The sequence below is a fragment of the Cellulomonas dongxiuzhuiae genome (assembly GCF_018623035.1).
In the GTDB taxonomy this organism is placed as follows: Bacteria; Actinomycetota; Actinomycetes; order Actinomycetales; family Cellulomonadaceae; genus Cellulomonas; species Cellulomonas dongxiuzhuiae.
Genome location: NZ_CP076023.1, coordinates 3031449 through 3146791 on the forward strand (window position 1 = coordinate 3031449; position 115343 = coordinate 3146791).

Genomic DNA, 115343 nt, shown 5'->3' on the forward strand with positions numbered 1-115343 from the left:
GGTCTCGCCCGACGAGCAGTACCGGCGGCTGCGCGAGCGGCTCGAGCGCCCGGACAAGCTGTGGAAGTACGACCCGACGGACGTCGACGTCCGCCTCAGGCGGCCGGCGTACGAGGCGGCCTACCAGGAGGTCCTCGACCGGACGAGCACCGAGGTCGCGCCCTGGTACGTCGTGCCGGCGGACAGCAAGTGGTACGCCCGGCTGGCCGTCAGTGCGCTGCTGCACCAGGCGCTGGCCGGCCTCCAGCTCGACTGGCCGCCCGCCGACTACGACGTCGATGCGGAGCTGGCCCGGCTGGACGCGACCCGCTGAGGCACGGCGGCGGGCGGGACGCCGTGCCCCGCCCGCCGCCGCTCAGGACCCGTCGGACGCGTGCCGCTGGTGCGGCAGCTCGCCGCGCGGCATCACGCAGTGGCGCACGCCGCCGCGCACGGGACCGCCCGCACGCGCGGCGCTGGCGCTCCACCGCCCGACCGTCCCGAGCGCCGGGGCGGTGAGGGGCGCGCCGGCAGCGGGGGTCGCCCGCGGGGCCGGCCCCACGCAGTGCGGGGCGCTGCGCTGCACGGGGACGGACGGCGCGACGCGCACGACGGGGCGCACGGTGCGGACGACGGGCGCGGCGGGGCGCGGACGGTCGAGGCGCGGGTAGATCAGGCCCGCGACGCCGGCGAGGACGACCACGAGGACACCGGGCACCACGTGGTCGTCGACGCCGGTGACGACGCCGGTGGAGATGAGGACGAGACCGGCGGCGACGAGCACCGTCGTGACCGCTCGGCGCAGGAAAGTGAACATCATCGAGCTCCTTGCCTGTGGACCGGGGTGCCCCGGAGGGCGAGGGACGACGCGCGCGGCGTGCGTCCGTCCGGTCAGGCAGGGCTCGGAAGGTCGCACGAGGGCGCTGCGGGCCCGGCGACGTGGGCGGCGGCCGTCGTCGCCGCGGACGCGACGACGACGGGTGACCGACCGGACGCCGGACCGGCACCCGGCCCCGCCCGCGGTGTGACCGACCCGGTGCCGGGTGCGGCGCGGTCCGCGAGCGACACGACCGACGCGGCTGCGACAGCGCGCTGCGGGGGCGCGGTCGCCGTGACGGCGGCAGCGGCGACGGCGACGTGGCCGCCCGCGACGTACGTGGTGACCGTGACGACGGCGGGCGCCTCGGGCTGCGGACCGGTCGGTCCGGGGGCGGGGTGCCAGGGCGTCTGACGGGTCGCCGGCTCGGCGGCCGGCACGGAGACCACCGCCGAGAGGGCAGCGGCGGCGTCCGGCTCCCCGCCGGGCTCGAACCGGTCCGCCTCGGCACCGGGGGCGACGCTCTGCGGCGGCGGGCCGAGCTCGCGCCGGTGCTCGCCCGCGTCGCGCGACTGACGCACGATCCAGGCCGCCGCGTCGATGGGCGTCATGCCCGTCGTCGCGGCGCGGTCGAGGACGGTCGGGGGTGCGGGGGCTGCGGTGCCGTCGACGGTCGTCGTCGCCCGGGTCTCGGCGCCGGTCCCGGTGGTCTTGTCCGCACCGGCCGGCGCGGTCCTCTCGGTCCCCGTCCGCGTGACGTCCTTGGTGACGGTCTCGACCGGCTCCACCGGTGGCGCCACGGCATCGACCGGTTCCGCCGGTTCCACCGGTTCCACCGGCTCCACCGGGTCCACAGGTTCCACCGGCTCCACCGGGTCCACCGGGTCGACCGGCTCGACCAGGTCCACCGGCTCGACCGGTTCCACCGGGTCGACCGGCTCCACCGGCTCGACCGGCTCGACCGGGTCCACCGGCTCGGTCGCGTCCGCGCTGTCGGCCGCTGGTGCGGGCGCCGCCGCGGCGTTCGGCGACGCCACGGTATCGAGGACGGCGGAGGCGACGTCCGCCGGTGCGAGCTGCGCGCCCGAGCCCTGGGGGGCCACGTCCTCGGCCGAGGCGGACGACGCCGTCACGAGCTGCAGGATGACCAGCAGGAGGCCGCCCAGAGCGGCCATGAGCACACGGAGCACCCAGGTCTCCGCTCGCCCCCGCCGCTGCGCGTGCATCCCGGACCCTCCCCCGGTGCGCGTCTGCCGTAGACGCGCGTGGGGCAAGTATGCGACCTGAATGCCCCAAAGGCACGGGATTGGGCCATTCGGTGGATTTTCGCCCGACCGGGTGAGTTGTCGACGTCCGCGCCGATCCGGTCGACCACGTCGTCCCCGGGTAGAAGCTGCCCGCACCGGGGTCGCTGCACGTCGAGCCGGCGCCCGGACATGACGCGACCGCCTGCGACCGCTCCGTCAGGGGCTGCTCAGCACCGCGTCGACGACCACGATGAGCAGGGCTCCCGCCGAGGCGAGGAAGGCCCGCACCGCCCAGACCAGCGTCCGTGTGTGAGTCCGCACGACGACGCTCCCTTCTGCACGTCACCGTTGACGCGCTGAGACGACGCTACGTCCACCCAGGTTCCGTCCGCATCACCACGCGGGGTGAAGTCGCACGTCAGCGGCCGTTCTGCCGGTTTAGCCGGTACTGCGGTGAGCGGCCCGCGCCGACGCCGAGGGGGCGACGGGCCCCCCTCGGCGTCGGCGCGTCAGGCGTCAGAAGCCCTGCGCGACCCGGTAGTACACCTGGTTCCAGCGCACCTGGTCGGCGAACCCGCGCCGCGTCGTCGCCTCGTCGATGACGAGCAGCTCGGTGCGCGCCAGCTCGGCGAAGATCTCCCACGCCTCGATGCCCACGGCCGTCGTCAGCACTGTGTGGTGCGCACCGCCCGCGGTGAGCCAGCACTCGGACGACGTCGTGAAGTCCGGGCGGGGCTCCCACACGGCGCGGGCGACGGGCAGGTGCGGCAGGTCGGCCGTCGGCGGGACCACGTCGACGACGTTGGCCGTCAGGCGGAACCGCTCCCGCATGTCCGCCAGCGAGACGACGACACCGGGGCCCGGGTCGGTGTCGAACACCATGCGGACCGGGTCCTCCTTGCCGCCGATGCCCAGCGGGTGGATCTCCACGCGGGGCTTCGACGTCGTGAGGGTGGGGCAGATCTCGAGCATGTGCGCGCCGAGGATCTTCTCCGCACCGGGCGTCAGGTCGTACGTGTAGTCCTCCATGAGCGACGCGCCGCCGGGCAGCCCGGCACCCATCACCTTGGCGACGCGCACCAGCACGGCCGTCTTCCAGTCGCCCTCGGCGCCGAACCCGTAGCCCTTGGCCATGAGCCGCTGCACGGCCAGGCCGGGCAGCTGGCGCAGGTCGCCGAGGTCCTCGAAGTTCGTCGTGAACGCCTTGGCGTCCCGCTCGGTGAGGAAGCCCTCGATCGCGATCTCCTGCCGGGCCGCGTAGCGCAGCGACTCGTGCCGCTCGCCGCCCGCGCGCAGCTCGGGGACGACGTCGTACAGCTCCTCGTACTGCGCGACGAGCGCGTCGATCGCCGCGTCGTCGACGGCCGCGACCGCGGCGACCAGGTCGTTGACGGCCCACGTGTTGACGGACACGCCCAGGCGGATCTCCGCCTCGGTCTTGTCGCCCTCCGTGACGGCGACGTTGCGCATGTTGTCGCCGAAGCGCACGAGGTTGAGGTCCTGCGCGGCCTGCCAGCCGGCCGACGCGCGCACCCACGTGCCGACGCGGGCGGTGACGGCCGGGTTCGACACGTGGCCGGACACCGTGGTGCGGGCCAGGCCCAGGCGCGTCGCGATGTACGCGTACTCGCGGTCACCGTGCGCGGCCTGGTTGAGGTTCATGAAGTCGAAGTCGATCGTGTCCCACGGCAGCTCGACGTTGGCCTGCGTGTGCAGGTGCAGCAGCGGCTTGCGCAGCAGGTCCAGGCCGGTGATCCACATCTTGGCCGGGCTGAACGTGTGCATCCACGTGATGACGCCCAGCACGCGGTCGTCGGCGTTGGCGTCCAGCACCGCGCGGCGGATGGAGTCCGAGTCCTTGAGGACCGGCTTCCAGACGACCCTCGCCGGGACGTCACCCGACGCGTCGAGCGCCGCGGCGACCTCCTGCGACTGCGCCGCGACCTGCTGCAGCGTCTCCTCGCCGTACAGGTCCTGCGAACCGGTGAGGAACCAGATCTCCTGGTCGGGGTAGGCCTTGCTCATCGTGGTTCTCCTTCGTGGCCCAGCATCAGTGCTGGCCGTAGACGTTCTGGTAGCGGGCGTACAGCGAGTTGACGTCGCTCTGCGCGATCGGCAGCGGCTCGCCGAGCTGCCGGCTGATGTGGACGGTCCGCGCGACCTCCTCGACCATGACCGCGGCCTTGACCGCGGCCTTGGCGTCCTTGCCGATCGTGAACGGGCCGTGGTTGCGCATGAGGACCGCGGGGCTGCGCGAGTCGCGCAGCGTCTCGACGATCCCCCGGCCGATCGAGTCGTCACCGATGAGCGCGAACGGGCCCACGGGGATGTCGCCGCCGAACTCGTCGGCCATCATCGTCAGCACGCAGGGCACGGGCTCGGCGCGGGCCGCCCACGCGGTCGCGTAGGTCGAGTGCGTGTGCACGACGCCACCCACGTGGGGCATGTGGGTGTAGACGTACGCGTGCGCGGCGGTGTCGGACGACGGGGCACGCGTGCCCTCGACGAGGTTCCCCTCCAGGTCGCACACGACCATCGACTCGGGCGTCAGCTCGTCGTACGTCACGCCCGACGGCTTGATGACGAGCAGGTCGCGCTCGCTCGGGCCCGCGGGGTCGACGACGACGCGCTGCGACACGTTGCCCGCCGTCCACACCACCAGACCCCACCGCGGCAGCTCGGCGTGCAGCCGGCTGACCTGCTCGCGCGCGCGGGCGACCGCGTCGCGCACCTCGGGGGCGTACTCGTCCAGGGCGGTCATCCGCACCTCCAGGTTCGGGGCCCGCGTCGTGCGGGCGGTCGGGACCGGCGTCGGGGCGCCGGTGGGGCGGGCGCAGGTGCGCGCGGCCCGGTACTGCTCGACGCTCAGAGCGCCTCGGTCGCGGCGCGCTCCACGGCGAGGCCGTCCGCGTAGCGCTCGAGCCAGGTGGCGTAGCCGGCGACGTCGGCCGCGTCGGGCTCGACGACGTCGATCTCGGCGTCGGCGAACACGCGCGTCGACAGGTAGGTGCCCAGGTCGTCCGCGGCGCCGCTCGCGACGTACGCGGCGAGCACCGCGATGCCCCACGCGCCGCCCTCACCGGCGGTGCGACCCACCGCGACGGGCGTGTCGACGGCCGCCGCGAGCAGCCGCTGCGCGACGCCCGCGGTCCGGAACAGGCCGCCGTGCGCGAACATCGTGTCGACCTCGACGCCCTCGGCGACGAGGATCCGCAGACCCAGGCTGAGGGTGCCGAACGCCGCGTACACCTGGGTGCGCACGAAGTTGCCGAGCGTGAGGCGGCTGTCCGGCGTCCGCACGATCAGGGGGCGTCCCTCGTCGAGGCCCGTGATCGGCTCGCCCGAGAGGTAGTTGTACGCGAGCAGCCCGCCGCCGTCGGCGTCGCCCTCGAGCGCCTCACGCAGCAGGACGCCGAACACCTCGTCGGCGCCCGCGTCGGACCCGAGCGCGGTGGCGAAGCGGCCGAAGACGCCCGCCCACTCCCCGAGCTCGCTCGCCCCGTTGTTGCAGTGGACCATCGCCACCAGGTCGCCCGCGGGCGTCGTGACGAGGTCGATCTCGTGGTGCACCTGGGCGAGCGGCTTCTCGAGCACGACCATCGCGAAGATGCTGGTGCCGACGCTGATGTTGGCGGTGCGCGGCGCGACGGACGCGGTCGCCACCATGCCGGTGCCGGCGTCGCCCTCGGGCGGGCACAGGGGCGCACCGGCACGCAGCGTGCCGGTCGGGTCGAGCAGCGCGGCACCCTCGTCGGTGAGGCGGCCGGCCTCCTGGCCCGCGACGAGCACCTCGGGCAGGAGGTCGACGAGCCGCGCGACCGGCAGCCGGCCCGCGGTGTGCGCGTCGAAGCGCGCGAGCAGGTCGGCGTCGTAGTCACGCGTCACGGGGTCGACCGGGAACATGCCGGACGCGTCGCCGACGCCGATGACCTTGCGACCCGTCAGGCGCCAGTGCACGTACCCGGCGAGGGTCGTCACGAACCGCACGTCGGGCACGTGCGGCTCAGCGTCCAGGACGGCCTGGTGCAGGTGCGCGACGGACCAGCGCAGCGGGATGTTGTACCCGAGCAGCTCGGTGAGCTCGGCCGCGGCCGCACCGGTGGACGTGTTGCGCCACGTCCGGAAAGGCACGAGCAGCTCGTCGTCGGCGTCGAAGGCGAGGTAGCCGTGCATCATCGCGGACACGCCCAGGGCGGCGACGGACGTGGGGCGCACGCCGTGGCGCCGCTCGGTGTCGGCCAGCAGGTCCGCCACCGCGGCGCGCAGCCCGTGCCACACGGCGTCGAGCGGGTACGTCCACGTCCGGTCGACGTACTGGTTCTCCCACGCGTGGCCGCCGGAGGCGAGCGGCACGTGGTCCTCGCCGACGAGGACCGCCTTGATGCGCGTGGAGCCGAGCTCGATGCCGAGGACCGCTCGGCCCTGCGCGAGCGTCTCGCGTGCTGCCGCGCGGCGGGCGTCCGCGTCGTCGTGGTGCTGCGCCATCGCGTGCTGCTCCCTCTCCGGGCCTCGTCGCCCGGGGTCGTGCTCACGGCCGGGTCGGAGCGATCCGGCATCGGTCGATGTTAACGATCACATGGCGCGGAAGCCAACCTCCGGATCACGCGCCACCGCCCTGCGCGCCGGGGCCCTCCACGGACGCCGACGACCGGCGCACGACGAGCTCCGGCGCGATCGACTGCTGCGTCGGCTCTCCCCCCGTGAGCGCGTCGACGACGGCCTGCACCGCACGCCGGCCCAGCTCGTCGAACCCCTGCCGCACCGTGGTCAGCGGCGGCGCGTAGAACGCCGTGCCGGGCTCGTCGTCGAACCCGACGACCGCGACGTCCTGCGGCACGCGGACACCGGCCTGACCGAGTGCCGCGAGCAGCCCGAGCGCCAGCTGGTCGTTGGCGGCGAACACCGCCTCCGGCAGCCCCGTGCGCACCAGCTCGAGGCCCGCCGCGTACCCGTCGGCGGCGGACCACCCGTCCGCACGGTGCGCCTCCCCCGTGGCCCCGGCCGCCTCGAGCGCGTCGCGCCATCCCCGCAGCCGGTCACGCGCGTCGTACCACTCCTGCGGCCCGGCGACGTGGAGCACCGAGGCACGCCCCGACGCCAGCAGGTGCTCGGTCGCCAGGCGCCCGCCCGCCACCTGGTCGACCGACACGGTCGGCACGTCCACGCCCGCGCGACCCGACGAGACGAGCACGGCCGGGACGGGCACGTGCACGCCGCTCACGGCGTCGACCGTCCCGCTGCGCGGTGCGACCACGACGACGCCGTCGACGCCCTGCGCGAGGAAGTGCTCGACGGCGGCGACGACCTCCTCGCCGCTGAACGCGCGCAGCGTCGCGACCGACACGTAGAAGCCCGCGTCGCGCGCCGCCTGCTCGAACGCCACGAGCGTGCTCGTGGGCCCGAACAGCGCGGTGGCGGGCGTGATGACGCCGAGCGTGCCGGTGCGGCGCGTGACCAGGGCCCGGGCGGCGAGGTTGGGCCGGTACCCGAGCGTCGCGATCGCCTCGAGCACGCGCTCGCGCGTCGTGGGCCGCACGCTCGGGTGCGCGTTGAGCACCCGGGAGACCGTCTGGTGGCTGACGCCCGCGAGCGCGGCCACGTCGTTCATCGCCGGGGGGCGGCCGTCGCGCGAGCGGCGCGTCGCGGCCGGGCGTCCGGCCCCCGTGGGGCGAGGGTCCACGGTCACGGGGTCAGCCGGCGCCGAGCTCGCGCGAGCGCTCGGCGGCGGCCCGCACCCCCGCGACCAGACCCGCGCGCACCGCGTGCGCGTCGAGGGCGGCGACGCCCGCGACCGTGGTGCCGCCGGGCGAGGAGACCCGCTCCCGCAGGACCGCGGGGTGGTCGCCCGTCTGCGCGACCATCGCGGCCGAGCCCTCGACGGTCGCGACGGCGAGCCGTGAAGCCAGGTCCCGCGGCAGGCCGAGCAGCACGCCCGCCTCGGCCAGCGCGTCGATGACGTAGAACACGTACGCGGGACCGGACCCCGACAGGGCCGTCACCGCGTCCAGGTGCTTCTCGGCGACCCGCTCGACCAGGCCCGTCGCCGCGAGCATGCGCTCGACCAGCGCGAGGTGCTCCTCACCGGCGGCGCGGCCCGGGGCGATCGCGCTCGCACCCTTGCCGACGAGGGCCGGCGTGTTCGGCATGACCCGCACGACGGGCGTGCCCGCGGGCAGCGCGTCCTCGTACGTGCGCAGCGGGACGCCGGCCGCGACGCTGACCACGAGCGTCCCGGCGCGCAGCGCGGGCGCGATGTCCGCGAGGGCGGCCGGTACGACGTCCGGCTTGACGGCGAGCAGGACGACGTCCGCGGCCGCGACGGCGTCCCGGTTGCCGGCTGTCCGCACGTCGTGCTGCTGCGCGAGCGCCTCGGCCCGTCCGGCGTCCTGGTCCGCGACGGTCACGCGGTCCCCCGGCCAGCCGCCCGTGCGCAGGGCTGCCACGAGCGTGCCGCCCATGACCCCGCCGCCGAGCACCGCCACCGCGGGCCGTGCCCCCGTGTCCTGCGTGCCCATCGTGCCTCCGTCGCTGCGGTCCGGTGCCGCGCGCGCGGCCGTGACGAGCGTACTGGCGCCCGCGGTGTCGCGGCCCGCACCGCTCCCCCGCAGGTCGCGGCGCTCCGGGGCGCCGGCGGGGGCGGTCAGGCGATCGTCAGGAGGCCGTCGGTGAGCAGACCGCGCACCGTGGGCAGCACGTCGGCGGCGACGTCGGACGCCGGGACGTCGAGCAGCGCACCCAGCGCGCCGACGATCTGCCCGGCCGTGAGCTCGCCGTCGCACGCGCCGACGAACGCCGCGAGCGCCGTGCCCGCCTGGACCGTGCGCCCGAAGCCCCTGCCCTGCCGCAGCAGCACGACCCGCGGGTCGACCGCACCGGGCTGCAGGTAGCGCTCCTCGGTGACGTCGGGGGCGACGGTCAGGCGAAGCCCCGCGAGCCCCTCGGCGGACAGGTGCGCGGTGGCGTCGTGCGCGGCGAGCGCGGCGGAGATCACGGGTCCGAGCGGCTGCCGCACCGGACCCGTCTGCGACTCCAGGCGGCGCAGGGTCGCCGCGCCCGCGACCGGACGACGCAGCGTGACGACGCCGAAGCCGACCGACGCGACGTCCCGGGACGCCAGGTCGTCGAGCCACGCGCCGTAGCGCGCCGTCCACGTGGCGCGGTCGGCCGGTGTCGTGCCGCCGTCACGGATCCAGGTCTCGGCGTACTGCGCGGGGTCCTGCTGGTCGCGCAGCACGACCCACGCGTCGAGGCCCGACGCGTCGACCCACGCGCCGATGCGCTCGTGCCACTCCTCGCCGTCACGCACCTCCCAGTTGGCGAGCAGCTGCGCCACGCCGCCGGGCGCCAGCACGCTGCCGACGTCCGTGACCAGGTCGCGCACGAGGTCGTCACCGGCCCGGCCGCCGTCGCGGTAGTCGTAGGCGGGCACGTCGCCGCGGCGCGGCGTGATGACGAACGGCGGGTTGGAGACGACGAGGTCGAAGGTGTCACCGGCGACCGGCTCGAGCATCGACCCGGCGCGCAGCTCGACACGGTCGTCCCCCAGCCCGGCCAGCGCGGTCGTGAAGCGCGCGAAGGCCAGGGCGCGCGTCGACAGGTCCGTCGCGACGACGTGCGCCGCGTGCCGGCTCGCGTGCAGCGCCTGCACGCCGCACCCCGTGCCGAGGTCGAGCACGCGACGGCGCGGGTCCCGGACCGTCGCCTGCGCGAGCGTCAGCGACGCACCGCCGACGCCGAGCACGTGGTCGGTGCGCAGCGGCCCGCCGGTCGCGAGCTCGCCCAGGTCCGACGCGACCCACCACGCGGCGTCGCCCGCACCGTCGCTCGCGGCGTAGGGACGCAGGTCGACGAGGGCCGCGACGTCGTCGTCGTCGCCGTGGCCCGCGACGTCCACCAGCCCGAGGCGTCGCGCACCCGCGACACCGACGGACGGCAGCGCGGTCTGCAGCGCGGCGGCGCGCACCGGCACACCGAGCAGGAACGCGCGCGTGAGCACGGCGGCCGGCGCCGACCCGGACGCGGTGCCGGGGGCAGTCGCGCGCAGCGCCGGAAGCACCTCGCCGCGGGTCAGGGCGCCTGCCGCGACGGGGCCGAGGAGCTCGTCGACGTGCTCGACCGTGAAGTCGGCGGCGGCGAGGTCCGCGCGCAGCGCGTCGACGAGCGCGGGGACGACGACGGGCGTGTCAGGGGTGGCGGTCACGCCGCCATCGTCCCAGGCGGGCGGACGCGCGCCGCGCGCCCTCAGGCCGGCAGGTGCAGGTCGACGACCAGCGGCCGGTGGTCGCTGGCGACGCCCACCGCGGCGTCGTCGAGCACCCACGCGTCCAGCACGGGCAGGCGGTGGTCCACCAGGACCACGTCGATGCGCACGCGGGGGACATCCGCCGGGTAGGTCGGCTGGTCCGCCCCCGCGACGCTCGCCGCGTCCTGCAGCCCTCCCGCAGCCTCGGCCAGGACGGCCCACGACGGCCCACCGGGGCGCTCGTTGAGGTCGCCCGCCACGACGACCGGCCCGTCCGGGCCCCGCAGCAGACGCCGGACCACCAGGTCGACGTGCCGGCCCCGCTCGGCGGCACGCAGCCCCAGGTGCACGACCACGACCCGGACGCCGTCGACCCGGGCGGTCGCGACACCGCGGCGTGTGCGTCCGACCCGCCAGGGCAGCCGCAGGCCGGCCGCGTCGTGCACGCTGCGGTAGGGCGCGACGAGCAGGGCGGTCGTCCGCGCACCGCCGCCGCCGACGGCGACGCGCAGCCCGGTCCGGGCGGCGAACCCCCGCAGCCGGGCCCGTCCCGTCGCCCCGCGGGGCGGCTCCTGGACCGCCAGCACGTCGGGGCGCACGCTGCGCACGACGTCGACGAGCGCGTCGAGCTCGTCGCGCAGGCCGCGCAGGTTGTAGGTCATCACCCGTAGCGTCCCGACGTCGCGCGCGTCCACGGTGGCCTCCGTCCGTCATTGGGCTGCGCGAGCGTACCGACGCCACGGCCGACGGCACCACGCACACGCCGCGGGGCGTCCGCACACATCGCGCGCGGCACCGCGCGTCACGGCTGCAGCACCCCCGCGCCGGTGCGGGGGCGTGGCGTACGTTGGTCGGGATCGACCGACGGCTGCGCCTGCGCGCGACGAGGGGGACCACCCGTGCGACGACGTCCGACCGCGCTGGCGGCGAGTGCCGTGACGGTGCTCCTGCTCAGTGCCTGCACCGGCGACACCGACGCCGACCCCGGCGCGGCCACCGGCGGCACCACGCCGCCCTCGTCGGCTGCCGCGACCAGCGACCCCGGCGACGAGGAGCCGGTCGCGGGCGGCACCACCGAGGTGTGCCTGCGGGGCACGTGGCGCCTGGACCTGGCCGCGATGCAGGACGACCTGCGCGAGACGTTCGAGGCCGCCGACGACGACCAGGGCGCCGTGGACGTCACCGTCGACGGCACCGCCACGTACGAGTTCGCCGACGGCGGCACGTTCACCGCCGACCTCGACTCGAGCTCGGCCATGACCATGTCGGCCGACGGCTCCGAGCTCACGTCGACGTCGCGGTCCACGGGCGGCCTCACCGGCCGGTGGGCGCTGGCGGGTGACCAGCTGTCGATCTCCGACATCGACTCCTCGGGCCTCGACGTCACGACCAGCGGCACGCTCGACGGCGAGGAGCTGGAGGTCCCGAAGGGGTCCGCGGACGACGCGATCGAGGCGCTGCCGCCCACGGCGTCGACCGCGACCTGCAGCACGAGCACGCTGACCCTGGTGACGTCGCTGCAGGCCGACGCGAGCAGCGATCCCGTGACGATGGCCTACACGCTCCGCCGCTGAGCAGCGCTCCGCCCTCCCGTCCGACGGGGACGGGAGGGCGGGGCGGACCTGCGCCGGGCGTCAGCCGACGAGCTGCGCCTCGTGCTCGAGACGTCCCTCGCGGTCGACCTTCGCGGCGCGCAGCCGCGAGGCGATGACCGCACCGAACGCGATGGCCGTGGCGACGAGCGCGATGGTCAGGCGCAGCGTGTGGTTCGCGTCCTCGCCGACGGACACCGCGACGATCGCCGGGGCGATCAGCACGGACACCAGGTTCATCACCTTGATGAGCGGGTTGATCGCCGGGCCGGCGGTGTCCTTGAACGGGTCGCCGACGGTGTCGCCGATGACGGCGGCCGCGTGGGCGGGCGAGCCCTTGCCGCCGTAGCTGCCGTCCTCGATGATCTTCTTCGCGTTGTCCCAGGTGCCGCCGGAGTTCGACAGGAACACGGCCATGAGCACGCCGGTGGCGATCGTCCCGGCCAGGAAGCCTGCGAGGGGCCCGACGCCCAGGCCGAAGCCGACGGCGATCGGCGCGAACGCGGCCAGCAGCCCGGGGGTCGCCAGCTCGCGCAGCGAGTCGCGCGTGCACATGTCGACGACCCTGGCGTACTCGGGGCGCACCTCGCCCGTCATGATCCCGGGGTTGTCCCGGAACTGGCGACGCACCTCGAAGACGATCGCGCCCGCGGCCCGCGTCACCGCGTCGATGGCCAGGCCGGAGAACAGGAAGACCGTGGCGCCACCCAGGATCACGCCCACGAGCGTGATCGGGTTGATGATGTCGTACGACATCATCGCCTCCACGAGGTCCCCGCCGAGCCCGCCGGAGATCTCGTCGAGCGCCGTGCGGACCGCGTCCGCGTAGGAGCCGAACAGCGCGGTGGCGGCGAGCACGGCCGTCGCGATCGCGATGCCCTTGGTGACGGCCTTGGTGGTGTTGCCGACGGCGTCGAGGTCCGTGAGGATCTGCGCGCCCTCGGGCGTCACGTCGCCCGACATCTCGGCGATGCCCTGCGCGTTGTCGCTGACCGGGCCGAACGTGTCCATGGCGACGATGACGCCCACCGTCGTCAGCAGGCCGCAGCCCGCCAGCGCGATGAGGAACAGCGCGAGCGGCACCGAGCCACCGGCCAGCAGGAACACGCCGCAGATGGCGGCCGCGATGATGCCGGTGGTGTAGACCGCGGACTCGAAGCCCACGCCGATGCCGGACAGCACGACCGTGGCGGGGCCCGTGAGCGTCGTGCGTGCCACGTGCAGCGTCGGCTTGCTGGTGGTGCCGGTGAAGTAGCCGGTGACCCACAGGATGACGCCGGCGAGGACCACGCCGATGAGCACGGCGAGCGAGGCGACGAGGCGGGGGTCGCCCGCGTGGCCCTCGAGGCCCGTCGTGCCGCCGGGAAGCTCGGCGAACGTCGCCGGCAGGTACACGTACGCCGCGGCCGACGCGAGCAGCACGCCCACGAGCGCCGAGACGTAGAAGCCGCGGTTGATCGCCGCCAGCCCGCTCTCGGCACCCCGCACCCGCGTGATCGCGACACCGAGGGCCGCGACGAGCGCACCCACCGCGGTGACGATCAGCGGGAACACCATGCCCTCCTCGCCGAACGCCGCCCGGCCGAGGATGAGGGCCGCGACCAGCATGACCGCGTAGGACTCGAACAGGTCCGCGGCCATCCCGGCGCAGTCCCCCACGTTGTCACCGACGTTGTCGGCGATCGTCGCGGGGTTGCGCGGGTCGTCCTCGGGGATGCCCTGCTCGACCTTGCCGACCAGGTCCGCGCCCACGTCGGCGGCCTTGGTGAAGATGCCTCCGCCCACGCGCATGAACATCGCGAGCAGCGCGGCGCCGAAGCCGAAGCCCTCGAGCACCGCGGGCGCCTCGCCCCGGTAGAGGAGCACGACGAGCGACGCGCCGACGAGGCCGAGGCCCACCACGGCCATGCCGACCACGCCGCCGGTGCGGAACGCGATCCGTGCACCCTCCGCGCGGCCGTCCGGCCCCGAGGCGGCCGCCGCGACGCGCAGGTTCGCGCGCGTGGCGAGCCACATCCCGAGGAACCCGATGGCGGCCGAGAAGCCGGCGCCGACGAGGAAGAAGACGGACCGCCCGATCTTGATGCCGCTGTCCCCGGGCAGCAGGAAGAGCAAGGCGCACACCACGGCGGCGAACACCGCGAGCGTGCGGAACTGCCGACTCAGGAAGGCGGACGCGCCCTCCTGCACCGCGCGGGCGATCTCCTGCATCGAGGCCGTGCCCTCACCGGCCGCCAGGACCTGGCGACGGAGCACGGCGGCGACCACGAGGGCCGCCAGTCCAATCACGGCGATCGCCGTGACGATCGTGATGCTCGTGGCACCGAGCTGCATGCATCCTCCTCGACACACCGGCGCGCTCCCCCTGAACGCAACCCCACCGCCCGGCCCCGTTGCCGTCGGACCGGGTGAGTCTAGCGGGGGGTGTGACGCAGGTCGCACACCCTCAGCACGCGGTCGTCGACGACCGTCCGGTCAGGATGCGAGCGCGGCGTCCAGCGTGCCGTGGATGGTGAAGACCTGCGTGAGGCCCGTGATGCGGAAGACCTTGAGGAGACGCTCCGAGTCGACCACCAGATCGAGGCGACCACCCGCGATCCGCACGCGCTTGAGCGTGCCGACGAGCAGCCCCAGGCCCGTGGAGTCCATGAACGTCACGGCCGTGAGGTCGACGACCAGGTCGGTGCGGCCGCCGGAGAGGAGCAGCGCGATGCGCTCACGCAACCGGTCGGCGGAGGCCACGTCGACCTCGCCCGCGACGCGCACGACCGTGCGCACGCCGACGTCCTCGGTCGTCACCTGCACCTCCATGGACGTGCCTCCCTGCATGCCGTGGCGTCGCCTGCATTCAAGCACCCCGGCACGCGTGCCGTTGCTCCCACACGCGAACCGGTGCGTGCGACCCAACCTTTTGCGGCCGTCGTCCGTCACCATGCTGTGAGGGCAGCCCTGTGCGCGGTGCCCGACCGCCCACGACAGGAGCACCGTGACCACCTGGCAGGACGCGCTGGACGAGCTCGTCCGCACGCGCGGTCGTGCGCTCGTCGGCTACGCCTACCTGCTCACGGGCGACTCCCGCGAGGCGGAGGACCTCGTGCAGGACGCCCTGGTGCGCACGTTCACCCGCGGACGCGGCACGCGCGAGGTCGCGTCTGCCGAGGCGTACGTGCGGCGGGCCATCCTCACGACCTACGTCGACGGGTTCCGCCGACGGAGGCACTGGGCCACGATCCGGCACCTGACCGCCGTGCCCGAGCCGAACCCGCCCGACGGCCCCCACGCGGGCCCCGAAGCGGTGGTGACGACGCGCCTCGCGGTGCAGCAGGCGCTCGCCCTGCTGCCGCCCCGCGAGCGCGCGTGCATCGTCCTGCGCCACTTCGAGGACATGACGGTCGCGCAGGTCGCCGACGCCCTGTCCCTGTCCGTCGGCACCGTCAAGCGGTACCTCTCGGACGCCACCCGCACGCTCGAGTCCCACCTCGGCGACCTCTCCGGAGCCGACGACACGCCCGCGCACCACACCGACGAGGTCCTCGTCACGGTCCGGAGGTCACGATGAGCACACGCCTGGATCTCGCGCTGCGCGAGCTCGCCGACGCGGCGGCCGACACGAGCACGTTCGGCGACCCCGACACCTCCGCGACCGTCCTGACGGTCCACCGGCTCGCCGGACGCGTCCGCCGCCGGCGCGCAGCGCGCGGGGCGGGGACGGCCGCCGTGGCGGCGAGCGTCGCGGGCGCCGCCGCGCTCGTCGTGCCCCAGCTCACGCAGGACGTCACGCCCGCCGGCGACCCGGACGCCGACCCGGGGGCGTGCCGTTCCGCCGTGACGCGGATCCCGTCGGGGCCGAAGGATGAGCTCGGCGTCGAGCTGGGGTACCAGAGCGTCAGCCCCCCGCGGATCGACACCGCGGCCGCCGGGCAGGACCTGGGCACGTGGCAGGGCAGCTCCGCGGACCTCGTCGTGAGCATCTCGCAGATCCCCGAGGCCGGGGTGGGTGCGACGCGGCTGCGGCTCATGCTCACCGAGGAGGGCGTCGTGGTGGGCGCGGCGCAGGAGCTCATGTCCGTGACGCCGACCACCACGGGCGAGGTGCTGCGCACGCAGCTGGGCGACACCGTCGCGTCGGCGGCCGACCCGCCGGAGGTGTACCCGCTGGAGGAGACGCCGGGCCGCTGGTGGCAGACCGCGGAGACGTCGACCGGAGCGCTGCGCGTCGCGCAGAACACCACGCTGGGGTTCACGGCGTGCGACGGCTCCGGGCAGCTGCCCCCGGGGACCTACCAGCTCTACGCGACCACCGTCGACGCGGTCGGCATCGCGCGTGGCGCCGCCGGCCCGTGGGACCTCGAGATCGTGCAGGACGACCCGACGAGGCACCAGCTGCCCGACGGCTTCCCCGACGAGGTGCCGCTGGTCGACGGGCGCCTGGTCGCCGCGCACCGTCACGGCGCCGGGTGGGCGGCCGAGATCGTCAGCCCCGGGCAGGACCGCGCCGCCGTGGCGACAGGGCTGCTCGCCGAGGCCGCGAGGGACGCCGACGACACCGGGACCTCCGCGCGGTCCGCCCTGTCGCCGCCGTACGACGCCCTGTCCTCGGGCGCCCCGGTCGCGCTGCCGGGGTGGTCGGTGCGTGCCATCGCGTCACAGACGCCCGGCGGGGAGCTGTCGGTGGTGTACGTCCTGATGCCGCAGGGGTGACGGGGCGGAGGCACCCGCCCCCGTACCCGGGCGCACGGGAGGGTGCCCGCTGACCCTGCGGTGAGGCTCACCCCCGGTGCAGCCGCTCCCGGGGGACGCGCGCGAGCGCCTGCGCGTACTCGTCGGTCGCCCCGTCGGGACGGACCTGCTGCAGGACGTGGTCCCGGACTCCCAGGTCGGCCAGCGCCACCGTCAGGTCCGCGACGTCGCCGTCCGTCAGGACCGTCGGGTCGACGGTCGTGCGGACCTGCACGTCGACGCCGCTGTCGAGGACGAGGCGCAGGGACGCGAACGCCTTGTCCGCGGTCGTCGTCTCGCCGCCCGCGCGGGTGATCGCGCGGTACAGGTGCGCCGGGGCCTTGATGTCCAGACCCACCCAGTCGACGTACGGCAGCAGGTCGGGCAGCCGCGCGGGGTAGGCGCCCGCGGTGTGCAGGCCGACCAGGAAGCCGGCCTCCTTGACCTCGCGGGCCGCCGCGACGACGCCCGCCTGCCGCGTCGGCTCCCCGCCGGACAGCACGAGGCCGTCGAGCAGCCCCCGGCGCCGGCGCAGCAGGTCCGTGACCGTGGACCACGCCACGACGCCCGGCAGCCGGACGTCGAGGATCGCGCTGTTGTGGCAGTACGTGCACCGCCACGGGCACCCCTGCAGGAACGCCGTGGCGACGAGCCTGCCGGGCCAGTCGACCGTCGACAGCGGCGTCAGGCCCGCGATCTGCAGGGACGAGGCCCGCTGCTCCCAGCCGTCCGGGCCGCACGACCCCTGCACGGGGCCGCCCGATCCGGCGTCGTGGTGAGCGGTCACGCCCGCGCCCCGGCGGTCTCGAGGAACGGCACGCGCTCGGCGTGCTCGCCCTGCTTGCCGATGTTGAACGAGCTGACGGGCCGGTGGTAGCCCATGACGCGGGTCCACACCTCGCACGTCGTGACCTCGCCGTCCTCCTCGCACGTGGGGCACGTGGGGTGCTCGCCGGCCAGGTAGCCGTGCGCCGGGCAGATGGAGAAGGTCGGTGTGACCGTCAGGTACGGCAGCCGGAACGTGCTCAGGGCGCGCCTGACGAGCTCGCGGCACGCCTCGGGCGTCGAGATGCGCTCCGACATGTACAGGTGCAGCACCGTGCCGCCCGTGTACCGGGTCTGCAGCTCGTCCTGCCGCTCGAGCGCCTCGAACGGGTCGTCCGTGAAGCCCACCGGCAGCTGCGAGGAGTTGGTGTAGTAGGGGTGCGCGGAGGTCCCGGCCTGCAGGATCGTCGGGTACCTCTTGCGGTCCTCCTTGGCGAACCGGTACGTGGTGCCCTCCGCGGGGGTGGCCTCGAGGTTGTAGAGGTTGCCCGTCTCCTCCTGGAACTCGACCATCCGCGCGCGCACGTGGTCCAGGACCCGCAGCGCCATCGCGTGGCCGCGCTCGTCGGTGATGTCGTACAGGTCGCCCGTGAAGTTGCGGACCATCTCGTTGAGCCCGTTGACGCCGATCGTCGAGAAGTGGCTGTCGAGCGAGCCCAGGTACCGCCGGGAGTACGGGAAGAGACCCTCGTCCATGAGGCGCTGGATGGTGACGCGCTTGAGCTCGAGCGACGTGCGCGCGAGGTCGAGCAGCCGGTCGAGGTCGGCGACGAGGGCCGCCTCGTCGCCCGGGTGCAGGAACCCCAGCCGCGCGCAGTTGACCGTGACGACGCCGATGGACCCCGTCTGCTCACCGGAGCCGAACAGCCCGTTGCCGCGCTTGAGCAGCTCGCGCAGGTCCAGCTGGAGGCGGCAGCACATGGACCGCACGTCGCCCGGCTCCATGTCGGAGTTGATGAAGTTCTGGAAGTACGGCAGCCCGTACTTGGCCGTCATGGCCCACAGGCGGTCGGCGTTCTCCGACTCCCACGGGAAGTCCTTGGTGATGTTGTACGTCGGGATCGGGAAGGTGAAGACGCGGCCGGACGCGTCCCCCTCGGTCATGACCTCCATGTAGGCGCGGTTGATCATGTCCATCTCGGCCTGCAGGTCGCCGTACGTGAAGTCGCACGGCTCGTCGGCGACGAACGGCGTCTGGTCCGCGAGGTCCGCGGGGCACGTCCAGTCGAACGTGAGGTTGGTGAACGGGGTCTGCGTGCCCCAGCGCGACGGCACGTTGAGGTTGTAGACGAGCTCCTGGATCCCCTGGCGGACCTCGGTGTACGTCAGGCCGTCGAGCCGGACGTACGGCGCCAGGAACGTGTCGAAGCTGCTGAACGCCTGCGCCCCCGCCCACTCGTTCTGCATCGTGCCGAGGAAGTTGACGATCTGACCGATCGCGGCGCTGAAGTGCTTCGGCGGGCGGGCCTCGACCTTGCCGGGGACGCCGTTGAGCCCCTCCTGCAGGAGGGTGCGCAGCGACCAGCCCGCGCAGTAGCCGGAGAGCATGTCGAGGTCGTGGACGTGCATCGACCCGTCGCGGTGCGCCTCGCCGACGGCCGCCGGGTACACCTCGCTCAGCCAGTAGTTGGCGATGACCTTGCCGGCCGTGTTGAGGATCAGCCCGCCCAGCGAGTACCCCTGGTTGGCGTTGGCGTTGACCCGCCAGTCGCTGCGGTCGAGGTACTCGTCGACGGTCGACGCGACCTCGACGACGACCGGGGTGCCGGTGCGGTCCTGCTGCGACATGCGTGCGCTCCTTCGGTGCTGTGGTCCTCCGAGTGGACCACCAGCGAACGCCGAGAGCACTACATGTTGTGCCTCGACACGCCCGGCGCGCCCACATGTGGCGTCCCGACCTGATGCGGCGGAGCCTCAGCGGGGACGTAGGTCCCGGTGGGAGGGTGAATCGGCCCGGCTCCCGGGCCGCCGACCTCGACGCGGCGCAGCCGGGCCCGGTCCCCCGGTCGCAGCTGCGCGGCCCGGGCCCGCGCGGCGCGCGTCAGCACGGCCACCACCGGGTAGCCGCCCGTCACGGGGTGGTCCGCGCCGAACAGGACCGGCTGCCCGTCGTGCGGCACCTGCACCGCGCCGGCCACCAGGCCCTCGGACGGCAGCTCGGTGCGCACGGCGCCCGTGAGGGCCTCACCGGTCAGACGGACGGCGACCCGGTTGCTCGCCGCCGCGACCTGCCACACGGCCGACCACAGCCGGGCGCGGCCGGCGGCGTCGAGGTGGGCGAGGCGCGGGCCGTCGGACGCGTCGAGCAGCACCACGTCGCCGGCCGGGTCCGCGCCCGGCTGTGGTCGGCCGTGTGGCGGCGCGTCGGGCAGCGGCAGCTCCGGCGACCCGTCGAGCGCCCACCCCAGCGGCAGCACGTCACCCGGACGCAGGGCCGCCGGGCCCAGCCCCGACAGGACGTCGCCCGACCGCGACCCGAGCACGGACGGCACGTCGATCCCGCCGCGCACCGCGAGCCACGTCCGCACCCCGTCGCGCGGCGCGGCGAGCCGCAGCGTGGACCCCGCGGTGGCGCGGACCGCCGTGGCGTGCGGCACCGGGACGCCGTCGAGCTCGGCCGCCACCGCGGCACCCGTGAGCGCGAAGGCGGTGGTCGCGCCGCACCTCACCTCCAGGCCGCCCAGCAGGACCTCCAGACCCGCGGCGTCGACCCGGTTGCCGACCAGGCGGTTCGCGCGGCGCAGGGCGTCCGGGTCGGCGGCGCCCGACCGCGGCACGCCGACGGCTGCCAGACCCGGGCGACCCTGGTCCTCGACGAGCGTCAGCGGGCCGGTCGCCACGACCGTCAGGGACCGGCCGCCCGGGGCGGTGCCGGGCGCCGGGGTGGCGGGGGTCGCGGGGACCGGCGGCACGTCGGACCCGGTGCGTCCTGCATCGGGAAGGGCCGTGACCCGGGGGGCCGCGCGTCGCACGAACCGCACGACGTCACCGGGCGCGAGCAGAGCCGCGCGCGCGGCCCCGCGCGCGGCGTCGAACATCTCGACGTCGGTCGTGCCGAGCAGCCGCCACCCGCCCGGCGAAGCCGCCGGGTAGACCGCGGTGAACTCGCCCGCGACCGCCACCGCGCCGGACGGCACGCGCGTACGCGGCGTCGCGAGCCTCGCGACCCGCAGCCGCGGGTCGAGGCCGACGACGTACGCGAAGCCGGGCGCGAAGCCGCCGAACGCCACCCGGTAGCCGTCGGGCCCGCCGGCGAGGTGCCGGGTCACGACCTCCTCGACGGACAGGCCGGTCTCGTCGGCGACGTCGTGCAGGTCGAGCCCGTCGTACACGACGGGGACCTCGACGACGCGCTCGCCCGCCGTGGCGTGCGCACCGCGCGGGCGCTCGGACGGGTCTCCCAGCGTCCCCGCCGCACGCCCGACGGCCGCCGCCCACGCGGGGCGTCGGCGCGCATCGCCCCGCACGAGCACCGTGCGGGCAGCGGGCACGACGTCCACGACGCCGGGGACGGGACGCGCCCGCAGCGCGGCGTCGAGGACACGCACCTCGTCGAGGTTCTCGACCTCGACGAGGACCCCGTCCTCGCCGCACGCCAGCAGCCGGGCGACCACGTCAGGGCCTCGCGCGCCGGTCCGCGTCGTCCCGCACGACCGGACCCGCGGGGCCACCGCCCGGCTCGCGGCCGGGGTGGGTGGCGTCGGTGAACGGCCGGACGTCGACCGCCGCGGCCGCGAGGGCGGCGCGCACCGCCCTGGCGATCCCCACGGCCCCGGGCGTGTCCGAGTGCACGCACAGCGAGCCGGGCGTCAGCTCCACGACCGACCCGTCGACAGCGACGACGACGCCCTCGACGGCCATCCGCACGGCGCGGGACGCGGCCTCGTCGGGGTCGACGACGAGCGCGCCCGGCCGCCCGCGCGGGACGAGCGTGCCGTCCGGCGCGTACCCGCGGTCGACGAACGCCTCGGTCATGACCCGCAGTCCCGCCGCACGCGCGAGGGCGAGCACGCGCGAGCCCGGCAGCCCGAGCAGCGTGAGCGTCGGGTCGGTCGCGGCCACCGCCTCGACGACGGCCTGCGCCTGGTCCTCGTCGTGCACGACCGCGTTGTACAGGGCGCCGTGCGGCTTGACGTGCGTCACGCGCGCGCCGACGGACGTCGCGACCGCCAGCAGCGCGCCCACCTGGTAGGCCACCTGCGCGCGGAGCACGGCCGGCGGGACGTCGAACCGCCGACGGCCGAAGCCCTCGCGGTCGTCGTACGACGGGTGCGCGCCGACCGCGACGCCGCGCGCCACGGCCCCCGCGCAGGTCAGCGCCATCGTCGCGGCGTCGCCCCCGTGGTAGCCCGTCGCGACGTTGGCGCTCGACACCAGGTCGAGCAGCGCGGCGTCGGCGGGCGGCTCGAGGCGCCACGGCCCCTCGCCCTCGCCGAGGTCCGCGTTCAGGTCGATGACGCCCACGCGCCGATCCTGCCCCACGTCGGGGCCGACCACACCCGCCTCGCGCACCGCGCCGGGCGTGCGCGTGCCGAGCGGCGCCCCACGGGCCGTGGGCGACGGACGGGCGGGTCACGGGCGCGGCGGGACGCGGGCGGGCCGGGTGACGGGCGGGCCGGGTGACGGGCGGGGCGGTGGGAGGATCGGGTGGTGGATCCCGGCGTGCTGCTCGACGTGCTGCTCGCCGGTGGGCGGCGCGCCGACCGGGCGACCCACGTGCGCGAGCTGCCCGCGCGTGCCGGCGTGCGCGCGGACTGGCCGACGTGGGCGGACGGCGACCTCGTGCGCGGGTACCGCACGATGGGCGTCGACCGCCCCTGGGCGCACCAGGTGGACGCGGCCGACGCGGCCTGGTCGGGCCGGCACACGGTGCTGGCGACGTCGACCGGCTCGGGCAAGTCGCTCGCGTTCTGGCTGCCCGCGCTGTCGGCGGTCCGACGCGGTGCCGCGGGCACGCTCCTGGACCCCGGACGCATCGAGTCGGTGGCCCGTCGCCCCACCGTGCTGTACCTGAGCCCGACCAAGGCGCTCGCGGCCGACCAGCTGGCCGGCCTGGAACGGCTGCTGGTCGCGGCCGGCACGCGGGACGTGCGGGTCGCCACGTGCGACGGCGACACGTCGCGCGACGAGCGGCGGTGGGTCCGCGAGCACGCCGACGTCGTCCTGACCAACCCCGACTTCCTGCACTTCGCGCTGCTGCCCGCGCACGGCTCGTGGTCCCGGCTGCTGTCGTCGCTGGCGTACGTGGTCGTCGACGAGTGCCACGCGTTCCGGGGCCTGTTCGGTGCGCACGTCGCGCTGGTCCTGCGGCGGCTGCGACGCCTCGCCGCGGCCTACGGCGCCGCGCCCGTGGTCGTCCTGGCGTCGGCGACGACGTCCGATCCGGCCGCGAGCGCCGCCCGCCTCCTGGGTGTGACGCCGGCCGACGTGCACGCGGTGACCGAGGACACCTCGCCGGCCGGCCGCAAGACCGTCGTGCTGTGGCAGCCACCCGAGCTGCCCGGCAGCGACAGCCCGTGGGCCGCGCTGCTGCCGGCCGAGGACCCGTGGTCGACGGTCATCACCGTGCCGGCGGGCGACGGCTCCGCGCAGGACGCCGTGGGTCCCGAGGGGCCGGATGACCGCGGTGGGGCCGCCGGGAACGGTGGGACTGGCGGCGGGGGGACTGGCGGGAGCGGTGGGGCCGGTGTGAGCGGTGAGCCGGGCGGGGCGGGGGCGCCCGGACCCGCCGCCGGGTCGGCGCCCGCACCGGAGGGCTCGGGCCCGGTGGGCACGGGTGAGCGCCTCGTCGCCGTCCCGCCCGACCGGCCCCGTCGCACCGCCACCGCCGAGGTCGCGGACCTGCTCGCCGACCTCGTCGCGGCCGGTGCGCGCGTGCTGGCGTTCACCCGCTCCCGGCGCGGGGCGGAGTCCGTCGCCGCCGCGACCCGGGACCACCTCGCGGCCGTCGACCCGACGCTGTCCTCGCTGGTGTCGTCGTACCGCGGCGGCTACCTCCCCGAGGAGCGCCGTGCGCTCGAGCGCGCCATCCGCGACGGACACCTGCGCGCACTGGCCACGACGAACGCGCTCGAGCTGGGCGTGGACATCTCCGGCCTGGACGCGGTGCTCATCGCGGGGTGGCCCGGGACGCGCGTGTCGCTGTGGCAGCAGGCCGGGCGCGCGGGCCGGGCGGGCGCGGACGGTCTCGTCGTGCTCGTGGCGCGCGAGGACCCCCTGGACACCTACCTCGTCCACCATCCCGAGGCGGCGCTCGACGCCCCCGTCGAGGCGACCGTGTTCGATCCCGGCAACCCGTACGTCCTGGCACCGCACCTGTGCGCGGCCGCCGCCGAGCGTCCGCTGCGCGCCGAGGAGCTGGACCTGTTCGGCCCGCGGGCGCTCGAGCTGCTCACCGAGCTCACCGAGCGCGGCATCCTGCGCCGGCGCGCGTCCGGCTGGTACTGGACGCACGCGGAGCCGGCGAGCCGCATGACGGACCTGCGGGGTGCCGGGGGCGAGCCGGTCCGCGTCGTCGAGACCGCCACCGGGCGGCTGCTGGGCACGGTCGACGCCGCGTCGGCCGACGCGACCGTCCACCCGGGGGCCGTCTACGTGCACCTGGGCGTGACGTACGTCGTGGACGAGCTGCACCTGGAGGACGGCGCCGCGCTGGCCACGCGCCGCGACGTCGACCACGGCACGTGGGCGCGGTGGGTCACCTCGACGACGGTCGTCGACGTCGAGCGGCAGGTCGACTGGGGCCCGCTGACGTGGAGCTACGGGCAGGTGGACGTCACGACGCAGGTGGTCGGCTACCAGCGCCGCCGCATCCCGGACCTGCAGGTGCTCTCGACGCACGAGCTCGACCTGCCGGCCCGGACGCTGCGGACGAGCGCGGTCTGGTGGACGGCGCCGCCCGAGGTGCTGGCGGAGGCCGGCGTGACGCTCGAGGTCGCGCCGGGCGCCCTGCACGCCGCGGAGCACGCGTCGATCGGTCTGCTGCCGCTGCTCGCGACGTGCGACCGCTGGGACCTGGGCGGGCTCTCCACGCTCGTCCACCCGGACACCGGTCACGCGACGGTCTTCGTGCACGACGGGCACCCGGGTGGTGCGGGCTTCGCCGAGCGCGGCTTCGAGCTCGGCCCGGTGTGGCTCACCGCGACGCGCGACGCGATCGCCGCGTGCCCGTGCGCCACGGGGTGCCCCGCGTGCGTGCAGTCCCCCAAGTGCGGCAACGCCAACGAGCCGCTCGACAAGGCGGGCGCCCTCCGCCTCCTCACCACGGTCCTCACCCACGCCACCCCCTGACCCCACCCTCCCCGCCGAGAGAGCAATCCCGTCACCGCCCGAACCGGATCGACATCTCACCGGGAGGAGCGGGCGGGCGGGGGCCGGCGCGGGCGACGGGTCGGCGCGGGCGGGGGCCGGCGCGGGCGGGGGCCGGCGCGGGCGACGTCGCGAGCATTGCCGATGGCGGAGGTCACGCGTACCCGGACCGTGACGTCGCCCGCCGGCCCCGGTGTGCACGAGGTCATGGGCGCGCCGTTGCGGCGGGCGGCCACGGCAGCCTGCGCGCAGGGGTCAGCGCCACCGTCCGCGACGTGCTGGGCGGCCGCGAGCGCGGCGAGGTCCGCGGCCGTGGCCGCCGTCGCGGCCATGACGTGGGCCGACCCGACCAGCCCCGCGGCGAGCACCAGCGACAGCGCGACCGCCACCACCGCGAGCACGAGCACCGCGCCGGATCCCGCGTCCCGCACCGGGCCCGGTGCGCGCGAGCCGGGACGGTGATCGACGTCGGCGCGCCGTCCGTGCGGTGGCTCCGCGCGCCGGCACGTCGGCGGCCTCACGGCTCGGCCCAGCTCGTGGCCGTGGCCCGCGCACGGGCACCGGCCGCGGGCCACGCCGTGAACGGCGCGCTCACCGTGACGGTGACCCAGCGGTCCTCGCGGGCGACGCGCACGTCGCCGCCCCGGCCACCGAGGACGTGCCGTGCAGCGGCGACCACCTCGCCGTCCGACTCCCCCAGCGCCGCCACCCGGGCGCCCGTGCGAGCCGCGTCGATGCAGGTGAGGCGGGTCAGCGTCGCGGCGCCGGTCGCGAGCACAGCGGCCAGCACCGCTGCCACCGCGACCATGCCGACGGCGAGCTCAGCGGTGACGGCGCCGCGATCGGGGCGGTCGTGCGGGCCGACCCTGGTGACCGGGGCGTCCCCGGCGCACCGGGCGTCCTGGCCGTCCGGGCCGGTCCGGGCGGTCCGGCCGGCCCTGTCGGTCCGGGCGGTCCGGGCGACCGTCCGTGGGTCGCGGCGCCGTCCGGTCATCCGCCGAGCGCCTGCCGCACGATCCCCGAGAGCAGGCCCTTCACCTCGTTCCCCTTCAGCACGACGACCAGCACGCCGGCGAACCCGACCGCCGCCAGGGTCGCGATCGCGTACTCCGCCGTCGCCATCCCCGCGTCGTCCGGACGTCCCCGCGTGCCGCGCAGCCGCCCAGCCACGGACGCCGCTCGCTGTGCCGTCCGCCGCCACGCCGCGCGCGCGACCCGGCTCCTCGTCTCGTGTCCCATCGCCTCTGCTCCTTCGTCCGTCGACCTGGTCCGCTCGTGCGGGCCGGCACCCTCGTGGCGCCTGGGACGAGCCTCGGGCGGCCGGAGCCCGACGTGGTCGAGTGCCCCCGGGATCCGTGGACCGGGTGCACCGCGCCGGTGCCTGTGGGCGGCTCACCGTCGGGCGGCCTACGCCCGTGGAGCCCGGCAGCGGTCACGGCCCCGCTCCCCGGAGATCCCCGGCGAGCCCCAGGACCACGGGAACGAGCCCGAGCAGCACGAAGGCCGGGAGGAAGCACAGACCGAGCGGCAGCGTCAGCCGTACCCCGAGCGCGCCCGCGGCGGCGCGGACGCGCGCACGGTGCTCGCGTCGCAGCCCCGCGGCCGCAGCCCGCAGCTGCGGTGCGGGTGACGCCCCCGCGTCCCACCCGACCCGCAGCGCCCGCGCGAGCGCCGCGATCGACGGCGGCGCACCGGCCCAGGCGGCCTCCCAGGGCGCGCCGAGCCCCAGCGCGGTCCCGGCGCGCACGAGGGCGTCCCCCTCCTCCTCGCCGAGGTGCCGGCCGGTCACCACGAGCGCCGTCGGTACGGGCGCCCCGCCGCGCACGGCCGCGGCGCACACGTCGAGGACGAACGCGGGGTCGAGCGGGCCCGACGGCGCACCCGAGCGGTCGGGACGGAGGCCCATCGCGGCACGGACCCACCCGGCATGCCTCCGGGCAGCGGCCGGCACGCCCGCGCTGCGCCACACCGCGGCCCACGGGAGCAGCGCGACGAGGGCGCACACCGCCACGAGGACCCCCGCCTCGACAGGGCTCACGGCGTCGCCGCCCGCCGCAGCAGCGCCCCGACCCACGCGCGTCCGGCGAGGACCAGCGCGACGCCCGTCATGCCCAGGACGCTCCCGAGGCCGCCGTCCGTGAGCACCTGCCACGGCCGCGCCCCCATGGCGCTGCCGACCAGCAGCCCGAGGACCGGGAGCGAGGTGAGCACGCGCGCGGTCGCCCGCGGGCCTGCCAGCGCGGCCGCGAGCTCACCCGCCTGCTCGGCGTCGGCCGCGGCGGCGTCGGCCAGGTGCTCGAGCACGTCGGCCAGGGGCGCACCCGTCTCGGCGGCGACGTGCGCCCCGGCGACGACCGCCCGGGCGCGCGCCCGCTGGTCGGACGCACCACCGACGGCCGCGACCACCACCTCGAGCTCGGGGACCTGCCGGTCGACGGGTGAACCGAGCACCCCGGCCCACGCCGTGCCTGGCGGGACACCGGCGCGCACCTGCGCGGCCACGGCGTGCAGCATGCCCGGGAGGTCGGCCTGCTCGGTACGCGTCACGCGCGTCCGACGCCACCGTCCCGGTCCGCGCCGTCGGCTCGGCGCCGCACGGTCCACGAGTCGCCCTGGGGGCGACAGGACGCCCCGGCCCGGGGCCCCCGACCTCCCCCGCCGGGCGCCCGGTCCCGCCAGCGCGAGGACGGCCAGTGCCACCAGGACCCCGACGACCACGCTCACGGTGCACCCCGGAACCGAGCGCGCCGACCGTGCCCCCTCACACCTCCACCTCGGTGCGCGCCGCGAGCCGGGCCCACCCCGGGCCCGACCGCACCCGCCCGTCCTCGCCGACCTCCACGGCGGTCGTCACCCGCAGGCTCCCGTCGTCGCCGCGTCCGACGACGCCGATCTCCGCGAGGTACCGACGGCCGGCGTCGGGACCACGCCGGACCCGCCGGACGTGCAGCACGGCGTCGACGGCGCTGGCCGCCTGCGCGGCCACGGCTGCACGGTCGAGGCCGGCGAGCGCGGCGAGCGCCTCGAGGCGGGCCGGCACGTCGGCCGCGGTGTTGGCGTGCAGCGTGGCGCACCCGCCCTCGTGGCCGGTGTTCAGCGCGGCGAGGACCTCGCGGACCTCGGCGCCGCGGCACTCCCCCAGGACGATCCGGTCGGGGCGCATCCGCAGGGCCTGGCGCACCAAGTCGGCCAGGTCGATCCCGCCGGCACCGTCGACGTTCGGCGGGCGGCTCGTCAGACGCACCACGTGCGGGTGGTCGGCGACGAGCTCACCTGCCTCCTCGACCAGGACGACGCGCTCGTCGTGCGGCACCTGCGACAGCAGCGCCGCCAGCAGCGTGGTCTTGCCGGCGCCGGTCGCACCGGAGACGAGGAGGTTGGCCCGGCACGCGACCAGACCCTGCAGCACCGGCACGAGCACGGGGGCCACGGCGCCCGCGCCCACCAGCTCCGCGAGGGTGAACGCCCGGGGTCGCACGACCCGCAGGCTCAGCACGGTGCACGTCTCGGCCAGCGGCGGCAGCACCGCGTGCAGGCGCGTGCCGTCGGGCAGACGCGCGTCGACGGTCGGCGCGGCGTCGTCCAGCCGGCGTCCTGCGGCGGCGGCCAGCCGCACCGCGAGCGCCCGGACGTCGGCGGGCGCGCCGAGGTCCACGATGACACGCACGAGGGCTCCGGCCCGCTCGACCCACACGTCCCGCGGCCCGTTGACGAGGACGTCGGTGACGGCGGGGTCGTCGAGCCACGGCTGCAGCGCGCCGGCGCCGAGCAGCTCGTCGGCGACGGACCGCACCGTCTCGGCGAGGGGCACAGGTCCCAGCAGGGTCCCGTGGGCCCGCAGCGCCGCGTCCACGAGCGCGGGGAGCCCTGCGCTGCCGGTGGGTTGCGTGCGCATCGCGTCGCGCACGTGCGCGACCACGGCGGCCGGCGCCGCACGACGCGCGGGTGCGGCGCTGCCCCGCGCGCCGTGCGGCGCCGGCGCCTGGTCGACGGCCGCCCTCACGGCGCGATCCCGAGGCGCCGCACGACGGCGTCCGCGGACCGCGCGGCCGGACCGCGCCCGCCCGGTCCGACGCGTTCGGCGCGGGTCGCCAGCGCGCGGTCGTGACGTGCCACGTGCCAGACCTCCAGGCCGCTCGCGGCCTCGACGTCGCGCGCACCGAGGGCAGCCGACGCTCCGGCGCGCACCACCAGGCCCCGCCGGGTCGCCGCCTGGTCGAGGCGCGGCCGCAGCGCGAGCGTGCCCGCGACGCAGCGCAGGTCCGTCCGTGCCGCGACGACGACCGCGTCGCACGCCGCGAGGGGCGCGTCGCCATCGACGACCGTCCCGCGGTCGAGATCCAGCACGAGCGCCCCGACCTCGCAGGCCAGCGCGTGCAGGACGTCGAGACGCACACCGGGCTCGACCGCGGTCGGGCGTGTGCGGTCCGCCGACAGCACCGCGCACGCGCCCCAACGTGGCAGCACCGCGACGACGTCGGAGCCGCGCACGTCACCGCCCGCGCCGTGCAGGTCGGGCCACCGCGCCCCGTCGACCTCCTCGATGCCGACGACGACGTCCAGGCCACCGGCGCCGCGGTCGAGGTCGACGAGGGCGGTCGACGTCGTGCGCGACAGCCGGCGCGCGACGAGCGCCGCGAGCGTCGACGCGCCCACCCCGCCGGCGGCCCCCACGACCCCGACCACCACCGCTCTGCGTCCCCGCTGCACCCGGGTCTCCGTCCGCCGTCGTCGGTGCGCGGGTTCGCGCACCGAGCGAGCCTCCACCGCAGGCCCGCCGCGGTGCGGGGCGGGGGCGGATCTGTGGACGCACCCTGGGCCGGCAGGACCTGGGGTCGGCTGGACGCCGTCGAAGGACCGCCGCACGCGCCCACGCCGCCCCTCCTGTGCGCGACGCGACACGGCCGTCACCCGGGCCCCTACAGTTCCGCCATGCTGCTCGACGCCCGTACCGGCCCCCTGCGCGCCGCCGCCCTCCCGCACCCGACGCCGGGGCAGACCTGCGACGTCGTCCCCCGCGCATGAGGACCGACCCGCCCTCCGGGCTGCTCGTGGCCCTGCGCGCGTACGAGACGGCGCTGGCCACGGACGACCTCGACGCTCTCGACCGCCTCTTCGCCCCCGGGCCGGACACCCTGCGCGGCGACGCGACGGGTCTCCTGGTCGGGCACGACGAGATCGCCGCGTTCCGGGGGACGCGCGGCGGGGCGCCCGCGCGCCGGCTCGTCGAGGTGCACGTGCGCACGCTCGACGACGACCACGCACTGGTGCTCGCCGTCACCGAGCCGCTCGGCGGCGGGCGGGGGCAGCAGACGCAGCTCTGGGAGCGCGGGCCCGCCGGCTGGGTCGTCGCCGCCGCGCACGTGCACGCCCCCGCGCCGGCGTTCGACGCACGCGTCTGGCGCGTCCTCGCCGATCCGCTGATCGTCGGAGCAGCCGACGGCCCCCTCGCGCGGCGGACCGTCGCGGTCAAGGACATGTTCGCCGTGGCCGGTCAGCGTGTCGGCGCCGGCAACCCGACGTGGCTCGCGGGTGCGTCCGTCGAGCCCCGGCACGCCGCCGCGGTCGACCGGCTGCTCGCGGCGGGTGCCGACGTGCGCGGCGTGGCCCGGACCGACGAGCTCGCCTACTCCCTCGCCGGCACCAACGCCCACAGCGGTGCGGCGCCGAACCCGCGGGCGCCCGGGCGGGTGCCGGGCGGGTCCTCGTCGGGGTCGGCAGCGGCGGTCGCGCTGGGGCAGGCCGACGTCGGCCTGGGCACCGACACGGGCGGCTCGATCCGCGTGCCCGCGTCCTACCAGGGCCTCCACGGCATCCGCACGACCCACGGCGCGGTCCCCACGACGGGGCTGGTCCCGCTCGCGCCCACGTTCGACACCGTGGGCTGGCTGACGCGGGACGCCGACCTGCTCGCGGCCGTGGGCGACGTCCTGCTGCCGCCCGACACAGCGCCGCCCGGCGGGTCCCCGCGCCTCGTCGTGAGCCGGGCGCTGCTCGCCCACGCGGACGCGGACGTCGCCGCGCGCGTCGCCGCCTTCGCGGAGCACGCCGGCGCCACGCGCACGGACCGGTGGGACGACGTCGACCTCGCGGGCTGGGCCGAGGTGTTCCGCGTCCGGCAGGGGTGGGAGGCATGGCACGCGCACGGCGCGTGGGTCCGCGCGCACCCGGGCGCGCTGGGGGCCGACGTGGCCGGCCGGTTCGCCGCCGCGTCGGCGATCGACGACGAGGCGGGTGCTGCCGCGGCCGTGCGCCGCGAGACGATCCGCGACCGGCTGCTCGACCTCGTCGGTGACGACGTGCTCGTGCTCCCCGCCGCGTCGTCCGTGGCCCCCCGCCCCGAGCCCGGCGCCCTCGACGCGGTGCGTACCGCGACCCTGCGACTGACCTGCATCGCCGGGCTCGGGGGCCTCCCGGCCGTCACCCTGCCCACACCGCTCGGCCCCCGCCCGTCCGCCGAAGCCCCGCACGACGTGGCCGGGTTCCCCGGGGTGGGCGTACGTGCGGCACCGCCCGTCGGGGTGTGCCTGGTGGCCGCCCCCGGGCGTGACCGCGCGCTCCTCGCGCTGGCGCGCGTCCTCACGGTCGGGGCGTGAGCTCCCGGCGCGACACCCCCCACGGCAGGTATTCACGCGGCTGAAACAGCCGTTTCCCTCGGTGACACATCGCCCGCCTACGGTCGGCCGCGGGTGAGAGGACACGCCGATGCTGCTGGAGGAGTTCGACGCACTGCCCGAGGCGGAGGCGCTCGCGCTGGTGCGGACCTGCGCCGACGTGCCGTGGTGGGCAGCAGCGGTCGTGGCCGCGCGCCCGTACGCATCCGTGGCGGACCTGCACGCGCACGCCGGGGTGCAGGCACTGGCCTGGGGGCCGCGGGACGTCGCGCAGGCGCTCGCCGACCACCCCCGCATCGGCGACCGCCACCGGCGGCCCGGTGCCACGGCGGCGATGTCGGCGCGCGAGCAGGCCGGTGTCGACGCGACGGACACCGACGTCGCCGCGCGGCTCGCCGCGGGCAACGCGCGCTACGAGCGCCGCTTCGGGCGCGTGTTCCTGGTCCGCGCCGCGGGCCGCAGCAGCGCCGAGATCCTCGCCCTCCTCGAGCAGCGGCTGACGCACGACCACGCGACCGAGGCCGAGGTCACCGCGCAGCAGCTGCGCGAGATCGCCGCCCTGCGGCTCGCCGGGCTGGTCACCGCGCCGACCGACGCGGCGGGGCCCGCCGCGACCCCGGCCTCCCGCCCGGCACCGGGGCACGTCGCATGACCACCTGCTCGACGCACGTCCTCGACGCCGTCGTCGGCCGACCCGCCGCGGGGCTCGACGTCACGCTGCTGGCCGCGGACGGCGCCGTCCTGGAGGCGGGTCGCACCGACGCCGACGGCCGCCTGTCCTGGACGACCACGCTGGTCACGGGCACCTACGGCCTGCGCTTCGCGACGGGCGACTGGTTCGCCGCCGCCGAGGTCGCGACCGTGCACGCCGCGGTCCACCTGGAGGTCCTCGTCGACGGCACGCAGCCGCACTACCACCTGGCGCTGCTGCTGAGCCCGTTCGCCTACACCACGTACCGAGGGAGCTGACATGGCCGCGGGAGACGTCGTCCTGGGCACCAACCAGTACGGGAAGGCCGAGGTGCGGCTCGTGCGGGTCACGCGCGACACCCCGGTGCACGAGATCGAGGACCTCACGGTGACCACGCAGCTGCGCGGGGACTTCACGGCCTGCCACACGGCGGGCGACAACGCGCACGTCGTGGCGACGGACACGCAGAAGAACACGGTGTACGCGTTCGCTCGGCAGCACGGCGTCGGGTCGCCGGAACGATTCCTGCTGCGGCTGGCCCGCCACTTCGTCGACGGGTTCGAGCAGGTGACGGGCGGACGGTTCGTGGCCGACGTGCACGCGTGGGACCGCATCGCCGTCGACGGCCAGGCGCACGACCACGCGTTCGTCCGCACGGGCCGCGAGACGCGCCGCACCGTCGTGCACGTCGACCGCGACGACGTGCACGTGCTCTCGGGGTTCACGGGCGCGACCGTGCTCAAGTCGACCGGGTCGGAGTTCTGGGGGTTCCCGCGCGACACCTACACGACGCTCCCGGAGACCAAGGACCGCGTGCTGGCGACGTCCGTGACGGCGTGGTGGCGGTGGGCCGACCCGGACGTGGACTTCGACGCGCGCTACCCGGTGGTGCGCGACCTGCTGCTGGCGACGTTCGCGCAGGTCCACTCGCTCGCGCTGCAGCACACGATCTACGAGATGGGCCGGGCGGTGCTGGAGTCCTGCGCCGACGTCGCGGAGGTGCGGCTGTCGTGCCCCAACAAGCACCACGTCCTCGTCGACCTCGAACCGTTCGGGCTCGACAACCCGAACGAGGTGTTCCATGCCGCCGACCGCCCGTACGGCCTGATCGAGGCGGCGCTGCACCGCGAAGGTGACACGCCCGTGCCGCACGTCTGGGCGTCCGTGCCCGGCTTCGTCTGAAGGGGCGACGATGACGACGACGGTTCCGCACGACCCGCCGACCGCGCTGCCGGGCCCGGTGCCCGGCGACCTCCTCGTCGCCGTCCGCGGCCGGCAGGTGCTCGTCGACGGTGCCCTGCGCCCCGCGACCCTGCACGTCGCCGACGGTCGCGTGGTCGGGGTCGGGGCGTTCGACGACCCGGCGGAGGGCCCGGTCCTCACCGCGCCGGACCACGCGTACGTCCTGCCCGGGGTCGTCGACACCCACGTGCACGTCAACGAGCCGGGCCGCACGGCCTGGGAGGGATTTGCGTCCGCGACGCGTGCGGCGGCCCTCGGCGGCGTCACGACGCTCGTCGACATGCCGCTCAACAGCATCCCGCCCACGACGACGACGCACGGGCTCGCGGCCAAGCGCCGCGCCGCGACGGGACAGCTCTCGGTGGACGTGGCGCTGTGGGGCGGCGCCGTGCCGGGCAACCTCGACGACCTGCGTCCGCTGTGGGACGCGGGCGTCATGGGCTTCAAGTGCTTCCTGTCGCCCTCGGGCGTCGACGAGTTCCCACCGCTGGGGCCCGCAGGCTTCGAGGCGGCGCTGCGCACGGTCGCCGCGTTCGACGGCCTGGTCATCGTGCACGCCGAGGACCCGGCGGTCCTCGACGCCGCCCCCGTGCGCCCGGGCGGCGCGTACCGCGACTTCGTGGCGTCGCGCCCGCACGAGGCGGAGACCGCGGCGATCGCGCGCGTCGTCGCCGGCGCCCGCGCGACGGGCTGCCGCGTGCACGTCCTGCACCTGTCGAGCGCCCGCGCGCTGGACCTGCTGGCCGACGCGCGCGCCGAGGGCCTGCCCGTGACGGTCGAGACGTGCCCGCACTACCTGACGTTCGACGCCGACGCGATCCCCGACGCGTCACCCGCGCACAAGTGCTGCCCGCCGATCCGCGACGCGGGCAACCGTGAGGCGCTGTGGGACGGCCTGCGGTCGGGGGTCGTCGACGTCGTCGTCACGGACCACTCCCCCGCGACCGCGGCCGAGAAGCTGCGCGGCGACGGGGACCTGCAGCAGGCGTGGGGCGGCGTCGCGGGCCTGCAGGTGGGCTTCCAGGCCGTCGCGCACGGGGCGCTGGCGCGCGGCATCGACATCGCGCAGGTCAGCCGCTGGATGTCGACGTCCACCGCGGACCTCGTCGGCCTGACGCACAAGGGCCGCCTGACGCCGGGTGCGGACGCGGACGTCCTGGTGCTCGACCCGCGGGTGCCGCTGCACGTCGACGTGCGGACCCTCGCGCACCGCAACCCCATCAGCGCGTACGACGGCCTCGCGCTGTCGGCGTCGGTCACCGCGACGGTGCTGCGCGGGCGCGTCGTGGCGCGCGACGGTGCGGTCACCGCGGGCACCGGCCGCCTGCTCTCCCGGACGTGACCCCCCACGCACCTGGCGGAAACGTCGGTGAAACGGTCGTTTCGTAGCGTGCCGCACATGACCCTGCACCCCCCGCACCGCCTGCTCATGGGACCGGGTCCGATCAGCGCCGACCCGCGCGTGCTGCGGGCGATGTCGGCGCCGCTGGTCGGGCAGTTCGACCCGGTGATGACGGGGTACATGAACGCGACCCAGGACCTGTACCGCCAGGTGTTCCGCACGGCCAACGACGCGACGCTGCTCGTCGACGGCACCGCGCGCGCCGCGATCGAGGCGGCGGTCGTGTCGCTCGTCGAACCGGGCGACCGCGTGCTGGTGCCGGTGTTCGGGCGCTTCGGGCACCTCCTGGTCGAGATCGCGCGCCGCGCCGGCGCCCGGGTGGAGACGGTCGAGGCGCCGTGGGGGCAGGTCGTCGAGCCGCAGCGCGTCGCCGACGCCGTGCGCGCCCACCGCCCCCGGCTGGTGGCCGTCGTCCACGGCGACACCTCGACGACGATGCGTCAGCCGCTCGCCGACATCGGCGCCGTCTGCGCCGAGCACGACGCCCTGCTCTACGTCGACGCGACCGCGTCCCTGGGCGGCAACGACGTGCGCACCGACGACTGGCAGCTCGACGTCGTCACGGCCGGGCTGCAGAAGTGCCTCGGCGGGCCCTCGGGCAGCGCACCCACCACGCTGTCCGACCGCGCCCGCGACGCGGTCGGGGCACGTCGGCACGTCGAGGAGGGCCTGCGCACCGACGACGACGAGCCGCGCGGCACCGTCATCGGCTCCAACTACCTGGACCTCGCGCAGCTCCTCGACTACTGGGGCCCGCGCCGGCTCAACCACCACACCGAGGCCACGTCGATGCTGTACGCGGCGCACGAGTGCGCGCGCATCGTGCTCGAGGACGGGCTGGACGCGACCGTCGAGCGCCACCGTCGCGCCGGGGCCGCGATGCTCGCGGGCGTGCAGGGGCTGGGGCTGCAGGTGTTCGGCGACCCCACGCACCGCATGCACAACGTGGTCGCGGTGCAGGTGCCCGACGGCGTGGTCGCCGACGCCGTCCGCGCGACGATGCTCGACGACTTCGCGATCGAGATCGGGACGTCGTTCGGCCCGCTGCACGGGCGCGTCTGGCGCATCGGCACGATGGGCTACAACGCGCGCAAGGACGCCGTCCTGACGACGCTCGCGGCCCTCGAGCACGTGCTGCGCCGGCACGGGGTGGCGGTGCCGGCCGGTGGCGGCGTGAGCGCCGCGCAGGAGGTGTGGGCCGCGTGACGACGGCGCGCGAGGTCCTGGCCCGCTGCGACGCGCTCGCGGCGTGCAGCGACCACCCCGACCACCTCGAGCGCGCGCACCTGACGCCCGCGCTGGCGGCCGCGCACCGGCTCGTCGAGGGCTGGATGACGACGGCGGGTCTGCGGACGTGGCGCGACCAGGCCGGCAACCTGTGCGGACGCGTCGAGGGCCGTGAGCCCGGCCTGCCGGCCCTCCTCCTGGGCTCGCACCTCGACACCGTGCCCGACGCCGGGCGGTACGACGGCATGCTCGGCGTCCTCATGGCGCTGGCCGTCGTCGAGCGGCTGGGCGACGAGGTCGCGACGTGGCCGTGCGCGCTCGAGGTCGTCGCGTTCAGCGACGAGGAGGGCGCACGCTTCGGCACCGCGCTGCTGGGCTCGCGCGCGCTCGCCGGCACGTGGGACCCGGCCTGGTGGGACCTGCGCGACGCGAGCGGCACGACCCTGGCGCAGGCGGCACGCGACTTCGGCCTCGACCCGACGCTGATCGCCACGGCCGCGCGCACGTCCGACGAGCTCGTCGGCTACCTGGAGGCGCACATCGAGCAGGGCCCCCTGCTCGAGGAGGCGGACCGCTCGCTGGGCGTCGTGACGTCGATCGCGGGGGCCCGGCGGTTCCGCGTCGAGGTCGTCGGCGAGGCGCGGCACGCGGGCGGGACGCCCTACCCGCGGCGGCGCGACGCGCTCGTCGGCGCGGCCGAGGCGATCGTGCTCGTCGAGCGCACGGTGCGGGACTCGGGCGCGATCGCGACCGTCGGGCAGCTCGCGGTCGAGCCGGGGGCCGTCAACGTGATCCCCGGGCGTGCGGTGTTCTCGGTCGACCTGCGGGCGGTCGACGACGACGAGCGCGACGCCATGCGCACCACGCTCCTGACCGGCATCGAGGCCCTGTGCACGGCCCGCGGCCTGGGCGTGCACGTCACCGACCTGTACGAGGCGCCCGCGACACCCTGCGCGGGCCGGCTGCGCGCGGCACTGCGCGCCGGCGTCGTCGCCACGGGTGACACCGACCCGATGGACCTGTGGAGCCGCGCGGGGCACGACGGCATGGCGGTGTCCGCGGTCACCGATGTCGGCATGCTGTTCGTCCGCTGCCACGACGGCATCAGCCACCACCCCGCCGAGGCGGTCCGCGAGGTCGACGTGGCCGCCGGGCTCGACGCGTTCACGACCGCCGTGCGCGCCGTCGCGACGGACGCCCGGACGGGCCGCGCAGCGCCCTCGGCACCGGTCGGGGCCCCGGCATGACGACGCCCACGGTGACCGCGGGCGTCGCACCGCCGGTCCCCGGGCTCGCGGACGTGCACGGCCTGCGCCTCGACGAGCGCGTGGCGGTGCGCTACCCCGAGCTGCCCCCGCAGGAGCGCCGGGGCGCCGACGCGCTGCTCGAGCACTTCGGCGACCTCGCGACGTACACCGCGGCCGAGCTGGCCACTCTCGCGGGGGTGTCGAAGGCGACCATGAGCCGGCTGTTCCGCGACCTCGGCTTCGAGGACTTCACGCAGGTGCGCGACCACGTGCGCGGGCTGCGCCAGCACGGGCTGCCGGTCGTGCTCGGCGACGCCCCGGACCTCGACGCGCACGCCGCGACCGAGGCCGCGGCCGTGCGCGCGGCCGTCACGGGCCTCGCGGCGCACCTGGACGCGGTCGCCGACCTGCTCGCGCACGCGCCGCGCGTCCTCGTCGTGGGCCTGCGCAGCAGCTATCCCGTTGCGCTGCACCTGCGCCAGCAGCTCACGCAGGTCCGTCCGCACGTCACGCTGCTCCCCCAGCCGGGGCAGTCGTGGTCCGAGGACGTCGTGGACCTGTCCCCGCAGGACGCGGTCGTGCTGGTCGCGTTCCGCCGCCGGCCGCCGGGCGTGCGGGCGCTCGCCGAGCGGCTGCGCGCCGGCGGGACGCCCGTGGTGCTGCTCGCCGACCCCACGGCGCAGGCCCTGGCGGCGTACGCGACGTGGTGGCTGGAGTGCCCGGTGCAGGCCCGCGGCGCGTTCGACTCCTACGCGGCCGCGTCGTCGGTCGTCGCCGCGCTGGCCGACGCGGTGCTGGCGCGTCGCGGACGCACGGGCGAGCAGCGGGTCGCCGCGATCGACTCGGCGTACCGCACGCTCGGTGAGGTCGAGGCGCGCTGATGGACCTCGCGGTGACGTCCCTGCGCGCGGCTCGCACGCGCGCCGACCTGCGCCTGGCCCCCGGCGAGCGGCCGCTCGCGGGCGGCACGTGGCTCTTCTCGGAGCCGCAGCCGGGCGTGACGGGTCTGGTGGACCTCATGTCGCTGGGGTGGGAGCCGGTCGCGCGCACGGCCGCGGGGCTGCGGGTCGCCGCGACGTGCACGGTCGAGCAGCTCGCGTCCCACGCCCCCGATCCCGCGTGGAACGCGTGGCCGACGGTCGCCGCGTGCGTGGACGCGCTGCTGATGTCGTTCAAGGTCCAGGCGCAGGCGACGGTCGGCGGCAACGTCGCGCTCGCGCTGCCCGCGGGTGCCATGACGAGCCTGCTCGCCGGTCTCGACGCGGTCGCCGTCGTCTGGACGCCCGACGGCGGGGAGCGACGCGAGGCGGTCGCCGACCTCGTCGTCGGGCCCGGCCGCACGACGCTCGCACCGGGTGAGGTGCTGCGGGCGTTCGACGTCCCGACGCACGCGCTGGAGGCGCGTGCCGCGGTGCGGCAGATCGCGCTGACGGCGGTGGGGCGCTCGTCGTCGCTCGTCGTGGCCCGGCGCGACGCCGACGGCACCGTGACGCTCACGGTGACGGCCGCGACGCCCCGTCCCGTGCAGCACCGGTTCGCGTCCCCGCCCACGTCCGCGCAGGTCGACGGGGTCCTGACGGGGCTCGAGTGGTACGACGACCTGCACGGCGCGCCGGACTGGCGACGCGCCGTGACGACCCTGCTCGCGCACGAGGTGCTCGCCGAGGTGGCCGCGTGAGGGTCGACGGCCGCGACGTGACCGCGGTGCCCGAACCCGGCCAGTGCCTGCGCACGTTCCTGCGCCAGGAGGGGCACGTCGCGGTGAGGAAGGGCTGCGACGCGGGCGACTGCGGTGCGTGCACGGTCCTCGTCGACGGGCAGGCCCGCCACTCCTGCCTGGTGCCGGCGGTGCGGGCGCTCGACGCCGAGGTCACCACGGCCGCCGGGCTCGGCACGCCCGACGCGCTGAGCCCCGTGCAGCAGGCGTTCGTCGACGCGCAGGGCTTCCAGTGCGGCTTCTGCACCGCCGGCATGGTCGTCACGGCGACCGCGCTGGCCGACGACGACGGGCACGTGCACCTCGACGAGGAGACGCTCGTCCGCCGGTTCAAGGGCAACCTGTGCCGCTGCACCGGGTACCGCTCGGTGCGCGACGCGCTGGCCGGCAAGACGAATGTCGTGCGCGACGGCGGCGTGGGCGACTCCGTGGCCGTCCCCGCCGGCCGGCGCCTGGTGTGCGGGCGCGAGCCGTTCACGCTCGACGAGCCGCCCGCGGGCCTGCTGCACCTGGCGGTGCTCGGCTCGCCGCACGTGCACGCGCGGATCCTGTCGGTCGACACGAGCCGCGCCCGGGCCCTGCCGGGCGTGCACCTGGTCCTCACGCACCGCGACTCCCCGGACGTCCTGTTCTCGACGGGCCGCCACCAGCACCGCACGGACGACCCGGACGACACGCGCGTCCTCGACGACGTCGTGCGGTTCCACGGGCAGCGCGTCGCGGCGGTCGTCGCGGACTCGCCCACACTCGCGCGCGCCGCGTGCGCGCTCATCGACGTCACCTACGAGCCGCTGCCGGCGGTCCTCGACCCCGAGGAGGCGCGCCGCCCGGGTGCCCCGCTGGTGCACGGCGACAAGGACGCCGCCACGTCCCGCATCGCCGACCCGTCGCGCAACGTCGTCGCCGCGAGCCACGGCGAGGTCGGTGACGTGGCCGGCGCGCTGGCGGCGTCCGCGCACGTCGTGCGGGGCACGTGGCGTACGGCCCGCGTGTCGCACGCCGCGCTCGAGACGCACGCGGCCGTGGGGTGGCTCGACGACGACGGGCGGCTCGTGGTCCGCACCAGCACGCAGGTCCCGTTCCTCGTGCGCGACGAGCTGTGCCACGTGTTCGGCCTGGACCGCGAGCGCGTGCGGGTCGTCGCCGCGCGCGTCGGGGGCGGGTTCGGGGGGAAGCAGGAGCTGCTCACCGAGGACCTCGTGACGCTCGCGGTGCTGCGCACGGGCCGGCCGGTGCAGTACGAGATGACGCGCGAGGACGAGCTCGCGCTGGCGCCCTGCCGTCACCCGGTGCGCGTCGCGGTCACGCTGGGCGCCGACGCCGACGGCCGCCTGACCGCGATGCGCCTCGACGTGCTGACCGACACCGGCGCGTACGGCAACCACGCGCCGGGCGTGCTGTTCCACGGCATCCACGAGTCGGTCGCGCAGTACCGCTGCGCGGCCAAGCGCGTCGACGCCGAGGCGGTGTACACCCACCAGCTGCCGTCGGGCGCGTTCCGCGGCTACGGGCTGGGTCAGGTGCTGTTCGGGCTCGAGTCCGCGATGGACGAGCTCGCGCGCGAGGTGGGGCTGGACCCGTTCGAGCTGCGGCGACGCAACGTCGTGCGTCCCGGTGACCCGTTCCTGGTCAACCACGCCGACACGACGACGGACCTCGGGTACGGCGTGGCCGGGCCGGACGACGACACCCCGTCGTACGGGCTGCTCGAGTGCCTCGACCTCGTCGAGGACGCGCTGGCCACGACGCGGGCGGGCGACGCCGCGCTCGTGCCGGCCGGTGGCCGGTGGCGCGTGGGCGAGGGCATGGCGGTCGCGATGATCGCGACGATCCCGCCACGCGGCCACCACTCGACCGCGACCGTGTCGGTCGACGCCGACGGGCGGTACGAGGTCGGGGTCGGCACCGCGGAGTTCGGCAACGGCACGTCGACGGTGCACGTGCAGCTCGTCGCGACCGCGCTGGGCACGACGCCGGACCGCGTGCGGCTGCGGCAGTCGGACACCGACGGGTCCGGGTTCGACACCGGCGCGTACGGGTCGACGGGGTCCGTGGTCGCGGGCCGGGCGGTGGCGCAGGCCGCGGCGCGGGTGCGCGCGGACCTGGTCGCGGCGGCGTGCGCGGTGGTCGGTGCCGGTGCGACGTCCGACGACGGGGCTGCGTCGGTCGTCGTCGGACCCGACGGTGTGCACGTGGGCGACCACCTGGTGACGTTCGCCGAGCTCGGCCCCCGCACCGCCGAGGGGTCGCACCACGGCAGCCCCCGGTCGGTCGCGTTCAACGTGCACGGCTTCCGCGTCGCGGTCGACACCGCGACGGGGACGGTCCGCGTCCTGCAGTCGGCGCAGGCCGCCGACGCCGGCGTCGTCCTCAACCCCGAGCAGCTGCGCGGGCAGATCGAGGGCGGCGTCGCGCAGGGCATCGGGTCGGCGCTGCAGGAGGAGACCGTGCTGCACGGTGGCGTCGTGACCTCTCGGACGTTCCGTGGCTACCGCGTCCCGCAGATGGCCGACGTCCCCCCGACGCGCGTCCTGCTGGCCCGCACCCGCGACGGCCTGGGCCCGCACGGGGCCAAGTCCATGAGCGAGGCGCCGTACAACCCGGTCGCCCCCGCCCTGGCCAACGCGGTCCGCGACGCGCTGGGCGTCCGCCCGCACGAGATCCCGATGACGAAGGACCGCCTCTGGCGGCTCCTGCACTGACCCGTCTGCGGAAGTGGTCACGCCTGTGACCACCTCTCGGCCCCGGCCGTCCAGGTGTGACCACTTCAGCGTCGAGGGGTCGCCCGTCGAGGCTGACGTCGAGACCGGTCCTGGTCGTCCTCAGCACACTTGGTCGACGACGCAGCGCCGGGTGGCGGGCGCCGGCCGCCGTCAGCGGGGGTGGATCGCCGCCGTCGTCGTCGACAGGGGCCGGCCCGTGGCGCCGTGACGTGCCATGACGACCTCCGCCAGGATGGACAGCGCGACCTCCTCGGGCGTCGAGCCGCCCAGGTCGAGGCCGATGGGTGAGCGCAGGCGTGCCAGCGCGTCGGGGCCCACCCCGGCCGCGCGCAGCGCCTCGACGCGGCGCGCGTGCGTGGTCCGCGAGCCCATCGCCCCGACGTACCGGGCGGGTGAGGCGAGCGCCGCCGTGAGGGTCGGGACGTCGACGCGCTGGTCGTGCGTCAGGACGGCGACCGCGTGCGCGGCCGTCAGCGGGTGCGCGGCCAGCCAGCGGTCGGGCCAGTCGCGGACCACCGCGTAGGCGTCGGGGAAGCGCTCCTTGGTCGCGAACAGCGGGCGCTGGTCGAGCACCGTGACGGCGAGCCCGCAGGCCGCGGCCAGGCGTGTGAGCGCGACCGCGTGCTCGCCCGCGCCGACGACGAGCAGCGGGTGCGCGGCCGGCGTGCGCAGCGTGACGAGCGGCGCGTCGGCGCAGACACGTCCCTGCTCGTCGAGCAGCAGGCACGCGTCGAGGCCCTCGGCGGCGCGGCGCACCTGGTGCAACGCGCCCTCGGGGAGCGCCGTCACCTCGTGGACCAGCACCGTGATCGTCCCGCCGCACGTGAGTCCCGGTGCACCGAGGTCGTCGCCGACCCCGTACGTCACGACGTGCGCCGGCCCCCCGTCGAGCAACCCCCTGCTGCGCTCGACGAGGTCCGACTCCACGCACCCGCCCGACACGCTGCCCGCCACGGTGCCGTCCGACCCCACGAGGAACGACGACCCGACCGCACGCGGCGCGCTGCCCTCGACACGCACGACCGTCGCCGCCACGACGCGTTGACCGGCGTCGAGGCGGCGGACGACCTCCGCGGCCTGGTCCAGCATGCTGCGACGTTACGAAATAAATGTTTCGAGAACCGGCGCGCGAGGGTAACGGCGCCGAAACAGGGCGACCGCACCCTCGAGGCAGGACATCGAGAGGAGTCACCATGTCGATCGTCATCGACCCCGTGGGCACCACCCGTCGCACCGCCGCACCGGCCGACCGGCCGGTCCCCGCGCGCGCCGACCTGCCGACCGACGCCGACGCCCGGTGGCTGCGCCGCGCGGTCGACCTCGCGGCCGCCAACGTCGCCCAGGGCGGCGGACCGTTCGGCGCCGTCGTCGTCGCGGACGGGATCGAGGTGGCCGTCGGGCAGAACCGCGTCACGCGCGACCTGGACCCGACGGCCCACGCCGAGGTGCAGGCCATCCGCGCCGCGTGCCGCGCCGCCGGGACGTTCGCGCTCGACGGCATGACGCTCTACACGTCGTGCGAGCCGTGCCCCATGTGCCTGGCCGCGAGCCTGTGGACACGGCTGGACCGCGTGGTGTTCGCCGCGGACCGCCACGACGCGAGCCGCGGCGGGTTCGACGACTCCGCGTTCTACGAGCTCCTCGCCGTCGACCGGAGCACGTGGGACCGCACACGCGTGCAGGAGCTGCGGCTGCCGGGGTGCACGCGCCCGTTCGACGCCTGGCTCGCGCAGGCGGCACGCACCGCCTACTGACCGGTACCGGCACCGGCGGAATGCTCCTGGACGGTCGACGAGACCGAACCGTGACCGTCGAGGGGCGGCGTTTACACCGGGGACATGAACCGCGACACGAGCCGACACGCCGCGTCCGTAGCGTCACCGCGCGCAACACCTGTTTCACCGCAGCGCGCGACCCCCTCGCGCCCGTCCCCCCAGATGGAGTGCCGATGACCCTCCCCCAGCTTCCCCGGCGCGCGCACCGCACGCGGTTCACCGGCTTCGCGGCCGCGGGCGCGGCCCTCGCGCTCGTCCTGGGTGCCTGCTCGTCCGGCGCCGACGCCGAGGCGGGCGAGGACGCCGGCGCGGACGGTGCCGACCACGGCGACATCACGGTCCAGCTCTCGTGGATCAAGAACGCCGAGTTCGCGGGCGAGTTCTTCGCCGACAGCAAGGGCTACTTCGAGGACGCGGGCTTCAGCTCCGTGACCCTCAACGCCGGCCCGGGCGCCACGGAGTCGATCGTGCTGTCCGGGGGCGCCGACTTCGGCCTGTCCAACGCGATCTCGGTCGGACAGGTCGTGGCGGAGGAGGACGCTCCGCTCAAGATCGTCGGGACGACGTTCCAGCGCAACCCGTTCACGATCCTGTCGCTCACGGACGGCGGTGACATCGCGACGCCCGAGGACCTCAAGGGCAAGCGCATCGGCGTGCAGGCGGGCCCCAACGAGGCGCTGTTCGACGCGCTGCTCGCGATCAACGAGATCGACCCGGCCGAGGTCACCAAGGTGCCGGTCGAGTACGACCCGTCGCCGCTGGTCAACGGCGAGGTCGACGGGTTCCTCGCGTACGTGACCAACGAGTCCATCACGGTCGAGGCCGAGGGCAACGCGGTCACCAACCTGCTCTTCGCGGACAACGGCCTGCCGTTCGTCGCGGAGTCCGTCGTGACGACGCAGGAGATGATCGAGAACGAGCCGGAGAAGGTGAAGGCGTTCCTCGCCGCGGAGATCCGCGGGTGGAAGGACGCGGTCGCCGACCCCGAGGAGGGTGCGCGCCTGGCCGTCGAGGAGTACGGGGCCGACCTCGAGCTCGACATGGACAAGGAGATCCAGCAGGCCACGATCCAGATCGACCTGATCGTCACCGACGAGACGGAGGAGAACGGCCTGTTCACCATCTCGGACGACCTCATCGAGCAGAACCTGCGGACGCTCGCCGCGGCGGGCATCGAGCTCGAGGCCGACGACCTGTTCGACCTCTCGCTGCTCACCGAGCTGCTCGAGGAGCAGCCGGACCTGGCGAAGTGACCCCGCCCCGATGACGCACGTGCAGCAGGACGCCGGTGCCCGGCGGACCCCCTCGGGTCCGCTGGGCACCGGGGTGCGCCTCGACCACCTGGGCAAGACGTTCACGACGGGCCGCCGCCACGTCACCGCGCTCCAGGACACGACGCTGCTGACCGACAAGGGCAGCTTCCTGTCGCTGCTCGGTCCGTCCGGGTGCGGCAAGTCGACGATCCTGCGCATCCTCGCGGGGCTCGAGGAGCCGACGACGGGCACGGCGCTCGTCGAGGGCCGGACCCCGGTCGAGCTGCGCGCCGAGCACGCGCTCGGCATCGCCTTCCAGGACTCCGCGCTCCTGCCGTGGCGCAGCGTGGTGGCGAACATCCGCCTGCCGTTCGAGGTTGCCGGGACGCCCGTCGACGACGCGCTCGTGGCGGACCTCGTCCGGCTCGTCGGGCTCGAGGGCTTCGAGAAGGCGAAGCCCGCGCAGCTCTCGGGCGGCATGCGCCAGCGCGTGTCGATCGCGCGGGCGCTCGTCGTGCAGCCGTCGGTCCTGCTGCTCGACGAGCCGTTCGGCGCGCTGGACGACATGACGCGCCAGCGCCTCAACCTCGAGCTGCTGCGCATCTGGACCGAGAAGCCCGCGACGACCCTCATGGTCACCCACGGCATCTCGGAGGCGATCTTCCTGTCCGACCAGGTCGCGGTCATGAGCCCGCGGCCGGGGCGGGTCAAGGAGGTCGTCGACGTCGACCTGCCGCGCCCACGCACGCCGGAGATGATGCGCACGCCCGAGTTCCACGCGCTGCACGACCACGCGTCGGAGCTGCTCTTCGGCGGCGGGGCGGTCGCGTGAGCGTCGTGACGGGCGAGGCGGGGACGCCCGGCACGACGTCCGCTCCGCCGCGGCGGACCGTCCGGGGCGTGCGTGCCACGGCCCGCCGCTGGGCGCCCGCCGCGGTCGGTGTCGTCGGCGTCGTCGCCGTGTGGTGGCTCGCGGCCGTCACCGTGCTGGCCGGCACGACGACGCCCACCCCCCTGGGGGTGCTGCGCGGGTTCGCCGACGACGGGCTCGGGTTCTACGTCGCGCACCTGTCCGTCACGCTCGAGGAGGCGGTGCGCGGCTTCGCCGTCGGCAACGGGCTCGCGCTGCTGCTGGCCTCGCTGGTGCTCCTGGTGCCGGCGCTCGAGCGGCTCATCATGCAGGTCGCCGTCATCAGCTACTGCCTACCGCTGGTCGCGATCACGCCGATCCTCTACATCGTCATCGGTCCGCCGCCGTCCGGTGAGCCGTCGGGCACGGCCGTCGTCCTCGCGGCGCTGTCGGTGTTCTTCACGACCGTCGTCGGTGCGGTGCTGGGCTTCCGGTCCGCCGATCCCGCGAGCCTCGACGTCGTGACCGTCTTCGGCGGCGGCCGCTGGCAGCAGCTCGTGCGCGTGCGGCTGGTCGCGGCGCTGCCGGGCATCATCGGCGCGCTGCAGGTCGCCGCGCCCGCGGCGCTGCTCGGCGCGATCCTCGGCGAGTACATCGGGGGCGTCGACCGCGGCGTGGGTCCCGCGCTGGTCAACGCGGGGCAGTCGCTGAACGCCGAGCGGGCGTGGGGCATCGCGCTGGTGTGCGCGCTGCTCGCGGGTGCGGGGTACGCGCTGTTCGCGGTGCTCGCGCGGGTCGTCACGCCCTGGTCGGCGGGCGGCAGCGGGCCGGACGGCGGTGCGCCGTGAGCGCGCCCGGCAGCGCCGCGACGGTCATACCGACGCCGGCACCGGGGCCCGTACCGGTCGACGGCGCCCCGCGCGGCCGCTCGCACCCCGCGTGGCGGCGGGTCGGGCGGGTGCTGCTCGACGCGGCCGCGACCACCGTCGTCGTGCTGGTGGCGTGGACCGGCCTGCTGGCCGTGTTCGACGTCTCCCCGTACGTCGGCAAGGGGCCGGCGCAGGTGTGGGAGCACCTGGTGACCGACGCCGACGCCGGCAGCAACCGCACCGAGGTGCTCGGCCTGCTCGGCGAGACGCTGGCGGACGCCTCGATCGGGTTCGTCGTCGGCATGGCGGCGGCGCTCGTGCTCGCGGCCGCGATCGTGCTGTCGCGCACCGCCGAGGCGGCGATCATGCCCGTCGCGATGCTGCTGCGGTCCGTGCCGCTCATCGCGCTCGCGCCGATCATCGTGCTCCTCGTGGGGCGCGGCGTGGCGTCGGTCGCGGTGATGAGCGGGATCGTCGTGCTGTTCCCCGCGCTGGTGACCATCGTGCTGGGGCTGCGCTCGGCGTCACCGCAGATGCGCGACCTGGTGACCGTCCTGGGCGGCGGGCCACGCACCGTGCTGCGCCTGGTGCAGCTGCCCGCGGCGCTGCCGGCAGTGTTCGCCGCCGTGAGGATCTCCGTGCCCGGGGCGATCACCGGTGCCCTCATCGCCGAGTGGCTCGCCACCGGAGGCGGCATCGGGTACGGCGTCGTGTCGGCCGTCGGCCGCGCGCAGAACACCAAGGTGTGGGCGCTGGTCGTGGTGGTCACGCTCGCGTCGCTCGTCCTCTACACGCTCGCGCAGCTGGTCGAGCAGTGGGTGCTCGCGCGGTTCGGCCCGGCGGCGGGGCGTGCCTGAGCCGCTGCTGGGCCTCGTGCTCGCCGCCGGCGCCGGGACGCGCATGGGTCGCCCCAAGGCGCTGTGCACGACGCCCGACGACGTGCCGTGGCTGCGGCGCGCGCACGACGCGCTCCTCGGCGGCGGGTGCGCCCGCGTCCGCGTCGTCCTGGGCGCCGCTGCGGACGAGGCCCGCGCGCTCGTCCCGCCGGGTACCGAGGTCGTCGTCGCGGCCGGCTGGGAGCGCGGCTTGGGCACGTCCCTCGCCGCCGGCCTCACCGGGCCACCCGGCGAGGTGGCCGTCGTCGTCACCCTGGTCGACCTGCCCGACCTCGACGCACGTGCGGTGTCGCGCGTGACCGCCGCGCCGGTCGGTCCGCACGACCTGCGCCGCGCGGTCTTCGGCGGTGTGCCGGGCCACCCCGTGCTGATCGGCCGCGACCACTGGGCGTCGCTGGGGACGCACCTGCACGGTGACGCGGGCGCCCGCGGCTACCTGCTCACCCACCCGTCGCTCGAGGTCGACTGCACCGACCTGCCCGGCGGCCACGACCACGACACCCCGGTCTGACCGCCCGGACCGCGCGCGTGTCCGACCGCGCCGCTACGCTCGCGCAGGTCACGTCCTCGCCCCTGCCCCCGGACCCGCGGAGCGTCATGGTCGACCAGCACCCCGCCGACGCGGCACGTCGGACGCAGCCCCGCGCGCCGCGCCCGCGCGTGGCCGCGTTCTTCGACCTCGACAAGACCATCATCGCGACGTCGTCGGCCACCGCCTTCTCCCGCGGCTTCCTCGCCGAGGGACTGCTGAGCCGGCGGTCCGTGGTGGCGTCCGCGTACGCGCAGCTCGCGTACCTGCTCGGCGGTGCGGGCGAGACGTCGACCGAGCGCCTGCGCGCCGCCCTCTCCCGGTCGGTCGTGGGGTGGGACGTCGAGCAGGTGTCCACCATCGTGCGCGCGACGCTGCACGACTCGATCGACCCGACCGTCTACGCCGAGGCCGTCGACCTCATCGCCGCCCACCACGCCGCCGGTCACGACGTCGTCGTCGTCTCGGCGTCGGGCACCGAGGTCGTCGAGCCGATCGCGGAGATGCTCGGCGCCGACGCGGTGATCGCGACCCGGATGGCGGTGGCCGACGGCCGCTACACGGGTGCGATCGACTTCTACGCGTACGGCGAGAACAAGGCCGTCGCCATCCGCGAGCTCGCGGAGGCCCGCGGGTACGACCTCGCCGCCAGCTCCGCGTACTCCGACTCCGTCACCGACGCGCCCATGCTGGCCGCCGTGGGCCACGGGCACGTCGTCAACCCGGACCGGGCGCTGCGCCGGCTGGCCGCCGACCACGGCTGGGACGTGCTGACCTTCCGGCGTCCCGTGCCGCTGCGCCGGCTCGACACGCAGGTGCGGGTGACGACCGGTGCCGTCCTCACGGGCGTCGCGCTCGTCGTGCTGGCGCTGGTGTGGTGGCGGCGCCGCCGACGGTCCGGTTGACGGACGTGGGTCTCGCGATGCGGCCCACCGCAGCCCGCTGACCTGCGACGACGCTGACGGCCGTTGCCCCGTCTGGACGAGCGGGTGTAGGACATGACCACAACCGAACGACCGGGGGAGCACCCACGGCAGGAGTAGCCCACCTATGGGCAGGTCGACCGGGCTGGTCCCGGAGCGAACCGCGATGATGCACGCTTGATCACTCCCCCGGTCGTCGGTACGGCGACGGCGTCCCGTGCGGGCGCCGTCGTTCGTGTCCGGGCACCGTGGGCGCGGGCGGGCTGCTGGCGGCTCGCGAGCTCGAGATCGCCCGCCTCGTGGCGCTGATCCAGGACGTGTCTCCCCCGTGGTGCGGGGAGCCAGGTGAGCGCGTGACACGATGCCGCCGTCGACAGGGTCGGTGCCTCGCGCCCGGAACGCGATCCCCCCTATGGTCCGACCCATGACGACGCCCGTCCCGCACGCGGCGGACGGTCGGCCAGGACCCGTCCCACCCGTCTCCTGACACGACCCGCAGCATCGGACCCTGGCTCCGCACACCGAGGGGAGACACGCCCTAGGTGCGCCGCCCCGCGAGCACCTCGTCGGCCACGCGGCGGGCATGACCGGCCCCACGGACGACGGCCTCCCCGTACGCGACGACCCAGCGCGCGACCGCGTCGACGTCACCGGTCGCGTACCGCGCGGCCGCTGCGAGGTACGTCGGGGGTGCCTCCTGCCACACGAGCTCGGGCAGCACCGAGCCCGTGGGGTCGAGCCCCGTGCGCGTCGCCATGAGGCGCGCTGCCGCGCGTGCCACGACGCCGTTGGCCCCCGCGAACGGTCGGGCCGTGAGCAGCTCGGCGTGGACCACCGCCACGACGACGAGGGCGGGCGCGCGCGTCGCCGCCGCGTCGCGCAGCACGCCCGTGACGCGCGCCGCGGCCACGTCGGGCGACGGCGCCGCGCCGAGCCCGCGCAGGTCGCCCGGGGGCCCGCTGCGCGGCCGTCCGACCTCGGCGTCCGGCAGCACGTCGGCCGCGGCGGCCGCGTGCAGCCGGGCGAGCACCTGCGGCAACGCGACGCCCGCACCGGTGTCGCGCGACCCGAGGGCCGGCAGCTGCGCCTCGACGACCGCCTGCGCCCGCAGCGCACCCGCAGCGACCGCGTCGGTCCCCGCTCCGGGCGCGGCCGTGCCGGTCGCCCAGGCCCGCAGCGCCTCGACGCCGACGGGCGCCCCGTCCAGGGCGGCCGACGCCGCCGCCGCCCGCAGCCCTGTCTCGGCACGCACCTCGCGCCACCGGCGCCGGAACGCCTCGTGCCAGCGCAGCTCCTCGCACGCCGCGCGTGCGGCGTCGACCGCGGCTGCCACTCCCGGCAGGCCCGCGATGCTCGCGAGCGCGTCGCCCGCGCCCGGCGCGGACGGGGTGACGCTCATGCGGTGAAGAGCGCCTCACCGCGCGCGGGCAGTGCTGCGGCGACGCGTGCGGACATCGACCCCGACATCGCCGGCAGCGCGTCCAGGTCGAACCATCCGGCGTCGGTGTTCTCCCCGTCGGCCGGGAACGGGTCGCCGGACACCCAGCGGCACCGGAACGTCAGGTCCAGGTACAGGGACCGGTCCCCGTTGTCGTAGACCACCGGCCCGACGACGCCCACCAGCGCGAGCCGCTGCGCCGTGGCGACGACGTCGGCCTCCTCCAGCACCTCGCGCACGGCCGCCACGGCGGGGTCCTCCCCCGGGTCGACGATCCCCGTGACAGGCGTCCACGCACCCGTGTCGGACCGGCGCACGAGCAGCAGACGTGGGCGGGGACCGTCCTCGCGCAGCACGACCGCGGTGACCCCCGGCAGCCAGAGCTGGTCGTGCCCCACACGCTCGCGCAGGGCCAGGACGAAGGGCGGGACGGGCACGCGCCGATGCTACGCGCCGCCGCCGACGCCACGCCGGGAGGCCCGTCGCAGGCGCCCCGGGCCACGTACCCGCCACAATGTCGCCATGGTCTCTGCGCCGTCCGTGTCCTCGTCCATCACCGCCCGGCTGGAGGTGCGGGCCCGGCCCACCGCCGTCTCGGACCTGACCACGGCCATCGAGCGCGCCGGGGGGATCGTCACGGCGCTGGACGTCACGGCGTCGTTCCACGAGACCATGACGGTCGACGTCACGTGCGCGACCCGCGACGCCGACCACGCCGCCGACGTGGTCACTGCTCTCGAGGGCCTCGAGGGCGTGGTCGTCCAGCGGGTCTCCGACCGGACGTTCCTCATGCACCTGGGCGGCAAGCTGTCCATCGAGTCGAAGGTGCCGCTGCGCAACCGCGACGACCTGTCGATGGCGTACACCCCCGGTGTCGCGCGCGTCTGCCAGGCCATCGCCGACCACCCCGAGGACGCGCGGCGTCTGACCATCAAGCGCAACACCATCGCCGTGGTCACCGACGGCACCGCCGTGCTGGGCATGGGCGACATCGGTCCGCTCGCGGCGCTGCCCGTCATGGAGGGCAAGGCGGTGCTCTTCAAGCGGTTCGCGGACATCGACGCGTTCCCGATCTGCCTCGACACGACCGACGTGGACGCCATCGTCGAGACCGTCGTGGCGATCGCACCGGTCTTCGCGGGCATCAACCTCGAGGACATCTCCGCGCCCCGCTGCTTCGAGATCGAGCGGCGCCTGCGCGAGCGGCTCGACATCCCGGTGTTCCACGACGACCAGCACGGCACGGCGATCGTCGTGGTCGCGGCCCTGACCAACGCCCTGCAGGTCGTCGGCAAGCAGATCGGCGACGTGCGCGTCGTCATGTCGGGTGCGGGTGCGGCCGGGACCGCGGTGCTCAAGCTGCTGCTCGCAGCCGGCGTGCGCGACGTCGTCGTCGCCGACATCGAGGGCGTCGTCCACGCCGACCGGCCGGGCCTGAGCCCGTCGCTGCGCTGGACGGCCGAGGCCACGAACCCGCGCGGGGAGACGGGGAGGCTGCGCGACGCGGTCGTCGGCGCCGACGTCTTCATCGGGCTGTCCGCACCCGACGTCATCACCGGGGACGACGTCGCGCGGATGGCGCCCGACGCGATCGTCTTCGCCCTGGCGAACCCGCGCCCCGAGGTCGACCCGGACGACGCCGCGAAGTACGCGGCGGTCGTCGGCACGGGACGCTCGGACTTCGCCAACCAGATCAACAACGTCCTGGCGTTCCCCGGCGTGTTCCGGGGCCTGCTCGACGCGCAGTCGCGCACCGTGACGGAGTCGATGCTCCTGGCGGCCGCGCACGCGCTGGCGTCCGTCGTGCACCCGGACGAGCTCAACCCCACGTACATCGTGCCCAGCGTCTTCCACCCCGAGGCGACGACGGCTGTCGCCGCCGCGGTCCGTGCCGCGGCCGAGGCTGAGGCAGGACACACGTCGGCCCGGCCCGACACCGGCGCGATCGCCACCGTCCGGTCCCCCCGGGCCTGAACGCACGCGACCCCGGCGAGGAGAAGTCCTCGCCGGGGTCGTCCGGTCGTGCGGTCGCGCGTCAGCCCTTGACGGAGCCGAGCATGATGCCGGACACGAAGTACCGCTGCACGAACGGGTAGATGCACAGGATGGGGATGATCGTGAGGATCATCGTGACCGCCTGGATGTTCGCCGCGATCTCCGACGTGCTGGACCCGGAGGCCGCCGCGCCCTGGGACGCGGTCGACGAGGCACCCGCAATCATGTTGCGCAGGTACAGCGTCACCGGGAACAGCTCCTGCTTGTCGAGGTACAGGAAGGCCGCGAACCAGTCGTTCCAGATCGCCACCGAGTAGAAGAGGATCATCGTCGCGATGACCGCCTTGGACAGCGGCAGCACGATCCGCCGGAAGATCCCCCACCAGCCGAGCCCGTCGATCTGCGCGGCCTCCTCGAGCTCCGTGGGCATGTTCTCGAAGAACGACTTCATGACGAGGAGGTTGAACACCGAGATCGCTCCCGGGAGCACCACCGCCCACATCGTGTTCTTCAGCCCGAGGGTCTGGATGAGCACGTAGTTCGGGATGAGGCCGCCGTTGAAGAACATCGTGAACACGGCGATGCCGATGAGGACGTTCCGCCCGCGCAGTGCGCGCCTCGCGAGCACGTAGGCGAGCAGCGTCGTCAGCACCATGGCGATCGTCGTGCCGACGAGCGTGTAGACGACGGTGTTCTTGTACGACGACCAGAAGAGGTCGTTCGCGATGACCACCTTGTAGGTGGTCAGGTTGAAGCCCACGGGCCAGACGTTCACCATGCCGGCCTTGACCGCGCCGGCACTGCTGAACGACTGCGCCAGCACCGTGACGAACGGGTACAGCATGAACCCGCACAGCAGCACCAGGAACGTGCCGTTGAACCACGTGAACGTCTTGTAGCTCTTCGAGTCGCGCGGTCCGACGGACACACCACCGCCGGCCGAGGGCGTCGACGTGAGTGCGCTCTGGGTCACCACAGGCTTGCTCCTACCACTCGGCGCGACACGAAGTTCGCGGTGAGGATCATCACGAGGCCGATGATCGCCTGGAACAGTCCGATGGCCGTCGCATAGCTGAAGTTGTTGGCAACCAGACCCACGCGGTAGAGGTACGTCGAGACGACGTCACCCGTGGCGTAGGTCAGCGGGTTGTACAGGAGCAGGACCTTCTCGAACCCGACGTTGAGGAACAGCCCGATGTTGAGGATGAGCAGCGTGACCATCGTCGGGCGGATGCCCGGCAGCGTGATGTGCCAGGTCTGGCGCCACCGGTTGGCGCCGTCGATCCGGGCCGCCTCGTAGAGCGAGGCGTCGACCGTGGTGAGGGCCGCGAGGTAGAGGATCGTGCCCCAGCCGACGGTCTGCCAGATCTCGGAGCTGACGTACACGGTGCGGAACCACTCGGCACGCTGCAGGAACGGGATCGCCTCCCCGCCCATCCCCTCGATGATCTGGTTGACCGTGCCCTGCAGCGACAGCAGCTGCATGAGCATGCCGACCACGATGACGACCGAGAGGAAGTGCGGCAGGTAGGAGATCGACTGGATGACTCGCTTGAATGCCGCCTTGCGCACCTCGTTGAGCAGGAGCGCGAGGACGATCGGCAGGGGGAAGCAGAAGAGCAGGGTGAGCCCACCGAGGATCACCGTGTTGCCGAAGACGTTCCAGAAGTTGGGGTCGTTGAGGAACAGCTCGACATAGCGCATCCCGACCCATTCGTCGCCGAAGATGCTGCCGCCCGCGCGGAACCGCCGGAACGCGATGATGTTGCCGAACATCGGCACGTACCGGAACACCAGCAGGAACAGCACCGGTACCAGCGCCATCGCGTAGAGCACCCAGTCGCGGCGCAGCGTGTGCCGCCAGCCGATCTTCCGTGCTCGAGGTCGTGCCTTACTACCCGGGTCCTCGCCGTCGACCGACGACGGAACCCTCCCTCCGGATGACGCCTGGACCGAGGTCCCGAGGACGTCACCCGTCGCGTGTGCCGCGCTCATGTCACTCCTTCGTGGGCGGATCGGTGGTGCGGCGGGCCGGCCCCGCGAAGGGACCGGCCCGCCGCACCTCGTCGAGCCTGGGCTCAGCCGTCGTTCCCTGCGGCGCGCTCTGCTGCGCCGTTGATGAGATCCATGTAGCCCGGCACGCCCTGGCCCTCAAGCCCGGACACGTAGGCGTCCCACTCCGAGAGGTCCTTCTGCCCGAGGATGAACCCGAGGGTCGCCGTGTCCACCGTGTCCTTGAGCGGGGTGCTCAGCAGCGAGGCCTGCTCGAGCTCGACCTCGTCGAGCGGGTGCGGCGGGAACGGGTCCCGCGGCGTGCGGTTCGACTGCACCGAGTCGATGTACTCGACGAACGCCGGGACGTTGTAGGACTCCTTGAGCGCGCGCGACTCGGTCGACCCGGCGAAGACGTCGTTGGCGTAACCGAGGTCCTTCTTGAGGTCGATCGTGCCGGACGGGTTCAGGTTGAGGTTCGTGAGCTTGTAGTCGGGCTCGAGGGTGTACTTGCCCTCGGCGTCCTTGGTGTAGTGCTCACCCTCGACACCCCACTGGATGAGCTCGCGCGCCTCCGGGTTGTAGTAGAGCCAGTCCGTGAACGCGAGCAGGTCGCAGAAGTTCGGGTCGTTCACCGCTTCCTTGGTGAGCATGAACCCGTTCCAGAAGTTGCGCGGCTCGACGAAGTCGCCGGCCGGACCGCCCGGGGGCGCGATCTGGACGAGCTCGTAGTCCGTGACACCGGCGGCGTCGAGCGCCGTCGCGAACTCCTGGACGGTCCACGAGCCACCCGAAGCCGCGAAGACCTTCTCCGCCGCGAACTTCTCGGTCACCGTGCCGCCGCCGTCGTCGGCAGCCGTGAAGGACTCGCTGTCGAGCAGCCCGGCCTCGTTGAGCCCGGCGAAGTACGTGACCATGTCCTTGTAGCCGTCGGTGGTCGCCGCGTAGACGAACTCCTCAGCGTCCTTGTCCCACCAGGCGCCGTCGCCGAAGCCCCAGCCACCGACCGTGCCGAAGGCGTGGGCCGCGTAGTTGATCATCGACTGGCCCTCGAAGCCGTCGGCCAGCGGCGTGCTGTCCGGGTACTTGGCCTTGATGAGCTCCATGCCCTCCTGGAGGTCCGCCCAGGTCTCGGGCGCCGGGGCGCCGACCTCGTCGAAGACGTCCTTGCGGATGATCAGCGTGAAGGTCGGGACGGAGACCTCCTGGAGACCCGGCGTCATGTAGTACTTGCCGTCCTCCTGCCGGAGGTCGTCGACCATGTCGCGCAGGTCCCACTCGTCCACGTACTTCTGGAAGTTGGGCATGTAGTCGGCGTAGTCGCTCAGCGGCACCACGGCGCCGGAGGCCGCGAACTGGCGCTCCTCACCCGTGTACACGAGCGGGATGATCTGGGGCGCGTCACCGGCGCTGATCAGGAGGCTGCGCTTCTCGATCGCGTCGCTGAACGGGATGTTCGTCAGGTTGAGCTTGACGTTCGTCCGCTCCTCGATCTCGTCGAAGAACTCCCAGCTGTCCGTGATCGGGAAGTCGGCCCAGTCGGTCCAGAGCAGCGAGAACTCGCGCGGCTCCGCGGCCTTCCACGGCTTGTCCGCGACCGCCTCGGTCGAGCACTCCAGGTCCTTGGCCTCACCGTCGGCGGTGGTGTCCCCGCCGTCCCCGCTGCCGCAGGCGGCGAGCGCGAGCGCCCCCACCAGCGTCAGCGCACCGGCGGCCCGCGCTGAGCGCGTCCGCCGTCCTGTCAGATGTCCCGCACGTGCCATCAGGGCTCTCCTCTTCGAGATCCGTCCCAGGCCACGACCCGGGCGTTGTTGCAAGGGGTTCACCGCCGGCGCCGGTCGATCCGTCGCTCGGCGTCAGCGGCCCGGAGGGACAGTACGGCATCCTTGCCGCAGGCCCTTCGGAGTCATCGGTCGATGCCGTTGGATTAACGATACATCTGCCGATGTGCCGGGACGCTATGCGCCGCCGCGCGTGCCGGTCAAGCGTCCGACCGGGTCGTGACCGGATCGTCACCGGACAGCAACCCAAGAGGCACTTACGTCCCACCCGGGTGCCCCCACCTGGGCCCACGATGGGGGCGTGCTGACCATCCCCGAGGCCGTCGCCGCGCACGCCGACGCCGCCGTGCACAAGGTCGACCTGATCCGCACGCCCGGCCTGTTCCTCGTGCGCACCGCGCTCGCCGGCGCCTACATCGGCATCGGCGTGCTCATCATGGTGACCGCCGGCGGCCCGCTCACCGCCGTGGGCTCACCCTGGGCGCCGCTGGTCAACGGCGCCGTCTTCGGCATCGCGCTCACCATCGTGCTGGTCGCGGGGGGCGAGCTGGCCACCAGCGCCATGATGGTCCTCACGCAGGGCGCGATGCTCGGACGCGTCGGGTGGGGCCGCGCGGGTCTCACCCTGGTGGCGTGCCTGGCGGGCAACCTGCTCGGCGCCATGGCCTTCGCGGGCCTCCTGCACGTCTCCGGCGTCCTCGCCCCGGGTACCGCGGGCGGCGCGGCGATCGCCGGCATGATCGAGCACAAGGCCGAGGCGACCACCCCGCAGCTCGTGGTGCGCGGTGTGCTGTGCAATCTCCTGGTCTGCCTCGCGGTGTGGTGCTGGGCACGCCTCACGAGCGAGACCGCGAGGATCGTCGCCGTGTTCGCGTGCGTCCTGGTGTTCATCACGTCGGGCTTCGAGCACGTGGTGGCGAACATGACGACGTTCGCGCTGGGGCTGTACGGCGGGCTGCCCCACGCGACGGTCGCGGAGTTCGCCCGCAACGTGGCCGCGGTCGGTCTGGGGAACACCATCGGCGGCGGGCTGCTCGTCGGCGCCGCGTACGCCTACGGGGCCCGGCAGGTCGACGCCACCTCGGCGCCGCCGCCGGCGGTCGCCGCACCCTCGGCCGCCGTCCCGGCCCCCGCCCTCCCGCGGCGCTGAGACTCCGGCCCCGAGCACTGCCCGCCGGGCTCCGCGCGCCGCCCGGCGGACCGTCGACGCTGGCCCTACCGTGGGAGCGCCAGGCGTCGCACGACGCACCGCCGTGATCGAGGAGCAGGCGTGAGCGCCACGGATCCGAAGCGCCCCGTCGACCCGACGGGCACAGGGGACGCCGCGTCCGGGGCCGCGGTGCCCGGGGCCGCGCCGGGCGACACCGAGACGGACACGGGACGCCACGCGGTGTCGCGGCCGGCGCCCACACCCCCGGGGCCCGTGCGCCAGGGGCACGACGCGCCCGACCCCGTCCGCCCGCCCGCCGACGACGCGAGCGCGGGCACCCCGTCGCCGGTCCCGACCCGACCGGCCGCCGGCGGGTCCGGGACGGACGAGGGCAGGTCCGGGACGGACCGCGCCAGGTCCGGCCCCGACGGCGACCGGTCCGGGGCGGACGACGAGCTCTTCCCCGACTCCCACGCACCGCGTACGCCGCACGCCGGCACCCACGTGCTCGGCGCCCTCGTCGGCCTGGTCCTCGCACCGCTCGCGCTCGGTCTGCTGCTGCTCGGTCAGAGCCGCATCCTGCGGGTCCAGGTCGAGGGCTGGGACGCGTCGCTCGAGCTGCTGGGCATCGTGCTCGTCAGCGCGGGCGCGCTGCTGCTCGCTGGCCTGCTCGCGCTGGGCCTGTGGTCCGCCGCCGTGCCGCTCACCGCCGGGCTCGTGCTGGGGGTGGTCGGCGGGCTGCAGATCTACGCGCCGGGCATCGCACGCGAGACGACGCTCGACGTCGTCGGCGCCGACAGCTGGGAGCTGACGGTCACGCAGGCGACGGTCGCGGGGACGTCGGGCACGACCATCGCCGTCGGCGTGCTGCTGCTGACGGCGGGCGCGGTCGTCGCGCTGACACGGCGCCACGGCGTGCGGCTCGGCGCGTTCCGCGAGCGCAACCGCACGGTGTGACGCGTCCGGCAGCGTGCGGGACGGTGCGCGAGATCGACATCCAGGACTAAGGTCCGTCACGAGGACCGCCCTGGTCAGCCCCACCGTCGCACCGAAGCCGCTGCGTAGGAGACAACGTGACCGAACGCTCTGCCCCCACGTCGAACGAGGCCGCCCCCGACGCGCAGGGCTCACCCGGCCTCGAGAACCTTCTCACCGAGGACCGGCGCTTCCCGCCGTCGGCCGAGTTCGCCGCGCAGGCCAACGCGACCGCCGACGCGTACGCGTGGGCCAACGCGGACCGGCCCGGGTACTGGGCGGACCAGGCGCGCGAGCTGATCTCGTGGTCGACGCCGTTCACGCAGACGCTGGACTGGTCGGACGCGCCGTTCGCGCGGTGGTTCGCGGACGGGCGGCTCAACGCCGCGTACAACGCCGTGGACCGGCACGTCGAGGAGGGGCGGGGCGACCGCGTCGCCCTGCACTTCGAGGGCGAGGGCGGCGACACGCGCACCCTGACCTACGCCGACCTCCTGCGTGAGGTGTCCAAGGCGGCCAACGCCTTCGCGGCGCTCGGCGTCGGCACGGGCGACCGCGTTGCGATCTACCTGCCTCTCATCCCCGAGGCGGTCATCACCATGCTCGCGTGCGCGCGGATCGGCGCACCGCACTCCGTCGTCTTCGGCGGGTTCTCCGCCGAGGCCCTGAGCTCGCGCATCCTCGACGCCGAGGCGAAGCTCGTCGTCACCGCCGACGGCGGATTCCGCCGGGGCAAGCCGTCGGCCCTCAAGCCGGCCGTCGACGAGGCGCTCGAGAAGGGCGCCCCGAGCGTCTCGCACGTCGTGGTCGTGCGACGCACGGGTCAGCCGGTGGAGTGGACGGCAGGTCGGGACGTCTGGTGGCACGAGGCGGTCGACGCCGCGTCGTCGCAGCACACGCCCGTCGACGTCGACGCCGAGCACCCGCTGTTCATCCTCTACACCTCCGGGACCACGGGGAAGCCGAAGGGCATCTTCCACACCACCGGCGGGTACCTCACGCAGGCCGCGTACACGCACCTCAACGTGTTCGACCTCAAGCCCGAGACGGACGTGTACTGGTGCACGGCCGACGTCGGCTGGATCACCGGACACACGTACGTGGTCTACGGCCCGCTGATCAACGGCGCGACGCAGGTCATCTACGAGGGCACGCCGGACACCCCGCACCGCGGGCGCTGGTGGGAGATCGTGCAGAAGTACGGCGTCACGATCCTGTACACGGCGCCCACGGCGATCCGCACCTGCATGAAGTGGGGCGAGGAGATCCCGAGCAACTTCGACCTGTCCTCGCTGCGCGTGCTCGGGTCGGTGGGCGAGCCCATCAATCCCGAGGCGTGGATGTGGTACCGCCGGGTCATCGGCGCCGACCGCACCCCGATCGTCGACACGTGGTGGCAGACCGAGACGGGCGCGATCATGATCAGCCCGCTGCCGGGCGTCACCGAGACCAAGCCCGGCTCGGCGCAGGTACCCCTGCCGGGCATCGCCGCCGACGTCGTCGACGACGACGCGCAGCCGGTCCCGAACGGGGGCGGCGGCTACCTCGTGCTCACCGAGCCGTGGCCGGCGATGCTGCGCGGGATCTGGGGCGACCCTGAGCGCTACAAGGACACCTACTGGTCGCGCTTCAAGGACATCTACTTCGCGGGTGACGGCGCGAAGAAGGACGACGACGGCGACATCTGGCTCCTGGGGCGCGTCGACGACGTCATGAACGTGTCGGGCCACCGGCTCTCGACCACCGAGATCGAGTCCGCGCTCGTGTCCCACCCGTGGGTCGCCGAGGCCGCCGTCGTCGGCGCGACGGACGAGACGACGGGCCAGGCCGTGGTCGCGTTCGTCATCCTGCGCAGCGACGTGGCGGAGGGCAACGCCGCCGACGCCGCGACCGTGCAGGAGACGCTGCGCACGCACGTCGCCAAGGAGATCGGCCCGATCGCCAAGCCGCGGCAGATCCTCGTGGTCGCCGAGCTGCCCAAGACCCGGTCCGGGAAGATCATGCGGCGGCTGCTGCGCGACGTGGCCGAGCACCGGCAGGTCGGGGACTCCACGACGCTCGCCGACTCGTCCGTCATGGACCTCATCGCGCAGGGCCTCGCGAAGCCGGCGGCGTCCTCGGAGGACTGACCGCCGCACCGTCGCAGCGGCCCGGGACGCACGTCGTCCCGGGCCGTTCGCCGTGCCGGGACGTTCGCCGTGCCGGGAAGCACGCGGGAGCGCTTCGACCTGATCCCGCGGCGAAACGCTTCACCGATGGAGGGGCCCCGACGCTGCTGGTTGTCTGACCGCCGCACCCGCAGGGCCGCACGGCGGCCACGACGGACGCACCGGGACACCTTCGCGGAACGAGGACGTCGATGAAGAGCACCACCTTGCGCGCGGCAGCCGCCTGCGGCGTCGCGCTCCTGGCGGTCGGCGGGATCACCTCCGCCGCCACCACCGCCACCGCGGCCGACCCGGTCGGCCTGCACATCTCGGGCACGCGGCTCGTCGAGCAGGACGGCACGCCGTTCGTCGCGCGCGGTGTCAGCCACGCCCACACCTGGTACACGTCGCAGACGCCCACGGCCGTCCCCGCCATCCGGGCGGCAGGAGCCAACGCGCTGCGTGTCGTGCTGTCCGGCGGCGACCGCTGGACCGAGAACGACGCCGCGGACGTCGCGGCCGTCATCGCCCTGTGCAAGGCCAACCAGCTCGTCTGCATGCTCGAGAACCACGACACCACCGGCAACGGCGAGCAGTCCGGCGCCGTCAGCCTCGACAGGGCGGCCGACTACTTCATCTCGCTGAAGTCCGTCCTGCAGGGCACCGAGGACTTCATCCAGATCAACATCGGCAACGAGCCCACCGGCAACAACGAGCCCCAGGTCACGGCCTGGACGGCCGACACCGCAGCTGCGGTCGTCAAGGTGCGCGCCGCCGGCCTGCGGCACAACATCGTCGTCGACGCACCCAACTGGGGCCAGGACTGGAAGGGCGTCATGCGGGACACCGCCGCGACGGTCGCCGCAGCCGATCCCGAGCGCAACACGCTGTTCTCGGTGCACATGTACGGCGTGTACGCGCAGGCGTCGACCATCACGGCGTACCTCGACGCGTTCGCCGCCCAGGGCCTGCCGCTCGTCATCGGCGAGTTCGGGTACGACCACTCCGACGGCAACCCCGACGAGGCGACGATCATGAGCGAGGCCGTCCGACGCGGCATCGGCTACTACGGCTGGTCGTGGTCGGGCAACGGCGGCGGCGTCGAGTACCTCGACATGGTGACCGCCTTCGACCCGGCCCGGAGGACGACGTGGGGGACCCTGATCTTCGACGGCCCGAACGGGATCAGGGCGACGGCCCGGACGGCGACGTTCTTCTCGGGCGCGACACCGACCCCGACCACGTCGCCGACCCCCACCACGTCGCCCACGCCGACGCCGACGACGTCGCCCACCCCGACGACCTCGCCGACGCCCACGAGCTCACCCACCGCCACGAGCTCACCCACGGCCACGAGCAGCCCGAGCGGCGCGTGCAGCGCGCGGCTGACGGTGTCGAACACGTGGCCGGGCGGGTTCCAGGGCACGGTCGACGTCACGGCCGGCGCGAGCGCGGTGTCCGGCTGGACGACGACGTTCACGCTGCCGGCGGGTGCGTCCGTCGCGCAGGGCTGGAGCGCGACGTTCAGCGGCTCCGGCAGCGCCGTGACGGCCACGAACGCGGCCTGGAACGGGGCGCTGCGCGCCGCACAGACCGTGAGCTACGGGTTCATCGGCTCGGGCACGGCCCCGACCGGCACGGTCCCGGTGACCTGCCGCTGACAGCCCGCCCATGACCGGGCGCGCACCGCCGCGCGCCCCCCGTCGGCCCCGCCCTCCCCCCCAGGGCGGGGCCGACCCCATCCGGCCCCCGCATCCGTCGCCCTCTCACGCCTCACCCGCTCCCGCCCCCGCCCGACACGCATGCCCCCACCCCCCACCCCGTCCCCCACCCCGCGCCCCACCCCCCGCGGCTTCACGCCGCGCGAGAAGTGGTCGGTGAGGTGACCACATGGTGGGGCGGAGCCGCAGAGATGTGACCACTTCTGGCCGACGCTCTGGCAGGGCATCGAGCTCGCGGACCGGACCCGTCAGCCGACCACAGAGGTCGTGCGGGGCCGGTCGTCCACAGGCTCGGGCCGCTCGGGTCACGGGGGCGGGGTGCCGGGGTTGGCTCGGGGGATGGAGACGGACGACCAGGACGCCACGCACGCGGTGCACGTCGGGCGCCATCCCGGCCGGGGGTGGGTGCGCGTCTCGCACGGGCTCCAGCGTCACCCGGCGACCCCGGACGTCACCGCGTGGCAGAGCCTGCTTCCCACGTCGGCGGCCTTCTCCCACCTCACGGCTGCGCGGCTGCACGGGTGGTGGCTGCCCGAGCTGCCCGCGGACCTGCCGGTGCTCGTCGACCAACCCTGCGACCAGGCACGCTCACGCCGAGCGGGGCTCCGCGTGACCCGGACGGCGCGTGACGTCCCGACGGTCGCCCTGGACGGGGTGCGTGTCACGGCCCCCGCCGCCACGCTCCTCGCCTGCGCACGTGACCTGGCACTGCTCGACCTCGTCGTGCTGGTCGACGCCGCCCTGCGCGCGGGGTGCACCGCGCAGGACGTCGCCGCCGCGGCCGCGCACCGCAGCCGCGGCGCACCGCTCCTGCGACGGGCGCTCGCGATGGCCGACCCCCGGAGCGAGTCACCCTGGGAGACCCTCCTGCGCGTGCTGCACGTGAGCGTCGGGGCGACGGTGGTCCCGCAGCACGTCGTGACGTCCGCGGACGGCAGGTTCGTGGCCCGGGGCGACCTGTGGCTGCCGGGCACGCGCGTGCTCCACGAGTACGACGGCGGCGTCCACCGCAGCGCCCGGGCGCACGCAGGCGACCTCCGGCGGGACCGGGCGCTCATCGCCGCCGGGTGGACGAGGCGCGGCTACGTCGCCGCGGACCTGTGCCGCCGGCCCGCCGAGGTGCTGCGCGACATCGACGCCGCGCTCGGCCGCCCTCACCGCCCCGCCCGTCTCCGCGCGTGGCTCACTCTCCTCCACGCCTCGACCCTGACTCCCCAGGGCCGCGCACGCCTACGCGCCCGGCTCCCGGCCTGAGGGCGGAAGTGGTCACATACGGTGCCCCGGATGGCGGATGTGGTCGACGACGTGACCACTTCTGCGGGTGGCCGCCCGGGTCACCAGCGCAGGGTGCGGCGGAGGTTGCGGGCTGCCTCGCGGCCTGCGCGGTTGGCACCGATCGTCGAGGCGCTGGGGCCGTAGCCGACCAGCTGGACCCGGGGCTCGACGACCACCTCGGTGCCGTCCATCACGATGCCGCCACCGGGCGCGCGCAGCCCGAGGGGCGCCAGGTGGTCGAGGGACGCACGGAAGCCCGTGGCCCACAGGATCGTGCGGGCCGCGACGAAGGACGGTCCGTCGACCCAGCCACCGTCCGGTCGCCCGTCGATCCCGCCGCCGTCGTGGCCTTCCTGCTCGAGCCCGTCACCCCGGTCCCACTCGACCCCGTCCGGCACGATGCGCGCGAACACCGGACGCGCGCGCAGCACACCGGCCTCGATGCCCGCGCGGTTGGCCGGCGTCAGCGGCAGGCCGGTGACGGACACCACGGACTGCGGCACGAGGCCCGCGCGCACGCGGTCGTCGACGCGTGCGACGACGTCCCGGCCCAGCTCGGGCGTGAGCTCCTCGTCCTGCCACACGGGGGGGCGGCGCGTCACCCACGTCGTGGTGGTCACCTCGGCGACCTGGAGCAGCAGCTGGACGGCGGACGTCCCGCCCCCCACGACCACCACGTGCCCGTCCGCGAGGTCGGCGGCGGTGCGGAAGTCGCGCGTGTGCAGCTGGCGGCCGCGGAAGGTCGCACGGCCCGGGTACGCCGGCCAGAACGGCTTGCCCCAGGTGCCCGAGGCGTTGACCAGCCCGCGCGTCGACCACACGACGACCTCGTCGGGGTGGTCGACGTGCCGGGCCGTGACGAGCAGGCGGGGCTCGTCGCCGTCGGGCGCCCGCTCGACGCGCGTCACCCGCACGGGGCGCTGCACGTTGAGCCCGAACGCCTCCTCGTACTGCGCGAAGTAGTAGGGCACGGCGTCGGCGGCCGCCTCGGCGGGGTCCGCGATGGTCAGCGGCATGCCCGGCAGGTCGTGCACCCGGTGGGCGTCGGCCATCGACAGCGAGCGCCACCGGTGCTGCCACGCACCGCCGGCGCGCGGGTTGTCGTCCAGCACGACGTACGTGCCGCGTGCCCGCTCCCAGCCGGGCGACCCGACGGGCACGAGCCCCGTGCGGTGCAGGTGGTACGCCGTGGACAGACCGGCCTGGCCGGCCCCGACGACGACGACGTCGACCTCGACCGTGCGCGGGCCGCGCGGCTGCCGCCGCGCGCGGCGGCCACCCGCGACTGGGGAGACGGCTGGAGCGGGTGGCATGGCGCGTCCACGCTACCGGCTGCACGCAGGGCCCGTGGGGCCGTGCGGGTGACGGTGTCACCCCGGCGGATCACCCCGGAGTTCCACCCGCCGCCACCCGGTCCGTGATGGGATGGGCGCATGCCGTCCGACAGCGAGGCCCTGACGTCGCTCGCCGCCGTCGACGGCCCGCTGCCGCCAGACCGTGCGGACGCCGTGCGCGCGCTGCACCACGCGGCGGCGCGCCACGACCGCGTGCCGCCCCTGTCGGAGCAGCCCCTGCTGTGGCTGTCCGACGCCGAGGCACCGGTCGTCCACCTGCTGGCCTCCCTCGGCCCGGGGGGGGACACACCCCCCGCCCCCGAGGACACCGACGCTCCGCTCGTGGGGTACGCCCAGCTCGACGTCGGCGGCTCGACCACCGTGCGGGCCGAGCTCGTCGTGGACCCGGCGCACCGGCGTCGCGGCGTCGCGCGCGCTCTCCTGGCGCGCGCCGCGCAGGAGTCCGAGCGGGTCCCGGGGCGCCGGCTCCAGGTGTGGGCGCACGGCGACCTGCCCGCTGCCAGGGCGACCGCGCAGGCCGTGGGCATGGTGGTCGTGCGCGAGCTGCTGCGCATGGCGGTCGACGTGACGCAGCACCCACCGGCACCGGCGCGGCTCCCCCAGGGCGTCGAGGTGCGCGCGTTCGTCCCCGGGCAGGACGAGGAGGCGTGGCGGCGGGTCAACGCCCGCGCCTTCGCGCACCACCCCGAGCAGGGACGCATGACGTCGGCGGACCTGCGGGCGCGTGAGGCCGAGCCGTGGTTCGACCCTGCGGGCTTCCTGCTGGCCGAGCGCGACGGCCGGCTGCTCGGGTCGGTGTGGACCAAGGTCCACCCGCCGGGTGACGCACCCGACGGGGCCCCCGGCGAGGAGGTCGGCGAGATCTACGTGGTCGGCGTGGACCCCCTCGCGCAGGGGCTGGGCATGGGCCGCGCGCTGACGTCGCTGGGCCTGGCGCACCTGCGCGACCGCGGGCTGCGCACCGTCATCCTCTACACGGGCGCCGAGAACACCGTCGCGGTGCACACCTACGAGCGCGCGGGGTTCGCCCGGGCGGCCGTCGACGTCATGTACGGCCCGCCCGCGGCGGGCAGCCCGGCGCACGGCACACCCCTCGTCCAGGTGAGAGACCACGACACGACGAGTTCCCCCGACGATGCCACGATGGGCACATGACCGACGCTCCCCCGATCGATCCGGTGCTGGCCGAGCGGATCGCCGAGCACGTGGAGACCCCCGAGTCCCCGCCGCACACGCCGGACGAGGCCCTGCCCGACGACCGCTTCCTCGACCGTGAGCTGTCGTGGCTCGCGTTCAACCAACGCGTCCTGGAGCTCGCCGAGGACACGACCCTGCCGCTGCTGGAGCGGGTGCGGTTCCTCGCGATCTTCGCCTCCAACCTCGACGAGTTCTTCATGGTGCGCGTCGCGGGGCTCAAGCGTCGGATCGCGACGGGCATCGCCGTCACCGCGGCGTCGGGGCTGTCCCCCCGGCAGGTGCTCGACGCGATCAGCGAGCGTGCGCACGCCCTCATGGAGCGCCACGCGCAGGTCTTCACGCAGGTTGTGCAGCCCGCGCTCGCGGGCGAGGGCATCACGATCGTGCGCTGGGACGACCTCGGCGACGCCGAGCAGGACCGGCTGCACAAGTTCTTCCGCCGCCAGATCTTCCCGGTGCTCACGCCCCTCGCCGTGGACCCGGCGCACCCGTTCCCGTACATCTCGGGGCTGTCGCTGAACCTCGCGGTGAGCGTCGTGAACCCGGCGAGCGGCAAGGAGCACTTCGCGCGGGTGAAGGTCCCGCCGCTGCTGCCCCGCTACATCGCGGTCGACGCGGCAGGCCGCCCCTCGGCGCCCGTCCCGCAGACCGCCGCCCACGAGCGGGGGCCCATCTCGTTCGTCCCGGTCGAGGACGTCATCGCCCAGCACCTCGACATGCTGTTCCCCGGCATGGAGGTCCGCGAGTTCCACACGTTCCGCATCACGCGCAACGAGGACTTCGAGGTCGAGGAGGACGACGCCGAGAACCTCCTCAAGGCGATGGAGAAGGAGCTGCTGCGGCGCCGGTTCGGCCCGCCGGTCCGCCTCGAGCTCGCCGAGGGCATCAGCCCGCGCGTGCGCAAGTTCCTGGTGCGCGAGCTCGGCATGTCCGAGGACGACGTGTACGAGCTGCCCGCGCCGCTCGACCACACCGGCCTCAACCTCATCGCCGACCAGGACCGCCCCGAGCTGCAGTTCCCGCGGTTCGTCCCGGTGACGCACCGGCACCTCGCCGAGGTGGAGTCCGCGTCGGCCACGGACGTGTTCGCGGCGATCCGCGCCCGCGACATCCTGCTGCACCACCCGTACGACTCGTTCTCGACGTCGGTGCAGACGTTCCTCGAGCAGGCCGCCGCCGACCCGAGCGTGCTGGCCATCAAGCAGACGCTGTACCGGACGTCGGGCGACTCCCCCATCGTCGACGCCCTCATCGACGCGGCGCAGGCCGGCAAGCAGGTCCTCGCGCTCGTGGAGATCAAGGCCCGGTTCGACGAGCAGAACAACATCTCCTGGGCCCGCAAGCTCGAGCAGGCGGGCGTCCACGTCGTCTACGGCATCGTCGGCCTCAAGACGCACTGCAAGCTCTCGCTCGTCGTGCGGCAGGAGGCCGACGGGCTGCGTCGCTACAGCCACGTCGGCACGGGCAACTACCACCCCAAGACCGCGCGGCTGTACACCGACCTCGGCCTGCTGACGGCGGACCCGGACGTGGGCCAGGACCTCACGCGCCTGTTCAACCAGCTGTCAGGCTACGCGCCGAAGTCCCGGTTCCACCGTCTCCTGGTGGCGCCGCGCTCGGTGCGGTCGGGTCTGCTGGAGCGCATCGAGCGGGAGGCCGAGGCGGCGCGACGCGGCGAGCCCGCGTGGATCCGGATCAAGGTCAACTCGATGGTCGACGAGGCCATCATCGACGCGCTCTACCGCGCGTCGCAGGCGGGCGTGCCCATCGACATCAACGTGCGGGGCATCTGCGCGCTGCGGCCGGGGGTCCCGGGCCTGTCCGAGACGATCCGCGTGCGCTCGATCCTCGGCCGCTTCCTCGAGCACTCGCGCGTGTTCGCGTTCGCGCACACCGCCGGCACGACCGGCGAGGACGGGTTCCAGGGGCCGGAGGTGTTCATCGGGTCGGCGGACCTCATGCACCGCAACCTCGACCGGCGCGTCGAGGCGCTCGTACGCGTCGCGGAGCCTGGCCAGGTGCAGGAGCTGGTCGAGTACCTCCAGGAGTCGATGGACGACGGCACGTCGTCCTGGTGGCTGCAGCCGGACGGTGAGTGGGTCCGGCACCACATGGGCCCCAACGGGCCGCTGGTGGACCTGCAGGAGGTGCTGATCCACCGCCAGAGGCGTCGTCCCGGCGCCGCCCGGTGAAGGCGTCCTCCCCCGCACCCGTCCAGGCCGCCGGCGCCCTCGTCTGGCGGCTGCGCGCGGGCCACCTGCAGGTGGCCCTCGTGCACCGCCCGCGCTACCGCGACTGGTCGTGGCCCAAGGGCAAGCTCGACCCGGGCGAGAACGCGCCGGTCGCGGCCGTGCGCGAGGTGGAGGAGGAGACCGGCATGGCGGTCGTCCTGGGCCTCCCCCTGCCCGGTCTGGAGTACCGCTTGTCCGACGGCCGCCAGAAGGTCGTCCACTACTGGGCGGCACGCGTCGGCGGTCGCGGCGACGACGCGCCGCTCGGCGCCCGGCCACCGGTGCGGCACGCCGCCCGCACGGAGATCGACGCGTGGGAGTGGTTCGACGTGGAGGACGCCGCACGTCGCGTGACGCGCGGTGCGGACCGGCGCCCCCTGGACTCGCTCGTCGAGGCGCACGCGCGCGGACGGCTGCGCACGCGGGCCCTCGTCGTCGCGCGTCACGGGCAGGCGCGCAAGCGCAGCCTGTGGGGCGGCGAGGAGGCGGACCGGCCGCTGACGGGCCTGGGCCTGCGGCAGGCGGCGGCCGCGGTGCCGGTCCTGGCGGCGTTCGGCGTCGGGCGGGTCGTCACGAGCCGGTGGGAGCGGTGCACCGCGACGGTCGCCCCCTACGCGGCGGCCGCGGGCCTGGAGCCACAGGTGGCCGACGTGCTCACGGAGGCACGGCACGACGAGTCGCCCGCGCGTGTCGGCGCGATGGTCCGCGAGCTGATCGAGAGCCCCACCGACACCGTGGTGTGCACCCACCGGCCGGTGCTGCCGACGGTGCTGGGTGTGCTCGCCGAGCACAGCCGCCGCCACGTCGCCGACGCCCTGCCGCGCGAGAACCCGTTCCTCGCGCCGGCCGAGCTGCTCGTCGCGCACACCGGCCCCACACCGCGCGGTGCCCGCGTGCTGGCGGTCGAGCGCCACACCTCGTCCGCGACGGCGGACTGACGGGGCTCAGCCCAGGATCGGGTGGATGATCCAGAACACGACGGCCGCGACCGCGGCGGCGGCGGGGATCGTGAGGATCCACGCACCGGCGATGTTCTTGGCGACGCCCCAGCGCACGGCCGACAGCCGCTTGGTCGCGCCGACGCCCATGATCGCGGACGTGATCGTGTGCGTGGTCGACACCGGCGCGTGCAGCGCGAACGCGTTGACGTAGAGCACGACGGCCGAGACCGACTCGGCGACGAACCCGCGCGCGGGGTCCAGCTCGATGATCTTGCGTCCCAGGGTGCGCATGATGCGCCACCCGCCCGCGTACGTGCCGAGCGAGATCGCCCCGGCCGCCGCGAGCTTGACCCACAGCGGGATGCCGTCGTCGGGGTTCGCCCAGTTCGCGGTGAGCAGCGCCAGGTAGATGACACCCATGGTCTTCTGCGCGTCCTGCAGGCCGTGACCGAGCGCCATGGCGGCCGCGGAGACGGTCTGCGCGAACCGGAAGCGACGGTTGGTCCGCGCCGGCGGGCGGTTGCGGATGAGCCACAGGAGGCCCACCATCACGAAGAACGCGAGGGTGAACCCGATCAGCGGCGAGAAGACCATCGGCAGGACGACCTTCTCGACGATCGAGCTGCCGTACACGCCGAACCCACCGGCGAGACCCGCTCCGACGAGGCCGCCGATGAGGGCGTGCGTCGACGACGAGGGCAGCCCGAACCACCACGTGACGAGGTTCCAGGTGATGGCGCCGACGAGCGCGCACAGGATGACGACGAGCGCGCTGTGCGACGACGCCGACTGCAGGTCGACGATCTGGGTGGCGATGGTCTCGGCGACCTCGGTGCCGAGCAGCGCGCCGAGGAAGTTCATGACCGCGGCCATGATGAGCGCCGCCCGCGGCGTGAGCGCGCGCGTCGAGACCGACGTGGCGATCGCGTTGGCGGCGTCGTGGAAACCGTTGGTGTAGTCGAACCCGAGAGCGAGCGCGACGACGAAGACGACCAGCACAGGTTCCACGACGGCTCAGGACTCCTTGAGCGCGATCGTCTCGACCGTGTTGGCCACCTTCTCGAAGGCGTCCGCCGCGTCCTCGAGCTTCTCGACGATCTCCTTGAGCTTCATGAGGAGGATCGGGTCGGCGATCTCGTCGAACATCTCCGCGAGCAGCTTGCGGTGCGACTTGTCGGCCTGGTTCTCGAGGCGGTTGATCTCGACCCAGTACTCCTGCAGGGACTCCATCGAGCGCAGCCGGGGCATCGCCTCGGCCGTCAGCTCGGCGGCGCGCTGCAGCACCTGGACCTGGTCGGAGACGCGGGCAGGCAGCTCCCCGATCTTGTACAGGACCATGAGGTCGGACGCCTCGTCCATGTAGTCCATGCAGTCGTCGAGGCTCGACGCGAGGTCGTAGATGTCGTCGCGGTCGAACGGTGTGACGAACGTCTGGTTGAGACGCCGCATGATCGTGTGGGTCGCGTCGTCCGCAGCGTGCTCGGTCGCGGCCATCCGCTTGTTGAGCTCCTTGCGGGTGGCGCGATCGGCGCCGAGCATCTCCGCCAGCAGGTTCGCGCCCGTCACGAGATGGGCGGCGGATGCGGCGAAGAGGTCGAAGTACGAGGTGTCGCGCGGTGTCAGGCGCAGGCGCACGGAGGGCTCCGGGTCGTCGACTGGTGGTGTGCCCCCGGGAAGCGGGGCGACGCCCAGCCTAACGGGCGGTGAACGCCACTCGTGCCGGACCCTCGTCCCAGCCGGTCTCCCGGACCGCGCGGAACCGTTTCGTGCGAGGACGCCGGGCCGGAGCGCCTGACGGCGCGAGGCCGCTCGAAGCGGCTGATGATGGAGCCCGGGGCTACCGACCCGGCGTCGCCGACCAGTGTACGCGGCCGGCGGTCACTCGAGCCTGTCGGCCCGCCACAGCTGTGCCGCGCGCGCGAGCTCCTCGGCGGTGCGGACGAGGGACGCGGCACCGCGGGTCTGGCGTGCGGCCGCGCCGGGGTCGAGCGCGTCGAGGTGGTCGGCGTCGAACGCCGCGCCCGTGGCCAGCACCTGGCAGAACGCCGCGGCCCGCTCGAGCGCGGTCGCGAGGTCACCGGTGTACACGCCCGACAGGACGGCGTCCGCGACCGCGCGCACGTCGTCCGGTCCGGGCATCTCCACGACGCCCGCGACGACGTCGTGGACGGGCGCGGCCGCGACGCCCTGGCGGTAGCGGTCGGCGACGGTCCCGGGGTCGCGACGCACCCACTCGCGCAGCACGTAGAGCCGCCACAGCGCGCCCGGGAGCGTGTCGGCGGGGCTGTCGGCCCACATCGCTGCGACGACGTCGAGGCCCTCGGTCTCGACCAGGGCGACGAGCCGCGCGACGACCTGCGGGTCCTCCGTCGCCCGTCCGTGGTGGACGAGCGCGTTGGCCGTGGTGTGCGCGATCTCGTCGCGCAGCGCCGGGTCGAGCGCGCCGGGCAGCTCGTCCGCGACCGCGGGGTCCACGACGAGCGGCCGGTGGTGCCGGCGTCCGGAACCGCCGCCGGACGCGCCGCCGCCCCCGGCGTCGCCCGTCCCGGCTCCGCCCGTCCCCGTCCCGTCCGCGCTCACCGCGGCATGATCCCTCGCCGCGGCGCACTCCACCACCCCTCGCCCGGTGTCGACGTGCGGTGCGGGGTGCTGCGGTTCACAGTGGGTCTGACCGGGAGGGGCCCGGGTGGTGGGGGGTGCGGACCATGACCGACGCGACATCCGGGCCGTCCTCGTCGGCTCGACCCGGCCGGTACAAGGGCAAGGCCGTCGTCCTGGCGGTCGCCGCGGCCGTCGGTGGTTTCCTCTTCGGCTTCGACAGCTCGGTCATCAACGGTGCCGTGGACGCGGTGCAGGGTCAGTTCGCGCTCTCGGGCGTCGTGACCGGGCTGGTCGTCGCCGTGGCGCTGCTGGGCTGCGCGTTCGGCGCGTGGCTGGGCGGGAGGCTCTCGGACCGGTGGGGCCGCACGCGCGTCATGGTGCTCGGCGCCATCCTCTTCTTCGTCTCCTCGATCCTGTCCGGGCTGGCGTTCGCCGCGTGGGACCTCGCGCTGTGGCGGGTCGTGGCGGGCATCGGCATCGGCATCGCGTCCGTGATCGCCCCGGCGTACATCGCCGAGATCGCCCCGGCGGCGATGCGCGGGCGTCTGGGCTCGCTGCAGCAGCTGGCGATCACGCTCGGCATCTTCGCGGCGCTGCTGTCGGACCAGCTGCTGGCCACGTCGGCGGGGGGTGCGGCGCAGGAGCTGTGGTTCGGTCTCGAGGCGTGGCGCTGGATGTTCCTGGTCTGCGTGGTGCCGGCAGCCGTCTACGGCATCCTCGCCCTGCGCATCCCGGAGTCCCCCCGCTACCTGGTCTCGCTGGGTCGGCAGGACGAGGCGCGCGCGGTGCTCGCCGACGTGCTGGGTGCGGACGAGGACCCCGACGAGCGCGTCGCGCAGATCGAGCAGATCATCCGGGCGGACGCGAAGCTGACGAACCAGGCGAGCCTGCGCGGTCCGGCGCTCGGGCTGCTGCCGGTGGTGTGGGTCGGGATCCTGCTCTCGGTGTTCCAGCAGTTCGTCGGGATCAACGTGATCTTCTACTACTCCACGACGCTGTGGCAGGCGGTCGGCTTCGAGGAGAGCCAGTCGTTCCTCATCTCGACGATCACGGCGCTGACGAACGTGGCGGTGACCTTCATCGCGATCGGGCTGATCGACAAGGTCGGACGCCGCCCGCTGCTGCTCATCGGGTCGGCCGGCATGGCGGTCGCCCTGGGGACGATGGCCGTCGCCTTCCTCAACGCCACCGGCACCGGCGAGGAGATCAGCCTCGAGGGCCCGTGGGGCGTGGTCGCGCTGGTCGCCGCGAACGCGTTCGTCGTGTTCTTCGGTGCGACGTGGGGGCCGCTGGTCTGGGTGCTCCTGGGTGAGATGTTCCCGAACCGCATCCGCGCCGCTGCGCTCGGTGTGGCGGCGTCCGCGCAGTGGGTGGCGAACTTCCTCATCACGCTGTCGTTCCCCGAGATGCTCGACCGGTGGGGCGCCTCCGTGCCGTACTTCATGTACGCGGCGTTCGCCCTCGTCTCGTTCTTCTTCGTGCTGACCAAGGTGCCCGAGACGAAGGGTGTGCAGCTCGAGGACATGGAGGGCCTGAAGGTCGAGCGCCGGGGTCGGGCCGCGTCCGACTGACGTCCGGCGTCCCGGTGCCCGGGACGCGTCGTCCCAGGCACCGGGACGACGCGTCGCCGCGCTGGTCGGGACCGCGTGGCGGGAAACACGTTGCCTCAGGTAACTATCGCGCGTAGGGTTGCCCTAAGCAACTGTCGGAGCCTCGTGCCCGACCCGACCGCCGACGAAGCCCGGTCGACCCCGTCCCCGCGCCCGGAAGCGAGCACCATCCTTGAGCACCATCAGCACCCGTGCCGGCGAGGCCGTCGCCGAGCCGGCGGCCTCGCCGGCACCCATGACGCACCGCGAGGTCCTCGAGGCCCTCTCGGGGATCCTCCTGGGCATGTTCGTCTCGATCCTCGCGACGAGCGTCGTCTCGACGTCCCTGCCGCGGATCATCACCGACCTCGGCGGCAGCCAGTCCGCGTTCACGTGGGTCGTCACGGCGACCCTGCTGACCACCACGGTCTCGACGCCCATCTGGGGCAAGCTCGCCGACCTCGTCGACCGCAAGCTGCTCATCCAGCTCGCGCTCGCGGTCTCCGTCATCTCCTCGGCCCTCGCCGGCCTGGCGCACAGCACCGAGCTGCTCATCGGCATGCGCGCCCTGCAGGGCATCGGCGCGGGCGGCCTCACGGCCCTGGGCACCGTGCTCATCGCCGACATCATCAGCCCCCGCGAGCGCGGCCGGTACATGGGCCTCATGGGCGCCGTGATGGCGGTCGGCATGGTGGGCGGGCCGCTGCTCGGCGGTGTCATCACCGACGCCGCCGGCTGGCGCTGGAACTTCTTCGTCGGGCTGCCGTTCGCCGTCGCCGCGATCATCGTCCTGCAGCGCACGCTGCACCTGCCCGCCGTCGTGCGACGCCGCGTCCGCATCGACTGGGCCGGCGCGGTCCTGCTCTCGGCGTCGATCGCCACCCTGCTGCTGTGGATCACGTTCGCCGGCTCGTCGTTCGCGTGGATGTCGTGGCAGACCGCCGTGATGGTGGGCGGGTCCGCGCTCGGCGTCGTCGCCGTCGTCGCCGTCGAGTCCCGTGCGGCCGAGCCGATGATCCCGCTGCACCTGTTCCGCAACCGCACCGTCGTCCTGACGGTCATCGCGTCGGTCGCCGTCGGCATCGCGCTGTTCGGCACGCAGGTCTTCCTCAGCCAGTACATGCAGCTGGCGCGCGGCAAGACGCCCACCGAGTCCGGCCTGCTGACCATCCCCATGGTCGTCGGCACGTTCCTCGCCTCGACGCTGTCGGGCCGGGCCATCTCCCGCAGCGGCCGCTACAAGAAGATCATGGTCGTCGGCGCCGTCCTGCTCACCGCAGGCCTCGGCCTCATGGGCACGATCGACGAGGGCACGAGCTTCACGCTCGTCGGCCTGTACATGCTGGTCGTCGGCGCGGGCGTCGGCATGCTCATGCAGAACCTCGTCCTCGCGACGCAGAACACGCTGCCCATCACCGACATGGGCGCAGGCACCGCGACGGTCGCGTTCTTCCGCACGCTCGGCGGCGCGATCGGCGTCTCGGCCCTGGGGGCGGTGCTGTCCAACCGGGTGTCGCACCTCATGGTCGACGGCCTCACCGGCATCGGCGTGCCGCCGTCCGCGCTCGGCTCCGGCGGCTCCACCTCGCTGCCCGACCTCGCGACGCTCCCCGGCCCGGTCCGTCAGGTCGTCGAGCACGCGTTCGGCGTGGGCGTCGCGGAGCTGTTCCTCATCGGTGCGCCGATCGCGCTGCTGGCGCTGGTCGCCGTGCTCGCGCTGCGCGAGGTGCCGCTCGGGCGGGCGTCGGGCCTCGAGCAGCGGCTCGCCGCGGAGGCCGAGGCGGCCAGGGGTGAGCAGGCGGGGACGACCCCCGCGTCCTGACCCCGCGACGCGCACGACGGTCCGCCCGGTCTCAGCCCGGGCCGGCGGACCGTTCGCCGTCCTGGACGAGGTCGTCGTTGAGCCGCGCGAGCAGGTCGGCGAGGTGCGTGAGCTCCTCGGCCGGCCACGCGACCAGCGAGTCCCGCAGGTACTGCTGCCGGCCGGTGCGGGCGTGCGCCAGGCGCCTCGCGCCCTCCTCGGTGAGGGTGAGCGGCTGGCTGCGCGAGTCCCGCGGGTCCGCCGAGCGCGTCAGGAGCCCGAGGCGCTCCAGACGCGTCACCTGCCGGGACATGGTGCCCCGACCCACGCCCAGGAGGTCGGCGAGGTCGCTCGCGCGGGTGCCGGGCGTGCGCGCGACGGCCGCCAGCAGCAGGTAGGCGGACGCGTCGAGGTCCGGGTGGACGGTGCGCGCGAGGCCCGCGGAGGCCGCGCGCGCGCGACGCAGGAAGAGCCCGAGCTCCCGCTCGACACGCAGGACGGGGTCGTCGGTCATGGGCTCATCCTGGCAGGGGACGACGCGCGCGGGACGGGACCCGCGGCAGGCGGGCCGCGGGACCGCTCAGCGCGCCCAGGTCGTGCGGCGGCGGGCGACCTGCGCGACCGCGGAGACCCGCGCCGGCTCCAGCCGCGCCGGCAGCCGACGGAAGAGGTTCGGCACCTCGTGGCGCGCGATGACCAGGATGTCCTGCGGCGGGTCCAGCACGTCGCGCTCGAGGTCGCCGGTGATGACGAGCACGGCGTGCACGGCGACGCCCGCGCACCCCGCGGACTGCAGCAGACCCTGGACGCGTGCGGCCTCGAGGCGCGCGTCGCGCAGGTACGGCACCGAGCGGCCGTCGACGTGCATCGTGCGGGACGTGGCGCGGACGTGGCTGTCCGGGTGCCGCCGCTCGGTGACCGTGAAGATGCCGCCCGGCCCGACCAGCAGGTGCTCGACGACCGTGCCCTGGCGGCCCAGCGGGACGTCGTGCACGGCCTGCCAGCCGTCATCCGCGAGGCGGTCGAGGCGGGAGCCCACCGGGCTGCCGCGCTCGTCGCGCGGCCGGTCGTCGTCGGGCCCGCCGAGCCACGCCGTCAGGCCCGCGCCGTCGAGCGCGTCGATCGAGGCCAGCTCGGAGGTGACGGGCAGGACCAGCTCCGGGACGTCGGAGCGCAGATAGGCCTGCGCGGCGCGACGCACCCGGGCCTCGAGGACCGGGTCGTCGGCGACGACCTCGCCGGACTGGAGGTCGACGGATCCGACGCGCGCACCGGTCTCGTGCGTGACGTAGAGGCGATCGGCGCCGTACCGCCGCCATCGCCGAACTGTCAGGACCTCGTCCACGTCCGCATTATCGGCACGCAGGGCCCCGCACTTCAGTCCCGTCCACGGGCGACTTCCGGGCGGGACGGCGTGTCGCGGCGTGTCGTCGCCCCGTCGGCCGTCCCGTCCCGCGCCGCCTCACCTCCGGCCGACGCGCGCCCTCACGCGACGTCGGACGACGAGGACGCGGGAGGCGTCGGCTCGAACGTGAGGCTGACCGAGTTCATGCAGAAGCGGTCGCCCGTGGGCGTCTGCGGGGCGTCGTCGAACACGTGGCCCAGGTGCGAGCCGCAGCGCGCGCAGCGGACCTCGGTGCGCACCATGCCCAGCGAACGGTCCGTGATCAGCTCGACGCGGTCGCCCGCGAGCGGCGAGAAGAAGCTCGGCCACCCGCAGTGCGAGTCGAACTTGGTGTCCGAGCGGAACAATTCGTTGCTGCACGCCCGGCAGCGGTACACGCCCTCACGGTGCTCGTCGAGCAGCGCGCCGGTCCACGGCCGCTCGGTGCCGGCACGGCGCAGCACCGCGAACTCCTGGGGCTCGAGCTCGAGCGACCACTGCTCGTCGCTCTTGGTCACGGGGTAGGTCCGGGGGTCGGTCACGGTGGGGCTCCTTCCGGCACCGCCCGCGCGGCGGCACCGTCGGGGTCAACACCCGACATTCACCCGACGTTCCCGACGGTCCCGGACCGTCGTCCAGCCCGGCGCCTGTGCGTGGTGCGCGTCTCGTCATACGCTGGCCGCGAGGTGCCCGTGACACGGGTCCGTCCGAACCGCGAGGTGCACGTGCCAGCTGGTCGCCGTCGTCCGAGCCCCACGCGCAGATTCGCGGTCGTGAGCCTCGTCGGCATGGTCGTGGTCGGCGTCGCGCTGGTCCTGGTGACGTCGTCGCAGATGCGCGACCAGGCGGTGCGGGACGGCACGGGCTCGGCCGCGCGGATGGCGGGGTTCACGGCCGGCGTCGTGCCCTCGACCGCGTTCGTGACGGGCGTCCTGTCGGCCGACGAGCGCGCGGCGGTCGCCTCCGCCACGCGGGGATTCGGCGACGGGCTCGTCGAGCTGCGGCTGTGGAGCACCGACGGGCGGCTCATGCACTCGTCCGACGAGGCCACCACGGGACTGCCCCGCGCCGACCGCCTCGCACGGGCCATGGCGTCCGGCCGGCCCGACGCCGTGGTCCAGCCGGACGTGCGCGCGGGCGACGCGGCCACGGACGAGCGGACGGTGCTCGACGTCTACGTGCCGGTCCGGCTCGCGGACACCGCGACGCCCGACGCGCAGCCGGGCGTCGCCCCCGGGTCGCCCGTCGGTGCGGTCGAGGTGATGCTCGACCACACCGTGGCGCAGCAGACCCTGCGCACGGCCACCCGCACGGTCACGCTCGTGGTCGTCGGCAGCCTCGTGCTGCTGTGGGCGCTGCTGTTCCGGATCGTGCACTCGACGTCGCGCCGCCTGCGCTCGACGGCGCTCGACAACGCGCGGCTCGCGCTGCTCGACTCCCTCACCGGCCTGCCCAACCGTCGCCTGCTCGCCGACCGGATGCAGCGGGCCATCGAGAAGGCCGCGCACGACGACGCGCGCGTCGGCCTGATCCTGCTCGACATCGACCGCTTCAAGGACATCAACGACACGCTGGGGCACGACCACGGCGACGAGCTGCTGCAGCAGGTCGCCGAGCGGTTGCGTCACGCGCTGCGCGACGACGACGTGGTCGCGCGGCTCGGCGGCGACGAGTTCGCGATCCTGCTGCCGGACGTGCGGACCGTGGCGAACGCCGAGCGCCTGGCGCAGCGCGTGCGCGGGCTCTTCACCCGTCCGTTCGAGCTGAGCGACATCGCCCTGCACGTCGAGACGTCCATCGGCGTCGCGTGCCTGCCGGACCACGCGGCCGACGCGTCGGCGCTCATGCGCACCGCCGACATCGCGATGTACGCGGCCAAGCACCACCGCACCGGGGTGAGCGTCTACTCCCCCGCCGCGGACGACTCCTCGCCGGCGCGCCTGGTCCTGCTGGGCGAGCTGCACCGGGTGCTCGAGTCGCGGGACGACCCCGGCGTGGTGCCGGAGCTCGAGATGCACTACCAGCCCAAGATCGAGCTCGCGTCGCAGCGGACCGTCGGGTTCGAGGCGCTGATCCGCTGGCGTCACCCCACGCGCGGGCTGCTCCCGCCCGGCGCGTTCGTGCCGCTCGCCGAGCAGTCGGGCCTCATCCACCGCGTCACCGAGTTCGCCCTCGAGGAGTCGGTGCGTCAGCTCGCGCGGTGGCACGCAGCCGGCCAGGCGGTGCCCGTGGCGGTCAACCTGTCGGCGCACGACGTCGCGAGCCCGGTGGTGGTCGACGTGATCGAGACGCTGCTCGCGCAGCACGACGTCCCGCCGTCGCTGCTCGAGGTCGAGATCACCGAGACCGCGCTGGTCGCGGACCGGACACGCGTCGTGCCGGTGCTGGAGCGGTTGGCGGCGCTGGGCGTGGGTGTCGCGATCGACGACTTCGGGACGGGCACGACGTCCATCTCGCAGCTGCGCGACCTTCCGGTGGCCGAGCTGAAGATCGACCGGGTGTTCGTCGCGGACCTCGGGGAGGGCGGCCGGGCCGGCTCCGAGGTCGTGGTGCAGGCGATGGTCGACCTGGCGCACTCGTTCGGGCTGCGGGTCGTGGCCGAGGGCGTCGAGGACGAGCGGACGGCGCGCACGCTGGAGCGGCTCGGCGTCGACCGCGCGCAGGGGTACCTGTGGGCCCGACCGGCGCCCGCGAGCGCGCTCCAGCCGCCCGGCGACCATTCGCTTCACCCGATCGGGTGAACAACAGGTGACGTTCCTCAGGTCCGGCCGCGTCGGTGCCGATGGTGGCCGAAGAGGGTGGACCGCGCCCGGACGCAGGGACACGACCAGGGGACGCGCGAGCGGCCCGCAGGAGGGACCGCAACGATGATGGACGAGCTCCTCGAGGACATGATCGACCCTGCCCCCTCCCGCCAGGAGGTGGCGCGGCGACGCCGGGGCTGGGCGACCGGGTCGATCCTCGTCCTCGCCGCCGTGGGCGTGACGTCGCTGACGACGTCCGCGCTGTTCACCGACCAGGACTCCCTGACCGGGACGATCAGCACGGGCACCGTGGTGCTGACCGCCGACGGTGCGCAGTTCACGATGCCCGTGGGCGGCCTCGCGCCCGGCGGCGCGGTGGTCGCGCCGCTGACGGTGGACAACGTCGGCTCCCTCGAGCTGCGCTACGCCGTGAGCGTGTCCGCCGCGACGACGACGCCCGCGACGGGCACCGCCGGGTCGGGCGACCTGCGCACGCAGCTGCGCGCACGCGTCCTGCAGGACGCGGTGTGCACGCTCGACAGCAGTGCCGCGGCGACCGTGCTCGGGGACACGCAGGACCTCGTCGACAGCGAGTTCGGGCTGCCGTCCGCGCTGACCGCGATCGTGGGCGACCCGGCGACGGGCGCGCAGACCGGTGACCGCGTGCTCGCGGGCGTCACGGGCACCGAGACGCTGTGCGTGCGGGTCGACATGTCGCGCGACTCCGACAACACGTTCCAGAACACGGCCGCCGAGCTGACGTTCCAGCTCGACTCCGAGCAGACGGTCAACAACTAGAGAGTGCCGTGACCTCGCTGGACCTGGCGCCGGAGCCCTTCGTCGACCGCCGTGCCCCCCGGCCGGCGGTGCGGCGGCGCGCACCACGGTGGCGACGCGCGACGAGCGCGGCGCTGTGGACCGTGGTGGCGGTGGGCGTGGCGGCCTACCTGACCTCGCTGGCGGTGCCGCTGTGGTTCCAGGCCCAGGGTGAGCGCCTGCTGATCGTCACGTCCGGGTCGATGGCCCCGCAGCTGGTCGCCGGCGACGTCGTGGTGCTGCGGGCCGTCTCGGACGCCTCGGAGCTCAAGCCGGACCTCGTCGTGGCGTTCCAGCCCGTCGGGTCGCCGAACCTCGTCACCCACCGCATCGTCTCGCTGCACCGCCTCCCGGCCATGCAGGAGGTCCGGGACGGGTCGGGCCGCATGGAGCCGATCCTGGACGACGCCGGCTTGCCGATCCTGCAGCCGTACATCCGGACGCAGGGCGACGCCAACGCCAGCCCCGACACCAACGCCACTCCCGTCGAGCGCGTGCAGGGCGTGCTCCTGCAGGTGCACCACGGCTGGGGCTCGGTGCTGGCGTGGGCGACGTCGGCGCAGGGGCGCGCCGTCATGCTCGTGCCGCCCCTGCTCGCGCTCGCGACGCTCGAGGTGCTGTCCGTGCTGGACGGGCGGCGCCGGCCGTCGCCCGTGCGGCGCTCGTCGGAGGACCGGAGGGTCGATGCGTTCGTCGAGTGAGGCCCGACGCGCCCCGCAGACGCGCGGGACGTGGGTGCGGCTCGCGGTCCTGCTCGTGCTGGTGGGACTCCTGCTGCTGCCGCCCACGGTCGAGCTGACGGGGGCGCTGCTGACCGGCACGACGCAGACCACCACCGTCGTCTCGACCCTGCCCGAGTTCCCCGAGGACAGCACCGACGGCGGGTGACGGACGTCGCGCGGTGGGCCGGAATAGGTGGGCGGGACGCAGGGTTGAGGGCGGCATCGATGCAAACGCATCAACTTTGACGAACGAGGTGCACCCATGCAGTTCGGGATCTTCTCCGTCGGCGACGTGACCACGGACCCCACGACCGGCCGGACCCCGGACGACACCGAGCGCGTGCGGGCCATGCTGACCATCGCCGAGCACGCCGACGCGGCCGGGCTCGACGTCTTCGCCACCGGCGAGCACCACAACCCGCCCTTCGTGCCCTCGTCCCCCACGACGATGCTCGGCTACCTCGCGGGCCGCACCAAGAACATCGTGCTGTCGACGGCCACCACGCTCATCACCACCAACGACCCGGTCCGCCTGGCCGAGGAGTACGCGATGCTCCAGGTCATCGCCGACGGGCGCATGGACCTCATGATGGGCCGCGGCAACACCGGCCCCGTGTACCCGTGGTTCGGCAAGGACATCCGCCAGGGCCTCCCGCTCGCGATCGAGAGCTACGCGCTGCTGCGCCGCCTGTGGGAGGAGGACGTCGTCGACTGGTCCGGCAAGTTCCGCACGCCGCTGCAGGGCTTCACGTCCACGCCGCGCCCGCTCGACGGTGTCGCGCCGTTCGTCTGGCACGGGTCCATCCGCTCCCCCGAGATCGCCGAGCAGGCCGCCTACTACGGCGACGGGTTCCTGCACAACGCGATCTTCTGGCCCATGGAGCACACGGCGCAGATGGTGAACTTCTACCGCCAGCGGTACGAGCACCACGGTCACGGCCGCGCCGACCAGGCGATCGTCGGCCTGGGCGGTCAGGTCTTCATGCGCAGGAACAGCCAGGACGCCTGGAACGAGTTCCGCCCGTACTTCGACAACGCGCCGGTCTACGGCCACGGCCCGTCGATGGAGGACTTCACGCGCGAGACGCCGCTGACCGTCGGCAGCCCGCAGCAGGTCATCGACCGCTACGGCGCCTTCTGGGAGCAGGTCGGCCACTACCAGCGCCAGCTGTTCCTCATGGACCACGCCGGCCTGCCGCTCAAGACCGTGCTCGAGCAGATCGACCTCCTCGCCGAGGAGGTCGTGCCCGTCCTGCGGCGCGAGGCCGAGTCCCGTCGCCCCGCCGACGTGCCCGCGAACCCGCCGACGCACGCCGAGCGCGTCGCCGCCGCACGCGCCGCCGGGCGCGTCCACGTGCAGCAGGCCGCGGCCGCGGACCACTGGACGGGCAAGGCGGCCGAGGACGACCTCGCCGCCGCCGAGGCCGCGGGCGCGACCACCCTCCCCTGAAGCGGGCTGGATGACACTCTCACCGCGAGAGTGCCATCCACCCCCCCGCGAGAGAACGATCCAGTCCCGCCCAGCACGTCTCCAGGAGGACCCCCGTGACGTCCCGATCGATCGTCGTCGTCTCCGGCGGGCTGTCGCAGCCGTCGTCGACGCGCATGCTGGCCGACCGCCTCACCGAGGCGACCGTCGCCGACCTCGCCGCCCGCGGCATCGACACGGTCGTCGAGGTGGTCGAGCTGCGCGGTCTCGCGCACGACGTGGTCGACATGACGCTCAGCGGCTACGCGCGGCCCGACCTCGCCGCCGCGCAGAGCGCCCTGTCGGGCGCGGACGGCGTGATCGCCGTGTCGCCCGTGTACGCGGCGTCCTACGCCGGCCTGTTCAAGTCCTTCGTCGACGTCCTGGACCCCGAGACGCTGCGCGGCACGCCCGTCGCCCTGGGCGCGACCGGCGGCACCGCGCGGCACTCGCTCGCGCTCGAGCACGCGCTGCGCCCGCTGTTCGCCTACCTGCAGGCCGACGTCGTCCCGACCGCCGTGTTCGCCGCGACCGACGACTGGGCCGACGCCGGCACCGACCAGGTCAAGCCGCTGCCCGCCCGCATCGCCCGGGCGGCCGCCGAGCTCGCCGCACGCGTCGCCGCGCGCGAACCCGTCACGCGGACCGGCCTGTACGACGCCGTGCCGTCGTTCGGGGACCTCCTGGGCGGCTGACGCCGGCCGCGCACGGACGTCGTCAGCGGTGGACGTCGACGACGAGCGCGCGATGGTCGGACAGCCCCAGCGCGAGGGCCTGCCCGGGGGCGCTCGCGTGCACACCGGGACCGGCCAGCACGTGGTCGAGCTGGCGCACCGGCTCGTCCACCGGGAACGTGGGGGCGCGCACGAGCGAACGCAGCCCGGACAGCCGCGCCGGCTGCTCGCCCACGAGGTTGAGGTCGCCCATGACGACCGTCGCACCCGGCAGCGTGCGCGTCTCGCGCACCAGGTGCCGCAGCTGGCGCACGTTCCAGCCGGGGATGAACGTCAGGTGCGTGCCGACGACGGTCAACGGCCCGCGCCCGTCGTCGACGACGGCCGCCAGTGCGGTGCGAGGTTCGTCGCGCACGAGCGCGGGCCAGCGCGCCCCGGGGAAGCGCACGGGCGTCCGCCGTCGCAGGGTCGGCAGCGTCAGGACGTGCCACGCGCGCACCGGACGGCGCGAGAGCAGCGCGATGCCGTAGGCGGCCGTGTCGGGCTGCTCCTCCCCGGTGCCCGCGACCCACAGACCGGGCTCGCCGTGCAGCGTCGCGACGAACCGGTGGTGCTCCGCCCCCATCGCCTCGGCGGCGACGGCCGTCAGGTCGGCCCCGTGCGAGCGGCTCTGGGCACGGTCGACCTCCTGCAGCGCCAGGACGTCCGCGTCGAGGCGTCGCACGGCGGCCGCGAAGCGGTCGAGGTCCACACGGCCGTCCGCGGGCGAACGGCCGTGCAGGATGTTGAAGGTCGCGAGCCGCACCCTGCGATTCTCACCGGCCCTCCGCCGCACCGCACGGCCACGTGCCCGCAGCGCACCCTCGAGCCGCCCGACGAGCGCTCCCGCGCAGTGCGGTGTAGACACCCTGCATGCACAACCCGACGACGACACCGCTGACCGGTGCGGCGCCCCCGCCGCTGCCCGCCCCCACCGGGGCGGAGACCCCCGACGACCGCGCCGCGCTGCAGGACGGTCTGCGCCGGACGGCCGTCGCGCTGCTCGACGCCGAGATCCCGTTCGCGCTCGTCGGCGGGTACGCGGCGTGGGCGCGCGGTGCGCCCGAGCCCAGCCACGACGCGGACTTCGCGGTCGCCGAGGACGACGTCGACGCCGCGCGCGCCGCGCTGGCCGCGGCGGGCCTGGACGTGCAGCAGCCGGCCGAGAACTGGCTGTTCAAGGCGTACCACCACGGCCAGCTCATCGACGTGATCTTCCGGATGGTCGGCGAGCCGGTGACGCGCGAGCAGCTCGCGCAGGCCGACCAGCTCGAGGTCCTGGCGGTGCGCATGCCCGTGCTGCCCGCGACCGACATCATCTCCGCCAAGATGCGGGTGCTGGGCGAGCACTACTGCGACTTCACCTGGCTGCTGCCGATGGCCCGCGCGCTGCGCGAGCAGATCGACTGGGACCGCGTGCGCGAGGAGATCGACGGGCAGCCCTACGCGCGGGCCTTCATGTTCCTCGCCGACGAGCTCGGGCTGACGGGCCACCCCGGTGACCGGCTGACGGCGGCACCGGGGCGGTCGGACCCGGGCACGGAGGAGTGAGCCACGACGCGCAGGCCCGCCGACCTGCGCGTACGGGCACGTCCGGAGAGGATGGACGCATGCCCGACACCACGACCCCCACCCTGACCCTCCCCGGCGGCGCCATCCCCGTCCTCGGCCTCGGCACCTGGCAGTCGGAGGGCTCGGACGCCGAGCTCGCCGTCAGCGCCGCGCTGCAGCTCGGCTACCGGCACGTCGACACCGCGACCGGGTACGGCAACGAGGCGCAGGTCGGCCGCGTGCTGGCGACCCGCGGCATCGACCGCGACGACGTCTTCCTGACGACCAAGCTGCCGCCCGACCACGCGGACCGCGCGCGGCAGACGCTCATGGAGTCGCTCGCCGCGCTCGGCACCGACCACCTGGACCTGTGGCTCATCCACTGGCCCCCGGGCAAGCAGGCCCGTCCTGACGTCTGGGAGGAGCTGCGGCGTTCCCGCGACGAGGGTCATGTCCGCTCCATCGGGGTGTCGAACTACTCGATCGCGCAGATCGACGAGCTGATCGCGGCCACCGGTGAGGCCCCGGCGGTCAACCAGATCCCCTACTCCCCGGTCGACCACGACGCGGCGCTGCTGGCGGCGCACCGCGAGCGCGGCGTCGTGGTGGAGGGCTACAGCCCACTCAAGCGGACCGACCTCGCCGCCGAGCCGATCGCGGCGGCGGCACGCGCGCACGGCGTGACGCCCGCCCAGGTGGTGCTGCGCTGGCACCTCGAGCACGACGTCGTCGTCATCCCGAAGTCGGTGCGGCCCGAGCGGCTCGAGGAGAACCTGGCCGTGCTCGGGTTCACGCTGAGCCCCGACGAGGTCGCGGCGATCGACACGCTCGGACGCTGAGACCGGCCGCCCGCCGCGGCCGCCGAGAGGCGGATCGCGGCGCGGCACCGCGGTGGTCGCGCTCCCACACCGCACGTGCTCGCCACCGTCGCGATGCGACCGGCGAGCACGTCGGGTGCTCGGCCTACCGAGGAACCGGACCCGTGTCCTGCGTTCGGCGTCACGCCGTTGTGCCGCCGACGCAAGGTCTACCTCACATCCGGACGTGACGTCAACCACACGCCAACCCGCGACACACACCGCGACACCTCAGGGGACGACGACGGTCATCCCGGCCGTGGCGGCCGACGGCAACGAGGCGAGCGCCGCCGGTGCGTCGCCGAGACCGATCGTGCGCCCGACCAGCGTCGAGGGCACGAGGCGGCCGCGAGCGATCGCCGCGAGCATCGCCGGGTACTCGTGCGCCGCCATCCCGTGGCTGCCGTGCACGGACAGCTCCCACGCGAGGACACGGTCCATGGGCAGCGCCGTGCGGGCGTCGTCGCCCAGCAGCAGCCCGACCTGCACGTGGCGCCCGCGGCGGCGCAGCGCGAGGACGCCGGTCAGCGCGGTGCCCGCGCTGCCCAGCGCGTCGAGCGTGGCGTGCGCACCTCCCCCGGTGGCCTCGACGAGCCGCTCCGCGAGCCGCTCAGGGTTGTCATCGCCCGGGGCGATCGTCACGTGGGCGCCCGCGGCCCGGGCCGCGGCACGGGCTGCAGGCGACGGGTCCACCGCGACGACGCGGGCCCCGGCCGCGACGGCGACCATGACCGCCGACAGGCCGACCCCGCCGCAGCCGAGCACGACGACCTCGTGGCCGGCACGGACCGCCGCGTGCACGGTGACCGCGCGGTACGCGGTCGCGAACCGGCAGCCGAGCGCCGCCGCGGCGACGGGCGTCATCCCGTCGGGGACCCGCACGAGGTTGGTGTCCGCGTGGTCGAGCGCGACGAGCTCGGCGAACGATCCCCACTGCGTGAAGCCCGGCTGGGTCTGGTGCGGGCACACCTGCTGGTCCCCGCCGCGGCACGTCGCGCAGGTGCCGCACGCCATGACGAAGGGCACGGTGACGAGGTCGCCGACCGTCCACGCGTGCACGTCCGGTCCCACCTCGACGACCGTGCCCGCGAGCTCGTGCCCGGGGACGTGCGGCAGCGTCACGCCGTCGTCGTGCCCCTGCCACGCGTGCCAGTCGCTGCGGCACACGCCGGTGGCGCCGACGCGCACGACGACGCCGTCGGGCGGGCACGAGGGCTCCGCGACTTCGCGGACCTCCGGGAGGACACCGAACTGCTCGATCACCAGCGCGCGCACCCGACGATCCTCCCGCGGGGAGGGCGGGCGCGGCGCACCGGCGCGCGGACCGCGTCAGTCGGAGGGCTCCAGGTGGCGGCGCGGTACGCCGACCCGGTCCGCCGCGGGCGTCATCGCGGGCGCGAGCCGGGTCAGCGCGCCCACGCGCCCGACCCCGTAGCGCAGCCGGCGCGCCGCGGCGTCGCCGAGCGCCGTGCGGACCCCGCCCACCCACAGGCGCGGCCACCCGCGGGCAGCCGCCGCACCCTCAGCTGTGAGCAGCAGGACGGTGGCCACGCCGCGCCGGCGGTGCGCGGGCGCGACGTAGATCTCGCGGAGCTCACCGGTCACCGCACGCCACCGCACGGCACCGACCTGGGGCGCCGACGCCAGCCGCAGCCGCGCGGCGTCCGCCTGGGTGACGACCGCACCCGGCTCCACGTGGGCCCCGAGGTCCTGCGCGCGCTCCGCGACGTCCGCGTGCGCGAAGGCCACCAGCTCGGCCACGACCGGGTCGGCGTCCCGCTCCACGCGCTCCACCAGCACCAGCGGCGTCGCCGCCGCGAGCCGCTCCGCCAACGGCTCGGACCGCAGAAGCTGCCAGGTGTCGGCGCGCACGGCGACCCGGGCCAGACGGTCCTGCGTCAGCGCGCGACCGGGCGGGAGCTCCGTGACGTCGACGACCGACCGGTCCGGCCGCTCGTGCGAGGCGATCGCGTGCACGACCACCGTGCCGGCGTCACCGGTGCCCTGCGCGCCGGGGCCGCCGGGCGGCAGCACCGAACGTGCCCACCACACCGGGACCCGGTCGCGGCCGGGCTCCCTCACACGCGACGCCCGGCCCGCCGGGCGGTGAGCAGGGCGCCGAGGCCGAGCGCGACGAGTGCGGCGGCGGCACCGGCCAGCCGCGCGGGGTCCGCACCGGTCACCGCCAGGGCGCCCGCCGCGGGCGCGGCGGCCACCGGCGCAGCGACGGGTGCGGGCGCGGCGGGCACCGGTGCGGCGGGCGCGGCGGGCACCGGTGCGGCCGGCGCGACGGGCACGACCGGCGCCACGGGGACGACCGGCGCCGCGACGGCACGCAGGACGACGAGGTCGCCCGTCGGCACGTCCGCCTCGGCGGTCGTGCCCACGGCGGCGGCCGTCACCGGCACGACGTCCTCCGGCAGGACGAGGCCGGACGGCACGCCCGTGACGCGCACCTGGTACGTGGCCGGCACGACCTGGCCGAAGGCGAGCCGGCCGGCCGCGTCGGACGTGGCGGTGGCGAGCAGCACGAGCCCGTCGGGCTCCGGCGCGACGCGCAGCGCCATCTCGGGCGCGGGCGCCGGCGCGGGTGCGCCCGTGCCGGCGGCGCCCCACAGCTCGGCGGTCACACCGACGACCGGCGCACCGGTCTCGTCGACGGCCACCATCTCGAGCACGCGGTACGCCCGCACGACCTCGGGGGCGAACGTGTAGCTGCAGAAGCCGAACGCGGCGTCGGTGGCCAGGCAGGGGCCGAACGTCTGCGACGCCGGACCCGCGAGCATCGCGCCCTCGGGGAGGGAGACGACGCGGGCGGTGGCCGTGAGGCTCCCGGAGAAGGTCCACGAGTCGCTCGGGAGCACGCCGTACTCGTCGAGCGTGCCGGTCTCCTCGGGCTCGGGGCCCGTGCCGACGTGGTCGAGCTCGACGACCGTGCCCGCCAGCGGCGCACCGTCCGGGCTCCACGCGCCGAACCCCAGCTTGCCCGTGCCGTAGCAGCCCTGGACCGTCGTGGCACAGTCGGCCTCGTCGGCCGGGGCCACCTCGTCGGCGGGCGGCACCTCGTCGGCGGGCGGCACCTCGTCGGCGGGCGGCACCTCGTCGGCGAGCGGCACCTCGTCGGCGAGCAGCGCGGCCGGAGCGGCCGCGGGGACGAGCTGGTCGACCTGCTCCTGCGCGGGCAGCACGATCGGGGCCTCGGGCGGCGCGACGTCCTGCGCGGCGGGCGCGTCGGTCGCCACCGCCACGGCGGGCGTGGACCCCAGCAGGGCGGCCGCACCGAGGACGACGAGGGCGGTGCCGCGACGCGCGCGGGTCACGGTGGGGGCAGCCGCGGTGGCGGCAGGACGCAGGGGACGCACAGGGGACCTCTTGGCTTCGGGGACCCGACCGCGGCAGGGTCGTACGGGACGGCAGCGGGGTGCGCTGCACCTGATCATGCGTGCAGGTGGCAGCCGGGCCGTCGCCCCGCACCGCCCGTTCGCCCGTCAGAGGGCGCACGTCACCCGTCCGCGCCCGGGTGCCGGCCGGGACCGGCACGAACCGGGCACGCCGGTGCCGCGCCACGGGGGCGCCGCACCGGCGGCCTCGAGGCGCCCGGCGTCAGTCGGCGAGGAAGCCCAGCAGCGCCGCGGTCACCTCGTCCGCGTGCGTCCACAGCAGGCCGTGCGGCGCACCCTCGACCTCGACGTAGGTCGCCTCGGGCAGCAGGGCGGCGAAGGGCCGGCCGGTCGCGTCGATCGGCAGGATGCGGTCGGCGGTGCCGTGCAGGATGAGCGTCGGGACGTCGATCTTCGCGATGTCGTCGCGCAGGTCCGTGTGCCACGTCGGGACGACGGACCAGGCGGCCCACGGTGCCGAGCCGGCCGCGACGGACCACGAGCCGCGCACCGCGGCCTCGCTGATCCGCGTGCCGAGGTTCTCGTCGAGGTTGTAGAAGTTGGCGAAGAACTCGTCGAACCACGCGAAGCGGTCCTGGCGCGCGCTGGCGGCGATCCCGTCGAACGCGCTCTGCGGCAGCCCGTGCGGGGTCTGCTCGGTCTGCAGCAGGAACGGCTCGATGGACGCGAGGAACGCCGCCTTGGCGACGCGCTCCGAGCCGCGGGTGCCCAGGTAGCGGCCGACCTCGCCCGTGCCCATCGAGAAGCCGACGAGCACGGCGTCGTGCAGGTCGAGCGTCGTGAGGACCGCGTCGAGGTCCGCCGTGTAGGTGTCGTAGTCGAATCCCTCGGTCGACTTCGTGGAGCGGCCGAAGCCGCGCCGGTCGTAGGTGATGACGCGGTAGCCGGCGTCGAGGAGGGCCACGGTCTGCTTCTCCCAGGAGCTCCCGTCCAGCGGGTAGCCGTGGATGAGGACGACGGGCTGCCCCGAGCCGTGGTCCTCGTAGTAGAGCTCGACGGTCTGGTCGGTCGCGGTGCTGGTGATGTACGGCATGTCCCTGCCCTCTCCTCGTTGCCCGGGCTCTCCGCCCGGCGTCGGCATCCCCTCGGTTCATCGGGAACGATTACATCGTGCACGTTCTAGTTGTGCGCGTCAAGATCTCCCCTAGACTGGGCTCGTGGACGACGACCTGCGGCCCGACGACGCGCCGACCCGTGACGACATCTCGCTCGCGTCGATGCTGTGCTTCGACCTCTACTCCGCGTCGCGCGCCATGACGTCGGTGTACCGCGGGCTGCTGGACCCCGTCGGCCTCACGTACCCGCAGTACCTCGTGCTCGTGGTCCTGTGGACGCGCGGGGAGCAGACCGTGCGCCAGGTCATCGACGTGCTGCACCTCGACTACGGGACCGTGTCGCCGCTGCTCAAGCGGCTCGAGGCGCGCGGGCTCCTCGAGCGCCGCCGCCGCGCCGACGACGAGCGCTCGGTCACGGTCGCCCTCACCGACGAGGGGCGCGCGCTGCGCGCGCAGGTGGCGCACGTGCCCGGGCGCATCGCCGCGGCTTTCGGCCTCGACGCCGACGAGCTCGCCGAGCTCACGCGCCTGCTCGCCACCGTGACCCGCACGGCCCCCGCGCACGCGTCCGGCCCGCCGCCCGCCGCCTGACGCCGACGCCCGGGGACCGGCCGGTCACTGCCCCGGGCGGTCCTCCTGCCAACGGCCGACCTTCACCGCCGCACCCGCGAGCACGTCCAGCGCGTCGGGCAGCGGCAGGTCGACGACGGGACCGCCCGGCACCGGGCGCACCGCGATGCCCACGGCGACGTCCGGGTCCTGCGAGGTCGGCACGCCCTCGCTGCTCACCCGCGCGACCCTGGCGGCGCACGCGCGCACCTGGCCCGACCCCACGTAAGGTCCCGCAGGTGAGCACCACGTCTGCACGACCGGGCGCCCGGGTGGGCGTCGTCGTCACCGACGCGTACCCCGCCGAGGACCCCGACCACGACACCGCACCCCTCGTCGCGGCGCTGCGCGCGCAGGGGATCGACGCGGGCGCCGCCGTGTGGCACGACGCGGGCGTCGACTGGGCCGCGTACGACCTGCTCGTGCTGCGCAGCCCGTGGGACTACCCGGAACGGCTGGCGGAGTTCCTGGCCTGGCTCGACCGCGCCGAGAGCGTGACACGCGTGCTCAACCCGCCCGCGCTGGTGCGCTGGAACCTCGACAAGCGGTACCTCGCGCAGCTCGCCGACCTGGGCGTCGGCGTCGTGCCGACCGCGTACCGGACGTCGCTCGACGACGTGCGCGCCGACCTCGCGGCCGCGGCACCCGGAGCACGCGTGGTGCTCAAGCCCGCGGTCTCGGCGGGCGCGCGCGACACGGGGCTGTTCGGTGCCGACGACCCCGGTGCGCTCGACCTGGCGGCACGGATCCTCGACGGCGGCCGCGTCGTCATGGTGCAGCCCGAGGTGCCCGAGCTGTCGGCGGGCCGCGAGAAGGCGCTGTACGTGGTCGACGGCCGGCTCACGCACGCGATCTCCAAGGGCGCGCTCCTCGCACCCGGCGGCGGGTTCCTCGGCGGCGTCTACGCCGAGCACCCGGTGCCGGTGGACGTCACCGCGGACGAGGCTGCCTTCGCGCAGCGCGTCGTCGCGGCCGTGGGTGAGGCGACCGGGCTGGGCGTCCCGCTGTACGCGCGCGTCGACACGGTCGACTCGGCCGACCACGGCCTGGTGCTGCTGGAGGCCGAGCTGTTCGAGCCCGCGCTCAACCTGCACGTCGCCCCCGAGGCGACCGGCGCCCTCGTGGCGGCCGTGCGGGCCAGGCTCGTCGACGGGGGGACCGGCGGTGGGCCCGCGCCGGGCGGGCGGGGCGACGGCACGACCTGGTCCCAGCGCTGGGAGCGCACGCGGGCGCAGATCGACCTGCTGCCGCGCCCCGTGCGGCTCGTCGCCGTGTCCGTCGTCGGCGGGACGGTGCTCCTCACCGGCGTCGCGATGCTCGTGCTGCCGGGACCGGGGATCCTCGCGATCCTGGCGGGGCTCGCACTGCTCGCCACCGAGTTCGCGTGGGCGCGGCGCTGGCTCGACCGGGCACGCGCCGCAGGCCGGCAGGGCGTCGACAAGGGGCGCGAGGTCTGGGGGCGGCGACGCCCCGCGAGCGGACCGACGACGCAGGGCGACCCGCCCGCAGCCTGAGGTTCCCGCGCCCGTGCCGGGGTCTCCCCCGCCGCGGCGGCTACGCCGTCTCGGGCCCCGAGGCCCCTCGGCTCGACGAGCCGGCACCGGTCCGCCCTGCCACGCCGCACTCGTAGGCGATGATCACGGCCTGCACGCGGTCCCGGGCGCCCAGCTTGGCGAAGACGTTGCCGACGTGGGTCTTGACGGTCGTCTCGGAGACGAACAGCTCGCCCGCGATCTCGGAGTTCGACGCACCGCCCGCGACGAGGCGCAGCACGTCGAGCTCGCGCGGCGTCAGGATGCGCAGGCGCGGGTGGGGCCCGTCCGCGTCCGTGACGTCGACCGTGAGCGGCAGGTGGCCCGCGAAGAGGTCGAGCATGCGGCGCAGCACGCGCGGCGCGACCACCGACGTGCCGGCGGCGACGGTCCGGATCGCGTCGACGAGCTCGTCGGGGCGGGCGGACTTCAGCAGGAACCCGCTCGCACCGGCGCGCAGCGCCGCGAACGCGAGGTCGTCGACGTCGAACGTCGTGAGCACCAGCACGCGTGACGCGGGGTGGTCCGCGACGATGTGCCGGGTCGCCTCGATGCCGTCCATGCCGGGCATGCGGATGTCCATGAGGACGACGTCGGGGGCGAGCGCGGCGACCTGGTCGAGGGCGACCCGCCCGTCCGCGGCCTCGCCGACGACCTCGAGGTCCGGCGCGGACTCGATGACCATGCGGAAGCCGACGCGCAGCAGGGACTGGTCGTCCACCAGCAGCACGGTCGTCATCATGAACCTCCTGCGTCGTCGGCCCACGGCAGCACCGCGTGCACCTGCCACCCACCGTCGGGGCGGGGTCCCGCCTCGACGTGCCCTCCGAGGAGCGCGGCACGCTCGCGCATGCCGACGATCCCCCGCCCGGTGCCGGGCCCGTCGCCGGCCCGGGCACCGCCCCCGTCGACGACGTCGACCTCGACGGTCGTCGGCGTGCGGCGCACCGCGACCTCCACCGACGACGCGCCCGGTGCGTGCCGCAGCACGTTCGTCAGCGCTTCGCCGAGGATCCGCAGGACCGCCAGGCGCACCGACGTGTCGTCCGGCAGCGCGGTGTCCAGGCCCGTCGCGGTCACGGCCAGCCCGGCCGTGCCGAAGCGCTCGACGACGGTGGACAGGTCGACCTCCGTGGGCGTCACCCGGTCGTCGCCGCCCGACGGGGGGCCGAGCGCCCCGAGGACGCGCTGCATGTCGGCGAGCGCGGACCGACCGGTGTCGGCGACCTGCCGCACGGCGGCCCGCGACCGGTCGGGTGCGCGCTCGAACGCGGCGTCCGCTCCGTCGGCGAGCGCGATCATCACCGTCAGGCTGTGCGCGACGACGTCGTGCATCTCGCGGGCGATGTGGGCGCGCTCGGCGGCGCGCGCCAGCGCCGCGCTGTCGTCCCGCTCCCGAGCCAGGGCGCGGTAGCGCTCGACCAGGTCGGCCGCGTGCAGGCGGCGGGACCGTGCCGCCGACCCGACGGCGACCCCGAGCAGCAGCAGCGCGACGAGCAGCAGGACCGAGCCCATGCGTCGGCCGGGCGAGAACAGCGGCTCGTCGCGGTACTGCACCCACTCGGACGGTTGAGACGTGTTCGCGCCGGACCAGGCGATGATCTCGATGAGGCCGAGGTCCTGCCAGCGCCACAGCGCGAGCGTCACGACCGTCAGGACCGCACCGAACACCACCCAGGTCGTGGTGGTGCCGCGGGCGGCCGCGACGCTGTACAACGCACAGGCCAGGCAGGCCCCGAGGACGCCGATGACCCCCGCCACGTGCAGCGACAGGAGCGTCGCGGCGGTGAGCAGGACCGTCACGGTGAGCGGCCGCGCCCGCCGCAGCAGCAGCAGGCCCGCGCCGACGCCGGTCCCGACGAGCCACGTCGTCGTCACCCGCTCCGTGACCCCTGCGTCGCGCGGGTACAGACCGATGGCGATGGCGCCGTTCGCCGTCTCCCAGATGAAGCCCGACCCGACGACGCCGACCAGCGCGATGACGACGGCCACCGTGACGTCCATGACCCAGGGCCGCGCGGTGACGAGGCGGGCGACCGGGCTCGCGCCACGCACGTGCTCCTCGGTGAGCGGCGGCTCGTCGGCGCGGGGCACCCGCACGAGGGCAGCACGTCGGATCACCGGGCCACTCTCCCACCCCGGCCCGTCGGGGCGGGTCGCCTCCCGGGCGGCGGGTGCCACCGCCCGCGAGGGGGACGGCTCAGCGGACGTCATGGCGTCGCAGCCGGTACGCCGCGGCGGCAAGCACCACGACCATCCACCCGCCGACGACCGCGCCGCCGCCCCCCACGCCGAGCTGGAGCCCCTGCGTGGCGGCGTCGGCCGCTGCGACGGCGGCGTCGTCCTCGAGCAGCCGGCGGCCGGCCGAGGGCAGGAACGCGCGCACCGTGTCGGTCACCCGGCCCGGGACGCCCTGCAGGAAGAAGTCGAGGAGGAAGACGAGCACGACGCCCGTGACGATCGCGTCCGCCGGGCGTCGCAGGAGCGCCCCGAGGCCGAGCCCCAGCAGGGCGAGCGCGGCCCCGACCACGACGAAGCACACGAGCACGCGGGTGGTGCCGGGGACGGTCAGGTCCAGCGCGGGCGCCTCGCCCGCGCGCGGCCCGATGGTCGCCAGGTACGACGCGCCGAGCGCCAGCGTCGCGGTGACGGCGGCCGCGACGGTCGTGACGACGACCTGCGCGCCCAGCACGGGCAGCCGGCGCGGCACGGCCGTGAACGTCACGCGTGCGGTCCCCGTCGTGTGCTCCGACGTCCCGACGGTGGCCCCGAGGACGAGGAACCCGAGCTGCGCGAACAGGAACCCGGACACCACGACCCAGGAGCCGGAGCGCCCGTCGGCGGTCCGCACGAAGATGCCCAGCCCGTACGCCGTGAGAGCGGCCGCGGCGATCGTCCCCAGCGCGAGCCAGGAGTTCGACGCCACGCTCGTCAGCTTGGTCCACTCGGCGGCGAGCACGCGCGGGAACGTCACGCCGTGCCGGGCGGGCGCCCCGCGCGACGCACGTGCCGTCGCGCGGGGGCGCGGGGTGGGCGTCGTCACCGTGCCCGTCGTCACCATGCCCGTCATCACCGTGCGTCCCGCGCCCGCAGCCGCACGCCCGCCACGACGAGCAGCAGGACGACCCACGCACCGAGCACCAGGCCGCCACCCACCGGGCCGAGGTCGGGCGTCCCGGGCATGCCCTCGCTCGAGGCACCCGTCGTCAGCAGCTGGGCCGCGGTCCCGGGCGTGAACGCGCCGATCGCACCGGCCGGCGTGACGCTGTGGGGCAGCGCCATGCCGTTCGCGTCGGTGCCCGGGTCGCTGACCGTCATGAGCACGGCGGGCAGGAAGACCAGCACCACGAGCGCCGTGACGAGCGCGGGAACCGTCCTGCGCAGCAGCGCGCCGAACGCGAGCCCGAGCAGCGCCGTGCCGGCGACGAAGACCACCATGCCGAGCATGATCCCGGGGGTCTCGCCGTCGGCGAGCCCGAGCGGGAGGTCGCGCGACGCGGCCGCGGGCAGGACCCCCACGACGCACGCCGCCACGGTGAGGACCCCGAGCACCAGCGCGAACGCCGCCAGGACGACGGCCTGCGCCACGAGTGCCGGCCAGCGCCGCGGGACGAGCGTGAACGTCGTGCGGAAGGCACCCGTGCGGAACTCGCCGGCCCCGTACAGGATGCCCAGGACCAGGGGCCCGATCTGGGCCAGCAGCAGACCGCTCGACAGGTCGCGGGCCGGCTCGAACCCCGGGTCGACCGAGGACGCCGTCGCGCTCAGGTACGAGATGGCACCGGCTGCCACGACCGTGACGGCGGCGGTCCACCACGGTGAGCGCAGCGACGTCAGCTTGGTCCACTCGGCGGCGACGACGCGGCGGAAGGTCGGCCCGTCGGTGGGCGCGCCGGCCGCAGCGCGGGCGGCGACGGGTGTCGCGGTGGCGCTCATCGCGCACCTGCCCCGGTGCCGGCCGTGCGGTACTCGACGGCGTCGCCGGTGAGCTGCAGGTACGCCTCCTCGAGCGAGCCGGTCTCGGCGGCGAGCTCCAGGACCGTCGCACCGCAGCGGCGCGCGGCGGTGCCGACCTCGTCGACCGACGCACCGCGGACCTGCAGCGTCCCGCCCTCCCGGGGGGTGACCTGCGCACCCGCGGCCAGCAGCTCGCGGGCCAGCGCCTCGGGCTCGGTCGTGCGGACCCGCACGACCCCGGCGCGCTCGGACTTCTCGACGACGTCCTGCACCGTCGCGTCCGCCAGCAGCCGCCCGCGGCCGATGATGACGACGCGGTCGGCGCACAGCGCGAGCTCGTGCATGAGGTGCGACGACAGCAGCACCGTGCGGCCGTCGGCCGCGAGGTCCCGGACCAGACGCCGCACCCACAGCACGCCGTCGGGGTCCAGGCCGTTGACCGGCTCGTCGAGGATGAGCGTCTGCGGGTCGCCCAGCAGCGCCCCCGCGATGCCGAGCCGCTGGCCCATACCGAGCGAGAACGTGCCCGCGCGGCGGTGCGCGGCCGGCTCGAGGCCCGTCTGGGCGATGACCTCGCGGACGCGCGCCCTGCCGATGCCGTGCGTCTGGGCCATGGCGAGCAGGTGCTTGTAGGCCGTGCGGCCGGGGTGCACCGAGCGCGCGTCGAGCATGACGCCCACCGCGTGCAGCGGCGCCGGCAGGTCGGCGTAGCGCCGCCCGTCGACCCGCGTCGAGCCCGACGTCGGCCGCTCGAGCCCCACGACGACGCGCATGGTCGTGGACTTGCCCGCGCCGTTGGGCCCGAGGAACCCCGTGACGGTCCCCGGCCGCGCCGTGAACGTCAGCCCGTCCACCGCCGTCGTGCTGCCGTAGCGCTTGGTCAGCGCCTCCACCTCGATCATGGCGTCTCCTCCTGGTCCGTCCGCACCCTGCGGTGCGTCCGTCGACGACGCTACGGAGACCGGGTGCCCGCCCAGCACCTGCCCGTGGAGGAGACGTGCCGGGCGGTGCCCTCCTCCCGTGGGAGGAGGGCACGGCACCGGCTTGCCCCCACGGGGCGCCCCGTTCTCCACCCGAAGGGGGGAACGATTGCCACGTCGGCTGGCAAGGGGGCGACGCGAAGCGTTTAGGACCCTCACCCGACCCTTCAGTCGGAGCGATCCCACATGCCAATGTGAACCTTCACAAACCGCGCGAACCGGGATGTGACGGCTTGTACGGCATGCCGGCCGGTCGACGTCGACCGCCGCCGCGCAGGCCTGCTCGACCCCGACCACTCGAAGGAGAGCAGCATGAGATCAGCACGTGCCCACGGGGCGCCTGCCCCGGCACGGGGGCGCCGCCGCTGGGCGGCGGTCCTCGTCGCCGCGGCCACGGCCGTGTCAGCAGGTGCGGCCGCACTCGTCGCCGCCCCCGCGGCATCGGCGGCGACGGTCGACACCAGCGCGTCGTACGTGCTGATCAACCGCGGCAGCGGCAAGGCGCTCGACGTCTACAACCTCTCCATGTCCGACGGTGCCCGCATCACGCAGTGGACCCGCAACGACGGCACGCAGCAGCAGTGGCAGTTCGTCGACTCCGGTGACGGCAACTACCGGATCAAGTCGCGACTCTCGGGCAAGGTCCTCGACGTGTACAACTTCTCGACCGCCGACGGCGGCGCGATCGTCCAGTACACCGACCGCAACCAGACCAACCAGCAGTTCCGGCTCCAGGACGCCGCCAACGGCTACGTGATCCTCATCGGCCGCCAGTCGGGCAAGGCCATCGAGGTCCAGGGTGCCTCCACGGCGGACGGCGCCAACATCGTCCAGTACTCGAACTGGGGCGGGAACAACCAGCAGTGGCAGCTCGTGCGGCTCGGCGGCGGGAGCAACCCCACCACGCAGCCGACGAGCAACCCCACCACGCAGCCGACGAGCAACCCGACGACGCAGCCCACCACGTCGCCGACCACGCCGCCGCCGACGGGCACCTGCTCGCTGCCGTCGTCGTACCGGTGGCGCGACTCCGGCGTGCTGGCCCAGCCGCGTTCCGGGTGGGTGTCGCTGAAGGACTTCACCGTCGCGCCGGTCAACGGCCAGCAGCTCGTGTACGCCACGACGAACACGGGCACGGCGTGGCAGTCGACCGCGTTCGCCCTGTTCTCGAGCTACTCGCAGATGGGCTCGGCGCAGCAGCGGACGATGCCGTTCACGGCCGTCGCGCCGTCGCTGTTCTACTTCGCCCCCAAGAACCTGTGGGTCCTGGCCTACCAGTGGGGCGGCCCGGCGTTCTCCTACCGGACGTCGACCAACCCGTCGGACCCGAACAGCTGGGGCGCGCACCAGACGCTCTTCACCGGGTCGATCTCCAACTCGGGGACCGGTCCGATCGACCAGGCGCTCATCGGTGACGACCGCAACATGTACCTGTTCTTCGCCGGCGACAACGGCCGCATCTACCGCGCGTCCATGCCGATCGGGAACTTCCCCGGCAGCTTCGGGTCCAGCTACCAGACGATCATGACCGACACGACGAACAACCTGTTCGAGGCGGTGCAGGTCTACAAGCTCCAGGGCCAGCAGCGCTACCTCATGATCGTCGAGGCCATCGGGTCGCAGGGACGCTACTTCCGGTCCTTCACGGCCACGAGCCTGGACGGCACGTGGACCCCGCAGGCCGCCACCGAGTCCAACCCGTTCGCCGGCAAGGCCAACTCCGGCGCGACGTGGACGAACGACATCTCCCACGGTGAGCTGCTGCGCACCAGCGCGGACCAGACCATGACGGTCGACCCGTGCAACCTGCAGCTGCTCTACCAGGGCCGCAACCCGTCCTCCGGCGGCGACTACGGCGCCCTGCCGTACCGCCCGGGCCTGCTCACGCTGCAGCGCTAGGCACGTCGGACCGCCGGCTCGACGGCCGGCCCCACCACTGCGGGCCGCTCCCTCCCGGGGGCGGCCCGCAGCCGCGTCCAGGCCCGCGAACCACGTCGTCCGCACGCCCGCCGGACCGTCAGGCGGCGGCGACCGCCGGGGCGAAGCGGCGGCGGGTCTCCCGCACGACGCCGACGACGCTCACGGCCAGCAGAACGCCCGACACGGTGACCAGCAGCGCCCGCAGGAGACCGTGCACGGGCCACGCAGCCGCACCCACGAACAGCAGGTACGCCGGGCCCGTGAGCAGGGTGGCGCGAGCCTGCCGGCCCTGGGGCGACCACGCCGACGCGTACACCTGCATCACCGCGCGGGTGACGCGCGAGTCGCGCACCGGCAGGAGCGAGAGCGCCGTCGAGGTCACCACGGGAGGGCCGAGCGTGCCGAAGGACTGCTGCGTGCGCGAGAGCCGCTCCCCCGCGTACCGGGCCTGGAAGCTGCGCTTGACGTACACGAGTGCGAGGACCGCGCAGGGCCAGCACGCCGCCGGCAGGTACCAGCACACCGGGCCGAGGAGCGCGGAGAGCAGCAGCATGCTGACGGCGAACGCGACCACCTCCTTGGGGTCCGCGAACTGCTCCCGCAGCGTCTCGGACAGCGGCGGGAAGGCACCCGCCGGTGCCGCCACGACCAGGAAGAGGACGGCGGCCAGCGTCACCGCCGTCAGCACCAGCCAGACCGCCCCGACCACCAGGTAGCCGAGGGGTCGCCAGCGCCGCTCCCACGGTCGCGGAGCGGAACGGGCGCGGGCCTCTGACGTGGGTGCCGACATCTGCCGGACGCTACGGTCCCGCGCGGCACGGCGCCGCCCGCACCGTGCAGGGCACGCGGCCGTCCTCGCGCGCGGCCCGGCCCGTGCTCAGGCGCCCTGCCGGACCACCTCGAACGGCGCGCGTCCGCCCAGGCGTCCCTCGATGCCCGCCGTGACGAAGTCCTTCGCCCGGGCGACGGCGGCACCCACGTCGGCCCCCTTGGCGAGCTCGGCCGTGATCGCGGCGGCCAACGTGCAGCCGGCACCGGCGACGCGCTCCCGGCCGACCTTCGGCACCCGGAGCACGGTGACCTCGTCGCCGTCCACGAGCACGTCCACCGCGTCGTCGCCGGGCAGCTCGACGCCGCCCTTCGCGACGACGCAGCGCGGACCCAGCGCCTGGATCCGACGCGCGGCCTCGGTGAGGTCCTCGACGCTCTCGATCGAGGACATCCCCGACAGCGCCCGGGCCTCGAACAGGTTGGGCGTCACGACGGTCGCGAGCGGCACGACCTGCTCGCGCAGCGCGTTGTCGGTGTCGAGCGCCGCGCCCGGCTCCTGGCCCTTGCAGATGAGCACGGGGTCGAGCACCACGTGCCGCCACGGCTGGGACCGCAGGCCGGCGGCGACGACGTCGATGGTCGCGGGCGTCCCGAGCATGCCGATCTTGACGACGTCGAGCGCGTAGGCGGCGGTCGCGGCCTCGATCTGCGCGGCGATGACGTCGGCGGGCACCGGGAAGAACCGGTGCCCCCAGTCCTTCGCGGGATCGAACGAGACGATGCACGTGACCGTCCCGAGGCCGAAGGCCCCCAGTGCCTGGAAGGTCCGCAGATCCGCCTGGATCCCGGCACCGCCGGTCGCTTCGGATCCGGCGATCACGTAGGCGAGGTCGGCCACCTGGGTGCTCCTGTCGAGAGTTGCTGCGCGTACGGCACCCAGCCTCGCACGGCGACGGACCGACGGCGCCCCGGTCCGGGCTCGGCCGCGTCCCCTCACTCCTCGGGGTGCGGCAGCCTCTCGCCGTCGCGCACGTAGGTCAGGGTCACGTCGACGGCGCCGGCGTGGATCGCGGAGACGGAGGGCGACCGGCCCGGACGACGGGCGTCAGGCGCGGCCGCTCGTCCGGGCCGCTGACGCCGGGTCTCCGGACGGTGGCGCGGACGGTGGCGTCGACCCGGCCGACGGAGGTTCGGCTTCGCCGTCGTCCGGCCGGTACCAGTCGCTGAGGGCGGGGTCCTCGGTGTCGAGCCAGGAGCCTGCGCCCTCGTCCGGTGCGGTCGCCACGACACCGAGCACGAAGTCGTCGCCGTGCTCCTCGATACCGGCCCGCACGCCCTGGTCGAGGGCCTCGCGCGCGTACCGGCGCCGCAGCGTCAGCGGGTCACGCGCCAGGTCCTTGGCCCACGCGACCATGACGAGGATGAGCACCACCGCGAAGGGCAGGGCCGAGACCATCATGAGGCTCTGCAGACCCGAGAGCGCGACCTCACCGCCTCCGACCAGCAGCACGGCCGCGACGGTCGCGAGCGCGGCTCCCCACACCACGGTCGTCCACCGCCGCGGGGTGGGGTTGCCCTGCTCCGAGAGGCTGGCCATGACGATGGAGGCGGAGTCGGCGCTGGTGACGAAGAAGATGACGACCGAGACCATCGCGAGCACCGAGGTCACCGCGCCGAACGGCAGCTCACGCAGCAGCGCGAACAGCATGTCCTCCCCGGACGCGCTCGCACTCATCGCCGACCTGGTCTGCTCGAGCCACATGGCCGTGCCGCCGACGACCGTGAACCAGACCAGGCACACGGCGCTCGGCACGACGATGACCGCGGTGACGAACTCCCGCATCGTCCGGCCGCGGCTGATCTTGGCGATGAACATCCCGACGAAGGGCGTCCACGACACCCACCACGCCCAGTAGTAGGTGCTCCAGGCGCTCATGAACTCCTGCGCCTCGGGCGACGTGGCCGCGGACTGGCCCATCATCACCGGCAGCTCGCTCACGAACGTCATCAGGACGCCGGGCACGAGGTTGAGCAGCAGGACGGTCGGGCCGACGACCAGGATGAACAGCCCGAGCAGGCCGGCCAGGACCATGTTGATGTTCGACAGCGCGCGGATGCCGCGCTTGAGCCCGGAAACCGCCGACAGGATGAACGCGACGGCGAGCACGGCGATGATGCCGACGATCACCGCGTTGCCGAGGGGACCGACGCCGGCCACGATCTCGATCCCCCGGCCGATCTGCAGGGCACCGATGCCCAGCGAGACGGCGGTACCGAACAGCGTCACCACGATCGCGAACACGTCGACGACCTTGCCGAGGACGCCGTTGCTGCGCTCCCCGAAGATGGGCTCGAGCAGCGCGGACATCAGGGGCGCGCGGCCCTTGCGGTACGCCGCGTACGCGACGGCACCGCCGACCAGCGCGTAGAACGCCCAGGCGACCGGCCCCCAGTGGAACAGCGTCTGCGCGAGCGAGACGTGCATCGCCTGGCCGCTGCCCGGCTCGACGCCCGAGAACGCCGGCGGTGGGTCGAGGAAGAACGACATCGGCTCCAGCGGGCCGTAGAAGAGCAGTCCGATCCCGATGCCCGCCGAGAAGAGCATCGCCACCCAGGAGACCGTGGAGAACTCGGGCTTCTCGTCGTCCTGCCCCAGGCGGACCGCACGGTGCCGACCGAAGCCCAGCCACATCATGAAGACCAGCACGACGACGGTCAGGACGCCGTAGAACCACCCGAAGTCCACGGTGACGATCTCGAACGCCGCGGCCGCGAACTCCGACAGACCGGCCGGGAGCAGCAGGCCCCAGGCGATCACGGCGAGCGTGATGGTCGCCGCGACGGCGAACACCACCTTGTCGATCCTGAAGGACACGTTCGTCTGCTCGACACCGATCCCGGGCAGCAGCGCGGGGTGCGGACTGCCGAGGAGGTCGGGAGAGCTGACCTCCTTGAGGATCTGCGCAGCGCGTGCGCGCTGGGCAGCCGAAGTACGTCCGGACTGACCACTGGTCGATCCGGTGTGCATGTCGCTCACCACCGATTCGTCCTCTTCCTTGGTCAAGAACCGGTCATCGATTCTAGGGGACCTGTGCGCCCGGTCCGCCCGCCCCCGGCCGCGGGACGGGTGGGCGCCGAGCACCCAGGCACGCCCCGGCTCACCGACGGCAGCGCTCTGACCTGGGCATTCGCATGCCAGCGAGGCAGCGGGCAGATCCCACCCGCGCGACCCGCGTGTCGCCTGGATCACAGGATCGGCGTCAGCGCGCCCCGTACCCGCCGTCCACGCGCAGGACGGCACCGGTGACGCCGCTCGCCAGGTCGGACATGAGGAAGGCCGTGGCGTTGGCGATCTCGGCGGGCGTGTTGAGCCGGCCCGCGGGGATGCGCGCGAGCCACTGCTCGTAGGTGTCGGGCGACTCGTCGCGCAGTCGGTCGAGGATCGGCGTCGCCGTGTAGCCCGGCGCCACCGAGTTGACGCGCACCCCCGTGCGCGCCCACTCGACGCCCAGCAGCTCGGCGAGGTGCCCCACGGCCGCCTTCGTCGCGCCGTAGGCCGCGTGGGTCTCGGGCGACACGACCCCGTACCCGGCGATGGACGACGTGATGACGATCGTCCCCGCACCGCGCTCGACCATGCGCCGACCGAAGTCGCGGCAGCACCAGAACACGCCGTCGAGGTTGATCCCGACCGTGCGACGCCACAGCTCGTCGGGGTACTCCGTCGCGGGTGAGGACGGCGCGATGCCGGCGTTGGCCATGAGGCCGTGCACGGGCCAGCCCTCCTGGTCCAGCCGGTCCGCGAGGCCGCGGACCGCGTCGGGGTCCGCGACGTCCAGGACGTCGAACCGCGTGGTGCCGCCCGTGGCGCGCGCGACGTCCTCGGCTGCCTGCGTCCCGGCCGCCTCGTCGACGTCGGTGACCACCACCCGACCGCCCGCGCGCGCCAGCACCTCCGCCGTGGCGCGGCCGATGCCGCCCGCACCGCCCGTGACCAGATAGACCCGACCCTCACCCAGACCCTGCATGACGACCCCTCCCCCTGCTCGGCTCCCCCCATCGTGCGTCGGCGCACGGGCCCGCGCAGGAGATGCGCTCCCCGTGCTCACTCCCAGGCGGACGACGAGCACGTCGTCGAGGTCCGTTCCGCAGGCAGCCGACCGGCGGCCCGCGGTGGTGCGTCGGGCGATGAGGGGGACGCACGGGTGCGATGGGAGACCGTGACGTCACAGCGGCGTGCACTGCCCGTAGGACGTCGTCATCGCGGCAGTACCGGTTCCTCACTCGGCCGGCGGTGATCACTGCCGGGGCGCTCGATGCGGCGCGGGGCGTGCGGAACGCGAAATGTGCAGATCTTCCCGCCCTGTTCGGGTCTGCACCCGCGGTGATTTCGAGCGTGCGGCTGAATGTGGTCGGCGTGCAGGTGAACCTGGGGATCGAACGAGTCGCAGGCGTGGGGCCGCGTATACAGTCCCGAAAGGGTTTTCCCCGAGCAGGCCGGACCCATGACGTCCTGGGCCGGCACCTCGTGCGAACCCGCCGTCTCGCCCGTCGCCAGAGCTGTGTCCATCTTGTTGATCGTCCTTGCCATGCTCACTCGGGGCACGTCGCACCCGTCGACGTCCAGGACGGTACGCGGTTCGGACCGCCGGCAGGTTCGCAACGCAGCCGACTGCCCTGGGCAGCGTGCCCCCATGAACCACTGAACAGCAGGAGACAGAATGCGCTTCCCTCACACGGCTCTCGCCGGGTCGAAGATTGCCGTGGCGGTGACCGCGGCAGCTCTCGTTGGCTTCGCGGTGACGCCGGCCCACGCCGCGGACGGCGAGAACCCCGTGAAGGTGGAGATCCAGGCCAACACCGGCGCGGAACGCATCCCTGTCGGGCAGGAATACAGCGTGACGTTCCTGGTCAACAGCTCCGCAGACGGGGCAGCACTCTCTCACGTCGAACTTGACTATCACGGGACTGTGGTGGGGCTGCCGACGGCCGTGAACTGTAGCGAGAACACCCTTGGCTTTTTCTACACCGGTACCCCGGCCATCATGGTCAGTGGAGAGAACGTCGACTGCCAGATCACGTTCACGGTTCGCGTCACCACTGCCGGCAATACGCTGATCGACTCGTCGAGCTTCATCCGGAACGAGATGGACGTCACCGGGTCGTTCGCCCTCACGTCGTTCAGTACGTTGACCTTGCCCCTGACGACCCCTTTGCTGATCGACTCGACAGGCGAGCCAGTGAACGTGACGTTCGGCCTCGCCCAGATCGCGGGTCAGCCAGTCACGAGCGTCGAGTACGTTCTCGCGCGGACGGCCCCCACGTACGCGGTCGTGGCCAGCAACCGCCTGACGGGCTCCCCCGAGCAGCTGACGTTCTCCAACCTCGAGGACGATGCGACGTACACCCTCACCCTTGTGCACGCCTCGGACCATCACTCGGTGATCACATCGTCGGCCCCGTTCGGCCTTCAGGGTACGAACGCCAACCTTCTCGCGATGCGGGACGCCGAGCTGGCCAAGCCGCCGGTGGCTCTGACCGCGGCAAGCAACACGAAGCGCCAGGCTGCGCTGGACGCAGTGGATCAGGTTCCGGCTGTCACTACCCGCAAGGCGATCAACGAAGCGGAAGCCGCGTTCACCGACGTCATGAACTCTTTGATCCCGACCGCTCCGATGACCGCCGCGCTGAACAACGCGCAGAACACCTTGGCCACGGGAAGCTATGCCAGCTGGAGCCAGGACCAGGTGACCAGCAGGATGGGTGCTCTCCTGCTGCTGATGGGCGACCGGTATTCCACGGCCACACCCGCTGATGCGGATAGCGCTGTTGCCGCGCTGAATCAGGCCGTGGACGACCTCCTGGACACGTCTGCTTTCGACGAAGCGATCGCCACCGTTGCCGGGCTCAACAAGGCCGACTACACCCAGCTCTCGTGGATCAGCGTGGAAATCGCGCGGCAGGACGCTCGCGCTGTGATCAACCAGCTGTGGAACACCCCGGTGGACATCGCAAGAGCCAACCTTGCGGCCGCGCTGACGAACCTCTACCGCGCTATCGACGACCTGGCCAACCCGACAGACCTGCAGGCAGCTCTCGCCCACGCGCATTCGATCACGAGCACCCACTACACGACGAGCTCCTGGGACGCGTTCCAAGACGCAATTGACGCCGCTTCAGACACCCTGACCGGGTGGGGAACTGCGACAGACTTCGCGGCGGCGGTGGCAGCTCTTGAACTGGCCGAGACGAACCTGGTCGACTCCCGCGACGCGCACATCGCGCTCGCGGACGTTGCTGGCCTCAGTGCCAGTGACTACACGCCGGCGTCGTGGGCGGCCCTCCAAGCCGCGATCGACACCGTGAACGCTCGACTCGTCGGACCGGGCAGCGCGGCGGACCTCGCTGCGGCGGTCGCAGCTCTTGAGCTGGCCGAGGCGAACCTGGTCGATCCCCGCGACGCGCAGACCGCGCTCGCGGACGTTGCGGCCCTCTCCCCCGGCGACTACACGCCGGCGTCGTGGGCAGCCCTCCAGGCCGCGATCGACACCGTCAACGGCCTGCTCGCAGGGTCCGGCAGCACGGCCGACCTCGCAGCCGCCGTGACCGCTCTCGAGCTGGCCGAGGCGAACCTGGTCGACCCCCGGGCCGCGCAGGAGGCTGTCGCCGACGTCGCGACCCTCACGCCGGGCAGCTACACGCCCGCGTCGTGGGCAGCCCTCCAGGCCGCGATCGACGCCGCCAACGGCCTGCTCGCCGGACCGGCGGCAAGCGCCGCGGATCTCGCGGTCGCGGTCGCCGCGATCGACGCGGCTCGAGCGAACCTGGTCCTGTCCGCCTCCGACGCGCCGGCCCCCCCGCCCGCCCAGGGCACGGCTGTCACCGGCGAGCAGGCTGCTGCGGTGACCGTCAGCGAGCTGCCTCGCACCGGAGCGCAGCTCGGGTGGGTAGCGCTGTCCGCGCTGCTGATGATCCTGGCTGGTGCCGCGCTCAGGGCGACGGGCCGCAAGGTGGCCCCGTAGCGCCCGGTGTACTGAGGGCGTCCGTCGTCGACGTCACGAGAGACCCCCGGGTCGAGCGGGATGGAACCGCATCGACCCGGGGGTCTCTCGTGTCACGGGGTCGATCGCCCGCCCGGTGATCGTGTGCTCAGGTGTCCTGGCGGCACCCCCTGCGGGAGGCCCTACCCTGCAGCACGATGTGGTGATGTGCCGGCTGCCCTCCCGGCAGGGCGGGCAGGTGACGACAGCTCGCCGGTAGACGTCAGCGCCGCCGTGAGCCGCGCCAGCCCGTACTCGAACGCCTCGTCGACGTCGCCACCGAGACGGAACGCGCCGGCGAGCTCCATCGTGAGGAAGCCGGTGGCCCAGGCGGTGAGGAGCCGGGCCGCCGGCAGGGCGTCCGCCTTCCCGACCAGGCCGGCCGCGATGCGCAGCACCGGCTCGCTCGCTCGGGCCAGGGACGCCGGGTCGGTGCCGGCGGACTGGATGAGGCGGAACGCCTGGGGCCGCTCGTGCGCGAACGCACGGTAGGTGCGGGCGATGTCGGCGAGCGTGGCGGCCGCCCCGAGGCGCCGCGCCAGCTCGTCGACCCCGGCCACCGCGACGAGCGCGAGCAGGGCGTCGCGGTCGCGGACTCGCTTGTACAGCGACGGCGCCCGCACCCCGCACCTGGCGGCGACGGCCTGCATGGTCAGACCCGAGACCCCCTCGGCCTCGAGGATGTCCCAGGCCGCCGCGACGATCTCCTCGAGCGACGTGCGGTCCGGCGTGGGCATGGCATCTCCTTATGGCTATTGACATTAGCCATGATGGCTAACTATCGTAGCCATTCCTACCACACCACCACGAGGGGCACCCCCATGAAGCTCGGACCGCACCTGCACCGCATCGGCAACGACGTCGTCGCCGCCTACCTGGTCGACACCGAGGAGGGCGTGACGGTCGTCGACGCCGGCCTCGCCGGCCACTGGCCCGAGCTGCTCGCCGAGCTCACCACCATGGGCCGCACCCCGGACGACGTGCGCGGGCTGGTCCTGACCCACGGCGACACCGACCACATCGGGTTCGCCGAGCGGCTGCGGCGCGAGCACGGCGTGCCGGTCTACGTGCACGCGGCCGACGCGGACCGCGCCCGCGGGGGCGACAAGCCGAAGCCGACCTTCGGGCGGTGGCGCCCGGGTGCCCTCCTGGGCTTCCTCACCTACTCCCTGCGCAAGGGCGGCCTGCGGACCACCTACCTCACCGAGGTGACCGAGGTCCACGACGGCGACGTGCTGCCCCTGCCCGGCGCGCCGCGCGTCGTCGGCATGCCGGGCCACTCCCCCGGCAGCATCGCCGTGCACGTGCCCGTCGCGGACGCCGTCATGGTCGGCGACGCGCTCACGACGCGCGACGTGCTGACCGGCCGCACGGGCCCGGGACCGGCCCCGTTCACCGACGACCCGGCGCAGGCGCTCGACTCCCTGTCACGGCTCGCCGGTCTCGACGCCACGTGGCTGCTGCCCGGCCACGGCGCACCGTGGCGCGGCGACCTGGCGACGGTGCAGGAGCAGGTGCGGCGGGCCGGCTGACGGCCCCGAGCGTGTGACCTCAGACGTCGTCCCCGGGCGTGACCGTGCACGACGTCAGCGGGCGGCCGTCCAGCAGGAACTCGACCTCGACCGGGCCCCCGCCCGCCCCCTCGACCTCGAGCTGCACCTCACCCGCGTCGACGGCCACTCCGTTGTCGACGCTCGCACCACCGAAGGTCGTCCGGACGTCCAGCGTGGCGTCCGGACCGACGCGCGCGGCGCCGTCCCACGACACGTCGAGCGACAGCCGGGTCCGCACGTCGCGCCGCGCGTCCGCGGCCCAGGGCCAGGCCCGCGCCCCGCGCGTCCACGTGGTCTCGCGCACCAGCACGGCCGAGTGCACGCGGACGGGTGCGTCCGCGTCCTGCGGTGCGAGCGCGCACGCGGTCGGCGTGCCGCGCTCCAGGCCGCCGGACGACCCGACCTCGACGCCCGCGAGGAGCCCCACCACGACGACGACGCAGGCCACGGCCGTGACGGCCTGCCCTCGTCGGTCGCCCCGCGGCGTGGGCGCCCGCCGCACGACGAGCGTGCCGGCGATGCCGTCGGCGAACGTGCGCCGCTGGGGGTCCCACAGCGGTCGCAGGTACCCGATGAGGAGGAAGGCGTCGACCAGGTGGGCGAGCCACCGCCCGATCGAGCGCAGGACCCCCGGCGGGCCTCCCGCCGGCCGGTCGACAGGCGCCCGGATCACCTGGATGCCGAGCACACGCCGCCCGGGCGTCTGCCCCGTCAGTCCCTGCAGCACGAGCATCGCCAGCCACGCCGCGACCACGACCCACGACGACGTCCACGGCGCCGCCCCCTCGGGGTCGACCGGCGCGAACGTCGGCTGCAACGACGGCGCGGCGATCGCGCCCCCCGCCACGAACCACGCGACCGCACCCAGGACCGCACCGTCCAGCAGCGCCGCAACCACGCGCCGTCCCCAGCTCGCGAGCTCCGGCACCGCGACGTCCGTCGTGGCGAGCGGTGCGAGCGGCGTCGTCGTCACGCGGACATCGTGGCAGCGGGCACGGGCGGGCACCAGGGCCGATCGGTGCACGCACGGCGGGGCGGGCACACGGCCCCTCGTCACCGGGCGAGGCCCGGACCGGGCACCATGGACCGACCGACGACAGCCCGACCGGCAGGAGCACGTGGTGACCAGGACCGCAGCGGACCGCGTCCTCGCCGACCTCGACGACCGTCAGGCCGCCGCCGTCGTCGCACCCCCGGGGCCGGTGCGGATCATGGCCGGTGCGGGCACGGGCAAGACGCGCACGATCACCCACCGCATCGCGTACCAGCACGTCACGGGCGCCGTCCCGGCGGACGTCGTCCTGGCGGTGACGCACTCGGCCAAGGCCGCGGGCGAGATGCGGGACCGCCTGGCGCGGCTCGGCGCGGGCAGCGTCCAGGCGCGCACGTTCCACGCGGCGGCGATGCGGCAGCTGCGGTACTTCTGGCGCGCGACGGGCCTGCCGGGCGAGGGCCCGGTGCTGCTCGACGTCGACGGGCGCGGCGCGTACTACCGCTACCTGCGCGGCGCGCTCGGCGTGACGCTGCGCACGTCCGCGGCCGACGTCGACGCCGCGCTCGTCACCGACCTGGCGACCGAGCTCGCGTGGGCCGCCGCGCGCGACCTGACGGCCGACACGTACGCGGACGCGGCGCAGGCGGCAGGCCGCCGGCCCGGCATGTCGCTCGCGACCGTCACCGGGGCCATGCGCCGGTACACGACCGCTAAGCGCGCCGCCGGGGTGCTCGACTTCGCGGACCTGCTCGCCGTGTGCGCGCGGATGCTGGAGGAGCACGAGGAGGTCGCGACCGAGGTGCGGCGGCAGTACGCGTCGTTCGTCGTCGACGAGTACCAGGACACCGACCCGGCGCAGCAGCGGCTGCTCGACGCGTGGCTCGGTGACCGCGACCGGCTGGCGGTCGTCGGGGACGCCCGGCAGGCGGTCTACGCGTTCAAGGGCGCGGACACCTCGCTGCTGCGGGACTTCACGGTGCGGTTCCCGCACGCCGTCACGGTCGACCTGGTGCAGGACTACCGCTCGACCCCGCAGGTCGTCGCTGCTGCGAACCGGCTCATGGCCGGGCGCCCCGAGGCGTCCGGGCCAGCGCTCGTCGGGATGCTGGGCGACGGGCCTGCGCCCGTCGTCGAGCGCTGCGCCGACGAGGACGACGAGGACGCACGGATCGTCGCGACCGTGCGGGGCTGGCTCGACGCCGGGGTCCCGGTCGAGGAGATCGCCGTCCTGCACCGGTTCAACGCGCAGGCCGTCAAGCTCACGGCGGCGCTGCGGGACGCGGGCGTCCCGGTCGTCGCGGGCGACGGGTCGGCGTACTTCGCGCGCCGCGAGGTCGCCCAGGTGCTCACGCTCCTGCGCCGGCGCGCCGCCCAGGCCCCGGACGACGACGCCCGCCCGGCCCTCGACGACGCCCTGGCCCAGGCCGGGTACGACCCCGAGGCCCCGCCGGACGGGACCGGTGCGGCCCGCGAGCGCTGGGACGCCCTCGACGCCCTGCGCGCCCTGGTCGCCTCCCTCCCGCAGGCACTGACTCGGACGGTCCGCGCGCTGTCCGCCGACCTGGACCGGCGCGCCGCCGAGGACCACGTGCCGCCCGGGCGCGGCGCCGTCACGGTCACGACGATCCACAAGGCCAAGGGCCTGGAGTGGGACGCGTGCCTGCTGGCGCGGGCCACGGCCGGCTCCCTGCCCTCGGTGTACGCGACGACGGGCCCGGAGCTGGCGGAGGAGCGTCGTCTCGCGTACGTCGCGATCACCCGCGCGCGTCGTCACCTGGTCGCGACGTGGGCGGCGGACCGGCCCGGTGGACGGCCCGCACGCCCGTCGCCGTACCTGGACGCGCTGGATCCCGCGCCTGTGCGTCCCGCGCGCCGCGTGCGCGACGTGCCCTCGCCCCGCCGCGCGTCCGCGTCCGCGTCACCGTTCACCGCAGGGCAGCGGGTCACCCACGACCGGCACGGTCTCGGCAAGGTCGTCGACGTGCGCGGCAGCAACGTCACGGTCGACTTCGGGTCCGGTGGGCGACGGACGGTGACGGCCGACGGCCGCCTCGTCGCGCTGTGACCCCTGGCCCGGTTGCGGCCCCGGCACGCGTACCGCCTCCGCACAGCCGCGGGGCCCGGCTCCCGCCGGCGACCCCGTGGCCGGGTGCGCCCCCGCACCCACGGACGTAGCGTCGAGAGTGCTCGTCGACGCAAGGGGGCGCCGTGTTCGACAACCTGCTCAACCCTGGCCGGATCGGCCGGCTCGAGGCACGCAACCGGATCGTCATGCCGCCGATGCACGTCGGCTTCGGCAGACGCGTCGAGGAGCGCGAGATCGCGTACTTCGCGGCCCGCGCCGCGGGCGGCGTCGGCCTGATCATCACCGGGACCATGACCACCACGTCGCGCTTCGAGGACAACGAGGGCTGGCCCAAGGTCGAGGACGACTCCGTGGTGCCGGACCTGGCGCGCCTCGCGGACGCCGTCCACGCGGAGGGCGCGCTGCTGGCGGGCCAGCTCACCCCGGGATCCGGGCGGGTCGGCCCGGCCGAGCCCGGTGGCGACGTCCCGGTGTCCGCCTCGGCGACGCCGTGGCTCGCCGACCCGTCGCGCACGTGCCGTGAGCTGAGCACCGGCGAGGTCGAGCAGCTCGTCGCGGCCTACGGCCCGGCCGCCGCGCGGCTGGCCGCGGCGGGCTTCGACGCGGTCGACATCCACTCGCACACCGGGTACCTGATCGACCAGTTCATGAGCAGCGTGTGGAACCAGCGCACCGACCGCTACGGGGGCTCCCTGGAGAACCGCCTGCGGTTCCCGCTGGAGCTCATCGCCGCGGCCCGCGACGCGGCACCGGAGCTCGCCATCACGTTCCGCCTGACGGTCGACCACCACATGCCCGGTGGCCGCCGTCTCGAGGAGGCCCTGCAGATGGCGCCGATCATCGCCGGGGCGGGCATCGACCTGCTCATGGTCGACGACGGCGCGTTCGAGACCGTCGACTGGATCTTCCCGCCGTACTACATGGGCGACGCGCCGCTGCTGCCCGGGGCGGCGGCGGTCCGGGCCGTGGTGGACGTCCCGGTCATGGCGACGGGGAACATGACACCGGAGATCGGCGACCGCGCGGTGGCCGCCGGCGAGGTCGACTTCGTCGGGATGGGCCGCGCGCTCATCGCGGACCCCGGCCTGCCGCGCAAGCTCGCCGCCGCGCAGCCCGACGCCGTACGCCCGTGCATCAGGTGCAACCAGCTCTGCGTGGGCAACATCCTCGAGGGCAAGCCGATCGGCTGCGCCGTCAACCCGGAGGTCGGCTTCGAGGCGCACCTGCCGCAGCCGGCGGAGACGTCACGGCACGTGGTCGTCGTCGGGGCAGGGCCGGCGGGCCTCGAGGTGGCCCGCGTCGCCGCGTCGCGCGGGCACCGCGTCGACGTCTACGACGAGGCCGAGCACGCCGGCGGGGTGCTGTGGCCCGCCGCGACGCCCGACTTCAAGCGCGAGCTGCGCCGCATGGTCGACTGGTGGCAGGGACAGCTCGCCGACCTGCCCGTCACCGTGCACCTGGGCCACCGCGTCACCGCGGACTCCCCCGAGCTCCGCGACGCCGACCAGGTCGTCGTCGCGACGGGGTCGGTCCAGCTGGTCCCCGCGAGCATCCCGGGCACCGACCGGGACGACGTGGTCGACGTCCTGCAGTTCCACCAGGGCGCGCCCGTGGGTCACCGCGTGGTCATGGTCGGCGGCGGGCTCTCCGGGTCGGACGCCGCGCTCGAGCTCGCGATCGAGGGCCACGACGTGACGGTCGTGGAGATGCTCGACGAGATCGCGCGCGACATGCTGCTGGTCAACCGCATCACGCTGCTGCGGCGGCTGGGCGAGGCCGGGGTGCGGCTGCTGACGAGCACGCGCGTACGGGAGATCACCGACGACGGCGTGCTGGTCGAGGGCATCGACGGCCCGGCCACGCTGCCCGCGGACACGGTCGTCCTGGCGCTCGGCAGCACGCCGCGCACCGACCTGCTCACCGAGCTGACGGCCGCGGGCCTGCCCGTCGAGGCCGTCGGGGACTGCGTCGAGCCGGCCAAGGTCGGCGAGGCCGTCAACGGCGCCTACGCGCTCGCCGCGCGGCTCTGACGCGCGCGGGCCGGCACCGCGGGGCCGTGCGGACCTAGCGAGCGCCCGCCTCGAGCCCCGGGTCGGCCAGGACGCCGGCCACCGCGAGGCACGGGTCGAGCGACGGCTGAGCGCCGTGGATCGTCACCGCGAGGCGGGCGGCCAGGTCGAGGAACTCGCGCCGGGCGTCGGGCGACGTGCCGGCGAAGACCTCGTCCTCCGCGGCAGCCACCTTCGCCTCGAGCCCGACGAGCACGTCCTCGCCGCGCGGGGTCAGCGCGATGCGTCGCACGCGCCGGTCGGACGGGTCGACCCGGCGCTCGACGAGGCCGGCGCCCTCAAGCGCGTCGATGACGTACGGCATCACGGTCTTGTCGATCCGCAGGTGCTTGGCGAGCCCGCTCTGCGTCGGAGGGCTGTTGTGCCCGACGACGGACAGGATCTGGTAGCCGCGCGTCCCGTGCGGGACGTCCGCCGCCGCCTGCTCGACCTGCTCGGTCCACCGGCGCAGGATCACCGCGAGGTACCACCCGAGGTCCGAGCCGAGCACGCCGACGACCGGGGCGTCGGCCCCCGCGTCGCACTGCTCTTCGTCCATGGCACCCGATCCTACGCGTCCAGATGCCGGACCAATGGTTGGCGTGGCCATCGAATCGGGGTCATGATCCAGTATGTTGGGCAATCCGTTGGTGTCACATACGGCTGGCCCCGGCGACCTCGCACCCCTCGACACGTGGAGCACTCATGACGACCACCATCGGCTACATCGTCGGCAGCATCTCGAGCACGTCGATCAACCGGCGCCTCGCGAAGGCCTTCGAGCGCCTCGCCCCCGCCGACGTGGTCCTCACCGAGATCCCCATCGGGGACCTGCCCCACTACTCCCCGGACCTCGACGCCGACTTCCCGCAGGCGGCCAAGGAGTTCAAGACGGCGATCGAGCAGGCCGACGGCGTCCTCATCGTCACGCCCGAGTACAGCCGCTCCATCCCCGGCGTCCTGAAGAACGCGCTCGACTGGGCCGTGCGCCCCTACGGCGAGGGCGTCTTCAACGGCAAGCCGACGGCCGTGACCGGCACGTCCCCGGGCGGCACCGGCGCGGCCCTCGCGCAGCAGCACCTCAAGACCATCCTCAGCCACCTCAACGCGCCCACGCTCGGCCAGCCCGAGGGCTTCATCCAGAGCACGCCGGACCTGTTCACCGAGGACGGCGAGGTCACCGACCCCCAGACCGCCGCGTTCCTGCGGGGCTACCTCGACGCGTTCGTCGCGCTGGTCGAGCGCTACCGGGTCCCCGCCGCCGGCTGACGCGCAGTCCGCGTCGCCGTGTGCGCGCCCCGGGTCGCCGTCCGGACGGCCCGGGGCCCGCGCACTCCCAGGCACGCGCCGTACGATCCGGTCCGTGCCCGCCGTCCCCGTCATCCGCGTCAGCGCCGTCGTCCTGCGACGGCCGACCGGTGAGGTCCTCACCGTGCGCAAGCGCGGCACGCACCGCTTCATGCTCCCGGGCGGCAAGCCGGAACCCGGTGAGAGCGCCGCACGCACGGCCGTGCGCGAGGCGTACGAGGAGGTCGGCGCCGTGCTCGACGAGGCACGCCTGCGCAAGCTCGGCACGTTCCGCGCCGCCGCGGCCAACGAGGCGGGCCACGAGGTCCTCGGCACGGTCTTCGAGCACCCGCACACCGGCGCCACGGCGGCGGCGGGCGAGATCGAGGAGCTGCGCTGGCTCGACCCGGCCGGCGAGCTGCCCGACGACCTCGCTCCCCTGCTCGTCCGGCACGTGCTGCCGGCGCTGGTGGGGACGACCCCGCCCGCCTGATCCCCACGGCATCGACGACGTCGTGGCCGTCGGAGTCACCAGGCGAGGGCGCCGTCCTCGTCGTTGAGCGTCCCCGTCGGGGCGAACTCCGGGTCGGTCGCGGCGCGCACGACGACGCCGGCGCTGTCGCGCGGCGCCCGCCCGCCCGCCATCGACGCGGTCATCTCCGTCGCCGTGTAGCCGGGCTCGACCGCCGTGAAGCGGACGCCCGGCTCGGCCTTCGCGTACTGCAGCGTCAGCATCGACGCCGCCGCCTTGGACGCGGAGTACAGGGGCGCGCGGAGGTGGAACTCGACTCGCTCCGGCGTCGTCGACGCCCAGAACGACCCGGCGCTGCTCGAGACGGTGACGACCGTGGCCTGCGGGGAGCGGCGCAGCAGCGGCAGCGCCGCCTGCGTCACCCGCACGACGCCGACCACGTTGGTGTCGAACGTCCGCAGCGCCCGCGGGCCGTCGGGCTCGCCCGTGTCGAGGATCCCGGCGTTG

Annotated in this window: 104 protein-coding genes (2 of these 104 cut by a window edge); 50 read left to right on the forward strand and 54 right to left on the reverse strand. The window is 74.7% G+C overall.

What is annotated here, in order from left to right:
- Window positions 1–313 carry the final stretch of a PPK2 family polyphosphate kinase gene (locus tag KKR89_RS13635; protein ID WP_208195907.1) on the forward strand. Its footprint begins 722 nt before the window's first position, so 313 of the gene's 1035 nt are visible here — the last part of the coding sequence; its start codon lies off the left edge, out of view; its stop codon occupies window positions 311–313.
- Window positions 314–355: 42 nt separating this feature from the next.
- On the opposite strand, the gene KKR89_RS13640 is transcribed toward KKR89_RS13635, so the two are convergent.
- From KKR89_RS13640 to KKR89_RS13680, 9 genes are all read right to left on the reverse strand, one after another.
- Window positions 356–799 carry a hypothetical protein gene (locus KKR89_RS13640; protein ID WP_208195908.1) on the reverse strand — a complete coding sequence of 148 codons (444 nt, stop codon included), beginning with the start codon at window positions 797–799 and terminating at the stop codon, window positions 356–358.
- 71 nt (window positions 800–870) lie between these two features.
- The gene (locus KKR89_RS18520) at window positions 871–1986 is read right to left on the reverse strand and encodes a hypothetical protein (protein ID WP_214765499.1); all 1116 of its coding nucleotides are present in this window, start codon (window positions 1984–1986) and stop codon (window positions 871–873) included.
- Window positions 1987–2559: 573 nt separating this feature from the next.
- Complete coding sequence (gene araA / locus KKR89_RS13650; RefSeq protein ID WP_208195911.1) at window positions 2560–4068, reverse strand: L-arabinose isomerase; 1509 nt, start codon at window positions 4066–4068, stop codon at window positions 2560–2562.
- Between the two features lie 25 nt (window positions 4069–4093).
- Window positions 4094–4804: an L-ribulose-5-phosphate 4-epimerase gene (locus tag KKR89_RS13655; protein ID WP_208195912.1), complete on the reverse strand. Its 711-nt coding sequence runs from the start codon at window positions 4802–4804 to the stop codon at window positions 4094–4096.
- Window positions 4805–4908: 104 nt separating this feature from the next.
- Entirely contained in the window at window positions 4909–6528 is a 1620-nt protein-coding gene (locus tag KKR89_RS13660) for a xylulokinase (protein ID WP_208195913.1), read from the reverse strand.
- A 115-nt stretch (window positions 6529–6643) separates the two neighbouring features.
- Window positions 6644–7729: a LacI family DNA-binding transcriptional regulator gene (locus KKR89_RS13665; protein WP_307802212.1), complete on the reverse strand. Its 1086-nt coding sequence runs from the start codon at window positions 7727–7729 to the stop codon at window positions 6644–6646.
- Between the two features lie 4 nt (window positions 7730–7733).
- On the reverse strand, window positions 7734–8558 hold the full coding sequence (gene proC / locus KKR89_RS13670; protein WP_208195914.1) for a pyrroline-5-carboxylate reductase: 825 nt from the start codon (window positions 8556–8558) through the stop codon (window positions 7734–7736).
- 125 nt (window positions 8559–8683) lie between these two features.
- Complete coding sequence (locus KKR89_RS13675; protein ID WP_208195915.1) at window positions 8684–10243, reverse strand: DUF7059 domain-containing protein; 1560 nt, start codon at window positions 10241–10243, stop codon at window positions 8684–8686.
- 41 nt (window positions 10244–10284) lie between these two features.
- Window positions 10285–10980 (reverse strand): endonuclease/exonuclease/phosphatase family protein, encoded by a 696-nt coding sequence (locus KKR89_RS13680; RefSeq protein ID WP_208195916.1) that lies wholly within the window; start codon window positions 10978–10980, stop codon window positions 10285–10287.
- Window positions 10981–11184: 204 nt separating this feature from the next.
- On the opposite strand from KKR89_RS13680, the gene KKR89_RS13685 reads away from it, so the two are divergent.
- On the forward strand, window positions 11185–11859 hold the full coding sequence (locus KKR89_RS13685; protein WP_208195917.1) for a hypothetical protein: 675 nt from the start codon (window positions 11185–11187) through the stop codon (window positions 11857–11859).
- 60 nt (window positions 11860–11919) lie between these two features.
- Here the strand turns inward: KKR89_RS13685 and KKR89_RS13690 are convergent, their stop codons facing one another.
- Window positions 11920–14211, reverse strand: coding sequence for a sodium-translocating pyrophosphatase (locus KKR89_RS13690; protein WP_208195918.1), 2292 nt, complete (start codon window positions 14209–14211; stop codon window positions 11920–11922).
- A 141-nt stretch (window positions 14212–14352) separates the two neighbouring features.
- Window positions 14353–14688 (reverse strand): STAS domain-containing protein, encoded by a 336-nt coding sequence (locus tag KKR89_RS13695; protein ID WP_208195919.1) that lies wholly within the window; start codon window positions 14686–14688, stop codon window positions 14353–14355.
- Window positions 14689–14863: 175 nt separating this feature from the next.
- On the opposite strand from KKR89_RS13695, the gene KKR89_RS13700 reads away from it, so the two are divergent.
- Both KKR89_RS13700 and KKR89_RS13705 read left to right on the forward strand, forming a co-directional pair.
- Entirely contained in the window at window positions 14864–15436 is a 573-nt protein-coding gene (locus tag KKR89_RS13700; protein WP_208195920.1) for a SigE family RNA polymerase sigma factor, read from the forward strand.
- Entirely contained in the window at window positions 15433–16578 is a 1146-nt protein-coding gene (locus KKR89_RS13705) for a hypothetical protein (RefSeq protein WP_208195921.1), read from the forward strand. The genes KKR89_RS13700 and KKR89_RS13705 overlap by 4 nt, the downstream gene beginning before the upstream one ends.
- 67 nt (window positions 16579–16645) lie before the next feature.
- Here KKR89_RS13705 and KKR89_RS13710 read toward each other — a convergent pair whose 3' ends face one another.
- From KKR89_RS13710 to KKR89_RS13725, 4 genes are read right to left on the reverse strand one after another with little or no spacing between them, the layout of a single operon-like run.
- Window positions 16646–17383 (reverse strand): anaerobic ribonucleoside-triphosphate reductase activating protein, encoded by a 738-nt coding sequence (locus KKR89_RS13710; RefSeq protein WP_251140893.1) that lies wholly within the window; start codon window positions 17381–17383, stop codon window positions 16646–16648.
- On the reverse strand, window positions 17380–19209 hold the full coding sequence (locus tag KKR89_RS13715; protein ID WP_208195922.1) for a ribonucleoside triphosphate reductase: 1830 nt from the start codon (window positions 19207–19209) through the stop codon (window positions 17380–17382). Before KKR89_RS13715 ends, KKR89_RS13710 begins: the two co-directional genes overlap by 4 nt.
- A 59-nt stretch (window positions 19210–19268) precedes the next feature.
- The gene (locus KKR89_RS13720; protein ID WP_208195923.1) at window positions 19269–21035 is read right to left on the reverse strand and encodes a 5-oxoprolinase subunit B/C family protein; all 1767 of its coding nucleotides are present in this window, start codon (window positions 21033–21035) and stop codon (window positions 19269–19271) included.
- A gap of 1 nt (window position 21036) precedes the next feature.
- Window positions 21037–21885: a LamB/YcsF family protein gene (locus KKR89_RS13725; RefSeq protein WP_208195924.1), complete on the reverse strand. Its 849-nt coding sequence runs from the start codon at window positions 21883–21885 to the stop codon at window positions 21037–21039.
- A 186-nt stretch (window positions 21886–22071) separates the two neighbouring features.
- Between KKR89_RS13725 and KKR89_RS13730 the strand changes: the two genes are divergently transcribed.
- Window positions 22072–24711, forward strand: coding sequence for a DEAD/DEAH box helicase (locus KKR89_RS13730; RefSeq protein ID WP_208195925.1), 2640 nt, complete (start codon window positions 22072–22074; stop codon window positions 24709–24711).
- 56 nt (window positions 24712–24767) lie between these two features.
- On the opposite strand, the gene KKR89_RS13735 is transcribed toward KKR89_RS13730, so the two are convergent.
- From KKR89_RS13735 to KKR89_RS13765, 7 genes are all read right to left on the reverse strand, one after another.
- On the reverse strand, window positions 24768–25160 hold the full coding sequence (locus tag KKR89_RS13735) for an Rv3654c family TadE-like protein (RefSeq protein WP_208195926.1): 393 nt from the start codon (window positions 25158–25160) through the stop codon (window positions 24768–24770).
- Between the two features lie 86 nt (window positions 25161–25246).
- Window positions 25247–25723, reverse strand: coding sequence for a TadE family type IV pilus minor pilin (locus KKR89_RS18590; protein ID WP_307802213.1), 477 nt, complete (start codon window positions 25721–25723; stop codon window positions 25247–25249).
- Complete coding sequence (locus KKR89_RS13745; protein WP_208195928.1) at window positions 25720–25968, reverse strand: DUF4244 domain-containing protein; 249 nt, start codon at window positions 25966–25968, stop codon at window positions 25720–25722. Before KKR89_RS13745 ends, KKR89_RS18590 begins: the two co-directional genes overlap by 4 nt.
- A 193-nt stretch (window positions 25969–26161) precedes the next feature.
- Entirely contained in the window at window positions 26162–26767 is a 606-nt protein-coding gene (locus KKR89_RS13750; protein ID WP_208195929.1) for a type II secretion system F family protein, read from the reverse strand.
- Window positions 26764–27276 carry a type II secretion system F family protein gene (locus tag KKR89_RS13755; protein WP_251140894.1) on the reverse strand — a complete coding sequence of 171 codons (513 nt, stop codon included), beginning with the start codon at window positions 27274–27276 and terminating at the stop codon, window positions 26764–26766. Before KKR89_RS13755 ends, KKR89_RS13750 begins: the two co-directional genes overlap by 4 nt.
- A 214-nt stretch (window positions 27277–27490) precedes the next feature.
- Window positions 27491–28732, reverse strand: a complete 1242-nt coding sequence (locus KKR89_RS13760) for a TadA family conjugal transfer-associated ATPase (protein WP_372438570.1) — start codon at window positions 28730–28732, stop codon at window positions 27491–27493.
- Window positions 28729–29439 (reverse strand): pilus assembly protein FlpE, encoded by a 711-nt coding sequence (locus KKR89_RS13765; RefSeq protein ID WP_243882623.1) that lies wholly within the window; start codon window positions 29437–29439, stop codon window positions 28729–28731. The genes KKR89_RS13760 and KKR89_RS13765 overlap by 4 nt, the downstream gene beginning before the upstream one ends.
- Before the next feature lie 311 nt (window positions 29440–29750).
- On the opposite strand from KKR89_RS13765, the gene KKR89_RS13770 reads away from it, so the two are divergent.
- From KKR89_RS13770 to KKR89_RS13815, 10 genes are all read left to right on the forward strand, one after another.
- Complete coding sequence (locus KKR89_RS13770; protein WP_208195930.1) at window positions 29751–31325, forward strand: AtzH-like domain-containing protein; 1575 nt, start codon at window positions 29751–29753, stop codon at window positions 31323–31325.
- A gap of 109 nt (window positions 31326–31434) precedes the next feature.
- A complete protein-coding gene (gene uraD, locus KKR89_RS13775) occupies window positions 31435–31995 on the forward strand; it encodes a 2-oxo-4-hydroxy-4-carboxy-5-ureidoimidazoline decarboxylase (RefSeq protein ID WP_208195931.1) in 561 nt (186 codons plus the stop codon).
- Window positions 31992–32312 carry a hydroxyisourate hydrolase gene (uraH, locus tag KKR89_RS13780; RefSeq protein ID WP_208195932.1) on the forward strand — a complete coding sequence of 107 codons (321 nt, stop codon included), beginning with the start codon at window positions 31992–31994 and terminating at the stop codon, window positions 32310–32312. Before uraD ends, uraH begins: the two co-directional genes overlap by 4 nt.
- 1 nt (window position 32313) lies before the next feature.
- Window positions 32314–33216, forward strand: a complete 903-nt coding sequence (gene pucL / locus KKR89_RS13785) for a factor-independent urate hydroxylase (protein WP_208195933.1) — start codon at window positions 32314–32316, stop codon at window positions 33214–33216.
- Window positions 33217–33226: 10 nt separating this feature from the next.
- Window positions 33227–34618, forward strand: a complete 1392-nt coding sequence (gene allB / locus KKR89_RS13790; RefSeq protein WP_208195934.1) for an allantoinase AllB — start codon at window positions 33227–33229, stop codon at window positions 34616–34618.
- A 57-nt stretch (window positions 34619–34675) separates the two neighbouring features.
- Window positions 34676–35884: a pyridoxal-phosphate-dependent aminotransferase family protein gene (locus KKR89_RS13795; protein WP_208195935.1), complete on the forward strand. Its 1209-nt coding sequence runs from the start codon at window positions 34676–34678 to the stop codon at window positions 35882–35884.
- A complete protein-coding gene (locus KKR89_RS13800) occupies window positions 35881–37152 on the forward strand; it encodes an allantoate amidohydrolase (RefSeq protein ID WP_208195936.1) in 1272 nt (423 codons plus the stop codon). The genes KKR89_RS13795 and KKR89_RS13800 overlap by 4 nt, the downstream gene beginning before the upstream one ends.
- A complete protein-coding gene (locus tag KKR89_RS13805) occupies window positions 37149–38033 on the forward strand; it encodes a MurR/RpiR family transcriptional regulator (RefSeq protein WP_208195937.1) in 885 nt (294 codons plus the stop codon). Before KKR89_RS13800 ends, KKR89_RS13805 begins: the two co-directional genes overlap by 4 nt.
- The gene (locus tag KKR89_RS13810) at window positions 38033–38830 is read left to right on the forward strand and encodes an FAD binding domain-containing protein (protein WP_208195938.1); all 798 of its coding nucleotides are present in this window, start codon (window positions 38033–38035) and stop codon (window positions 38828–38830) included. Before KKR89_RS13805 ends, KKR89_RS13810 begins: the two co-directional genes overlap by 1 nt.
- Window positions 38827–41571 carry a molybdopterin-dependent oxidoreductase gene (locus tag KKR89_RS13815; protein WP_208195939.1) on the forward strand — a complete coding sequence of 915 codons (2745 nt, stop codon included), beginning with the start codon at window positions 38827–38829 and terminating at the stop codon, window positions 41569–41571. Before KKR89_RS13810 ends, KKR89_RS13815 begins: the two co-directional genes overlap by 4 nt.
- Before the next feature lie 171 nt (window positions 41572–41742).
- Here KKR89_RS13815 and KKR89_RS13820 read toward each other — a convergent pair whose 3' ends face one another.
- Window positions 41743–42681, reverse strand: coding sequence for an XdhC family protein (locus tag KKR89_RS13820; protein ID WP_208195940.1), 939 nt, complete (start codon window positions 42679–42681; stop codon window positions 41743–41745).
- A 104-nt stretch (window positions 42682–42785) separates the two neighbouring features.
- Between KKR89_RS13820 and KKR89_RS13825 the strand changes: the two genes are divergently transcribed.
- From KKR89_RS13825 to KKR89_RS13855, 7 genes are all read left to right on the forward strand, one after another.
- A complete protein-coding gene (locus KKR89_RS13825; RefSeq protein ID WP_208195941.1) occupies window positions 42786–43346 on the forward strand; it encodes a nucleoside deaminase in 561 nt (186 codons plus the stop codon).
- Between the two features lie 194 nt (window positions 43347–43540).
- A complete protein-coding gene (locus KKR89_RS13830) occupies window positions 43541–44620 on the forward strand; it encodes an ABC transporter substrate-binding protein (RefSeq protein WP_208195942.1) in 1080 nt (359 codons plus the stop codon).
- A gap of 10 nt (window positions 44621–44630) precedes the next feature.
- On the forward strand, window positions 44631–45452 hold the full coding sequence (locus KKR89_RS13835) for an ABC transporter ATP-binding protein (RefSeq protein WP_208195943.1): 822 nt from the start codon (window positions 44631–44633) through the stop codon (window positions 45450–45452).
- Window positions 45449–46318 (forward strand): ABC transporter permease, encoded by an 870-nt coding sequence (locus KKR89_RS13840; RefSeq protein WP_208195944.1) that lies wholly within the window; start codon window positions 45449–45451, stop codon window positions 46316–46318. The genes KKR89_RS13835 and KKR89_RS13840 overlap by 4 nt, the downstream gene beginning before the upstream one ends.
- A complete protein-coding gene (locus tag KKR89_RS13845) occupies window positions 46315–47196 on the forward strand; it encodes an ABC transporter permease (protein ID WP_251140895.1) in 882 nt (293 codons plus the stop codon). Before KKR89_RS13840 ends, KKR89_RS13845 begins: the two co-directional genes overlap by 4 nt.
- Entirely contained in the window at window positions 47189–47746 is a 558-nt protein-coding gene (locus tag KKR89_RS13850) for a nucleotidyltransferase family protein (protein WP_208195945.1), read from the forward strand. Before KKR89_RS13845 ends, KKR89_RS13850 begins: the two co-directional genes overlap by 8 nt.
- Window positions 47747–47832: 86 nt before the next feature.
- Entirely contained in the window at window positions 47833–48669 is an 837-nt protein-coding gene (locus tag KKR89_RS13855) for an HAD family hydrolase (RefSeq protein ID WP_208195946.1), read from the forward strand.
- 556 nt (window positions 48670–49225) lie between these two features.
- Here KKR89_RS13855 and KKR89_RS13860 read toward each other — a convergent pair.
- Window positions 49226–50086, reverse strand: a complete 861-nt coding sequence (locus KKR89_RS13860; RefSeq protein ID WP_208195947.1) for a Fic family protein — start codon at window positions 50084–50086, stop codon at window positions 49226–49228.
- Window positions 50083–50562 carry an NUDIX hydrolase gene (locus KKR89_RS13865; RefSeq protein ID WP_208195948.1) on the reverse strand — a complete coding sequence of 160 codons (480 nt, stop codon included), beginning with the start codon at window positions 50560–50562 and terminating at the stop codon, window positions 50083–50085. The genes KKR89_RS13860 and KKR89_RS13865 overlap by 4 nt, the downstream gene beginning before the upstream one ends.
- Before the next feature lie 85 nt (window positions 50563–50647).
- On the opposite strand from KKR89_RS13865, the gene KKR89_RS13870 reads away from it, so the two are divergent.
- Window positions 50648–52099, forward strand: a complete 1452-nt coding sequence (locus KKR89_RS13870) for an NAD-dependent malic enzyme (RefSeq protein ID WP_208195949.1) — start codon at window positions 50648–50650, stop codon at window positions 52097–52099.
- 61 nt (window positions 52100–52160) lie between these two features.
- Here the strand turns inward: KKR89_RS13870 and KKR89_RS13875 are convergent, their stop codons facing one another.
- The 3 genes from KKR89_RS13875 to KKR89_RS13885 form a co-directional block, all read right to left on the reverse strand.
- Complete coding sequence (locus tag KKR89_RS13875; RefSeq protein ID WP_208195950.1) at window positions 52161–53093, reverse strand: carbohydrate ABC transporter permease; 933 nt, start codon at window positions 53091–53093, stop codon at window positions 52161–52163.
- Window positions 53090–54115: an ABC transporter permease gene (locus KKR89_RS13880; RefSeq protein WP_208195951.1), complete on the reverse strand. Its 1026-nt coding sequence runs from the start codon at window positions 54113–54115 to the stop codon at window positions 53090–53092. Before KKR89_RS13880 ends, KKR89_RS13875 begins: the two co-directional genes overlap by 4 nt.
- 83 nt (window positions 54116–54198) lie before the next feature.
- Window positions 54199–55875, reverse strand: a complete 1677-nt coding sequence (locus KKR89_RS13885; RefSeq protein ID WP_208195952.1) for an ABC transporter substrate-binding protein — start codon at window positions 55873–55875, stop codon at window positions 54199–54201.
- Between the two features lie 319 nt (window positions 55876–56194).
- Here KKR89_RS13885 and KKR89_RS13890 point away from each other — a divergent pair, with 319 nt between their 5' ends.
- The 5 genes from KKR89_RS13890 to KKR89_RS13910 all read left to right on the forward strand — a co-directional run bounded on the left by KKR89_RS13890 (window position 56195) and on the right by KKR89_RS13910 (window position 63140).
- Window positions 56195–57043 (forward strand): formate/nitrite transporter family protein, encoded by an 849-nt coding sequence (locus KKR89_RS13890; RefSeq protein WP_208195953.1) that lies wholly within the window; start codon window positions 56195–56197, stop codon window positions 57041–57043.
- Window positions 57044–57163: 120 nt separating this feature from the next.
- Entirely contained in the window at window positions 57164–58000 is an 837-nt protein-coding gene (locus KKR89_RS13895) for a hypothetical protein (protein ID WP_208195954.1), read from the forward strand.
- A gap of 116 nt (window positions 58001–58116) precedes the next feature.
- The gene (acs, locus tag KKR89_RS13900) at window positions 58117–60147 is read left to right on the forward strand and encodes an acetate--CoA ligase (RefSeq protein ID WP_208195955.1); all 2031 of its coding nucleotides are present in this window, start codon (window positions 58117–58119) and stop codon (window positions 60145–60147) included.
- Window positions 60148–60377: 230 nt separating this feature from the next.
- Window positions 60378–61826 carry a cellulase family glycosylhydrolase gene (locus KKR89_RS13905; RefSeq protein WP_208195956.1) on the forward strand — a complete coding sequence of 483 codons (1449 nt, stop codon included), beginning with the start codon at window positions 60378–60380 and terminating at the stop codon, window positions 61824–61826.
- 399 nt (window positions 61827–62225) lie between these two features.
- Entirely contained in the window at window positions 62226–63140 is a 915-nt protein-coding gene (locus KKR89_RS13910; RefSeq protein WP_208195957.1) for a hypothetical protein, read from the forward strand.
- 80 nt (window positions 63141–63220) lie between these two features.
- Here the strand turns inward: KKR89_RS13910 and KKR89_RS13915 are convergent, their stop codons facing one another.
- Entirely contained in the window at window positions 63221–64474 is a 1254-nt protein-coding gene (locus tag KKR89_RS13915) for an NAD(P)-binding domain-containing protein (RefSeq protein ID WP_208195958.1), read from the reverse strand.
- A 120-nt stretch (window positions 64475–64594) separates the two neighbouring features.
- On the opposite strand from KKR89_RS13915, the gene mshD reads away from it, so the two are divergent.
- Genes mshD through KKR89_RS13930 form a run of 3 tightly spaced genes read left to right on the forward strand, consistent with a single transcriptional unit; the run spans window position 64595 to window position 68882 of the window.
- Window positions 64595–65671, forward strand: coding sequence for a mycothiol synthase (mshD, locus tag KKR89_RS13920; RefSeq protein WP_208195959.1), 1077 nt, complete (start codon window positions 64595–64597; stop codon window positions 65669–65671).
- The gene (locus tag KKR89_RS13925) at window positions 65668–67905 is read left to right on the forward strand and encodes an RNA degradosome polyphosphate kinase (protein WP_208195960.1); all 2238 of its coding nucleotides are present in this window, start codon (window positions 65668–65670) and stop codon (window positions 67903–67905) included. The genes mshD and KKR89_RS13925 overlap by 4 nt, the downstream gene beginning before the upstream one ends.
- Window positions 67902–68882 carry an NUDIX hydrolase gene (locus KKR89_RS13930; protein WP_208195961.1) on the forward strand — a complete coding sequence of 327 codons (981 nt, stop codon included), beginning with the start codon at window positions 67902–67904 and terminating at the stop codon, window positions 68880–68882. Before KKR89_RS13925 ends, KKR89_RS13930 begins: the two co-directional genes overlap by 4 nt.
- Before the next feature lie 6 nt (window positions 68883–68888).
- On the opposite strand, the gene KKR89_RS13935 is transcribed toward KKR89_RS13930, so the two are convergent.
- The 3 genes from KKR89_RS13935 to KKR89_RS13945 all read right to left on the reverse strand — a co-directional run bounded on the left by KKR89_RS13935 (window position 68889) and on the right by KKR89_RS13945 (window position 71360).
- Complete coding sequence (locus tag KKR89_RS13935) at window positions 68889–69893, reverse strand: inorganic phosphate transporter (protein WP_208195962.1); 1005 nt, start codon at window positions 69891–69893, stop codon at window positions 68889–68891.
- A 6-nt stretch (window positions 69894–69899) separates the two neighbouring features.
- A complete protein-coding gene (locus KKR89_RS13940; RefSeq protein WP_208195963.1) occupies window positions 69900–70520 on the reverse strand; it encodes a DUF47 domain-containing protein in 621 nt (206 codons plus the stop codon).
- A 243-nt stretch (window positions 70521–70763) separates the two neighbouring features.
- A complete protein-coding gene (locus KKR89_RS13945; protein ID WP_208196374.1) occupies window positions 70764–71360 on the reverse strand; it encodes a hypothetical protein in 597 nt (198 codons plus the stop codon).
- Between the two features lie 230 nt (window positions 71361–71590).
- Between KKR89_RS13945 and KKR89_RS13950 the strand changes: the two genes are divergently transcribed.
- Window positions 71591–73057, forward strand: a complete 1467-nt coding sequence (locus KKR89_RS13950) for a sugar porter family MFS transporter (protein ID WP_208195964.1) — start codon at window positions 71591–71593, stop codon at window positions 73055–73057.
- 211 nt (window positions 73058–73268) lie between these two features.
- The gene (locus KKR89_RS13955; RefSeq protein ID WP_372438571.1) at window positions 73269–74897 is read left to right on the forward strand and encodes an MFS transporter; all 1629 of its coding nucleotides are present in this window, start codon (window positions 73269–73271) and stop codon (window positions 74895–74897) included.
- A 31-nt stretch (window positions 74898–74928) separates the two neighbouring features.
- Here the strand turns inward: KKR89_RS13955 and KKR89_RS13960 are convergent, their stop codons facing one another.
- The 3 genes from KKR89_RS13960 to msrB form a co-directional block, all read right to left on the reverse strand.
- Complete coding sequence (locus KKR89_RS13960; RefSeq protein ID WP_208195965.1) at window positions 74929–75390, reverse strand: MarR family winged helix-turn-helix transcriptional regulator; 462 nt, start codon at window positions 75388–75390, stop codon at window positions 74929–74931.
- A gap of 66 nt (window positions 75391–75456) precedes the next feature.
- A complete protein-coding gene (locus KKR89_RS13965) occupies window positions 75457–76221 on the reverse strand; it encodes a nuclease-related domain-containing protein (protein ID WP_208195966.1) in 765 nt (254 codons plus the stop codon).
- A 140-nt stretch (window positions 76222–76361) separates the two neighbouring features.
- Window positions 76362–76802: a peptide-methionine (R)-S-oxide reductase MsrB gene (gene msrB, locus KKR89_RS13970; RefSeq protein WP_208195967.1), complete on the reverse strand. Its 441-nt coding sequence runs from the start codon at window positions 76800–76802 to the stop codon at window positions 76362–76364.
- Window positions 76803–77033: 231 nt separating this feature from the next.
- Between msrB and KKR89_RS13975 the strand changes: the two genes are divergently transcribed.
- The 6 genes from KKR89_RS13975 to KKR89_RS14000 all read left to right on the forward strand — a co-directional run bounded on the left by KKR89_RS13975 (window position 77034) and on the right by KKR89_RS14000 (window position 82705).
- Window positions 77034–79001 carry a putative bifunctional diguanylate cyclase/phosphodiesterase gene (locus KKR89_RS13975; protein ID WP_251140896.1) on the forward strand — a complete coding sequence of 656 codons (1968 nt, stop codon included), beginning with the start codon at window positions 77034–77036 and terminating at the stop codon, window positions 78999–79001.
- A 126-nt stretch (window positions 79002–79127) separates the two neighbouring features.
- Entirely contained in the window at window positions 79128–79802 is a 675-nt protein-coding gene (locus KKR89_RS13980) for a TasA family protein (RefSeq protein ID WP_208195968.1), read from the forward strand.
- An 8-nt stretch (window positions 79803–79810) separates the two neighbouring features.
- The gene (locus KKR89_RS13985; protein ID WP_251140897.1) at window positions 79811–80521 is read left to right on the forward strand and encodes a S24/S26 family peptidase; all 711 of its coding nucleotides are present in this window, start codon (window positions 79811–79813) and stop codon (window positions 80519–80521) included.
- A complete protein-coding gene (locus KKR89_RS13990) occupies window positions 80505–80708 on the forward strand; it encodes a hypothetical protein (RefSeq protein WP_208195969.1) in 204 nt (67 codons plus the stop codon). Before KKR89_RS13985 ends, KKR89_RS13990 begins: the two co-directional genes overlap by 17 nt.
- A gap of 96 nt (window positions 80709–80804) precedes the next feature.
- Window positions 80805–81992 (forward strand): LLM class flavin-dependent oxidoreductase, encoded by a 1188-nt coding sequence (locus tag KKR89_RS13995; protein ID WP_208195970.1) that lies wholly within the window; start codon window positions 80805–80807, stop codon window positions 81990–81992.
- A gap of 95 nt (window positions 81993–82087) precedes the next feature.
- Window positions 82088–82705, forward strand: coding sequence for a CE1759 family FMN reductase (locus tag KKR89_RS14000; protein WP_208195971.1), 618 nt, complete (start codon window positions 82088–82090; stop codon window positions 82703–82705).
- 22 nt (window positions 82706–82727) lie between these two features.
- Here KKR89_RS14000 and KKR89_RS14005 read toward each other — a convergent pair whose 3' ends face one another.
- Complete coding sequence (locus KKR89_RS14005) at window positions 82728–83489, reverse strand: endonuclease/exonuclease/phosphatase family protein (protein WP_208195972.1); 762 nt, start codon at window positions 83487–83489, stop codon at window positions 82728–82730.
- 107 nt (window positions 83490–83596) lie between these two features.
- Here KKR89_RS14005 and KKR89_RS14010 point away from each other — a divergent pair, with 107 nt between their 5' ends.
- Entirely contained in the window at window positions 83597–84274 is a 678-nt protein-coding gene (locus KKR89_RS14010) for a nucleotidyltransferase family protein (RefSeq protein ID WP_208195973.1), read from the forward strand.
- A gap of 59 nt (window positions 84275–84333) precedes the next feature.
- Entirely contained in the window at window positions 84334–85113 is a 780-nt protein-coding gene (locus KKR89_RS14015; RefSeq protein ID WP_208195974.1) for an aldo/keto reductase, read from the forward strand.
- A gap of 249 nt (window positions 85114–85362) precedes the next feature.
- Here KKR89_RS14015 and KKR89_RS14020 read toward each other — a convergent pair whose 3' ends face one another.
- The 4 genes from KKR89_RS14020 to KKR89_RS14035 all read right to left on the reverse strand — a co-directional run bounded on the left by KKR89_RS14020 (window position 85363) and on the right by KKR89_RS14035 (window position 89565).
- Window positions 85363–86406, reverse strand: coding sequence for an alcohol dehydrogenase catalytic domain-containing protein (locus KKR89_RS14020; protein ID WP_208195975.1), 1044 nt, complete (start codon window positions 86404–86406; stop codon window positions 85363–85365).
- A 54-nt stretch (window positions 86407–86460) separates the two neighbouring features.
- Window positions 86461–87183, reverse strand: coding sequence for a GNAT family N-acetyltransferase (locus KKR89_RS14025; protein ID WP_208195976.1), 723 nt, complete (start codon window positions 87181–87183; stop codon window positions 86461–86463).
- Between the two features lie 26 nt (window positions 87184–87209).
- On the reverse strand, window positions 87210–88451 hold the full coding sequence (locus KKR89_RS14030) for a hypothetical protein (protein WP_208196421.1): 1242 nt from the start codon (window positions 88449–88451) through the stop codon (window positions 87210–87212).
- A gap of 283 nt (window positions 88452–88734) precedes the next feature.
- Entirely contained in the window at window positions 88735–89565 is an 831-nt protein-coding gene (locus KKR89_RS14035) for an alpha/beta fold hydrolase (RefSeq protein WP_208195977.1), read from the reverse strand.
- A gap of 184 nt (window positions 89566–89749) precedes the next feature.
- On the opposite strand from KKR89_RS14035, the gene KKR89_RS14040 reads away from it, so the two are divergent.
- Window positions 89750–90178 carry a MarR family winged helix-turn-helix transcriptional regulator gene (locus KKR89_RS14040; RefSeq protein WP_208196378.1) on the forward strand — a complete coding sequence of 143 codons (429 nt, stop codon included), beginning with the start codon at window positions 89750–89752 and terminating at the stop codon, window positions 90176–90178.
- Window positions 90179–90202: 24 nt separating this feature from the next.
- On the opposite strand, the gene KKR89_RS14045 is transcribed toward KKR89_RS14040, so the two are convergent.
- Entirely contained in the window at window positions 90203–90376 is a 174-nt protein-coding gene (locus KKR89_RS14045) for a hypothetical protein (protein ID WP_208195978.1), read from the reverse strand.
- Window positions 90377–90435: 59 nt separating this feature from the next.
- Between KKR89_RS14045 and KKR89_RS14050 the strand changes: the two genes are divergently transcribed.
- Window positions 90436–91710: a PGPGW domain-containing protein gene (locus KKR89_RS14050; protein WP_307802215.1), complete on the forward strand. Its 1275-nt coding sequence runs from the start codon at window positions 90436–90438 to the stop codon at window positions 91708–91710.
- Window positions 91711–91750: 40 nt separating this feature from the next.
- Here the strand turns inward: KKR89_RS14050 and KKR89_RS14060 are convergent, their stop codons facing one another.
- The 5 genes from KKR89_RS14060 to KKR89_RS14080 form a co-directional block, all read right to left on the reverse strand.
- Window positions 91751–92467 (reverse strand): response regulator, encoded by a 717-nt coding sequence (locus KKR89_RS14060; protein ID WP_214765787.1) that lies wholly within the window; start codon window positions 92465–92467, stop codon window positions 91751–91753.
- Entirely contained in the window at window positions 92467–93849 is a 1383-nt protein-coding gene (locus KKR89_RS14065) for a sensor histidine kinase (protein ID WP_251140898.1), read from the reverse strand. Before KKR89_RS14065 ends, KKR89_RS14060 begins: the two co-directional genes overlap by 1 nt.
- Before the next feature lie 79 nt (window positions 93850–93928).
- Window positions 93929–94798, reverse strand: a complete 870-nt coding sequence (locus KKR89_RS14070; RefSeq protein ID WP_251140899.1) for a hypothetical protein — start codon at window positions 94796–94798, stop codon at window positions 93929–93931.
- Complete coding sequence (locus KKR89_RS14075) at window positions 94798–95664, reverse strand: hypothetical protein (RefSeq protein WP_208195981.1); 867 nt, start codon at window positions 95662–95664, stop codon at window positions 94798–94800. Before KKR89_RS14075 ends, KKR89_RS14070 begins: the two co-directional genes overlap by 1 nt.
- On the reverse strand, window positions 95661–96587 hold the full coding sequence (locus KKR89_RS14080) for an ABC transporter ATP-binding protein (protein ID WP_208195982.1): 927 nt from the start codon (window positions 96585–96587) through the stop codon (window positions 95661–95663). Before KKR89_RS14080 ends, KKR89_RS14075 begins: the two co-directional genes overlap by 4 nt.
- 390 nt (window positions 96588–96977) lie before the next feature.
- Between KKR89_RS14080 and KKR89_RS14085 the strand changes: the two genes are divergently transcribed.
- Window positions 96978–98564 carry a non-reducing end alpha-L-arabinofuranosidase family hydrolase gene (locus KKR89_RS14085; protein WP_208195983.1) on the forward strand — a complete coding sequence of 529 codons (1587 nt, stop codon included), beginning with the start codon at window positions 96978–96980 and terminating at the stop codon, window positions 98562–98564.
- A 118-nt stretch (window positions 98565–98682) separates the two neighbouring features.
- Here the strand turns inward: KKR89_RS14085 and KKR89_RS14090 are convergent, their stop codons facing one another.
- The 4 genes from KKR89_RS14090 to KKR89_RS14105 all read right to left on the reverse strand — a co-directional run bounded on the left by KKR89_RS14090 (window position 98683) and on the right by KKR89_RS14105 (window position 103384).
- Window positions 98683–99375, reverse strand: a complete 693-nt coding sequence (locus tag KKR89_RS14090) for a hypothetical protein (protein ID WP_208195984.1) — start codon at window positions 99373–99375, stop codon at window positions 98683–98685.
- Between the two features lie 87 nt (window positions 99376–99462).
- A complete protein-coding gene (gene thiD / locus KKR89_RS14095; RefSeq protein WP_208195985.1) occupies window positions 99463–100254 on the reverse strand; it encodes a bifunctional hydroxymethylpyrimidine kinase/phosphomethylpyrimidine kinase in 792 nt (263 codons plus the stop codon).
- A gap of 207 nt (window positions 100255–100461) precedes the next feature.
- Window positions 100462–102384: a BCCT family transporter gene (locus tag KKR89_RS14100; protein ID WP_208195986.1), complete on the reverse strand. Its 1923-nt coding sequence runs from the start codon at window positions 102382–102384 to the stop codon at window positions 100462–100464.
- A gap of 232 nt (window positions 102385–102616) precedes the next feature.
- Complete coding sequence (locus tag KKR89_RS14105) at window positions 102617–103384, reverse strand: SDR family NAD(P)-dependent oxidoreductase (protein WP_208195987.1); 768 nt, start codon at window positions 103382–103384, stop codon at window positions 102617–102619.
- Window positions 103385–104077: 693 nt separating this feature from the next.
- Between KKR89_RS14105 and KKR89_RS14110 the strand changes: the two genes are divergently transcribed.
- Complete coding sequence (locus tag KKR89_RS14110; RefSeq protein ID WP_208195988.1) at window positions 104078–106378, forward strand: FIVAR domain-containing protein; 2301 nt, start codon at window positions 104078–104080, stop codon at window positions 106376–106378.
- 161 nt (window positions 106379–106539) lie between these two features.
- Here KKR89_RS14110 and KKR89_RS14115 read toward each other — a convergent pair whose 3' ends face one another.
- Window positions 106540–107133 (reverse strand): TetR/AcrR family transcriptional regulator, encoded by a 594-nt coding sequence (locus KKR89_RS14115; RefSeq protein ID WP_208195989.1) that lies wholly within the window; start codon window positions 107131–107133, stop codon window positions 106540–106542.
- An 84-nt stretch (window positions 107134–107217) separates the two neighbouring features.
- Between KKR89_RS14115 and KKR89_RS14120 the strand changes: the two genes are divergently transcribed.
- Complete coding sequence (locus tag KKR89_RS14120; protein ID WP_208195990.1) at window positions 107218–107928, forward strand: MBL fold metallo-hydrolase; 711 nt, start codon at window positions 107218–107220, stop codon at window positions 107926–107928.
- Between the two features lie 19 nt (window positions 107929–107947).
- Here KKR89_RS14120 and KKR89_RS14125 read toward each other — a convergent pair whose 3' ends face one another.
- Window positions 107948–108922, reverse strand: coding sequence for an RDD family protein (locus tag KKR89_RS14125; RefSeq protein WP_208195991.1), 975 nt, complete (start codon window positions 108920–108922; stop codon window positions 107948–107950).
- Between the two features lie 148 nt (window positions 108923–109070).
- Between KKR89_RS14125 and KKR89_RS14130 the strand changes: the two genes are divergently transcribed.
- Both KKR89_RS14130 and KKR89_RS14135 read left to right on the forward strand, forming a co-directional pair.
- Entirely contained in the window at window positions 109071–111008 is a 1938-nt protein-coding gene (locus tag KKR89_RS14130) for an ATP-dependent helicase (protein ID WP_208195992.1), read from the forward strand.
- Window positions 111009–111151: 143 nt separating this feature from the next.
- Window positions 111152–113059, forward strand: coding sequence for an oxidoreductase (locus tag KKR89_RS14135; RefSeq protein WP_251140900.1), 1908 nt, complete (start codon window positions 111152–111154; stop codon window positions 113057–113059).
- A gap of 34 nt (window positions 113060–113093) precedes the next feature.
- Here KKR89_RS14135 and KKR89_RS14140 read toward each other — a convergent pair whose 3' ends face one another.
- Entirely contained in the window at window positions 113094–113636 is a 543-nt protein-coding gene (locus KKR89_RS14140) for a MarR family winged helix-turn-helix transcriptional regulator (protein WP_208195993.1), read from the reverse strand.
- 146 nt (window positions 113637–113782) lie between these two features.
- On the opposite strand from KKR89_RS14140, the gene KKR89_RS14145 reads away from it, so the two are divergent.
- Together KKR89_RS14145 and KKR89_RS14150 are read left to right on the forward strand one after the other, a co-directional pair.
- A complete protein-coding gene (locus tag KKR89_RS14145; protein WP_208195994.1) occupies window positions 113783–114346 on the forward strand; it encodes an NADPH-dependent FMN reductase in 564 nt (187 codons plus the stop codon).
- A 94-nt stretch (window positions 114347–114440) separates the two neighbouring features.
- Entirely contained in the window at window positions 114441–114857 is a 417-nt protein-coding gene (locus KKR89_RS14150) for an NUDIX hydrolase (RefSeq protein ID WP_208195995.1), read from the forward strand.
- A gap of 35 nt (window positions 114858–114892) precedes the next feature.
- Here KKR89_RS14150 and KKR89_RS14155 read toward each other — a convergent pair whose 3' ends face one another.
- Window positions 114893–115343: the 3' portion of an SDR family NAD(P)-dependent oxidoreductase gene (locus KKR89_RS14155; protein ID WP_208195996.1), read on the reverse strand. It continues 236 nt past the right edge of the window; only the last 451 of its 687 coding nucleotides appear in the window; the start codon falls outside the window, past its right edge — the gene reads right to left on this strand; it ends in the stop codon at window positions 114893–114895.

Bases quoted from the DNA above. Each gene is read 5' to 3' on its own strand.
- KKR89_RS13640 (WP_208195908.1), bottom strand. From the start codon at position 799: ATGATGTTCACTTTCCTGCGCCGAGCGGTCACGACGGTGCTCGTCGCC.
- araA (WP_208195911.1), bottom strand. From the start codon at position 4,068: ATGAGCAAGGCCTACCCCGACCAGGAGATCTGGTTCCTCACCGGTTCG.
- KKR89_RS13655 (WP_208195912.1), bottom strand. From the start codon at position 4,804: ATGACCGCCCTGGACGAGTACGCCCCCGAGGTGCGCGACGCGGTCGCC.
- KKR89_RS13660 (WP_208195913.1), bottom strand. From the start codon at position 6,528: ATGGCGCAGCACCACGACGACGCGGACGCCCGCCGCGCGGCAGCACGC.
- proC (WP_208195914.1), bottom strand. From the start codon at position 8,558: ATGGGCACGCAGGACACGGGGGCACGGCCCGCGGTGGCGGTGCTCGGC.
- KKR89_RS13690 (WP_208195918.1), bottom strand. From the start codon at position 14,211: ATGCAGCTCGGTGCCACGAGCATCACGATCGTCACGGCGATCGCCGTG.
- KKR89_RS13695 (WP_208195919.1), bottom strand. From the start codon at position 14,688: ATGGAGGTGCAGGTGACGACCGAGGACGTCGGCGTGCGCACGGTCGTG.
- KKR89_RS13705 (WP_208195921.1), top strand. From the start codon at position 15,433: ATGAGCACACGCCTGGATCTCGCGCTGCGCGAGCTCGCCGACGCGGCG.
- KKR89_RS13715 (WP_208195922.1), bottom strand. From the start codon at position 19,209: ATGTCGCAGCAGGACCGCACCGGCACCCCGGTCGTCGTCGAGGTCGCG.
- KKR89_RS18590 (WP_307802213.1), bottom strand. From the start codon at position 25,723: ATGACCGGACGGCGCCGCGACCCACGGACGGTCGCCCGGACCGCCCGG.
- KKR89_RS13745 (WP_208195928.1), bottom strand. From the start codon at position 25,968: ATGGGACACGAGACGAGGAGCCGGGTCGCGCGCGCGGCGTGGCGGCGG.
- KKR89_RS13770 (WP_208195930.1), top strand. From the start codon at position 29,751: ATGAGGACCGACCCGCCCTCCGGGCTGCTCGTGGCCCTGCGCGCGTAC.
- uraD (WP_208195931.1), top strand. From the start codon at position 31,435: ATGCTGCTGGAGGAGTTCGACGCACTGCCCGAGGCGGAGGCGCTCGCG.
- uraH (WP_208195932.1), top strand. From the start codon at position 31,992: ATGACCACCTGCTCGACGCACGTCCTCGACGCCGTCGTCGGCCGACCC.
- pucL (WP_208195933.1), top strand. From the start codon at position 32,314: ATGGCCGCGGGAGACGTCGTCCTGGGCACCAACCAGTACGGGAAGGCC.
- allB (WP_208195934.1), top strand. From the start codon at position 33,227: ATGACGACGACGGTTCCGCACGACCCGCCGACCGCGCTGCCGGGCCCG.
- KKR89_RS13795 (WP_208195935.1), top strand. From the start codon at position 34,676: ATGACCCTGCACCCCCCGCACCGCCTGCTCATGGGACCGGGTCCGATC.
- KKR89_RS13805 (WP_208195937.1), top strand. From the start codon at position 37,149: ATGACGACGCCCACGGTGACCGCGGGCGTCGCACCGCCGGTCCCCGGG.
- KKR89_RS13810 (WP_208195938.1), top strand. From the start codon at position 38,033: ATGGACCTCGCGGTGACGTCCCTGCGCGCGGCTCGCACGCGCGCCGAC.
- KKR89_RS13820 (WP_208195940.1), bottom strand. From the start codon at position 42,681: ATGCTGGACCAGGCCGCGGAGGTCGTCCGCCGCCTCGACGCCGGTCAA.
- KKR89_RS13825 (WP_208195941.1), top strand. From the start codon at position 42,786: ATGTCGATCGTCATCGACCCCGTGGGCACCACCCGTCGCACCGCCGCA.
- KKR89_RS13830 (WP_208195942.1), top strand. From the start codon at position 43,541: ATGACCCTCCCCCAGCTTCCCCGGCGCGCGCACCGCACGCGGTTCACC.
- KKR89_RS13835 (WP_208195943.1), top strand. From the start codon at position 44,631: ATGACGCACGTGCAGCAGGACGCCGGTGCCCGGCGGACCCCCTCGGGT.
- KKR89_RS13855 (WP_208195946.1), top strand. From the start codon at position 47,833: ATGGTCGACCAGCACCCCGCCGACGCGGCACGTCGGACGCAGCCCCGC.
- KKR89_RS13860 (WP_208195947.1), bottom strand. From the start codon at position 50,086: ATGAGCGTCACCCCGTCCGCGCCGGGCGCGGGCGACGCGCTCGCGAGC.
- KKR89_RS13870 (WP_208195949.1), top strand. From the start codon at position 50,648: ATGGTCTCTGCGCCGTCCGTGTCCTCGTCCATCACCGCCCGGCTGGAG.
- KKR89_RS13880 (WP_208195951.1), bottom strand. From the start codon at position 54,115: ATGAGCGCGGCACACGCGACGGGTGACGTCCTCGGGACCTCGGTCCAG.
- KKR89_RS13885 (WP_208195952.1), bottom strand. From the start codon at position 55,875: ATGGCACGTGCGGGACATCTGACAGGACGGCGGACGCGCTCAGCGCGG.
- KKR89_RS13905 (WP_208195956.1), top strand. From the start codon at position 60,378: ATGAAGAGCACCACCTTGCGCGCGGCAGCCGCCTGCGGCGTCGCGCTC.
- KKR89_RS13910 (WP_208195957.1), top strand. From the start codon at position 62,226: ATGGAGACGGACGACCAGGACGCCACGCACGCGGTGCACGTCGGGCGC.
- KKR89_RS13915 (WP_208195958.1), bottom strand. From the start codon at position 64,474: ATGCCACCCGCTCCAGCCGTCTCCCCAGTCGCGGGTGGCCGCCGCGCG.
- mshD (WP_208195959.1), top strand. From the start codon at position 64,595: ATGCCGTCCGACAGCGAGGCCCTGACGTCGCTCGCCGCCGTCGACGGC.
- KKR89_RS13925 (WP_208195960.1), top strand. From the start codon at position 65,668: ATGACCGACGCTCCCCCGATCGATCCGGTGCTGGCCGAGCGGATCGCC.
- KKR89_RS13950 (WP_208195964.1), top strand. From the start codon at position 71,591: ATGACCGACGCGACATCCGGGCCGTCCTCGTCGGCTCGACCCGGCCGG.
- KKR89_RS13960 (WP_208195965.1), bottom strand. From the start codon at position 75,390: ATGACCGACGACCCCGTCCTGCGTGTCGAGCGGGAGCTCGGGCTCTTC.
- KKR89_RS13980 (WP_208195968.1), top strand. From the start codon at position 79,128: ATGATGGACGAGCTCCTCGAGGACATGATCGACCCTGCCCCCTCCCGC.
- KKR89_RS13990 (WP_208195969.1), top strand. From the start codon at position 80,505: ATGCGTTCGTCGAGTGAGGCCCGACGCGCCCCGCAGACGCGCGGGACG.
- KKR89_RS13995 (WP_208195970.1), top strand. From the start codon at position 80,805: ATGCAGTTCGGGATCTTCTCCGTCGGCGACGTGACCACGGACCCCACG.
- KKR89_RS14010 (WP_208195973.1), top strand. From the start codon at position 83,597: ATGCACAACCCGACGACGACACCGCTGACCGGTGCGGCGCCCCCGCCG.
- KKR89_RS14015 (WP_208195974.1), top strand. From the start codon at position 84,334: ATGCCCGACACCACGACCCCCACCCTGACCCTCCCCGGCGGCGCCATC.
- KKR89_RS14035 (WP_208195977.1), bottom strand. From the start codon at position 89,565: ATGCCGTACATCACCAGCACCGCGACCGACCAGACCGTCGAGCTCTAC.
- KKR89_RS14040 (WP_208196378.1), top strand. From the start codon at position 89,750: ATGCTGTGCTTCGACCTCTACTCCGCGTCGCGCGCCATGACGTCGGTG.
- KKR89_RS14060 (WP_214765787.1), bottom strand. From the start codon at position 92,467: ATGACGACCGTGCTGCTGGTGGACGACCAGTCCCTGCTGCGCGTCGGC.
- KKR89_RS14070 (WP_251140899.1), bottom strand. From the start codon at position 94,798: ATGACGGGCATGGTGACGACGGGCACGGTGACGACGCCCACCCCGCGC.
- KKR89_RS14075 (WP_208195981.1), bottom strand. From the start codon at position 95,664: ATGAGCGCCACCGCGACACCCGTCGCCGCCCGCGCTGCGGCCGGCGCG.
- KKR89_RS14080 (WP_208195982.1), bottom strand. From the start codon at position 96,587: ATGATCGAGGTGGAGGCGCTGACCAAGCGCTACGGCAGCACGACGGCG.
- KKR89_RS14085 (WP_208195983.1), top strand. From the start codon at position 96,978: ATGAGATCAGCACGTGCCCACGGGGCGCCTGCCCCGGCACGGGGGCGC.
- KKR89_RS14090 (WP_208195984.1), bottom strand. From the start codon at position 99,375: ATGTCGGCACCCACGTCAGAGGCCCGCGCCCGTTCCGCTCCGCGACCG.
- KKR89_RS14100 (WP_208195986.1), bottom strand. From the start codon at position 102,384: ATGCACACCGGATCGACCAGTGGTCAGTCCGGACGTACTTCGGCTGCC.
- KKR89_RS14105 (WP_208195987.1), bottom strand. From the start codon at position 103,384: ATGCAGGGTCTGGGTGAGGGTCGGGTCTATCTGGTCACGGGCGGTGCG.
- KKR89_RS14110 (WP_208195988.1), top strand. From the start codon at position 104,078: ATGCGCTTCCCTCACACGGCTCTCGCCGGGTCGAAGATTGCCGTGGCG.
- KKR89_RS14115 (WP_208195989.1), bottom strand. From the start codon at position 107,133: ATGCCCACGCCGGACCGCACGTCGCTCGAGGAGATCGTCGCGGCGGCC.
- KKR89_RS14120 (WP_208195990.1), top strand. From the start codon at position 107,218: ATGAAGCTCGGACCGCACCTGCACCGCATCGGCAACGACGTCGTCGCC.
- KKR89_RS14140 (WP_208195993.1), bottom strand. From the start codon at position 113,636: ATGGACGAAGAGCAGTGCGACGCGGGGGCCGACGCCCCGGTCGTCGGC.
- KKR89_RS14145 (WP_208195994.1), top strand. From the start codon at position 113,783: ATGACGACCACCATCGGCTACATCGTCGGCAGCATCTCGAGCACGTCG.